Source organism: Paenibacillus sp. FSL H8-0282 (assembly GCF_037963825.1).
GTDB classification, from domain to species: Bacteria; Bacillota; Bacilli; order Paenibacillales; family Paenibacillaceae; genus Paenibacillus_AQ; species Paenibacillus_AQ odorifer.
This window is the reverse complement of sequence record NZ_CP150146.1, coordinates 3,517,956-3,633,298: the sequence shown is the minus strand read 5'-3', so window position 1 is coordinate 3,633,298 and position 115,343 is coordinate 3,517,956. Positions and strand designations below refer to the sequence as shown.

Sequence of the window (115,343 nt, the reverse complement as noted above, 5' to 3'; positions counted from 1 at the left end):
ATTCGCTTTTTAGTCATTGGCTGCCGCCCATTCATTTTTCTTCTGCGTAATCCTAAGAGAAAGAACAGAACGGCCAATAGGCAAAAAATAATTGTGGTAGACGATAAAATGATGTCCAAAAGCTGTGTGCCGCTTATTTCATATGACTGCGTTAGATTGCCGTCTAATATCTCTTTAACTTTTAGTACCATGCTTCTATTGATATTTGCGCCGTTGGTCAGCAAGCAGACGGCTGTTCGTTCATTTGGCAGTATGATCACTTCGGTTCCAAAATTGGGATTTCCCCCTGGGTGCTCTATAATCGTTTGGTTGGCGTTTACCGTCCAGCCCGCCGCATAATACATTTCGTTGACAGCCGGAACAGACATATCACCCTGATGTGATTTTTCGATAACCGTATGGAATATTTCGGGTATGTCCTTCACAATACCCATCTGTATGCCCATCCAACGCGCCATATCTTTTGTACAAGAAATGATGTAGCCTGCGGGTTTATTCCCGGAAAAATCCGGCGCGTTATATGGAGTTGTCATAAAAAAGGAAGAACGGTAGCCCTGTGCCAACTGTCCGGTGGCTTGAGCATCTTCTTTATAAACATACGTCTGGTGAAGACCTAACGGCTGAAATACCTGTTCCCTCATAAAGTCTTCATAGCTTTGTCCCGACACAATCTCAATAACCAAACCCAATACGTCATAATTAACGGTCCCATAGTTGTACTGTTCACTGGGAGGGAACGCCAACTCAACATCTACCAGCATTTCCACAGTCTTTTGCAGCAAATCTGGTGTATTGCCTTGTGGAATATTTTGAGAATGCTTACCATTTGTTAGGCCGCTAGTATGGTGAAGAAAGTTATTGAGTGTAAGGCTTTGCATATCAACAGGTTTTCCTTGATACTTTAACGTAAACCAAGGTAAATATTTTTGGACAGTGTCAGTCATTGACAGCAGCCCTTGTTCCTCCAACAGCAGAATACCCATGCCGGTAAAGGCTTTACTGACCGAGGCCAGTTCATATAGTGTGTTCTCACTTGCAGACAACCCACTTTCACGGTCTGCATACCCGGAAGAAAAGTAGAAAATTTCATCATCAGCTAGTAGCGAGATTGACATTCCCGGCACACCTGATATACGACTGGCATCATCCAACAACGTCTGTATTGCCACAGATTGCGTATCTGACAACGACGCATAACTTTGTGTTGCCAATCCTGAGAATACTATAAGTATCGTTATTACACAAACAATAGTCTTTTTCATAAGCTCTCCATTTCGGAAAAATTATGCGAGGATAATATAAACAACCTGTAGTACGCCTTATCCGCCTAATGCGTCGCTCCAATATACTTAATGCTAGACGTTCAATGATTAGATTACTATTGTAAACTTCACAGACCCATGTATATTATTTCTTGTTTCGCAAAAAAGACCCCTCTGATTGCTTAGCGGAAAGGTCAATGGTTTAAATCTTATGTCTACAATTTTTCTGCTTCATCATTACTATTTTATTAGGTATCAGCGTTGGTCTAACGGCAAAAAGAAAGGAGACTAACCAATATGGCTAGTCTCCTTTCTTTTATAAAAATTTCACCCTATTTTGATAAAGCTCAGTGTAGGCAAGCTTCATTAATCTTTCCATGTTACCTGCCATCCATATGACTGAAGTTTAAAGTATTTATTAAACTCCGCAACTACGGACTTCGCGTTCTCTTTCGATGTTGCATGAAATATAGTTATATCGACTATATTACAGTCTGAAATTTCCTCCAAACCTTTAAGTCTTGATGCATCTACTCCAATCTGCTTTAGACTCATACAATTTTTGAGTATTGTTAAATCTCCAACCGGATAAGTGAACTGCTTTAATTTCTTCAATTCTCCTATAACCTCTATATGTGATTCATCTATTGCACAGCTATCTGTCTCAAAAACCGTTAGATTCTTTAAAGCTTTTAAGAATGATAAATGTGGTATTGTCACTTGTTTGAGCTCTAGTTTTATTAACTTACTAAGGTTTGAAATATAAAGCAGGTCGCCAACCTCCATTTCTTCTAAGCTTAGTTCCTTCAAATTTTTTATAGTTCCAATTAATCCCCTATCAATTGAGTTCATTCTACATAATCTCAAACTCTTTAATTTCTTTATATCTTTCAGTGTATGTATATCTTTTAATGGAAGTCCTATTAATGTTAGCTTCCTTAACCCATCTAAAGAAACCAAGTACTTCAAATCAGACTCTTTAAAAGCTTCTGATCCTATCACAAGTTCTGCTAAAGAAGTCAACCGTTGAAGTACATCAAAATTAGTAATTTCATCCGCATGTATAATAAGTTCTTTAAGATTAACCATATGGGTTAAAATATCCAAAGATATTGCTCCGTATTTTTGAGCTTGATCAGCTCTAATAAATACCATTCTCTTTTTTTTCAATGTTTTTGAAGATACAAAACCACTTTCAACATCGTCTTTAAAATACTCTTCCCAAAATCCGCTTACAGGGATAAGGCTGTTCTCTTCGATATTCAAATTAGTCAGAGCCAAAATATCATCTAACAAACTTCCACTTTCACGGGATAATATGATTACATCTTCTTCTTCACGAATACCAATACTACTATTTCTGAGACTCGAATCGATAAATTCAAAGAAATGTCCCAAACTTTCTGCAATAACATAGGAAAAATGAGAATTATGATCTATCGTAATAATTTGCCCATAAACGCCCTTTTCTCCGGGGTCTAAATCTATTGCCAAAAATGAGCCACCACCATCTTCAGCAAAAGGAATCCAGCCTTCTCTGTAGTTCCCGTCTTTTATTACATCTGATTTGCTGGATATAATATCGTACGCTGATTCCAAAAGGGACTTCCAGTTGCTTACTATCGATTCAATGTTCATCCAACCAAGACCAGCCATTATGCCAAAAATCTGCTCTCCTTCTCCATTAAAATTCATGTATAGCTTTCTGAAATCTTCTGGAAATTTGCAGTTCATCATGCTCTCGAAAAGATTTATTTCTGATTCCTCAACTGCTGGATTCAGTAATTCCTCTACATTTGGTATATGCGATTTTAATGTCTCTATAAGTAAACACTCTTCTTTTTTATTAGCTAATGACATATATTGGCCCCCATTCTACAGAGTCATAATAGTTTCAGTAAACATTCTTGGTTGATCATCAATCATTTTGTTATGATTCATCTTCAACAGTTCTATCAATAATTAATTCTATCTTAAATATGGAGCATCTATCTCCCGATTTAGCAATATCGTATCATGAATTTGTAAATATTGTTGTATTAAGTCATATGAAAAAAACTAAGAGTCATCTTAGGGGTTAATTTTATCTCTATATAAACTTCATTCACAACTAATTTTCACCCTATTTAATGGTACGGTTCAGCGTAACATCTATAGAACGCAGACACCTACACAAACACCTGCACCATTGTCTCCACAAGCCGCGTTGGATACGATTAATGCTTACTACGTTCAGCAAGCTGGCGATGCGCCTGACCACTCAATATTTGACACTACTGGAGTAACAGATGTTACTCCGTCGAACTTAACCTATGTTGATTATGCATTGAGCGTGGACGAGACATCTCCATGGACAGTACTTGAAATTCAAGAGATTGTTAATGAAGTTCATTCAGGACTCGTATTGACAGCGATCGGCACGGGGCTTTCCCATGCCGTTTTGAATTCCATTTTTATTCCCGTTCTTACCTTTGAGCTTAACTTAATGACCTTGCCTTTTTGGGTGTCCTTATTGTTTTTCTAAGTTTTGCTTGCTAAGCGACTCTATTCAGCATCATTCTGCTCTTCCAGCCATCTCAAAATCGCTTGGTTTGTTTCTTCCGGCTTTTCTTGCTGGATCCAATGACCGCAATCCAGATTGACCACTTCTGCATTAGGCACGAACTTTGTCAGGTTTTCAGACCTCTGGACCGTATCCCGGTCACCATAGATCATGAGGGTCGGCTGTACCATGAAAATGAAGGGGGTTGCGATTTTGGATGAGCTGTTTCATCCCTTCTTCATTTAGCGATTTGATTTATGCCTCGCATTTAAAACGTTCTGACTTTTGATGAGAATGAAACCCTAATTGATTGAGAAATACAGTAGCTCCTCTCTCCTATAGATCAGGGAAACAATAGACCCAGATTTATGCAGTACCAAAAATCCTTTTAACCATTATTTTGTTATTTATATTTCCTTATTCTGTAATATATTTTTTGCAATGTTGAAATTTTAGCCCTTCTTCAGATGAAGCGATCAATATTCCAAGCCTTCTTAATCGTGTTTCCTCTTTCTTGGCGCTCATTACCCACCAGATTGAATCTCTTTTATAGGATGGTGATAAATTAGTGAAGAATAGCCAGGCTGTTTGATTTGCCTTGATTTGTTCTTCATATTCTTTAGCAAGTTCCACGTTTCTTTGTTCAGAGGAATAGCCTTGTGCATCGGTTCTGTTGTTAAAGACGTGCATTCCTTCAGGTCTCATCTTTCCAAACTGTATTAGTGCTTTTACCTTCTTTACGTTCACAGCACTCCATACACTATTTACTTTGCGCGGAGTAAAGCGAATCTTATAGCTTTGTTTATCAATGGTTTTTCGTATACCGTCAATCCACCCAAAACAAAGAGCGGCATCTACTGATGCAGACCAAGTAAGGCTTGCACGACCTGTACTTATCCCAAAATAGCCCACCCAAATTTCACTAGCTTCAGCATGATGTTCTTCTAACCAATCGTTAAACTCTTCTTGGTTGTTGAAAAAAACTACATCTCCCATTGTTCCAGCCATTTTAAAATCGCTTGGTTTGTTTCTTCCGGCTTTTCTTCCTGGATCCAATGACCGCAATCCAGATTGACCACTTCCACATTGGGCACGAACTTTGTCAGGTTTTCAGACTTCGCAACCACATCCCGGTCGCCGTAGATCATGAGGGTCGGCTGCTGGATGATTGGGTTCACTTTCGCCAATAAGCGCCAGTTGCGGTCAAGGTTCCTGTACCAATTTATGCTGCCCGTGAACCCTGATGTTTCAAATGCGGAGACGTAAACGGCCAGCTCGCTTTCGCTCAATACGGGCTCACCGAGCGGTGTTTCTGCTCTGGCGAGATTGATCAACGCCATACCTGGCTCAGGTGCTCTGAGAGGCTCGTTCTTCCGGTACAGGTTGCGAAGGAACCTGTATGTATTGTCTTCGAATACGGCGTCCGCGACGCCTGGCTGTCGATTGAAGTGGACGAAATAGAAATCGCCGCCAAGTATTTCTTCCATGAACTCGATCCAGGGTTTTTCTCCGCGCTCTTGGTAAGGCAAGCTCAGATTTATCACTTTATTGACGCGGTTTGGATGCAACAAGGTCAGTCCCCAAACGACGAATGCACCCCAGTCATGACCGACAAAGGTAGCGTCCTCGTATCCATAGTGATCGAGAAGCGCGATGAGATCACCCGACAAGTGTTCAATGTCATAGTCTGTTACTTCGGTCGGACGGGATGAGTTGCCGTAACCCCGCTGGTTGGGGACGATGGCATGGTAGCCCGCTGCGGCAAGTGCGTCCATCTGATGGCGCCAAGAAAAGGCATGCTCTGGCCAGCCGTGGCAGAGTACAATAGGTTTTCCTGCGTTTTCTCGGCCTGCTTCAAACACTTCGAGTTCCACACCGTTGGCTGAAATAAGGGTGGGCTTGGGAAAATCGGTTGGATTAAACATTGAATTAAAACCTCCTTCTTGTGATACTTGTAGTATAATGAATAAAAGGTGACATCTAGGTGTCACCTTTCTGAAATCATGTAAAAAAAGAGGGCAATTATGGACAAAGTGGAGAGACTCATTTCGATTATCATGATATTGCTGAAAAAAGAGGTTGTTTCTACAACGGAATTCTCACAACTATTCAATGTCTCCAAAAGAACGATCCTTCGCGATATGGAAACATTGAGCTTATCGAACATCCCGATCTACTCTGTCAATGGGGTCAAAGGGGGCTACGGCATAATGGATGAATACAAGGTTGATAAACGCCTTTTAAGCAGCTCCGATTTACAGAATATATTAACTGCGCTCGGCGGATTGGAACAAATCCTCCGTACTGAAGAAGTTGAAAGAACGATAAAAAAAATAGAGGCAATGGTTAGTCCATTGTCTCTAAATCGTTCCATTCAACTGTCGTTTTATGATTGGGAAGGTCGGTCCGAGATTCTTGAAACCTTAAAGACATATCAAGAATCCATTTCAAAAAAGAGGCTGGTTTCGTTTGATTATACAGATAAGGACGGGGCTGTAACGAATAGAATGGTCGAGCCCTATGAGCTGCATTTTAGCGAATCGAGTTGGTACTTGAAAGGATTCTGTTTACATCGACAGGGATATCGAACTTTCAAGTTATCTCGGATCGATCATATTACTATGGATGAACGCGCGTTTCATCCTAGAGACGATTGGTCAGAGCAAGTACACGAAGCAAATTATCTACCTGAATTCGTCACGATTAAGGCCTGGATATCGCCTAGCATAAAAGATCAAATCATCGAAAGGTATGGTCGAAGAAGTATTGAAGACCATAATTCTGGATTTTTATTAGCAACCATTTATGTCCCACAAAATCGTATGGGATTTCAACTTTTAGCAAGCTTCGGCACTCATCTAAAAGTTGTAGAGCCCAAAACCTATGTTGAAGACTTTCGAAATTATTTATATCAAATGATGGAGAACTATTCCTGATATATTTAGCATTAAAGCTTCAACCTTCAACTCAACTTTTCACCCTATTTATGGTACGGTTCAGCCCGATTTGTCTTCACCGTGGGATACATCTGTTCCAAGATTTCAGCCACGTTTAGATTCTATTGTGATTGTGCGCCTGAGTCTGAACCAGCTGATCTTCTCAACTGCTGTGTTGCGGTCCCCATCTGCAGTTTCCGGGCAATCTGCTTGTTGCGCATTCCTCTGATACCTTCAATAGTCCTCCTTGCTTCATTTAGAGTTATATATACTGGTTCTCTCAAATTAATCACGTAATCTAGTGCTCCGAATAATAAAAAAAGCCCGCAAGCTAGTTACCTGCGGCTGTGAATTTAGGATATGTTGTTATTTATTATTATCTCTCCCCTCTGCAACAAGCCTTAGCCCACTTTCATGGAGTTAGTTGCTTGTGGAAGCTACACCAAAGGCTATACGCGTTGAATCGTGGCTATCATGACACCGGCAAATCCAATGCCTAACTGCACCAGTATTTCCGTGCGCCTAGGAGGACACGCTATGCGATTTTCAAGTGGCAATCGCCTCCTTCTGTTCCTTAGCTTTTGGGAATCCTTGATCCACACCTTGTTCTCTACGATTATCACGCAAGAGCTCGTACGTCACATACACCGGTCGCCCTGTTCGTGGTTCCAGCATAATCTCGGCATCAATGGCAAATACCTCACGCAGCGTCCGTACCGTCATTACACGCTCTGGCGAACCATGCTCCACCACCTGACCCTCACGAATCGCCACCATATAGTCGGAGAAGCGTGCTGCCAGATTCAGGTCATGCAGCACCATCACAATCGTCACCTGTTGACTGCGATTTAGTTCATAGAGCAGTTCCAGCACTTCAAGCTGATGCGCCAGGTCCAGATAGGTGGTGGGTTCATCCAGCAGGATCAGATCGGTTTGCTGGGCGAGCGCCATCGCAATCCATACGCGCTGACGCTGACCGCCAGATAGCGTATCGACCTCACGATGCTCAAACGCTGTAAGCTGTGTAACCGATAGGGCCCAGGCTACTACTTGCTTATCCTCTTTGGAGAGCTTGCCGAAGCCCCGTTGATGTGGAAAACGCCCATAGGCGATTAATTGACCGACCGTCAAACCGCTCGGTGCGGTCGGCGTCTGCGGCAGAATCGCCATCTGCTTGGCCACTTCCTTGGTGGACAGCGTACGGATATCGGCGCCATTCAGATAAACCGTACCATTATTCGTCTTGAGCAACCGACCGACTGCCTTTAGTACGGTTGATTTGCCGCATCCATTGGGACCAATAATCGAGGTAATCTGTCCACGCGGAATCTGCAAGTTCAGTTCTTTTACGATAAGCGTGTCATTATAGGCAATATCGATTTGTTGCGCTGTAATACTTTCCATGACGTCCTCCTAATTGGCCTTCGATAGTAAATAAAGAAAGTACGGAACACTGATGACCGTAATGACGATTCCCGTCGGCACATCTCCCCCCAAGCTAACCGTGCGCGTAATCGTGTCAGCCAGCACCACGACTAATCCTCCGGTCAGGCTGGCAGCCGGAACGAGCAATTTGTGATCGGGCCCGACCAGTTTTCTTGCCACATGCGGAGCGATCAAGCCAACGAAAAAGAAGCTTCCGCCCACGGCCACACTGCCAGAGGATAAAGCAACCGCAGCGATCGACAACCCCAAAAACTGCCGCTTCACGGCAAGACCCAGCCCTTCTGCCGTCTGATTGCCCAGATGGAGGGTGTTAAGTATGCGAGACTTGTAGAAAATATAGCCGAGTAAAATCAAGACCCATGGTGCCAGTACGGAAATATAACGCCAATCAGCGCCCCATAAGCTTCCCGCCAGCCAATGCAGCATGAAATCCATCTGCGAATCATTCAGCTTGAGAGTCAGGAAGGTGGTCAGCGCTTCATACCCGCTTCCGAGTGCGACCCCGGTTAAGATCAAACCGATTGGCGAAATATCTCGCCCACGGCGATACGATAATAAGAAGATCAATCCCGCCGCCAATAATCCGCCAACAAAGGCCAGTAGTGGTAGGGCAATAAAGGAGCCCTTTCCTGTCGATGCGATGAATACGACGAAGAACAGGACAAACAAACCCGATCCCGAACTAATCCCCAGCGTCCCTGGACTAGCCATGTCATTACGCAGCAAACTCTGCATCACGACCCCAGCCGCTCCCATTCCCAGACCTACCAAGATCGACAGTGTGATTCGTGGCAGGCGAAAATCGAACACGATCAGATTTTGCTTATCTGTACCGTTTCCGAGGAGAACATTCAGCACTTCTAGCGGTGAAAGATTCATTTTGCCAGAATTCATGCTAATGACAGCAAAAATAAGGATGAGCACCATAAGCACTATATTGACGATAATGCCCCTTTGCACCGTATAACGCTGCTTGATCATTCAGATTCCCTCCTTTGCTTGCGAGCCAGGAAGAGAAAGTACGGCACACCAATGATAGAAAATATAATACCAATCGGTGTTTCGAACGGCTTATTGATCAAGCGGCCAGCCAGATCGGCCGACACGGTCAGCAACGCACCATATAGTGCAACTGCCGGAATAATGTAACGATAGTCGACACCGACCATGTATCGCACAATATGTGGGGTAATCAGACCAACAAACCCGATAGGACCAACTAAGACAACAGCTAATCCAGTCAGCACGAGCACGATAATCGTCGATAAACCTTTGACCAGTCCGCTACGAATACCGAGTCCACTTGCCACATCATCCCCCAAACTGAGCAGTGTAACAGAAGGAGATAGCGCCAGCGCCAGCAGTACACCACCAACAAATAGCGGTGAGATGATCAGCAATTCCCCCCACTTGACCCCCGCTGTACTGCCTGCCGTCCAGAATGCTAATGCTCGACCCAGATTATAATTGATCGCTAAATACTGACTGAGTGCGCCAAATAGCATAGAGATGGACAGTCCTGCCAGTACCAGCCGCTGAGGCGTCATCCCGCGCTTGCCCAGTGACGCGATGAAGTAAGTGATCCCGGTCGCGAGTGCTGCTCCCAGACAAGCAAACAGCATCATATGCCCATACGAATAACCCGGCAGAAAGGCCAGGCAAAGAGCAATCGCGAATGCTGCACCAGAGCTGATGCCCATCAGCCCGGAGTCAGCCAGCGGATTTCGCGTCGTTCCCTGCATAATAGCCCCACATACCGCAAGGCTGCATCCGACGATCAGATCGGCTACGGTACGCGGAAGACGTAGGGTTTGTATAATTTGATGCTCAGTGAGCGTTGGATCAAATCGGAAAATAGCCTCCCATGCAGTCGCTAACCTCATGTCGGCGGCGCCGAAGCTAATCGACGCCGCCGACATGAGAACCGTTAATCCAAGCCCTACCACCATGTACATGGTGAAATTCACCGCCCCACGGCGTTTTTGTTCAGGCTTGTTTTTCATTACGCTTTCCTTTCCTTACCTACTGATAGTCATATTTACAAATTGGAGTACTTCTTTTTACCTCGTCAAAATCCTTATCTAGCCATAGCCAGCAATTGATTTACAATATGATCAATCAATGCACTGGAAGTCATTATATCCGTGGACCAAGATAGCGATGTACCCACCGATATGATCCGATTATGTTGCACAGCAGGTAGCGATTTCCAGACCGCATTATCAGTAGGGACTTCCGTATCTCCTATAGCGATTAGATAATCCCCTATGTAAGCAGCCAAGACCTCCATAGAGATATCTCCCCAATATTTATCTGTGTCAATAATATCAGTTTGAACTTTTGAAGGTGCCTTCATTTTAAGTCCATTATAAACAAGCTCGCCAACCGCATGCTTGGCTCCAGCGATGTAGTTACTTTTATCACTGAATTCCCCCATAGTAATCGTCACGTCTGAAAGACCTGCATTCTGAAGGGCTAGCTTCGCTTCTTCTATTTTTCCGGCATAAGCACTCAGAACAGCCTTAGCCTCTTCCTGCTTGTTCAAAACATCACCAATAAAATGTATCCGCTCTTCTGTAGTCATATCACCATAAGGGACATAAATTGTCGGGGCAATTTTGGATAAATCTTCATAATTTTCATCGCCCCATGCTAAAATGATCAGATCAGGCTCAAGAGTCATGACATCTTCAGGCTCCATAGCTATTTTAATAGAGTCTGTAATCTGGTTAGCAAAAACAGCCTCTTTCCCGTCCCTTGCCGCTCTCGCCACCCCTAAAGGAGTTACACCTAGGGCCACCACATCACCAACCAAATAATCGACTACAACACGCTGAGGGTTGTTCGGTACCTTAACGTCACCCTTTACTGTGGATATCGTTCTCGTCTGCGAGACTGCTTCTGAAGCTTCCGGTTGTGTCGTCTGTTGTGTCTGCGCAGGGTTTGAATTCACCGTTCCCCCGTTATTCGATGGCGTTCCCGACGCACATGCCGACAATAACAGCATCAAGCTCATCGTCGCCGCCAAGATCATTTCTTTACTTCTTACTTTTCCAAACATGGTTGATTCCCCTTCTCTATAAGACTGGACTAGACCCGCTAGTTCCCTCTCATAGTAAAGAAAATGAGAATCATTATCAATACCATCAACCTGCATAGATAGTGCGTTTATTTTCCGATAATCACTTGGTGTCATCTTGTAATACTTCTTAAACATCCGAAACAGATTTTTCTCATCTGCAAAACCAGATCCTGTTGCGATCTCTTTAATGGTTGCTTCTGTATGTTTCAAGTCATGGCAGGCAGCTTCAATCCTTCTCTGAATGAGGTACTCCTGTAAGCTCATGCCTTCCTTTTTTTTGAACAGCCGCGTCAATTGCCCGCCACTGATCCCAAACATATCAGCAATTTCTTGGAACATAATCGGCTGCATGTAATGTTTATCGAGATATATCTTGGCAGAACAGGCTGGATCTGGCTGGAGATACCGAATCTCCCCACTCTCAAAATCTCTGTACACCCCATGTATCAATTGATATAGAAAACTTTTGGCCTGCAACTGATCCATCGCTTTGCCGCGGTTCCAGCCATTCATCATCTGTTGAAACCAATCGAGTAGCAAGATAGGATTACTTGGTGTATAACCATACTGTTGAACAAATGGATTTACTTCCTCGAGTAATTGCTGCAGGTGCCTCTTGAAAAAAAGAGGTAATTCTGCTTTATAAAATACCATAAAGGTCTTCACATTCTCCCCTTTAGGCGAAATACTGAGCAGGCTCCCCTTCCCTCCGTGAACTAAACCAAAGCGTTCCATTCCAAATGTGGTTTCATTCAGTTGAATTTGTGCTTCTCCTCCACATGCATAGATAAACATGCTACTAGGCATTTTATACTGCTCCAACGGGTATTGGGACGCTACATTCTGAAAACGTACATCTATTAATGTAATGATCGAACGTGTCCAAATGTGGGCCATCGTATCGATCATCTCTGGTGTAAATACCTGGCTTGCTGCTGCTTCGTCTTGCATCTATCTGCGCTCCCTCATCTCACCTTTTGCAATTTATATATCACCTATCAATTGATATTGATTATCAATATCATAATTCATGAGGTAAGTATATCATCATTAAGTGACATTGGGGACAAGTTCTTGCCCTGAGCAAAAGACAAGCACTTGTACCGATAAAAAAAACCGCGCACAGCGCGGCTTCCAGTGAGACTTTGTTCTTGTCCTCTGAGCGAAGAATCGTTTCTATACTCTCAGTAGAAGATATTATTTACAGCTAAATATTCCGAAGCAGTGAAGGATCAAGTTCCGCTCTCCCTAAGTAGCCGCTGCAGATAACGGGACGGTTAATGATTTCATACATTTTTTTAAGATCCGAAATGTACTCTTGGCTCCAAGTTTCAAAAGAATCGAATTCCGCCTTAGAAATTTGATGGTACTCCGGGGAGTCGGTTACCCCCGTAAGGACCTCATATGCATAAATATTATCGCCAAACTTTCCTACTGATTGGTATCTTCCTGTTTTCAGGCAGATATAATCGGTATATTTCACGGTCATCCCTCATCCTGTCATTGATTTCCTCAAGTCCATTAATTTAATCTTGTATAAATCTAACTCCGCAGCAACTCGTCCCGCGCTTCCGTCAGTGCGAACCCCAGCAGATTTCTGCCCCGCCATTTCATGGGATTCTCCGCATCCGGATTGGACTGGCCCATGCCGATCCCCCAAATACGGTCCCGCGGGCTAGCCTCGACGAGGATGCGGTTCTTCGTCGAGTTAAGATAATCGTTAAGCTTCGGATTCTGCGAAAATTTGGCCAAGCTGGCTCTTTTGACGATGCTGTAACATTCCTTATCCCAAATATCTTTGTCAAAGTTCTGGACCGCACGTCCAAAAGCCTTCATCTCCTTTGGATGCTTAGCTTTAAGGATGGACTCCAGCATTTCGTCATCGCCGAACAACCTTGCCTTCTCGGCCATCATAAACTGCTCGGCACATGAGTACTGCGTTCCCTCTACCGTGAACGGGCACATCCACCATTGGCTGAAGCAGCTTTTATCAACGCTCCCGTCCTTAGGCGGTGTATGTCCCCAAAAAAACACGAATTTAAACTTTTTTCCCTCGTTATATGCTTTTCTTAACTCATCGATATTGTAAATCATCGTTAACCCTCCAAATTTCTCCGATATAAGCGGGATGGTCTATGCCCCGCATTTTCGGTATAATGATCGGTCTCCACTACAAGATCGGCTACTTTACGCCGGAAGGCCGCCTTCAACAGCTCTTTATCCATAATTACCTCATAAACCTGCTGCAGTTCCGTCAAGGTAAAAAGCTTCGGCATCAAGTGCAGTGCAATATCGGTGTAATTCACTTTTCCCCGTAACCGATCAATAGCGCATGCTATGATCTTCGCATGGTCGAAGGCCAATCCGTCATTCGATACGATCTCATAATCCGTGCCAGTCGATGTAGTCTTCGCTGTCATAGTCCTCGCCACGACCGCCGAAAGTTCTTCTTCTTCACTACTTAGTTTGAGTTCGTACTCCAGTGTCTTGATGTATCCGTCCACAATCAGTTCTTTTTGCTCCCGCAGCGGCCGATAGGATACCTTGAACCAGGCGGCGTCTGCTGCATCATCTCCTGCCTTAAGCTCCAACTTGTCGCTATTGATCAGAGCCATATAGCTACAGCTTATTACCCAGGTTCGTGGGTCGCGCCCGATATCACTGAACGTATACAACTGCTCCAGATAAACGTCTTCTACGCCAGTTTCCTCGCATAGTTCCCTTACTGCTGCCTGCTCAGTCGTCTCATTCGGCCGGACAAAACCGCCAGGCAGCGCCCATTTGCCCAGGAAGGGGTGAGCCCCCCGGCGAATTAGTAGGACGCGTAGCTCTTTTTCCGGTAGTTTGCGATAACTGTCAGCCTCGTCTTCCGTCACAGTGAAGATAACCATATCCGTCGTCACTGAAGGACGCTCGTAATCGCCTGCCTTGTATTGCTTCAAAAATTCAGATTCCGTAAGTCCATCCTTATCCAACAAATCCAAGTGGGTATGCCTCCTTTATATTTGATTTAACCGTTCAGCTCTCCGAAATAGTTCCCGTAGGGCTCGAACTTTGCCAACACTTCATCTACCTTGCGTATACGTTCCTCCAGGCTCCCCCGCAGCGTAATATAGGGGATCCGCCGCTCCTTCAAATCCGCGATAATCTGTTTATGAAAGACATGCCGCTTCTGATCCCCGCTGCGGTCCCACGTATCGTCGTAAGGAATATCGTCAGCGCATAAGAAGAACAGATCATAACGTTGCGCGTTCTCCAGAGCGATCCGGGTTAACAGCTCGGGGGCCCGGCCGTGGTAATCTAGGGCGAACATATACGTCGTGATCGCATTGGTATCGACGAACAGAACCCGGTTCGCCGCAAGCATTGCCTGTTCTTCGCGCTCGATATGACCCACCGCGATTTCATCGAACGCTTCCAAGCCGATTCGGCGGTCCACCTGATGTTCGGTCCAATAATCGCGTCCGTATTCGCTTGCGAACGTTGTGCAATATCGCTGTGCCAGTGCTTCGGTGATCGTCGACTTACCCGTTGACATCGCTCCAACGAATACCAATTTCGTGATCAAATCCCGGTACACGATATCACTTACGAACTCCCTGTACTGATATGGATTGGAACGGACCATCGTCGCTGAGATCGGGACCCGCTCTCGGGCTTCATCCACCCGCCGGTCTATTGCACCCAAAGCGAGACTCATATGTTTGCCGTAGAATTCGCTCGAGTAAAAATGCGTTACTTGCTCTCCGTTCAGCAAACCGAGTATATACTGTTCTTCCCGAACCTCATGTTCCCTGTCATCCGAATATCCATCCGGACCATCCCAAGCTTCGATTACCCGGACTTCCGGATAGAGCCTGCGAATCCAATTTGCCCGGACATGAAGCGGGATCGGAGTGACTGTCGTTTCGTAAATGACTAGGATCAATTCATCGACCTCTTGTAGCGCCGTTTCAATCATGAACTGATGGCCTTTATGCAGCGGGGCAAACTTCCCCAGTGTTAGTCCAAGCGTGTTCATGCCGCCACCTCCTTCGCCCCTTTATTCCAAATATAGTACCCGTAAACTGCGTTGACCAGATACGCGCTCCACATCACGATCATCAGTAGGCCTTCCCCGCTGCCCTCCAGCATGCGAATCGCCCACAGCAGCACCGTAAAGAGATTTAGCACGATATAGACCAGCCATTGTTCCTTGAATCTTCTAACCATTAAGAAGGTCGCCACAACAGACAGCACCGTTGTAGTGGCATCAATGTAAGGCGAATTCTGTCCCGGAATGAACGAAAGCCCAAATCCGAGCAGCAAACAGCCGATTACACAGACCATCCCAACGAGGAGCAGTCTTCTAAGATCCATCTGCCGCATGGTCAGTCTACCGTCTTTTTGGCGATTATTTTTCCACATGTAGAAGCCAATGACATTCATTGGAACAAAGAATAGCAGATTCAGCATAACCTCTCCAAACAAACCGTTAATATAGGCCAAATAAGCATAACCGATGGTATTGTACATGCCGAAAACATAGCTCATCAGGTTGCCCTTCGCTGCAAGCACCACGCATAACACCCCAGTAATAAATACCGTGAATCCGAATAAAGAGTCCTTTGTAATCACTGTAAACCCGACAGCGATTGAGGTAAATAGCATCAACCACGTAATTTCGAACAGAGTCCAGTTAGCCGCCACCTTTTTCATCTTGCATCCCTCCGCTTTTTCCACTCATTCATAGAGCGAAAAAAAATAGTTGTACTTAGTATCATTTTGTTAATAACATATTGTTACTATCAAAAATAACAGAAAATTCTGCGAAGGGCAAGCAAATTCTTCCTATTTCCACAGACAGGTACTTATTTAAGGCTTCTCAACAGAACTAACTTTAAATTTGTAAAAATAAAAAGAAACCCCTATTAAAAGGGATTTCCTCTAATCTTGTTCAACTAACGTACCAATAGGTGGACTGTTTTTTAAGGTTTACTATTCCGTCTTTCTACTCAAATAAATAATCACCCTCTTTTTCTAAGAGAACAGGTAAATACTGAGTTACCATTTCAGTAAACACGAAATCATCCCCACAATTAAATTGTGCACTTCATTACATAAACCCGTCTTCGAGTTCACCAACATCAAATCCTAATACTTTTGTCGCTTCCAATTTAAATCTCTCTATCCAAGAACTCCAATCACTATTACTCATCTGTGCATAAAATGATAAACCACTTGGCTCCACTGAAGCCACAATAAAAACATCATCATCTTCCTGCCCGAACCAATAGGGAATTCCATTTTTATATATCGTCATCAACTTATAAGAGTCAGTAGCTCCGATAGAATAACTCTAAGCTCAAGTTCCGTCTGCTCTGACTTCACGGATTTTTCCAGCTTTGCACGGCTTCCGAATATCCGGTATAGAACCTGCTCCCGTTCATATATTTCTTTAGGCGACAGCTCTTGAAGCAGCGCTTCTGCAAGCTCGACCCGATCGATCACGAAGTTTTTGACAGATCTTGCTTCCTCATTTCCTGCTAGCAGAATGTCGACTAGAACTGGCATAAGCTCAGCCTCCACACCGTGCGTATCAATAAAGGTCTCCGCATAACCATCCTGTATCATTTGGTGCTCCGAATCTACCATCTCCATATAACGAGAGACGAGTGAGAAATATTCCTTGCTATATAATCCTAATCCGAGTACAGCATAGGTACCAGGCATGACCGACTTTTCACCCGGTTCCGTGTCCTTGTACCACGCATAGGGCTCCATAGCGATATCCGCATACGCAGCCAGCTTAGGAAAAAGAGACGGATATGCTAGTGCACCAGCAAAAAACTGATGAAGACCTGATTTAGCCATTTTTTTTAGAGGAAGATAGTTCTTTTGTTTGCTTTTCAGCTTCAGGTTATATTCCTTCGGGAATCCCTGCTGCAGCAATTGGGTAATGTGATCCAATGCTTCTCCATAAGCTGCTTCCTCCTCGTTCAAAATCCGGACTTCAATGCTCTGCGTTACATCATTATTATCAACTTCAACACGGGTCCCTTTATATACTGGAGTGAATTTCCCGCTTCCCCCCAGGATATACTCCGCTGCGTGTTTTGAACCAAGTTGGACAGCTAGTTTCAAATATTGTTCCCGGATGTCCGGTTTCGTTTTTCCAATTTGCAGAGCGGCATATACAAAAAAGGAAAGTTGATCTGTATTCGGATCCATAAGCGCCATATCCTCTTTAGGTATCCAATCCATTCTAAAGCTGCCTGTACGCACAAAATAGCGTGGAAGAAAAATATTTTGAATCCAATTATCCATAGCCAAAGTATACTGGCCAGTCCATTCGTCTAAGCGTCGCCTATTACTTCTGAGCTTGTCGGATAAATGCTCAATTAATGGGCCAACCGCATTTTCTTCTTGCTTCATAAGATCAGGGTTCATCAAGTGATGAGAAAAGAAAAACTGGTCATCAACACTCGGCAATACGGGAAGATCAGACATGATTTTGGATGTTATAAACTTCTGTAATGATTTGCGGAGTTCGTTCAGCTTCTCTTCGTTAACCAGATGCACGCAAAGTGTTAAGTCTTCGTCCTCCATTTCAAAGGAAAGTACGATCTGGAATCGGTAATCAAAAAAACGAGGACCTAACTTCTCTGATAAAAAAAGCTCCTCCACTCTCTTGCATAATGCCGGGTAAAGTTCAGATCTAATTAATTCATCCGTGAGTTCGACGATATAAGGACCTGCTTCGATTTCATAAGAGCTGTCCGTCCAATCGAACGGTTCTTCAACATCAATATGTATTTTTCCGTCACGCCAAGCTACCTGAAGATAATCCTTTATCCCTGCCTGGAGCGGACGATTTCCTATGAATTCATTTATTCTTATAGTCTCTTTGTTGTATATGGTTATCATCTCGCTCCACACATCGTCTAAAAACCTCTGTACTGCTGCGTTCATTCCCATTCCTCCTCATAGTTAGTGCTAATAGAACCTAGTACTCCTCATGCAGATTGAAGACGGAGCAGCAGTTGATCAACCAGATCTGTCTCTCGCAGCTGGTTGATCCAGCGCTGAGGGATATGCTCATACCCATATCGGATTCCGGCAAGACCACCTGTGATACAGGCTGTTGTATCCGTGTCGTTGCCTAAGGCAACTGCTCGTTTGACGGCATCTTCGTAGGAAGTGCAGGTTTGGAGGATCATACACGCACTGAACAAGGAATCCACAACATAACCAGATCCTTCGCCATAGAATACTTTATCTGGCTGAATGTTCTCTTCGAGCTCCCGTTCATGCTCAGGCATCTGCTGGTAGATCGTTCGAAGCTTGCTAAGAGCAGTTCGGTAGCACAGATTGAAGTCTTGCTCTTGCAACAGTTCACGTGCAATTAACACATAGAAGGCACAACATACCTGATTACAGATATGTGCATGAGTTACAAGGCATTGAGTATGTGCATCCTGAACGAGTTGTTTATCTGTTCCTTTGTGCCACAAGGCAAGTGGTAGCACGCGCATTAGCGCCCCATTCCCTTTCCCATCAGGAACTGTATTGCCACTCTCGTAAGGGGACATTCCTTGGTAATAAGTAGACAACGTACGACTGGTTTGTATTCCAACATCAAAAACTTGTTGGGCTACTGCCCATCTACCTTCATGATACCAGTCGACCAATTTGTCAGCAAAATCAGTTAGCTCCAGTGTACCTTTATCGATCAGACTCTCCAGCAGACATAGTGCCTGCGCACCATCATCCGACCAGGTGCCGGCTGGAACATCTCGGTAGGTGGGCTGAAAGCCCACAGGAGGAGTAAACTCAATCTGCTCCAGAGGTGGGAGCTGCTCCGCTGATCTGAATTCATAGGGGACACCAAGAGCATCTCCAATCAATAAGCCGTAAAGCCCACCCTTAATCTTATCCCACATGTTGTATTCTCCTTATCACTAGATATAATTTGGATCAAGCTGTCTACAAATATATAAGCCTACCCTATCAATATTTAAACTGTTTTGCATCATGTAAATAAAAATTGAAGAAATAAGCTTCCAATGAACAATACGATAGTAATCTAAGCCCTTTTTGAAATCAATAATATATAACTAAAGATGAGGCTGTTTTTAAAATCAACAACCTCATCTTTTTTTTGAATACTTCCCGAATAATTACGTGTCTCTACTTAAATAACCAATCAACTTTTTCTGCGTATTCGCAGTTTATTTTAGTCCCTATAATTAGCTAGGATGAAGTGCCCGGGCCATCGCATCCATATAGCCCTGAACAGCGCGCTGACTCACTTCTGTTTCTGGAGCGAAAATTTCGAAAAGGTGAAAACAACCGGGATACAGGTGGAATTCAACATCTACACCTGCTTGTGCAAGTCGTGCCACATACTCCATTGTCTCGTCTCGGAATAGATCGAGCTGACCTATACAAGTATAGGCTGGCGGCAAACCTGCCAAGTTCTCCTCTCTCGAGGGTACTGCATAAGTAGATTCTCCTCTGACATCGCTCTCCTCGCCCAGGTACATGTTCCAAGCTGCTATGTTGTCTGTTCGGTTCCAGATTGCGCCTGCTTCCGTAATCTCATGACTGGACGGTGTGATGTTTCGGTTGTCAAGCATCGGGTATAATGGCATTTGGAAAATAAGAGACGGTCCTCCTTTATCACGCGCCATCAGCGCGAGTGCTGCTGTCAGTCCGCCGCCACTGCTAGCACCGGCAATTGCAACCCGATCCACATCAATGCCTAGCAAGGCTGCCTCCTCCGTCATCCATACCAATCCAGCATAACAATCTTCGATCGCCGCCGGATAAGGGTGCTCGGGAGCAAGCCTATAATCAACCGATACGACTATACATTCAGCTGTCTGAACAAAACGTTCGCATAATTCGTCGTCCATATCCGGATGTCCTAACACGTATCCGCCCCCGTGAATTCATAGCATGGCAGGTAACAAGTCATTGGTTCGCCCGGCAGGCTCATAAATTTTCACCAGCATCTCGCCTCCATCCCTCGGGATTTTGCGCCTGGTTGTGTTTACATGCTCTGATCCTTCCACGGATGCAGCTGACACTAAGCTCCTGCTCCACTCTAAATTCTTCTCCAATTCAAACCCAGGAAATTGTGAATAAACCTCTCTTAATTCTGGTAGTATACGTGGTTCAACACTCATAATAATCCCTCCAAATAAAATAATGAATTCGTTCGTTTACGTCTTATTCATAGATAATCCTTATCCCATTTGAGATTCCCACTTGGCAATTTCCTCTCGTACTCGCGGCGCAACCTCTGTACCGAGCAGTTCTATAGCCCGCATAACCAACTCATGCGGCATCGTACTTAAGGGAACATACATCATGAATCGTGTAATCCCTACATGCTTACGCAGATGGATTATTTTTTGGGCGACTGTTTCCGGATCCCCTACATACAACGCACCATCAAAGCGTCGGGCAGCATCATAGCTGGAACGATCGTAGTACGCCCACCCCCGTTCTTTGCCGAGCTTATTCATACCGTACTGGGTAGACGGAAAAAAGAGTTCTGCCGCCTGTTCCGTATCTTCTGCAACAAATCCGATGGAATGTGAACCTACCTGAAGCCGCGATACATCATGTCCGGCATGAGCTGCCGCCTTTTTATACAGTTGTACAAGCGGTGCAAAATTGGTTGGGTTTCCACCGATAATCGCCAGGACTAATGGCAGGCCCAGAAGTCCTGCACGCACGGCAGACTCCTGGGTACCGCCACTACCAATCCATATGGGTAAAGAGTGCTGAACAGGGCGCGGGTATACACCCAGATTATTTATCGCTGATCGATGTCCTCCACTCCATGTAACTTTCTCAGATTCCCGTATTTTCAGAAGCAGCTCGATGTTTTCATTAAATAAATCCTCATAGTCATGCAAGTCATACCCAAAAAGCGGAAAGGATTCAACAAAGGAACCCCGGCCCGCTATAATCTCGGCACGTCCATTGGATAAGCCGTCAAGCGTGGCAAAATCCTGAAACACACGGACAGGATCAGCTGATGAAAGGACCGTCACAGCACTCGTCAATCGAATCCGCTTTGTTAGGGGGGCTGCAGCAGACAACACCACTGCTGGTGATGAAGCTGCATAATCTTCACGATGATGCTCACCTATGCCAAACACATCAAGTCCTACCTGATCCGCAAGGACGATTTCTTCGACGACTTCTCGTAATCGCTGTGCGTGACTCATCACAACTCCGGTCTCAGTATCAGGCTTTGTTTCTATGAACGAAGTAACACCTATTTCCATAGTTAATCTCTCCTTATATTTTCTCTTGCAATTCGCCCGAGATCATCGGTGCAACCCAATTTTTTAAGAAGAATGCTCAAGACAACGGATTAAAGCCGTCCAATCCAACTCACCATAACCATTGGCAATTCCTTCAGACAAGTGATGGTGGATAAGCTGACCTAAAGGTAGAGGAGTTTGAACGGACTTCGCTGCCTCAATAGCCAATGCAACATCTTTTAACCCAAGCTTCATTTTAAAACCGGCCGGTTCAAAGCGTTGTTCGCTCATGATCGCTCCATAGTTCTGATATATTGGAGATTGAAAAAGAGCATTCACGACATTCATAAATTGGGACGAATCAATACCGTGCTTTTCTACCATTAGCTGCACTTCCGACAAAGCTTCCAGCATTGAAGCAATTAGAAAGTTAACGCCAATTTTCACAACGTTCCCTTCTTCGCCGTGATCCCCAATCTCTACTATCTCTTGACCCAATGCTGTTAAAACAGGAAGTACCCGTTGTCTTGCTTGTTCCGGACCAGCTAAAATAATACGCAATTTAGCTTCTTTAGCGGCATCTGGGCGCCCCATCACCGTGGCAGACACAAAGTGTTGCTTTCGCTCCGCATGCGAGACGGATAATTTTCGAGCCAGATCTACGCTGATTGTACTGGCAGAGATGTGAATTCCATTTTCCGACAATCCATTCAGAACACCATCTGGTCCCTCGACGACCTCCTTCAAAGCAGCATCATCAGAAAGCATGGTAATTACAAGATTGCTTTCTTTCACTGCCTCTAGCGGTGTTTTGGCATATCGTGCTCCCTGTTTCATTAAGGGTTCAACTTTTTCAGGGGTCCGATTAAAGATGACTAATTCATAACCCGCTTTCAATAGATTTTGGGCCATTGGGAGCCCCATATTTCCAAGCCCAATAAACGATACTTTCATTAGACACCTCTCCTTATTTTGATGGGTTTCTCAATAACGGAATGATCGTTCCGAAATAATCAAAAAATATAGTCTAACATATACTCTTCAATTATCACTTTCATAATATGGGGAATATTATTCCGGAACGATCGTTCCGGAATAATTAAAAAAAATTAGATTCCTGCTATTACAAAGCTAATCATCTCTTTTGCACGTTCCGGATTCTGATCTGCTTTGGCCATAATATTAATGCTTTGATGTAAATTCAACAATAAATAAGACAACGCTTTGATATCAGTCGTTTTATCAATTTCTCCCCGTTGCTGGCCCTTTACTAAAAGGTCACAAAAAGCTTGCTCTAATTCCAAAAAACTAGTCTTTATCAACTCATTAATTTTTTCATCTGGCGACTCCAATGTTGTAGCTACATTCGTAACAAAACATCCGCCCGGCAGGCTGGTATCGTATGCTGAAGCAATATGATACTCAAAAAATTGAAGAATTCCATCTCTAACGCTTGATGCCTGTTCAAGAATAGCCTGCTTATTGAAATTCCCCTTTTTATAATGCTCAAGGGCATCTGTATACAAGGTTTGCTTGTCGGAAAACGTATCGTAAAGGCTGGATCGGCTAATGCCCATCACCTCTAGTAAATCCGGTATGCTAGCCGCTTCGTATCCTTTTTTCCAAAACAACAGCATAGCTTGATGCAGCGCTTGATCTTTGTTAAATTCTTTTGTCCTAGCGATAAGTAACACCTCCCGTCATTGAAATATAACATATCTGAACTGATCAGTCCAGATTTATAAAATAAACGGACACTCCTATTGGTGTCCGTTCTTAAGAGCAAATACTTATTTATTGAATTGCTCAAAAATATCTTTTATCCAAACATCAATGTTTGTTGCATATTATTCTAGTTTAATGATCAAATCAGCTAGTTCAGAGTTAGGCATCTCGTTTACGGTAAAATATAATAGCTGCTGTAATAAAGATCAGTGTCCATAGCAGGGAAATACCTGTCCCTTCCATTGGTGTAAGGACATTTATTTCATTAGAGGAAGGTGGCATATACATATAATATCCTGCTGTATCCGGAAAAAAATATTTAGTATTGTGTAGAAAATCTTTCGACAATGGACTGACAATGAAGTAATAGCCAAGCAGTACCACTAAAGCAGGAGTAGTTCGTCTTAATAATGCACCTATAGCTGCACTGAGAAGTGTGGTTAAAGTTAGATAGCCTGTTGCACCTGCTAATGATTTTATCATTTCGTCTATTTCAATCACTACTGCTGTGTCTTTCATCATGATAAAGGTATATAGCACACCTGATGCAGTAGTAAAAGACGCCGCAGGAATGGTTATAATGGCCAAGGCCAAATACTTCGTGGATAATTGGAACCCTCGCCAAGGTATCGTAGTTAAAGTAGTTCGAATCTGTCCCCCTGTATACTCTGAACAAGTAGCTAAGATGCCAAGAATAATGAACCCTGCTTGTAGATATCCCATAGAAGAAAGTCCTGTATTCAGTATATTTTGCGTTCCTGCTGCCTCTTGTAGATCAACAGAAGTAAAAGCTGCGGCTAAACCTAAATTAAGAATGAATGTAACCAAAAGAGTGAGCCCTATCAATGGTAATGTAACTAATTTATCCAGTTCAGCACCCAGGATTTGTGTTATCTTTCTACTAGATGAGACACTCATGCTGCAACGTCCCTCCTATGGAATACAATAGCTGCAACAATGAAAACAACGACTACCCAGGCAAACATGACTAAACCGCCTGTGAAGGGGGTGTGAAACCTCTCGAATAAACTGCCTGTGGACGTGTTGTCCGTAAACATAAACATTTCAGCGCCAGCCCTATCTGGTAAGTAAAACGCCAACTTTGTAACCCTATACAACAGGACACTAAATGATACAACGGATGAATTTATTATGAGCACAGCAAGCGGGAGGATGCCATTCTTAGTTAGAAAAGTAATTCCAAGTGCTAAAAGAGCAGTGAATGTCCAGTAACAAATGGCACCGATAAGTCTGGACCATTCAAATGCAGGGGCATATTCACCAAGAATAAGATGCGTTGCAGACACAGTTGTCATAATAGCAACAATACAAAGCAGTATGCTGATCAAAGTCACAGCACCTGCTTTTGCCAATAAAAAATGATGTCGGGATGAAACAACAGTTAAACTCGTTGTAATCTGTTGTCCTCCACCAGATTCACTACTCTCTGTCATATACTCACTGCTGACAGCAAGCACACCAAGAATAATAACGCCTTGAATACCAAGAGCTAACCCGATATAGCCAACTTCCGATAGCCGCGTGCTAACTCCAGCTATAATCTCTTCTTTTTGTGCTATGCTGTCCAAGGCAGAAATGAGTGCTGGGGCAAACGCTCCAATGAGAAAAGCAAGCCAAATACCCGGTAAGGAGAACAATTTAGATAGTTCCGCGTTAAATACTCTCATACAACATCACCTGTAATTTCAGATGTCAGGGCAAAAAAAGCTTCCTCCAGTGTGGAATGGTTACCTATTACTTCTTCCAATGTTCCATCTGCAACGATGGTTCCATGCTTAATAATCACCACATCATCAACCGTCTCTGCAAGCTCTCCCATTAGGTGACTGGATAACAACACCGTATTTCCAGACTCAGCACGTTCACGTAAAAATGTCCGAATCCACCGAATTCCTTCTGGGTCGAGCCCATTTACGGGTTCATCTAAAATCAATATTTTTGGATCACCGAGTAGCGCAGCTGCTATTCCAAGTCTCCTCCCCATACCAAGAGAATACTTCCCAACTCTTTTTCCGGCTGCATTAGTAAGACCTACTATTTCCAGAACTTCCTCGACACGTGAGTTAGACAATCCTGCGGCACGAGCAATCCAACGCAAGTGTGCCCGTCCTGTTCGCATACGATGAGCACCGAATCCATCAAGTGCGGCACCTACTGTTGATACAGGATTATGTAATTCTGCGTATGGCTTTCCATTGATTAGTGCACTCCCTGAGGTAGCACGATCTAATCCAAGCAGGATGCGAAGTGTAGAGCTTTTACCTGCTCCATTTGGACCTAGAAAACCAGTTACTCTGCTAGGTCTAGCTTTAAAACTGATACCTGATAAGATTTTCCCAGTTCCGCGATGTTTGACTAAGTTATTAATTGTAAGCAACCATAACACTTCCTTTCTGTTATGGTTCTAATTATAAAGAAGCAAAGTTACATCTCGGTTATCCTGCTGTTTACTTCTGGTTTAACTTTAGGTTAAGCTCTACCAATAGCCACTGTTGTGCCGTTTTCATTTGATGTAAAGCCAGCTTTCAGCTTCATTTTATTCAACATATAATTTGAAGTCGATAAACCTATCCCCGCCCCACGCTCATAGGAAGAGTTATCCATCCCCGGACCTCTGTCTGCAACAATGATCTGTTCTTTTTCTACATCAACCACAATGTTTACATATTTCCCCTCTGCTGCATGGCGAAGAATATTCTGAAATAAATTATCCAGAACACGTGTCATCCATTTAGGATCTGCTTCCCAATAAAAAGTCTTCTCTGTCGGTAAATCAACCTCGATCCGGATTTCTTTTTCTTCAAATACAGGATACCACGCAGCAACAGATGCTCTTACTAAACGTCCAATATCTGTTGCAGTGGGCTCAAAAGGATGTTTTCCTGATGTAAGCAATGTATAGGAAAGTAAATCATCCATTAGATCTCCGACTCTAGTAATCGTATGGTTCATCTCTGATAATGAGTTTTGTCCTTCTAGACTCATTGATTCTTTATTTAATCGGGTGACATGTCCTCTCAAAATGGTAAGCGGCGTTCGTAAGTCGTGAGATAAATTCGCGATGAGTCGATGTCGTAACAATTCCTCTTCATGTTCTCGCTTGCGACTGTCTTCAAGCTGTTGAATCATCCAATTAAAAGAACTTCCTAACTGGTCTATTTCATCCATACGATCACTTTGAACAGCTATTGGTTTAGGAAATGAGTTATGATTAGCTGAAAATGACATGACTTCCTGTAAGCAGGTGAGACGTTTACGAAGTCTCAAGAAGAAAATCCAAGAGATTACCACAAATGCGACAATAATAAAACCAAACACAAGAAGTACAATGTAAAAATAATTTAACTTATTCAGCTCTTCTTCATTAAAAGGAGACGCAATGAACGCAGATAAGAAAATAAGTACGATCGGAGGTAAAAAGATAAATAGAAAATGTCCTTTTAGAAAACGACGAAATAATGATTTAGTCTGTCTCATAGTTTCACCCGATAGCCTATTCCCTTCAACGTTTCAATAATCTCTGGGGAGTCTGGATGGCGTTCCAGCTTTTGACGCAGTCGATGAATATGTACCATTAATGTTTTATCACCTGTGATATAAGCTTCTTCCCAGATGGCTTCATAGATTTGTTCTTTTGGTAAAACTTGATTAGGGTGGCGTAAGAAGTACATCAAAATATGATGTTGTTTCCCTGTCAATATAATTTCTTCTCCTGTGTGTTTGTCAAATACCATTTGGATGTCAGGATCTACTTCAATATAATTCCCTAATGAAATGCGTTCGGAATGTGTTCCGCCCTTTCGACGGATTAATACTTCTAATCTAGCAATTAGTTCATCCGTATGGAATGGTTTCGTTAAATAGTCATCAGCAAATTGTAACCCTTCTACCTTATCATCTATCGATGTTCGAGCAGTTAACAGCAAAATAGGAACAGCAGGAGCTGCCTTTTTTAATCGTTTCCCCACAGTAAATCCGTCTAAACCGGGTAACATGATATCCAAAATAACGATTTCATGCTGATTTACTTCTTTTTCAGCTCCTTCACCAGAAAGCAGCCACTGTACTGAAAATCCTCGTTGTTCCAATTCTTCCTTTACCCAACTGCCGATCTTCTCATTATCTTCAATATATAACACGTTTCTTTTCAAGTAACTTCCCTCTTTCTAAACCGAGTTCACTATTAGACAGATTAACACAATCTAAAGAATTGTTTCCAGTTAAGACAATTTTATTGTTCGTTAATAGAGGACTTTCACCGCCAAGTTATCGTCCATGACTGGCGCACACTAGAAAACCCTCTAACATGGCAGTGCATGTTAGAGGGTTTCGAGCGTAGCTGCTAATTTTAGGAATACTATTTCATGATACTAATAGATTTCGAAGTATTATCGAAGAATATATTTGCACCAAAATACTCAGCAATGAAACGTAATGGGAGCATAGTACGACCGTTTACAAGTTCAGCTGCTACATCCATTCCTGGTGCAAGTTCACCGATCTTAATCGATAAAGTCTGACCTTTCAAGGTGATCATTACGGTTTTCGTTACGTTATCCCAGCTTACGTTTGCTCCTAAGCTCTCGGCAACGAAGCGCAGTGGGACTAACGTTCTGCCTTTAACTACCGTTGAAGCAACGTCCATACTCATTTCTATTCCGTTTAATTTATATCCTGTCTTTCCTAAAATGAATTCCAATTTCACAGGTTCAGGCTTGGCTGTAATGAAGATATAACCTAGTCCTTTTGCCGTGAAAGTAAATTTACCTGTCTCATGCTCATAGTTGCCGCCTAAACGCTCCATGTTACCGTTCAATTGAAGCATAACACCGCATAACATGTTAAGATCGTTTGTCGACAGCTTCTCTTTTGACAGATCGAAGGTTACGGGTATAAGCCCTGTATAATCCGTTACTTCCCGGCCATCCACGAAGATCTTTAATTCATATCCCCGCCCTATAGCTCCGCCTCTTTCATCTACAGGTATAATGACAACCTTCATCCGCTTTCCTGTATTCAACTGCTTCAACAATTCAGCGGACAATTTAACAGATATGGTGTCATTCGTAACGATTAGCGGTTTGTCGGCATTAATAATCGCACCGATCGTATCGCTTTGAATCTCAAGCTCATCTTTTCCGGCTGACATCGTCAATGCAATGGAATTACCCTTCTTCAGCTGCTCTTTGATTGTAGCATCAATACGCTCCGCTACTGATGACTCTGGCGAAGGAGTCGGCGTACTGCTGTGGCCATTTGAATTGCCGCCATTGTTATTGCCATTATTGCCACCACTGTCATTTGTAGTAATTACAATAGTTAACTCTATCGTATCCATGCCAGCATGATTGGAAGCCGTAATATTGAATTTGTAAGTTCCCGCTTCAGTAGGCACGCCTGAAATAATACCCGTAGCTCCTTCTAAATTCAGCCCAGCAGGTAAATAATTATCACTCACTTTCCAGGTAATCGGTTTGTCGCCGTAAACCGCTAATGTTACCGTATACGGTTGTCCAACGTTGCCGCTTAGCAGATTCTTAGTGATAATCTCCGGAGCTGTATCCACTGGCTTATCTTCTTTAATCTCGATGCTCAATTCTCGCTCATCTCTACCAAAATCATTCGTTGCTGCAACAGTGAATTCGTAATATCCCGCCTCTAGAGGCGTACCCGAGATAACGCCTGTTGCTTCATCTAGGTTCAAATCTACTGGCAAGTCTCCTCCCTGGACCTTCCAAGAAATTGGTTCACTGCCATATACCGCTAGTGTTACTGTATACGGTTGTCCAACTTTGCCATTTGGTAAATTCTTAGTGATAATCTCCGGAGCTGTATCAACTGAGACATCTTCAGTGATCACTATATTGAACTGTTTTGTGTCACTGCCAACGTCATTGTTTGCTTGAACTTTGAACTTAAATTGACCCCATTGACCCGGTGTACCAGAGATAACACCAACATCTTCATCCAAGCTCAATCCTGATGGTAATTGCCCCTCTACAACGGCCCATTTGATCGGCTTATCGCCATCAGTGGTAAGAACTGCCGAATAAGGTTGTCCTACCTTGCCATCCGCAAGCGAATTCGTCATTATCGTTGGTGCCGTACCTGCGTCTTCAGCCCATTTCGCATATAATTCAATATCCCTTGTAACAGGATCAGCATCGAAATTCCAAGCATCGTTTAATCCTTTATCTTGATACCAACCGCCGAAAACAGTTTTATCTTTTGTCGGCGCTGTTGGCTCGGTAATTGTACCGCCCATGTCAGCGAACTTCACCGCAACTTCACTGCCCCCATTGGAATCAAAAGTTACCGCATAAGGGTTGTGCGCGCCGATGGAAGGCGTTCGAGTGCTAAGTGAATTGCCGAAGAAGTCTGTTCTCTCCGTCATATGAGGCAGAGCATTCGCCCGATCCACATATGGGCTTACAATCTCGGCACCTGCACCATAGGCCAGGTTATTACCATCCGCAAGACGGAACCCGTTCATCGCACTGTAATCAAGCTTGGCCTCCACTGTTCCACTGTTGGTAATCCAATGTTCAGGCGCAGATTTATAGTCTTTTAATATAGAATTCAGTTCCTCTTCCGTTACATAGCGGTTGTCTGTTGCTGTTACGCCTGCACCTAGATATCCGCCTCCACCTGCGTTCATGCTGCCAAAAAGATTAGCCGGATACACAATGTTGTTCGTAAACCGTCCGGCTGCAAATGGAGCTGATGTTCCCCCGCCTTTCAGACCAACCTGGTTGTTTGCCCCAGTGTAGGCAAATATATTATTTTGGAAATAAATGTGCAAGTTGGAGGCTGTCGGGTCAAATACTAACGAACTGCTATTCTTCAATGGTGTGACGATGACATTGTTATAGTATAAGCCACTTAATTCCTCGCTGGTTGAAGAACCTCCTGCAAGCAATATTAGACTGTTAAAGCTCTTGTTAAAATCGGGGCTGCGGCCGTCGTTCACGCTAATATTATAGCGAACGATATTGCCCTTGGCAGCATTCATCTGTAAGTACCAACCACCATAGTTATTTCGGCTGTAATTGTATTCATACACATTGTCCTGACAATAGTTGTCAATGTCCCAAGCCATACCGTCATTACTTGCATGATAAGGGTTATCCACAGCTTCATTATAGCGGAAGATGGTGCCTTTACTTGCCATAATCCACGCAGCCGCATAGTTTTGCGAACCTAGATATGTTGGTGTTGTATTATTTGGCCCCCAGTTCGTAACCAGATTGCCGCTCTTATCGCTTAAATAGCTATAACCGTTGTCTGTGACCACATTTCGTTCCACAAGGGAGTTGTTCCCGCCGGACATGACAATGCCATCTCCAACCGAACTAGAAACCCAGTTGTTTCTAAACACAGCGTTGGATGCCCAAGGATAGCTAGAATTACTCCAAGTAATGCCTGTGTTATTAGTCCCAGGATTGCTTGGCCCGTAGGCATTATTGCGAATACCTTCGTTATCACAACGAAGGGTTTTGTTGCCTTCAACCAATATATCCACATAACCATTAATAATGATACCGCCGGATACCTTACTTGCTCCATTTGCTTGGTGCAGCCCATTAACATCATGAACATAGTTATCTCGAATGACGATTCCTTGCATACGAGCATCAGCATAATCTTGAATATTAAACTGACCTTGTCCCAGCTTGGAAATCCGTGACATTACAGCGATACCGGAGCGGCCGTCACCTGCCGCATTGCCGATGTTCGTTACTTCAATTCCACTGACTACCCAATAGTTTACGTCATATAACTCTATGGTACCGTTTAAGGAAATGCCTGATGGGCTCGACGCTGTTCCTCCACCATTAATTACCGGGCGTTGGTTAGGGTCGGTCGTATTATATTTTGTAAGTGTAATCGGATTTCCTTCCTCACCATTGCCGCGCAGTCTGATTTGTTCGTTCCATACGCTATTCGCATCCAGATAAATAGTTGAACCTGGCATAAATACATATTCATTAATCTTGGAGATTGATTTCCATGCCGTAGCTGGTGTGCGTCCATCTGCATGATCGTCACCGTTATTGGAGAGATAATAATCACGGACTTCAAGGGGTACAATGTTCAACTCGAAGGTGATTTCGGCAGGATACAGATCAAGTCTAACGGTATATTTTCCCGGCACGATATTATTTCTTGTGAATGATTCTTTGTTAATCTTCAATACATTACCGCTAACCGTATAATCCACATCCCGCAGCAGAGTTACAGCGCCGATCTTCACTCCAGCCAGATCCGTTAAATCAGGATTTACGGTGATATTATAGTCATCCAGACCAATAACATATGTGCTGTCTTCCAAGTGACTATACTCTTTAGGCAAGAGCTTTAGCGTAATAGAAGCTGTTCCGGTTTGGGCTGCTATTCCACTATCGATAACATATACGTCATCGATAAAATGCCTGTTCTGTATATCCTTAACCGTTCCAGGCTTGTTGCCCCAGTTCGTAGCAAGCTGCAATGCATCGATCTTGGAAATATTGTTCTTAACTGGAGTATCAAAATTTCCGCCAGCTGTTGTTTGCCTTTGAATGTCTTGTCCATCGATTTTATAGGTTGTTCCTGTTGATGTAACGAACCATTGAAATTTATGCCAACCTTCGCTTCGCTGGACATCTACAGGATAGAATCTCCCGGATGAACCAGGCCTGACTGCGTAATTGGTCAGATTTGCGGCCCAATCGCCATCTCCATTGCCATAATTTATTGCGATATGTTCATTGGATGATGGGGTTAAACCAAAGACAGCGTGGTCATTGGAAGCCGCTCTGCCATCATCATAGTACCAAGCAGTAACGATTGTTGTCTTACCGGTTGCAGGGGCATAATTATAGGTACCTGGAACAGTCGCCACCTGACCGGCGCCGCTTGATGTCGCGGCCTTTCCTCCGGTACGGGACATCACATCGCTGTGAACATATCCGTTCGCACCATTTGAAAATTTCTTCTCCCCTTCAAATCCATCGTAAAACTTAGTGTCAGCCTTATTGAAGTAATCAACGCTCACATGTACAGTAACTTCTTCGTTCCCTGTCGGAATATAACCTTTCTTAACCGTCACGAATCCGGCATCATCAACTTCAATCTTATCCTTGTCTTGATCCGCCGGACTGAAGCTGATGTTATCAGCAACGAACACATCAGCTGTGTCAACCATTAACCGCGTTCTATCTCCTGCCCGTAATGTATCGTTCTGGCGAATTAGCGCAATGTTCGCTGAATATTGTGCACTCTCCCCTGACTCATCGGAGTCTAAGAATCGTGACGTTGCGTTGCCGTTTGCTTTTATTTTAAATGTATCATTTAAAGTCGGGGACAAAGCCGCATCATTGCTTGTTGCTGCAATCGGGCTTCCTTTAGCCACTCCATTACTGAAGAGTTGAACCGAATAGGCAGATGCGTTAGCGACGCGATCCCATGTAGCGTATGTGCCGTTCCATCTGGCATTTGCCGGTACAGGCAATTTCTCAATCTTTAATATTCCGGATGCTGCAACTTCTTCACTGATATCTCCCGCATTATTTATGACAATAGCTGTAACAGTGTAGTTGCCCACTCCCAGTGCCCTTGCATAGGGCAGAACATGATGCCTTTCATGATTGTTAGGCTGGTCGGGTCCCCCATTTTTCGATAAATAATAACCAACAGGTACACCGTCTTTGAACAGTGTTACAAGGGTATCCCCGTAATTGGAAGCGCCATTATAAATACCCGAAACCGAGTCAAGCGTTGGATTAATTGGTGCATTCACCTGCGTATTGGTGGTTATCAACAACGGTACAGCATGGGATTTCACTACAACTCCCTCTGCCGAGGAAACCTCGCAATAATAAAAATTGCCTTGTTGTGAAGCTGCGTCCACATTGGAAAGTGTTAATACTGCCTTATCAGCTCCGCTGACTTTTGTCCCGCTCAAGCCAGTCTCATCATCAGATACATACCATTGATAAGCAGTAGCAGCGGCTGATGCCGTAATGCTAAATGTTGCTGTCTCACCTTGTTTCACTTCTGCCGCTGTTGGCTGAGTGATTATTTCTAAATTTGGCAATCCGCCGGGAGGTACCAAATTCACTGTTAATGTTCTGATACCTGTTGTTGTAGCCACATCTTTTACAACATAAAAATCGTCAATTAGATGTTTATTTTTAATATAAGCTTTATTCCCTGATTGGCTGTTCCATCCTCCAGCTATTTTAGGCTGAATGGTTGTACCGCTCTTCATAGCTTTATAAATATCACTTTGCGCTGAATCGGATATTAATGTTCCGTCTATTTGTAACGTCGCACCATTCGGTGTAATAAGCCACTCGAATTTATGCCAGCCTGTGGAACGTAAAGCCCCGCTATCTTTCCAACGGTTGCCTGCTGTACCCGCTGATGATGGTGCATAAGCCCAAGTATATTTCGTCGGGTTATGAATAACATCAGCCTCTGAACTTTGATAGAATGTCCCGGCAAAGGTGGCATTTTTACCATCTACAATAGCAAATTGCGTTCTATCCGTCGCAGTCTTCTCCTCATTAGGATACGGGTCAAAATACCATGCCGTCATCTTATAATTGCTGCCAGCCGGCAATGCCACATCTTGAGCTACCTTTTCATTATTCGTATCATCCGAAGGTGTAATCGCTTTCAATCCAGAACGGGACTGTGCATCGGACAGCGTGAATGACGAGCTTAATTTGCTCATAGATGTCATCGGACCATTGTTGTTCTCGAAGTCCTCCATGAATAACACTTCTGAGTCAGGGTAATAACCCGCCCTGGCCGTGATTGTCACCGGGACGCCCGGAGCATCTGGCGACGCAAATGTATAACCGTTAGATAAAGTAATGTTCCCCTGATTATTAACAGTTAAAAGTTGCGAATTGCTGGAATCATAACTTACCTCGTCAATAACCGGTCCTTTAACCAGACTGCTTAAAGGTGAACCTTTATACGTAAGATTTACCCTACCTGTTTGACCTGCCGCTTGTGTCAATTCTAGTACAACGGAGTCAAAAGATTCACTCCCTCCCGCAGCTGACACTTCGGATGAAGGTGCTAAGCCGAACAGACCAGGGAATGCCAACGTTGTAGCCGTAACTATCGACAAAGCTTTTTGCATCCATTTCCATCGTATCATTCCAAAATTTCCTCCCTTTGAAATTAATAAATTTATACTTTATAAAAAATCTGTATCTATGGAAGTCTCAATAGACATAGATTTTTATAAACTTAAAAACTAACTATTCTAGTTCACTACTAACTCACTGAATCGATTACCGTTATACACGATCTTCAATTCATTCGTATTTGCAATTAACGCTCGCAAGTCAGACTCCGCCGATCCGTATAGAATGGAATCTTTCACTTCTTCCAGTTTAAGCTTGGTGATTTCCGGTTTTGTGGTTAATGTAGCAACGACATCCTCACCCATATATTTACCGATTACTGTCTCACCTACAGAAGCAGCAGCTAAAGACTCCCAGAACTTAAGAGACTCGGTATCTTCTTTGGATATATCCAAACGATTTAGCACTTTTTCTTCTTTGGCCTGCCCCGCTGTCGCTAACGCAGCCGTTAATTTATCAGCTACACGAACATAATCCGCACTTTTTGATGCATACTCAACTTGTAACTCGGTGTCGCTCATTTTCGTTTTCTTTACCTGGGTTTCTATCAAATCCGGCCAACGGGCGCCACTTAAATATTGCATGTATTGATATAAATCAAACTGAGGCAACCCATAGTAAGTCTCTCCTGAATCATCCATCTTAGCTCGCTTAACATTTTCTTCTTCCATGTCGGATTTAAGCTCATCAAAGCTTTGGTAAGGGGCGATTCCTCGCTTGTCTGCAATAAATTGCTCCTGCTTGGACATTAGCAATGCTGTCATCGCAGAATTTTTGGCGTATTCAGAGGGGGTTTCATGATTTTTGCCGTATTGACGTGTCCAGAAGCCCTCATCTACTTGGGCCCCATAAGTTCTGAAGAAATAGTCTACCGTTATAGCTCTCTGCTCTTTGACAAAAGATTGAAATTCTTCCTCTGTTACGGCGTATCCATCTACTGTAAATATCCAATTTTCAGGCAGTTCCACCTTTTTGTTAGTTAAGCCCAACATGAGTAAAGCAAGAACAATCAGAGCGGTAAACAAGATAATCACTGTTGGTTTTCGTCTTGTAATCCCCATGACAGCCTCCTCTCCAATATTCAACCTAGCTTTGCATGAAAGCCATGACAGTGAAATTCTTCTCCGTTGCAGGAGAAGTTCTCAAATTTAAATGGTTAGACATTATTGTAAGTTTAGCCACCCCCTAATGTAAGCGCTTATTTAGACTGAATTAGAACAAATTTGACATGTTCAAATTACCACGTTTGGTTGAAAACGCCCTGCTAATCTAGCATGAGCAGTATTATGTAGATATCACCCAGTTGAGAGCCTTGAAAGATTAGCTTTTTGTATAGCTCTATACTAAATTCCAGGAAATAAAAAAGCCGAATGGATTGTTCTCATCCACTCAGCTCATAAGTTTATTTTACAATAATCTGTATCGTATCACTTTCCGTTGTTCCACTTCCATTCATAAACTCACCGCGATATTGATAGATGCCAGGAGATTTCCCTGAAATTTGTGAAATGGCCGATTGAGCACTTGGTGTTTTTGAAGATAAAGATTGCGTTTCAATAAGTTCGCCATTTTCATATAATCGATACTGTACTGCGTTCGTGCCCCACCACATATTAGCAGTAATACTATAGTCGCCATCTTGATCCCAGTTGTCACTAGACAACACAGGTTTGCCGGGATTCGCCTCAGCCACGGTGACGGTGTGTGGATCACATGAAGTCGTTCCATACAAATTCGATAACTCACATGTATACACATAGGTTCCATTCGGCTTTCCTTGAATAGGAATAATGGAAGTCTGGGCGGCTGGCGAAACATCGGCCAGTGACTTCGTTTGGATCAATTGACCATTCTCGTACAACTTATACAGTGAGCCATTGTTTCCCCACCACATATTCATTGTAACCTCATAATTGCCATCATTTATACCTGTCGCAACACCGCTATTATTCGAAAGTGTCGGTTTACCTGGCACTCCATTTGCAAGCAATTCCGGGCTAAAGGAATGCCGTTCGAACTTGACTGCATCAGCCCTCGTATAAATCATATCGGCAGGTAGAGTTGGCGGATCTACCGTTGTCGGAGTAACCCTTGTTAGACGAACGTACTCGCTGCCGTCTCCAGTAAAGTCGAACGTTCCTAGATTAACCCAACCTGACGAGCCAATGGTTGCATCAATATACGTGACCTCGGTAACCGACTGATGCTTCACTTCCACTTTGACATAGTTATCGTTTGCCGTCGTATGGACGAGCTTGTAAATGGAGACCGTATATTTCCCCTCTGGGAAATGGCCTTTCCACGTCGCTGATGAACCTTGAACGGTAGAATAACGGGACTTAACCCCAATTTTGTATCCAGCTAAATTGCTTTGGCTCCAAGATCCTTCTGTCGTGTATAACCCAGTCGTATTCGTGCTGTCGACAATAACCGTTAAGTCCCTGATCGCAATTGTCATAGAAGGTGTTGTTAAGGTCACCCCGTCAATCGTTACAGTGGCCCATACCTCAATATGATCCGTTTCTCCGTCGAGACTTAGAAGGGTCAACATACCGCTACTGTCCACTTCAGCCAGATCGGTTCGATCAACGAAATACTGCACATTTGCCTGTGATAGATCACCAATCAGACCGTTATCCAAATAGCCGGTTACGCTTAGTTGTGCGGTTTGAGTCATTTGCAGTTCACCCCGATCCGACAGGATCACCACAGACTCCAATTGCGGCATACTGTTTGGATCCACCCACATCATCGCATCGGCAACTACCCGTGACTTGTTGGCCTTATTGGTTAATTCGACATATCCGCTATCGCCTGCTGCAAAAGGATAATCTCCCAGGTGCACCCAAGTCCCATTGGCCGTTGTCTCATCAACGGTAACCGTCTCGGAGCCTCCACTATAATAAACGGTAAATGAGGCATTCGTTGCCCAATTTTCACTTGTAGCGGTTATTTGCGGAAGCTTGTAATACACACTGTAAGTAACACTTTCCGGCAGCTCAGGCCGCCATTTAATTCTGCTTGTCGCTGTGCCGGCAGTCGATTTGGCGTACACATAGTTATCATAGTAATAGTCGTTAGCCGTTGTATCCCGTATCCAGACGCCTTCTGTCTCTGCCTCCGTATTATCCACAATGATCGATGAACTCTCCTGCCAATCCGGTTGAACTGGAGTTTCTTGTACTTGATCAGGCAAATAGAGTGTCCGCTTGCGGGTCTGTTTCCCATCCGATTCCACATAATAAGTGAAGGTTTGGGATAAATCGTTTACCCGTATCGACCATTCCATCGGATAGATCGTATCTGGAATGGTTGTATACGTTACTCCGCCATCCAAGGAATAATGGATCGTCGCTGGTTTTGTCGTTTTTGCCTGCACATAAGCATCATAGGCCGTTTCGTCGGGCTTGACGATCAGCATACCTTTAACCGCATCTATTGGACTGTGGATATCGAGGAAATAGCTTGCATCCGATGTATCAGCAGTTCTGACCTGGTGCAGCGGCACATCAATGTTGAGTCCTTCTACAATGATAGCGGTTATTCCTTTGCTTGAAACCGTGGCTTGAATGATTCCACCACTCATAACCGCTTGCTCTGGTGTGCCATTGTCGCGGATGATGGTTACGGTATAATCTTGTGCCGGGTTGAACCCAATGATTTGCGCATTCAATTCGATCGGAGTCTGGACTTCAGCTGAAGATTCGTTGCTTAACCCGATGTAGAATTTATTCCCGCTCTCTCCCGTTATCCAGTTCAATTGAGGATGGTTGGTCTTGATAATCCCCTTGGGCATCCAGAGCCAAACGTCGGAATTACCGTAAAAAATCCCTGGTTTATTTCCATAGAGGTGATATTTGAACCATAAAAAATTAGTTTCAAAAACAGAAGGAAATGTAATACTACCATTCGATTTCAACGTTTGTTCGCTGATCAAATAATCCATCGTTTGCCCGAGCTGTCCCGGGATATGGTGATAATAGATGGATGTAGCCCCGCTTGGGCCTTCCAGAGGAAACTCTGGCTCAAGTTGGCTAACGGCGAAGCCCTTATAGTAATAACCTGGATAACTTGAATATCGTCCAATAACTGCATTATGAGCAATATCCTGCAGCAGTTTATCACCTGTATAGAGCGACAATCTCAGCATGAATGGGGCTTCCTGAGCATTCATCCGATAATAGCCAGTTGTACTTCCCGCTTCAAACGTCAATCCATTGGGAGAAACAAGCCAACTATCCGCTTGTACGCCTCCGGCTACATCTTCTGGGAGCTTGATCCGAGGATATTGATATTTACCACTTTCCGGCCAATGGAACGACTCCGCGTAATTATACGTCTCAGGCTGCGGAATCGTAACGCTACCTTCAGGAACCGGACGAGCAACAAACATCGTTGCATACCGTTTGGCTTCCTTATAAGCGGCATTCAAGTATTTGGGATCCTGAGTTTCCTCGTAAAGCTCCAAGATCTCCATCCACAGCTTGCTATAATAATAAATGAACTCATTTTTACTCACATTGACGGATGCAGGCGTATCAATATGCTGCATGATATAGCTGTCGGCTGCATCCTTGGCAGCCTGTAAATACTGCGTTTCTCCCGTCATACGATACATCATCAGGGGTTGAATGACAGGACCACGGTCTTTCTGGTCAGGATCACGCACGAGGTATTCTTCCTGTGCCAGTGCTCCAATTCCTGCCGAAGTACCCATCATCTGATTGAGAGCGGTTACGCTTGAAAAATCAAACGGCAAGGTTGCCATTTTCCATAACGACGGCACACCGTATACTGGCTTTTGCGTAGGCGACCAGCCTATACCATTTCGCGATAAGCCATACTGGACGGACGGCAATGCTCTCGTATCGTAGAGCTGGTCATCCCCAGTCAAATAGTAAGCCCCCAAAAGAACTGCATTCGAGCTTGTTCGAACGCTATCCTCGTTTTCGATGTCAATAAAGCCCTTGGCACGGCTCCACCACCCGCTGGGTGACGGGACATAATCAACAGAGTCATCCCCTTGCGGCTCTATCTTAAGTAAATCGATCATATTGAACATCGCGTCAGTAAGCGACTGATCTGATACATTTTCCCGGTAAGCAGAATAACCGTACTCTTTGCGAAGAATATCCGCGTAGGACTCATACAATTTGCTTTTTTGAGCGATTAGTCCCATATGAAATTGATAAGTGCTTTCTGCGTTCATTTGAGAATAGGTCCCTAATTGAGGAGCGTACAAGATTGGCTGCACGCTGCCTTCGTTGTTGACAAGGCTCATGCCAAGCCTTTGCTTCGTAACGCCTCCCGTCGGTTCAAATTCAACCGGAAGCTCATCCGACGGTACAAATACCCCATATGTCAATGGATTCCCCGAACCGTCATTCTTCTCAATTAGACTCATCGGAGCGCTTAGTTCCCTTAAGCTTGTTGATTCCACTGAACCTACCATTTTGGCGTGTGATCTAAAACCATTTAACACTTCATTGACGTCTGAGATTTGCTCTGTTGTGAAGGACTGATAACCGATTACATAATTGCCATCCTTGCGAGGTGTAAAGGCGAAGGAAACATCAGGTTTGTCCCCTGACATGGACCAGTTCACTTGTAAATCGTAATCGCTTTCATGTGAAGAATCGGTTAATATCGCCGTGTGGCTGTCTGGGAAATTGATCTCGTCGAATGTAATCCAGCGTTTGTTCATCGTATCGTAATAATTGGTTCGACTCCCCGCATTCCCATCCAATAAGACCCATTGTTCTTCAACTCTTTCCGCCACACTATTGACAGGCACCCAGTTCCCCGTATCCGTATCCTTGTAGAACATATCACGAACGATGGTTTTGCCTTCATCCCAAGCAGCTTCATAAAAGGTAGCCTTATAGCTGGCATTCTCGATGCTGCCTTTTTCCGTGTAACTGAGATTCGCCAATGTACGGCTGCGCAGCGGAGGCAACGGTGGAGCTTGCTGCCGTATATTCCCTTCAAATTTGACCGCATCGGCCCGCGTAATGATTTTTCCGGTCGTAGGTTGTGTTCGAGTCAGTCTGACAAATTCGCTATCATCACCACTGAAATAATAGGACCCCAAATCAACCCATCCGGCCGATGGCCCCGACGAGGGTCTCAGATCCATAAACATGACATCCGTAATCCCATTGTGAACAATTTCGATTTTAACATTACTGTCTGCTTTATCCGCCCAATCAAGCTTGTTGAATGAAATTTTCGCCGTCCCTGCTTCTAATCGCGGATTCCATGTGATGCTTCTTCCTACTGCATCGGTAAATTTGGAACTGGAATTATTATATCCCTTCACTCCCGTACTTGTAGTCCAATCAGGAGCGGAGAACCCGTTATTTGCGTTATTTACATCAGTAGTGACGACATCATCAATCGTGAGGCTTCCATCATCAATGATGATCGTCTTATGAGGCTCTTTTTGCTGAATATTCCCTTCGAACTTGACCGCATCTGCACGAGTAAGTATCGTGCTGGTTGTGCTGGTAGATCGAGTTAATCTAACAAATTCGTTACCAACTCCGGAAAAATAGTACTCTCCCAAATCAACCCATCCCACAGAAGCGCCAAATGAAGGTCTCAAATCCATAAAGAGAACATCCGTCGTTCCATTGTGGACGATTTCAATTTTTACATTGCTATCCGCTTTATCTTCCCAGTTAAGCTTGTATAACGAAATTCTCGCCGTTCCTGCTTCCAATCGTGGATTCCATGATATCGTTCTGCCTGCTGTACTCGTATATTTGGAGCTGGAGTTATCATACCCCTTCACCCCTGTACTTGTGGTCCAATTTGGAGCCGAATATCCGTTGTTCTCGTTACCCACATCAGGTGTCACCACATCATTGATCGTGATGCTCCCGTCATCGATGATAATCGTCTTATACGGTAAGGTCTCTGCATAAGCGGTCCTTATTCCGTCTAGGCTGAAAGGAACTAATATCGTCACGATGAAAACGATTAAGAAAAACAGCTTCCTTTTTATCATACAACTCACAGCCTCCCTTAAGTTGATAACGCTTTCAAAATAATAAAACCCTCCTTTGTTCGAAGATCATAAAGAAGCAATCAGCCGTATTCTTCTGGCTAATCCCGCTCCGTCGTTTTTATCATAGCATGTCACATAACTGTGAAATTTCTTTGATTTCAAGAATTTCTTATAAGATTTTAAGCAAGAAGAAACGACATTGTCTTCCTTTAAAAAAGAGACCTACATCATAACTGGCCGCTCAACTGCAGTCAGTATGATATAGGTCTTTCAATTGGTGAAAACCTTATGATTAATTATAATGGCGGCTGCACCAATAACAACTTCCCAAGCTGGATCACCGTTTGATCATACCAATCTGGATGCTGCCGAACATGCTCAATACTTCGTTCATTGCCGCATGCCTCAAATACAGCCGCTTTGTCTGTCTTTTCGGTATCGACTTCGAAGCGCACCGTATGTTTCCCATTAGGGAGCTCCGGCAAGAATACATACTGATTACGATTATGATCGTTGTGTAGTGTGAATCGATCGACAATAAAGGGTTCCCCACCATCCACCGACACCTTCAATCTGCCAGAATCAGGCCCCCCGATATCGAATAACCCGATATGGGTTCCCTTGAACTGCACCGTAATAGCCTCTCCAGGATCGACTGCTCGCCACAGGCCGGGGAACAACCAATTGTACTCGCGTACTAAAGCACAATCATCGGGAGTCATGTAAGACCATCCTGCGGAAAAATCGGTAAGACTATCCAATGACAGCATGCTCGCATATTCCCAAGGATTAGCCGGGACCAACGGATTCTGAGGTAAGTGATGTACTGACCTTCCTGGATGATCCTGAAGTTCTCTAATTTTCTCAAGTGACCGGGTGATCGTATCCGTGTAAATCTGATGTCCTTCGGGAATAGTCGGATGGATCGAATCATGTGTAAAAACAACGGCTCCGGAAATGGACACATCTTCCCTTGAGGTGAAAACGAGTTTTCCCTCCGACACCAAGTGACTGACCGCTACGCCCAGATGAATCGAAGGAATACCGTAATAGTCGGCCACTTCCTCTTGCATTAGAGCCCCCTTCTGGTATTCTCCAGACTGAAATAAGGCCACATCCCGCTCCTTCAGCGTATAAACGAACAGGATATCAGTAAACCGGCTCCGCTTGCGGATCTGACGGACAATCCCTTCGATCCGCGCCTTGGATTCGGGATCTCCGCCATCATTACCGACAAATTCAACAAATACTAGATCAGGTCGATGACGCAGTACATCTGTCTCCAAACGGGCACAGCCCAAATCCGATCCTGTCCCATCAATGCCTGCATTCACAGAGCGGATATCCGCCTTAGGATATTGCTTACGAAGCCAATCCGCCGTCATAACCCTGTAGCCTTCAGAACGTGTATTACTGCCGCCGAAATAGACGATTGTTACGGTATCCCCATTTTCCAATTTTTGAATTATATTGGGGAGCCCTTTACGAGGGAATAATTCCTTCATCGTGACTTCACCTGTCCTCATTTATCGATTTTAGGAGCAAACAATTTTACAGCAAACACTTCAAAATAAGGCGAACCATAAGTTGCGCAGAAATTAATCCGGATTCGGGTTACACCGTTCGCATTTATCTTATGTTTATTCAACGTGAGATAATTTCCACGAGTTATGATTGTCCTCTCGGTTCCGTCTTCTAAGGTCAAGGTCATATCATAATCTTGGATAAGGGACTCAATCGGGTCGTTGAAATGCTCCAAATCCAGCTGCGAATTAAAAACAAGATGGATTTCGTCCAGATTTTTGGGGCTTGCAAAACAGAATTCCAACCATTCCTGTCCTTCCGAATGTTCAGAAATCCAGCCATTCGGTTGGCCATAAGGTCTGGAGTAGCCATTGACAACATTCTCAGGACTATACATATTCTGAGCTGGCACCAGGTCCTTAAAGCAAATGCTTTTATTGAATTTCTTCAGCCTGGACGGCTCTTCCGGCCTATAGTGGAAGCTGACCGCTCCTGTCAATTTCTCTTCATTACCGTATATGGCAAGGCTCGCCGTGCCCTCCAATATGATGTAGATTTTGTCGTCAGCCGGTTTCTTGCAGTCCAAGTCTAGCGTAATCCAGTCGTCATGACCGGCTGTAATAACCAAGTGGTAGTCTCTCAACTCGCTGGTTGGAATGTAGTTTTCCTTTCGTTCCCCGCCAAAAAGCTTCACATGTAGAGTTTCCGAATGCTTGGAGCTATTTTTAATTTTGAACCGTACGCTTTCAGCCACGGATGTCTGAATCGGCAAGACCAAACATAACCCTTTCTCCAAGGAAATCTCTTCGGTTGGATGAAGATTGTCATAGCTGCGCTGAGACGAGGCACGAATAGTTAATCCGTCAGCGAAGTAAGGATCCAATTCCTCTTGAAGGCCTACAATGGTTTGTCCGTCTCGAAGCAATAGCGCCTGCAGCTCCCCCATATGAGCTTCGACTATAGCAGCAGGGTCTACCTCATATTTTGAGCACAACGAAGCAGCTGTTCCAACCGCCTGCCCCATACAACCGCAGGTTGCCATAACCCTTGTAGATCCGAAAGCCACATGGGTAGCACTTATATTGCGACCAGCGAACATGAGATTAGGAATATTTCGTGAATATAAACTGCGGAAAGGGATATTGTACAATCCAGGCACGAAATTCCAAGCTGTAGCCGGTCCCTCATCGTAGATGCCCTTATTAGCATGTAAATCCATATACCATCCACCGACGGATACAGCATCTTCGAAATGCGGCTTTGCTGTGAGATCGTTCTGAGACAACATGTGATGCCCAATAAACCGCCTCGACTCCCGCTTTCCCGGGATCGGGCATACATAATCCAAAATGAGATTGTCTACATCATCAAATTCACCGCTATTTTTGAGATAATCCCAAATCCCGTATACCAATTTCCGCAGCTCCAACGCGATGTCTTCATTATTTTTGATAATATCCATATGTCCGCCGTATTCCAGCCACCACAATCCGCCAAGCCCGTTGATTTTTCTTGGAAAAGCCCGATGGTTTAAGCCTTTTCTGATACTATCGAAAAAGGCCAACTTCGTAATATCATACGCAAAGCCAGGTCTTTTGTATGGAACGGAATATCCTACGTCACGGGCTTGAAACAGGATCGTATCGCCCATGGTGTAATGGTCCGCCACTTCAGGAGCCAATTCTTCCTTGTATTCATGTTTCGCTTCTCTCCCCCATCGGAAGAGAGCACCTGCCTGATATCCGACAACTCCATCTCCAGAGCAATCGATATAGGTTCGGCTTTCAAAACGGAATTTCCTTTCGGAAGCCAATTGAAGGCCCTCCACCCATTTAATTCTGCCGTTCTCCATGCCCGTCTCATGCACGCATGTATTCAGAAATAGAGAAATGTTAGGCTCAGCATAGACCATATCCAACAAGACCGTATCCGAAAGCGAAAGCATCAGCTTCTTGTTGTATAACGGATTATAGTGGAAAATCTTCAACTTGAGTTCTTCCACCAACCCTCCTTCGCGTGCATAATAGGATGGACTGTTTCCGAGATATGCCGACCCGTTGATATGAACCCTGACCTCGCTGCTTGCATTTCCCCCAAGAACCGGTCGATCATTAATAAGTGACACTTGCAGCCCTTGGCGTGCGGCAGCAATAGCAGCGCATATCCCAGCAATACCTCCGCCGACGACGGTTACATCTGCTTTAATAAGCTCCATTTTGATAACCTCCATGATTAGATCCTTCTATCATGGTAATCCTTTTGCTCCCTTTTTTTTTACATGATTTCGCGAAAAAATCACACATTTTTTGCAACCTTAATTAGATTCATACCGTGTCATTTTTATCCGATATTGCTTAGGAGTATCACCCGTATATTCTTTAAATAATTTGCAAAAATAACCTTCATTCACAATTCCAACTTCTTCGCACAATTCCAATATAGAATAATCCTGAATATTTAACAGCTCGAGAGCTAATTGGATTTTTTTACGATTGATGTAGCTGATAACGCCTTCGTTCATTGTTTTTTTGAATAAGCTGCTAAAATACGATGGAGCTAAATTCACTTCCTCGGCAATCGCCTCGAGCGTTAATCGCTGTTTCAGGTTTTTCTCTATAAACCGCATAGCACTCATGATTTCTATACGATGTAAAAGTTGGCCGGCGTGTACATATTCGAAGGTAAAGTCGCCAATATAGGCAAGCTGCTCCCGAAAAGCTAAAAATTCTATGGGAAACTCTGCTACTTCCGTAGCCAACTTGTTTCCCGATTTAAACTTCACAATAATGTCTCTGTACAAGTCTCTTAACATAGGCGCCATGATGGACTTATGAATTTTATGGTCCGTAACAAATTGGTTCAGATCAGCAAATGCTTTCTCCAGCTCTTCCTTGGAAACCTTTCTTTTCACCCCAGCAAGAAAATCAGCCAATTTCTGCTGAAATTCTTCTTTTCTGTCATTATGGTAATGGAACCGATGCATGGGTGTTTTTACTACTTTCTCTGTATGATAATAGAAATCATCACTCACATTTTGTGCTTCCGTGTAAGCTTGTTTGATGGATTCCCAGCCTCGGTGTGGACCTCCAAAAGCGACGGATACCCTTTGATTCAAATATTGATGCAAATGGGAGACGATCTGCCCCCCCAATGTCTGGCAATCATATTCCGTTTCCAGATCACTACGATTATTTTCCCAGGATAGAAAGCCAATAAACCGATTATCGGATAGATCCGCAGCTACACCACTGCCACCATTCATCACCGTTTCTTCGATTATATTTGTAATCGCATACCTCAATATGTTCTGATCAGACGCTGAATAATCATTTCGGAAACTTTCATACATATTCATTTCGACAATAAAGCAGCGATAGTTGGCTTGAAAGAAATGGAACTGCATACGATTGGCAAAATCTGATGCCCGATGAGAAGGGATTTCGCCTCTGATAAGCTCGTTAAAAAATTGCTTGCGGACTCTATATTTATTTTCAAGCACGGATACGTTTAAAGATTGAAATTCCGCTTCTTTTTTCTTAACTTCATTTAAAATCCCGGCTGCCTTATCTAAAGCTCGATCCAAATCCGCATCTCTGAGCGGAACCTTAACAATGTACTCCAATACGTTGGCTTGAATAGCTCTCTGGGCGTATTCAAAGGATGAATAAGCGGTCAAAAGAATGAATTGGGTATGGGGAAGCTTTGGCTTTAGCTGCTCAATCATGGAAATTCCATCCATTCGCGGCATGACGATATCAGATATTACGATATCCGGCTTAAGCTTTACGATCTCCTCTATCCCCTTCAGCCCATTATTCGCTTTTCCCACTAAATGAAATCGCTTATCCCTAAGGGAGCGCTCGTGAAAAAACAATTCCAATCTCTGAATGATTAGATCTTCATCGTCAACAATGAAGCAGGTATAGTCTCTCATCATCATGCATCTCCTTTAAACAAGCCTGCTGGGAATAAGGCGCGAACCCGGGTTATTTCCTTAGGTATGCTTATGATTTGGAGCCCGAACTGTTCTCCGTAGTGAAGTCTAATTCGGTCATGAATATTATTTAACCCGATTCTTTTCCTTTTCAATTCCACATCCCCCGGTTCTGAAATTAAAATATGCTTTATTTTATCAGTTGGAATTCCCTCGCCCTGATCAACTACTTCTATGATGACGTTGCCACCCTCCCTGTACGCATGAATAGTAATAGGGCCTTCGATCCCCCCTCCGTTATAACCATGGAAGATACTATTCTCCACAAGGGGCTGCAACAGCATTCGAAAAACCGGAAAATCTATTAGCCCTGCTTCGATATTTTCGATTAATTGGAAGTTTCGGTTATAGCGGATGTTCTGGATCGCGATATAGTCTGATACATTTTGCAATTCCTGACGCAGTGATACCTTCTCCGAAGCGTCGGCTATCCCATATTCCAATATTGAAATGAGAGACTCGATCACCACATCTACTTTCTCTATTTGTCCGAGTCGTATGACATTGCTGATAGAACCAAGCGTGTTATACAGAAAATGAGGGTTTATTTGAGACTGCAGCACTTGAATTTCCAGCTTTCGTTCAAGTTCGTTATGAAGCTCTGCTCCCCGAATCAGTTCCACAATTTGCTGCAGCATACGATCGAATGCTCGGGAGAGATCTCCAAACTCATCATTTCGGTTAATCGATATTGTAGTTGTGAGGGAGCCTTGCTCCACCCGCTTCATTTTTGTTTTGAGTGCATAGAGCGGGTTCCTTATATATTTGGCAATAAAGAAGGAAACGAACAGACTTAAGAGAAAACCAGCAGCTAGAAGCTCGATATAATAGGTTTCCAATCTGGATAAAGCAGCTTTCAAGCGTGATTCATCGTTGATTGAGATGATGGTCCAGTTGAATTTTTCAGTCGGTTTTTTTAGAAGGGAAACTTGAATCCCCTCCTTGGTGTGCAATTGAAGGTTTGTTTCTGTAGTATCCAGAATTTCTTCTGCTGACGTTTCACCGATTGAAAAAGTATGATCTTGAACATTCAGGGGGCCTTTATTTTCCGAAAATCCGGCAATGATTTTTCCCGATGCGGTGATTAGAGCCAAATTCATTTGTTCTTTTTTATTAATCTTGAACAAGGTATCTTCAATGGCATTTAGATCTAGATCTACTGCAATGGCCATAGGAAACGGAGCACTGTTCAGATATCGGACCATCGTAACTGTCCAGCCGGAATATTTAGATTTGTAAGGATCACTGACAAATGTAATCCTTCTATTCTTGTCAGCTGCATCAAACAATGGTTCTCTTTCAGCTAAAGGTTCATCAAATATTCGGGTAGGTGTACTTCCGCCTAGAATAGATAAATCGTTTTTGATCAAATAAATATTACTGACGTAATTACTGTTGAGTTCATAGAGCTCTCTTAATTGCTTTTTAATCACGTCCGGATTGTCAATGTTGGCTTTCACCGATGACTCGACCGAGAACAGCATCGTCTGGAAGGAGGAAAAATTAACTGTGAAATACTGATCAATCTTATCAAGTATTTGGTTGGTGTAATAAATGTCAGAGGTTCTTATTTCCTTTTGGACATAACGATAAGACAATTGGCTTATCAAGATTATGCAGCTTAATACAAATGCAAACACGATAAAAAATAGTTTTAAAGGCAAGCTGATTCTTCTTCGCATCGATCATCTTCCTTTTAAATCTGTAATAAACAAATAATAGCATATGATAAGAAGAAACGCCTTCGGCGTCCTTTTTAAGGACGATAAGCGTTTCTTCGAAAAATAGAAGGATAAAGTATAAAGTAAAACTTATACTTTCTTATATTTCAATAAAGAGAGGGGCTAATTATAGCCGCTCTCTTCGTTTGATTTACTTGATTAAGCCTGCTTCTTTAAATTGCTTGATTACTGAATCTTTATACTTCTGCATGTCAAACTTAGTTTCCAATGTATTAAGGAAATTGTCCCAGTTCGAAAGAGGTTCTTTGCCAGTCATAAATTTGACCAAGCTTTCATTAATGTAGCGTTGGCGGTCAGCAGCCAATGAATCGTTCGGGTCTTCAGTCAATAAATTCCCGGGCAACGTAGCCGCCACGTATTTCTGATTGTTCTCAAAAGCTTCTGCCGTCTTCGGATTCTGGAAGCTGAAGTACTCAGCATCATCACCACGACGCGGCATTCTATAATGATCGACCCATAAGTACTTTTCTTTCATTTCCTTTGATAATTCGGAGGTTTTATTTTTGATCTTGCCGTCTACCAAATCCCAATGAATCCCTTTAATTCCGTATGCAAAATTCGGATATGCGTCTTTGTCGGTAAAGAGATAATTCAGCATGGACAAGATCCGAATGATTTTGTCCTTATCCGCTTTCTTGGATATGGCCCATGAATTGCCTTGGAACGATTTTCTCTCTACAATTTGATCACCATAAGGACCTGTCATTGGAGGAATGACGATCCATTCCGGCACCTCTCCACTGATTTCTTTCATTTTTTGCTGATAATCTGGTTCCAGCCTGCGGGCATCTCTTATCATAAAGCCAACTTTACCCTTAAATAACTTTTGGTCCAATAAATCGGGAGTATTCATCGTCACCCAGTCTGGATCTACAACTTTAGCTTCCATCATTTTATTGATATAAGCGAGTGCTTCTTTCATTTTTGGGTCGGTAAACAGGAACACTGGTTCATTGTCTTTCACATCAATGGCTGAGGGAGGATTGACTCCAAACATCCACATCAAACTATCGAAGCCATAGGTTTGCAGATTGCCTTCTTTATTCATACCGCCTATGAATCCGTACGTATCATTTTTACCATTGCCGTCCGGGTCTTTCTCTGTAAAGGCTTTCATAACTTCAAATAGCTCGTCAGGTGTTGTTGGCACTTCCATATTCAGCTTTTTCAGCCAATCATTACGGATAAAGAAGCTTCGACTAATACCGTTTACATTATCATAACCTGGAACTCCAATGGTTTTTCCCTGATAGGACATCGCCTCCCAGGAGTCGTTGCTAAAACGTTTCTGCAATTCAGGAAATTGATCCAGATACGGTGTCAAATCCGCAAGAACGCCTTGGTCATAATATTGCGCGAGATCAGCCCGGCTCTTCAAAAAGATCAAATCTGGAATATCTCCGCCAGCAATGAGCGTATTTAATTTAGTCGTTGCTTGCCCTGATTGAGGAATCATCATTTCCAAGTCGATATTTACTGCTTTCTCCAACATTTGGCGTTGGATATCTTCTTCACGGGGAGGAATCGGAGCAGCAGCATTGAAAGTTCCTTGGTTAAACATCGAAATTTTCAATTTGGTTTCAAAGGGACTAGACTGGCCTTGTGAATTACCCGAAGCTGTCGATGTAACCTCTTTTTGTTCCCCACAGCCTGACAATACTGTTCCCACACCGACCATTGCTGTCAGAATAGCAAATGTAATCGCTTTACGTTGCATAATGACCTCTCCTTTGCTTCTATATTATCACGGTTTCCCCGTAACAACTCAGGTTGGAATATCTTTTTAACCTTTAACCGATCCCAAGAGCACACCTTTGGTAAAATGCTTTTGCATAAATGGGTAAACGATCAAAATCGGAACTGTAGTTACGACAACTGCTGCCATTTGTATAGCGAACGTACTAACAGCTCCGGTATTGGCAAGCGAATCAGCACTTTGTGTTGCGACGTTAAGCAGGATGTTGCGCAAGATCACTTGAAGCGGCATTAAGTTGGAATCATTGATATAAACAATAGCATCGAAGTAACTGTTCCAATGCCCGACTGCGTAAAATAATGAAATTGTGGAAAGGACGGGCAAGGACAGAGGTAAAATGATCCGCCATAACGACTGAAGTTCACTTGCACCGTCTACCCTCGCTGATTCCTCGATTTCAGCAGGCAATTGCTCGAAAAAGCCTTTAATGATCACCAGATTAAATGCACTAATGAGATTTGGAATGATCAATACCCACGGACTGTTTAGCAATCCCAGAGAGCGGACTAGTAAATAAGTCGGAATTAATCCTCCTCCAAACATCATGGTAAAGACAATGAATAGTAAAAATGGGCTGCGACCCGGCAAATATTTTTTGGATAACGGATATGCTGCGATTACCGTAAAGAACACATTGAGAGCAGTGCCTACAATCGTTCGAAACAATGTGATTTTATACGCCTGCCCAATACCATGAGAAATGAATACTTCTTTATAGGCTAGAAAGGTAAAGGTTTCTGGTATAATAACAATTCCTCTTCTTAGCACTTCCGATTCTGGCGTTACTGAAACAGCAACCACATATAGAAAGGGTAGTAAGCAAAGTAGAGCTAGCAAAATAAGAATAAAATAAACGAATGCTTGCCAGACCTTTTCTCCGATTGTCAAATTGATCATTTTGATAACCACCTCACCAAATTTGCCCATCGAATTTTTTGGCGAGCTTATTCGCTGCCAACACTAAAACAAATCCGATGACCGCTTTAAATAATCCCACAGCAGTAGCCAAGCCAATCTTAAGTCGCTCGAGCCCTTCACGGTATACCCATGTGTCGATAATGTCGATCTTCTCCTGATTAAAGCTGTTGGCAAACATGAATATTTGGTCAAAACCAGCATCCAGAATATGGCTTAATTTAAGGATCAGCATCAGAATCATCACGCCTCGAATGCCGGGAAGTGTTACATGCCATAGCTGTCTCCACTTGGAAGCGCCATCAATTCTAGCCGCTTCATATAAGCTTGGATCGATTCCTGCTAATGCTGCAAGGTACAATATCGCTCCCCATCCAATATCCTTCCATATTTCAGATAAGATGATCAGCAGTCTGCCCCAGGCAGGTTCCGTTAGGAATGAGATGGGTTCAACTCCAGTTTCCTTCAAGATCATGTTAAAAAGACCATCCCCTGGGGCTAATAATGCCACCATCATTCCATAAACAATGACCCATGATAGAAAGTGGGGTAAATAAGTGATCGTTTGAACGATTTTCTTAAACCATTGGGTATAAACTTCATTGAGCAGCAAAGCAAGTATGATAGGAGCTGAGAAACCGAACAACAGCTTATACAGGGATATGATAATCGTATTTCTCATGATGTCCCAGAAATAAACGCCGTTCATAAAATCTGTAAAATTTCTAAATCCCACCCATGGGCTATCCCATAGTCCCAAAGCCAGATTATAGTTTTTAAAGGCAATAATGATTCCCGCCATAGGAATGTATTTGAATACGGCAAAGTAAACTAATGCCGGGAACAAGAGAGCGTACATCACTTTATACTTTTTTATCGTCCTTATCCATGAGTTCCGCTTTTTGGGGAGGGGAATGGCGTCCGCTGCCAATTTTGCTTGCATATCATCACCTCGTCTTTATTTGTATTTGTATAATAGCATCCCCCTATTGGATAAATTTCTGTAATTTCAAGAATTTCTTATAAGATATTAAGTAAGTACAGCCCTGGATAATTCCAATGCAATAGGCATGATTGTCTTGATTTAAAGCTGTACAATAACTCTGGCTCGAAAGTTTGAGTATAGACCAAATACAATCCTGAGGACCCAAACAAAAAAAGCCCTAGAAAAAATTGGGCTTAATTTAATGAGTCATGTTTTTTATATAATGCATCCACGTATTTTATTTTCCATTACTAAAAACTACATTCATGAGCAAAAAAAGGTATCCTCCATCATGGAAGGGTTACCTTTTACTTCTCCAATGTTCCATCTGCAACGATTGTTCCATGCTTAATAATTACCACATCATCAACCCTCGCTGCATGCTCTTCCATTAGATGAATGGGATAAATCAATAATGCTTATGACTGGGCTAAAATTCCTTTAACAAACAATGAGACACTATGCTTGTAGAACTCTTCCTCGGTGACGAATTGGGATTGATATTGCCGGTGAATCAGCTCGCTCATCTGAAATCCGTAGCACATCGCGAGAAAAGACATTGCGACAAGACGCTCATCCTGTCTGGCGATAACTTTTTTCTTCTGCAAGCGTTCAAAATATTCAACCAGCAAGGAGTGAAGCTTCGCCGGCGGATCGGCGAGCACTCTGTCTAATTCGGGAAGCATTCCTTTGTCGCGGATGCCAATCAAAATGATGTCCGCATTTTTATGGAAAAATAAACGGTACTGCTGACTTACATTCAGCAGATCGACTTCCGGATTATCGGTCGCTTCCTCTTTTAACAGCTTCTCAAATTGCGGAATATCCGAATGTCTTTCAATGATGGCTTCCAATATGCCTTGCTTGCTTCCAAATTGCCGAAAAATCGTAGATTCATTGACTTTAGCTTCCGTTGCAATGGCTTTGGTGCTTACTCCTCTATAGCCATTCTTTTTGATGAGCTGTGTCGCGGCTTCAATGATTCTGTCTGAAGTTTGCATTGTATTTCTCCTTTTGCATATGTTAATCCTATTCTACTACAAGTTTTGCATATGCAGCAGGGTCGGGGTTCATCATTTTGATAAACGTTTTTTAAGGCAAATCGCTTCTTTTTTCCCAGCGGCTTGGTTCCGTAATCTTGACATGATCAGGCACCAATTGCGTGAGCGTGCCTAATTTATCAAATGTAATCTGGATTCGGTCAGAGGGCAACAGCCATTCTTCGGTCTCGATTGCGCAGCAATCCGGTATCGTCCCCATTCCTATAATCGTGCCCGGGAGCGGCGTGAAAACTTTGAGAACCTCCTCCATCACTTTTGCAGGGTGTGCAGAATACTCGGATGTGCTCCCCTTCCAGTGCAGTCTCTCCCCGATGCATACATTCACATCCAGTACCAGCGGATTGTCGATTTCATCCGGCGTAACCAGAAATGGCCCTATGCCTTTGCTGCGATCAAAATCTTTGCAGCGCGTCGGTCCGGTCAGCCCCTGGAAATCCGGCCATTGCACATCGCGGACAGTACTGTCATTAAAAATAACATAACCTGCAATGCAGTTCTCCATCCCTGTAACAAAGGCCAGCTCCGGCTCAATATCCAGGTAGGAAGAATACGAAGGCCAATGAATCGTATCTCCATCGCCAATTAATGCATTATGGTTACATTTGTAATAACTGAAAGTTACTTTATTCGGATCTTGCTGGAATTTTTCAGTGATTTTTTGTTTAAGCTCTTCTCTTTCCGGCCCTGTATATTCTCTTTGCAGCAGATTTACGCCAGCATTTCTCAGATGTCTTGGCGTCAGCCCGAAATCGATAAGCGCAGCCGGATTTGGAACTGGCGGCAGCAGTTTTACCGCTACAATCGGGCAGATTTCATTTTCATTAAATTGATGCGACTGTTCGACAGCATATTGCATCAATTCCTTAGCGGCATCATAACTTGCCGGCAAATAATGAAGATAGCTGTCCATACTTTCAAGACTGTCAACGAATGTTCCCTGCTTTTTCATGATTGCGGCAAAAGACACGACAAATTTCTTGTTAATTACAAGCCCAAACAAAGGTTCCTGGGATATTTTGGTTTGAAAGGTTACTAGCTTCATGTTACAGCGCCTCCATACATGTAGTGTGATGTTGTTCTGTTACTATCATATCGTACAGCATAAATGCATGCAAGTACATGCTTGCATTTATGTTTTCCGTTCTCTATAATAAAGCCATAGTCAGTATCCCTTACCCCAAAAACATATACGAAAAAGGAGAATTTTCATGAAGTATGGACGTATTATCCAAAAACCTCGCGTTAAATTTATTGAAGTCGCAGATGGCGTTTTTGCCGGTATTTCGCCGTATCGCGGGATCAGTTGGGCCAATGCCGGGTTCATCAACAAGGGTGAAGGGCTGGTGTATGACACGTTCTTCGATTTGTTCCATGCGCGGGAAATGAGAGAGACTTTTATGGAAGTAAGCAACGGCGGCTCTCCCGCATATGTGGTGAACTCGCACTATAACAGCGACCATGCCTGGGGAAACAAAGTGTTTGAAGATGCTTGCATTATTATGCACAAGGAAGCCTCCAGAGAGCGTCTCACCGAAAATATCACCTGGATGGACAGCGTCATCAGAAGAGGAAAGGATTCTACGGAATCGACTCCGGGCGAGCGATTTTTTGCAGCGGAATTTGAAGGATTCGACCTGGAAGGCGTAGAATGGGTGCTCCCGAATATTGAGATAAAGGATGATATCAACATCCGTCTTGGCGATACGGAAGTTATGATTTACAACGTAGCTCCAGCCCACTCTGATAGTGACTTGCTGTTGTGGATGCCAAAAGAAAAAGTGCTGTTCGCTGGCGATGTCGTGTTTAACGGATGTACGGCATACAGTGAAGAGGGAACCCTCAATTGGGTTAAAGTGCTTGATCGCATTATTGATGAAATTAAACCCGAAATCGTTGTTCCAGGACATGGCGCCATATGTGGCCTGGAATTCGTGAAGGAGCAGAGAGAATACCTCCTAAACCTGATTAGCGAGTTCAACAAGCATTACAATGACGAAATTGATTCCTTGTCTCTGACCAAGCAAATGGATATTTCCCGCTTCCTTCATTGGATTCAGCCAGAACGCTTGTATGTTACAGTGGATATCCTATTGAAAAGCAAACGAGGGTTACCACCCTTTCCAATTTGGAACGAGGTGCCTGCTAAGCTGGAAGACATGAAAGCTTTTTTGGCTGGAAAATATGGCAATCAGATCAAGCCATGGGACCCTATGAGTGTTTGGCAAGAATAGCAATTTACAGCTAACCTATGAAAACAAAAAACGGCCCTGTCGTAAATGATGCGAACAGCGGCCGTTCTTTTGCATTGTTCCACGGAATTAAAATCGGTGCTTAGAAACGATTATGATAAAAATGAAGAAGGACTATGGTTTACTAGAGGGGAATCCCCCCAATTGGATGGGAGGAGATTCCCGTTGTTGTTGTATTTATTATTCCAAATAGCCTTCGGCAAGTTTCATTAGGGTTTCTTTGCTTACTTTATTTAGGTCACCTCGTAAAGTATAGGCGTATTTCAGCTTTTTGTCTGGGCTCTCGTATACCCATTTCAGCTCGTGCGTCTGCGAAGGAGCAAATTCTGTATGCAGCATTTCTACTCCCTTCACTTGAACCTTCTCCTGCTTAAATTCAACCTTCTCGTCAATATACATTGTAGGATCGCTCTTTCCACTCAGATTAGTGATATTAACCCCGATTTTATCTTCGCCATTTTGATACGTAGCAAAGAGAAGGAAAAACTGATCTGTCATTTCAACCTGCATCATGGCATATCCCTGATTGGATTCTTCCGCCTGCTTTCTCAGCTTTTCTGCCATTTTCTTTTTTTCTTCCGAAGAAGGAGGATTCACTTCCTGAGCATTTTTAAAGATTACGTCCGCCTTTTGGAATGTATAATTTCCATTGACTTTGTCTGCGATCTTAATGGATTTATCCGTAATCTTATCTCTCAATTGAGAAAGATCTTGGAAGATAGTCACCTTCGTTCCAAGAATTGTTTCATGATTCGGATTATTGGCAACCATATAGAACAGCCCAGCTTCCCCGTTCTTTAGCACCTTATCCTTAAGTTCATAAAATGCCTTGTAACGCTCTATCTCATCTTTCGATTCTGTTTTTCCGTAATCTTTCGTCGATTTAGTCTCATATACGACTTCGCCATCCTTATTCGTCAAAGAATGATATTGAACTGCCGCATAACCTGTGGAGGCCATTAACATCATCCCTACACACGCAGTCAAAACAACTTTATATTTCATAAAAAACCTCTCCTTTTCTTTTGGCTTAGCATGTAATATTCTCATTACTTTTCCTGTCAAGTTGGCGTCGGGAATGCGCGGGTCATCAAACAGTTTTTTCAAATCCCGATCCCTGTCCATATTCATACACTCCCACTCCCTTCACTTGAGCGTAATACTTTCGAAATTTTGCAGATGTACGTTCGTACCTTTTACGAAGGCTGGCGCTGTTTTTACCGAGAATCAATCCAATCTCCTGATAGCTTTTATCCTCGACACAACGTAAGATTAACAAATTACGCTCTTCCGCCGATAATTTTGCCATGGCCTGATGTACGGATTCATCAAAATAGTTGGCTTCAATATGCAAATCGACTTCATTATTTTCTTTCTCATCTTGGTAAAAGAAAGGCAAATATTTCACCAACTTTCGCTTACGAAGGATGTCGATACATTGATGGTAGGCAATCTTGTATACCCAGGCGCCAAAATCCATCTGATATTGGGTATATTTTTTCAAGGTGCGGAAGGTCTTCAAAAATACCTCCTGTGCGTTTTCCTCGGCTTCGGCATAATTGCCCAGCATGTGATAACAGTAGAGAAAAATCGGCTTTTGATAAATCTCCATGATTTTCTCGAATTGTTCTGTGTTCCCATCCAACACATCTGCAATGATCTGATTTAACTCCGTATCATTCAAGCTGTCTCCCCCCCTTTCACTCTATACAACGAAGAGCTCAACCTAAAATGTGACAGCAATAAAAATCATTACAATCTAAATCGAGCTTCGCAAGGAGCTTGTACGATCCTTTTCCGTAAATCACCTATCAATTTAGTGCAGTCCGCTTGATTTAATAGTTACGTTTCCCTTGTACAGCCTATCTTTTTTTAACGCTCAATCTGTCTATTTCACTTCTATATATTTTTACATATATTAACATTGTGTTTAAATCTATTGAATGGAGTGATATAAATGAGTCTTTATGTACAAAATAATACCTCTAACTATATTTGGCTTGCTATTGCTCACTATGATCCGACTTGTAGCCCTACCACTTATGTTAAAAAGGGTTGGTACCGATTAGTCCCAGGCAGAAGTTCACTTATAGTAACTGGATCATCCGCAAATCAAAGTTACTATTATTACGCGTATGACAATTCCGGAAATACGTGGAGCGGTAATTTCTACACGTATATTCCTAATGCGGTCTTCAACATGTGTTGGATAGAAAGATGCCAGGGCACAGGCTGTAACAGGGTAGGCTTCCGTGAACTCAAAGTTGGGAATTCTCAGAATTATACTTTAACTTTTACGAATAGAACCAATAATTCATCAAAATTAAGAAATGCTATATTGTCAAAAAAAGGATCTCTGAAATTCAAATTGGATAGATCGAGCATAAGAAAGTTACCCGGTAAGGTGGGTAAAATCGGTAGGGTTATTAGACCTTTGCGAGGCTTATAGAATAGGTTACTTTGAAAACAAGGCGAGGGTATAGTTTTTAGAATTTATCAGAAGCAACCTGTAGAACTGTTTCCTGCGGGTTACTTCTGATTTTTTTAAGTAAGATAGTTTCAGGAGATGAAGTTTAGGGAAGTCGAGGTCACTAAATCATCAGTCCTCAACTTCTCCGATCATTTGCTGTTCGATTTGTTTAATCTCATAAAAATAGCCTTTTTGCCCCATCAACTCCGAATAGGACCCCGTTTCGACTACCCTGCCTTGGTCCATGACCACAATCTGGTCCATCGCTTCCAATCCGGTTAGCCGATGACAAATCAGGAGAAGCGTATCATTAGCCGCCTGTGCGTAGAGATGCTTCAAAACATGATGCTCTGTCACATAATCCAGCGATGAAGTGGGTTCGTCCAGAAGCCATACCCGTCCTTTGCGGAGCATCGCTCGCGCCAGAGCCAACCTCTGCTTCTCGCCGTCTGACAGATTCTCCCCTTTTTCATACACCATATCGGTCAACGATGTATCGGGCAGCTGCATTTTTGCTAGCACATCCAACAATTGTTCGTCTGCATGTTCTTCTCCATTCAGCAGCAGGTTGTCCCGGATCGTTCCCCGGAAGAAATGACTTTGCTGAAACACTACAGTAGCCGCTTGCCAAATGCTCGTTTCATCCAGTTCCTTCACCGAAATGCCGTTTAACCGTATATCACCGGCCGTTGGTGTTCGCAGCTTGAGCAGCAATTCGATAATCGTTGATTTTCCTGATCCACTCGGCCCGACAATCGCCGTTTTGGAACCAGGTAAAATGTGCAGGGATACATCCCTGAGCGCCGGTCTCCACTCCCCTTCATATTGAAACGTAACATCGGATAGCTCCATCGTAACGGCATGATCAACAGACAATGTGCCACTTGGCTGCGAAGACTGCTCATCAAAGGTCTGAACTGTTTCCGTCAGTCGTTTGGCTGCGTGTTCGCTATCCTCTTTATACGCGGGTAATGTGGCCATAGCCGCCGCTTCTTCAAATACGGTTTGTGATGCCATAACCAGCATGGCAAGAAATACGCCTGCAAGCGCTCCTTCCATAATTAAATAGGCGCCAAGCGTAAGCACTCCCCAGGAAACGAAAAACGTAACAAAAGTGTGCATCGATTGCCCGCGCAGCAGTTGCCCGGCTGCTCGTTGCTGCTCAGCTGCCAATACAGTGGAAGCATGCTGGAGATGTTCCTCCCGCTGTGCCAATTGACCATATACTTTTAAATCCCGGAAACCGTACAACACTTCGGTAACTTCCGTGGACAGCTGCGCCCTCTGCTCACGAACGCGTCCATGTATTCTCCGCTGCCCGAGTAACACAATTCCCGGTACAACGAATGCCGTTACCAGCATACCTATTACAAACAAAACGGCAATCCAGATCGAAAAGGTAGAAGTAAACAGCATCGTAGCCAAAAACACCATGACGACCATGATCGGAGGATAAGCGACTCGCAAAAAATAATTTTGCAAACTTTCCACATCCCCAACGATCCGCGCAAGCAGATCCCCGCTTCGATTTTTGTTCAATATACCAGGCGTTAAAGGAATAAGCTTGGCAAAAAAGGATGTACGTAAACGGCTAAGCATGGAGAATGTCGCCCGGTGAGAATACAAGCGTTCTCCATAACGACTCGCCGCCCGAAGCAGACCCAGCAGTTTGACCATGGAGGTGAGTACAATTAAAGTATAAAGCGGTGGCGCAAATACCGTTTGCGAAATCAGATATCCGCTCGCAGAAAAGAGTGCCACACCGGCTATGCCGGCGATAAATCCACCCAAAATCGAAAGAATGATATCCTTGCGCTCCTGAATCATCGCCTTTGACAGAACAGTCAGTTCATTCATGAGGATACCCCCCCTTTCCGCTCTACATCAATCATCTCGGCATACTGAGGCAGGCGCTCCAGAAGCTCGTCATGTCGTCCCGAGTCCACCAACACTCCATTGTCCATAAACAAAATCTTGTCGGCTTGTTGAATCGTATATAATCGGTGAGCTACCGTAATCATTGTAGCCGTTTTTGCCAGTTTGGCTATGGAGCGTTGCAGTACCCGCTCGGTGTGCAAATCAAGTCCAACTGTGGGTTCATCAAACAAAATGATAGCAGGACGCTTCAAAAAAGCGCGTGCTAAGGCAAGCCGTTGCTTTTCCCCACCAGACAGTCCCCGGCCTCCTTCACCAACAAAGGTATCAAATCCATGCTCTAATTGGGCTGTAAGCGCAGCGAGTCCTGCTTCTTCCCCCGCCCGCTCAATTTCTGCTCTGGAGATGCTCCCACGAGCACCAATCGCAATATTTTCAGAAAATGTGCCTGCAAAAATATACGGATGCTGTGTAATGTAGCTAACATGTTCGAACCATTCGGTTTCATCGTATTGCGAGAGTGGACTTCCATTCACCAGAAGCGTTCCCGATTCTGGTTTCAGCAGACCGGCAATGAGATGTAGCAAAGTCGTTTTGCCGGAACCGCTTTTGCCAACAATGGCAATGTGTTCTCCTGGACTAAGCTGGATCCGCCCCGTCTTAAGCTCGAAAGAATCTGGAGCATACTGAAACCGGAGTTGGTCAATTACGATGGACGGCGGTATTAAAAGGTCTCCAGAATGGGCGAGTTCCAATTTGCTTATTCTGTCGGTCCTATCACCGACCTTATCCATGCTGTCGATCTCGTCGATTCCATCGGTTGTTAATGCTCCTTCAATGCCAATAGCGTCCCTGCTCCCCCCTGCCGTTTCCTCAAGCATCTGTTCTACCTTACGAACCGCACCCATACTTGTCCGGCCGCTGTGAAAGGCCGTTCCCGTATTCTTTAACAGGTTGTAAAACTCGGGAACGAGCAGCAAAACGAGAAAGGCGGTGTGGAACGTCATAGATTTGAAAACGAGCAACTGGATGGCCAGTTCAAGAGCGACAATGCCAATGCTTAGCATCACGATCGATTCCAGCATGAAGGTATTCGTAAACGCAATCTTCAAAATGCCCATTGTGGCATCACGATAACCCAAGCTACTACGCTCAATCTCCTGTTGCTGACGGTGAGCCCGTCCAAATATTTTCAATGTCACCAGTCCTTGAAGAGAGTCTAGAAACGTCCCTGAAAACTCAGCCAGTTGCGCGTATTTTTCTTCGGACTTGTTCTTCGTTTTCAGCCCTACCAAAATCATGAACAGCGGGATGAACGGAGCAGTAAACAATAGAATGAAACCTGTGTTGGCATGTTGGATAAATGTAACGACCAAAATCAGAACCGGGATGATAGCAGCTTCCATCATACGCGGCATGTATTGACTGAAATAACTATCGGCCTCATCCACAGCATCCAGAGCAATACTGACCTTTCCTCCCGTCTGTCCACGAAGGGTTGAAGGCATGGAGGCATGAGTCAAGTTTTGCAGCACGGCAGCGCGCATATTTGTCTTAGCAGTGGCAGCCATATGTAAGCCAACTATACCGTTTCCATAAGACAACAGTGTGCGTACAGCCATAACAGTTAGAAGTATGCCGAGCAACAGGATAACCGATGAAAATGAAGCTTTCTCGACAAAAATCCGTTGGACTGCTTCAGCAAGCAGTCCAGCCTGACTCACAATAGCTATACCGAGCGCGAGCGAAATGATTGCGAGGAGAGCCCTGTTTTTCCTTTGTGAAGACATTTGTTGAGAAATCAGACTGGATTTCCTCTTCACAGATCACACCTCCCTTATCTATAGGCTTGTAGGGAAACCTCAAACATGCCGTAATGGATTAAACAGCTTTATTTTTTCCCTTTTACATAATCCGCATCAAACAGGAAGAGTTTGAAGACCAGAATAAGGGATGGGATCAACAGGCATAGACCGCCGATAAACACAATTACTAACGCTAAACCCATTGCCGGTGAAGTTGCACTGCTCTGAATCGTGATATACGGATCAAGAATATAAGGGTATTGCCCAATCCCATAAGCGAAAAAGGCACAGAAAAACTGCAACATGACGCATATAAAAGCTAATCCGTAACGGCGTCCGTTATATAACAGCCACATCGCGATCATAAAGAAAGCAACGGAAAGTGCCAGCAACCACCATAAATCCATCATATTTTGAAAATGGCGCTCATTGTGTTGACCCAAATAGATAAATGCTGTCAGTGCGAGGATTATCGTCGGTGTGCTCCAAAACAGGGCGTAGTTGCGCATCAGCTTCAACGCGGAATGATCCTCCGCCCGAGAAGCGTAAAATGTCAGAAATGAGCCGCTAATGAACAAAACGGACACGATTGCCAGTCCAACGATACTCCACGATAACGGATTGGTAAACAGCGCCCAGTAATCCAGAGAAACCGTCTCCCCCTGCTTCACGATAAAGCCGCCTTCAGACAAAGTTAGCGCCACTGACAACGATGCTGGAATAAGCAAACCTGTAGCTCCGTACAAAAAAAGATATACTATGTTTTTCTTGGAACCGTAATTTTCAAAAGCATAGAATGAACCGCGAATCGCAAGAAGAATCACTGCAATGCTTCCCGGAACAAGTAACGCGGAGCCATAATAATAGGCTGTGTCCGGAAAAAATCCGACGATGCCAATATAGAAAAAGATAAAAAATACATTTGTAATCTCCCATACGGGTGATAAATATCGGGAAATCAGACGATTAATGAGATGATCCTGCTTCGTTAAACGTGCATAAAAGGCGAAGAAGCCCGCTCCGAAATCAATGGAAGCTATAATTAAATAGCCGTACAAAAACAGCCAGAGCACCGAGATGCCAATCAATTCGTAACTCATCATTCAGTGCCCCCCTTTTCCGCAGATTGATTGGGATGATCCTTCATCCATTTCTCCATCTCAGCTTCTGCCGGATTATTGTTGAACAAGCGTCTTAGCACGATTACACACATACTGCCGAGTACGATGTACAAGAGCAATAAGGCGAAGAATATAATTCTTACATTCGGTGAAGACGTGGCCGCCTCCTCAACACGCATATATCCACGGATAATCCACGGCTGTCGGCCAACCTCTGCATAAAACCATCCCAGCTCAACAGCCAGAAAAGCGAGAGGGGCGCTCAGTGCGATGATGCGAAGCATCCATTTGTTAAGCTCATTACGCTTTTTCCAGAACACAAACAGAAAATATAGAAACGAAATCGCGAGCAGAGTAAATCCAATTCCGACCATTAAATCAAACAGATAATGAACGAGAAGCGGTGGCCATTCTTCCTTGGGGAATTCCTCGAGCCCCGTCACCTCTGCATTAAAGTCTCCAAAGGCCAGGAAGCTGAGCAGCTTCGGCAGATGAAGAGCCCCTAGAACTTCATGCTCTGCATTCAGCCATCCCAATAGCACCAAATCCACACTGCTGCTCGTCTCAAAATGCCACTCTGCCGCTGCAAGCTTCTCTGGCTGATGCTCGGCCAAAAACTTGGCGGACACATCACCGGCTAACGTGTTCAGCAAACCGAATAGTAAAACGACTGCCATCATTAGATTTAAAGATTTTTTGTGGTATGCGGACACACCTTTTCTCAGCATCGCGAAGGCTGCAATCCCGGCTAACAAGGCAGCTCCAGTCAAATAGGCCGAGCTTAATACATGGAACACTTTGGAGAACGTCGCCGTATTCAGCATCGCTTGCACCGGGTTAATCGCTGTGAATTGGCCTGCTTCCATGACAAAGCCCTCAGGCTGGTTCATGAATCCGTTCACCGTCGTAATAAAAACGGCAGACATGCCTGCCCCGGCGACAATCGGTATCGTCAGCAGCCAATGGATATACGGATTTTTGAAGCGATCCCACGTATACAAATAAATGCCCAAGAAGATAGCTTCAAAAAAGAACGCGAACACCTCCATGAATAACGGAAGTGCAATGACATTCCCAGCCAGTTTCATAAAATTCGGCCATACCAGGGCCAGCTGTAGTGAAATCGCTGTACCGGTCACGACACCAACCGCCACAGAAATGACAAATCCTCGAGACCACCGCTTTGCCATAAGTGTATAATGGGGGTCCTTCTTCCGAATCCCGATAAACTCTGCTATAGCGATCATTAGCGGTATACCGACGCCAATCGTCGCAAAAATAACGTGGAACCCGAGAGTCAAGCCTGTCACCAGCCTGCTCCATAGCACCGTATCAATTGCCATTCTTTAATGCTCCCTTCAAAACACTGTTCATTTTTCTATGATTAGGCCTGCTAACTGTTGGCTGCATTCAATATCAGGTTTAGCAAGGTTCAGCGACATCGTTGCCTGTTCGTTTTAGTATGACGTTCATCGTTCTTTGCTATGTAAAAAGAGAAAAAATTCACAAAGCAAGAGTTGGCGAGCCTGATTTACCTGATACTGAGCAGTCAAAATTATAATGTGACCTAATGATTAAAATCATCTTATCTTAAATTGCAAGTAATTCAATCACAGATATCTCTTAATCCCTAAACGTTCAAGAAAGGGTCAAATCTTTCTGACAACTCAGTGAATAACACAAAAAGTACCCGAAGGAGCTATTGATTGATTAGTGCATATGTGATGTCACAAGTTCCCTCCTACTTCGATGCTGGCAAAAAAACGATATTTTCTCATTTTGAGCCGTAATATATCCCCTTTTTTGCAACAAAAAAACACTGACTCAAATCATCAGTGTTTTTTGAATTAAAGCTAATTTCATCTTTGTCATGACAAATCTTGAACTGCTACTATCATTTAGTACGACCGTAGAAAAAAGAATACACATCTGATTTCCCAAGCTTAGTCGTCTCCGTTCCGTCCACTAGCTTTACCGCTTTCAACAACGATACAATTTGCGTATGCATTAGCTTTGCATCAAATTTGTCCATCTCTCTGTTGTCACTTTCCACGAGCAGATAGTCGGGCATTGGAATGAAACCAATCACCGGTATCCCTGCTTCAAATAAGGGCTGACTCTCTCCAAACTCAAACTTGTTATGTCCACGCAATAATACAGTACGTGTGCTATCTGTCTTTTCAATAGCCTTCAGCCAAATGGCTGCCATCATTTCATTGCCCGCATAGGTATATTCTGTACTTATTTGTCCAGTTGGACCATAATGACCCGTATCATCGTCCTTCCACTCCATGCTGCCTAAATGCTCAACCGTAATTCCAGCTACAGCTTTTAAATGGCCATTCTTGCCATCCCACAGCTCTCGATGCCCCTCCATCCAGGTGGAAGTTGCCTGAGAGGACCCTTTGAACTCCGGTAATCTAAAATGCCCTGTCACAAAAGCAAATATCATCGTACGTTCCGGCTGCTCCTGCTGTAAGTAACGAATCATAGACAGCATGCCCACAGCGCCATTCTCCTCCACCACATTTATCCCATCCGTATGAGTATTTACGATAATTGCTTCGTCTTTATTCTTACCGTCAATTTTCACATAAAAGGATTCTGTTGGGGCATCTTTTTGTATTTCCGCTTCTAAAATAACCGTACCTTCTTTATGCTCCTGAGCTGCGCTGATCACCTTTTTCCCTTCCGTTTCATTAACCCAAATCGCAGGGATTCCAGCATAATCGGTGGTAAAAGGCACATATTGCTCTTCAACCTTATCGTCAGATACCCCTTTCCAGACTAAAACAACAGCTTTTACGCCCATTTCCTTCGCTTGCTCCAATTTAGCTTCTTTTAATGCTGTAGTGAGGACCAGATCGCCTTCATTTGGGGCAATTTGGTTGTCCATTGGTGATGAATCCCGCATATTCATAACGATCCCACTTGGAAAATTTCTGAAATTCTCAATTTCAATGACAGCAATTTTTCCGCTAGCCTGGCCATATTCACCACGCTTCGTATACACCAGCTCCCCAGTTACACCTTTTTCGTCAGTTTCCCCGGAATAGGGAAAAGCTGAAGAGACATGAATTTCCTGCTGATCAATCATTAAAGTACTGTTCTTTTCTTCCCATCGGTCAAAAGTATAGCGATCACGATAAACTTGCAGCCCCATATCCGATACCTGCTGCTCCAGCCAAGCAATAAACTGATTGTGACCCTCAGAGCCGGTTGTACGGCTTCCAAAAGAATTCATTACTTCAATATCTTTGAGCATCACTGCTGCAGAATCCAAATTGCGTTCATCGATCGTCACTGTCGTATCAGCAGCTAATGCTACAGGTGTTGTAATAGGTTTTGCATAGACTCCAATACCCCAAAGTGCAGTAACGATAAGTGCAGCAATGCTGAATAACACTTTACGAACCACTAGAAACGGAGTAACTCTTCTGCTTACCTTTTGCCCCAAGAGTCCTCTCCATATGCCCGCTATGATCAGCAAGAGGATAGAAAGCGCAAGCAGCCAAAAATTTCTTGTTAGTAAGAATAACCCTTCTGCCACCATCGCACTAATAAATACTACATGTAACTTCTCACGCTTCTTTAATAGTAAAAAAGAGATGTCTAATTCTGCTAATAAAAAGATGATGGTCACGATTGAGATTACCGTTTCTTCGCCAATGAATACCGTAGCACTTAGTGCTAGGATCAAAAGCAGCACTGCTGACAATCGTCTATATAAGATTTCTAACATGACGCCCTCCCATTTTAACTAACGATTATTTTGACATTACATTTGTAATGCCTTATGGTTTTAGCATATTGAAAAGACTCATGAAAAACAATGAAACGAACATCAGAATGTACAAACGGAGGGGAAATGTCATCTCAAATCATGAATTATACAGTCCAAATACCTCTCAGCATCGTTCCAATAAAGAAACCAACCGTTTGACAAGAGAAGCCATCTGTACGGCATTAGTCTTCTTGATCCAGGAACAGCCTTTTGACAAAATCACCATCACCGATATTGTGAAGCGCGCAGGGGTTTCTCGAACAGCCTATTACAACAACTATTCCTCCAAGCAAGAGATCCTGGTGGATTTGGTCGATTCGCTTATTTTTGAAATTAATCAAAAACTCTTACCTTACACCAATGAATTAACAGGCAAAGCTAAAGAACCTCAAAAATTTATCAAAGTGCTTTTTGAAGTTATTTTTCAGCAGCGGAACATCTACAAAGCACTTCAGAGTGCAAAGTTTGATCATGTAATTCTGGATTGCTTGAATGAAATGATGCTTTCTACTGCTCATGACAAAAGCGACGAGAATGTGTACCGAATATACTTTAAAGCGGGGGCCCTCTATAATGTTCTCCTTAAATGGATACAATCAGACTTTGCAAAATCCATAGACGAAATGACCAAAATTTGTCTTGAGGTATACCATACTCCAATGTCCCAGGAATAAGGTTTAAAAATCGTGTTTATAAATGAAAAAACAAAGAAACCACGGAACCAAGTTCGGCTCCGCAGTTTAATTATCAACCCTACTATTGAATTTGAATTTGTTTCATGTACTCTTTGAATGCCTCGGCGATTTCTTTGTATTTTGTATGATGCAGATAATGTGAACCTTCCATTGGGATCATTTTGCCCTGTGCGGATTGTTTGACTTGCTCCTCATGCAGCGGAATCCACTGTTTATTGTGCTCGTTATTTGATTGAACGAAGAGAAGCAGCGGCAAGTCATTTGGCATTGTGATTTTTTCTCCATTTTTGAAATTGGAACCGAGGTGGCCCAGTTCATTCATCAACGTTGGATTGGTCGCGACTTGATTCGAAATCAAACGCATCTGTTCTTTGGTATGCTCATCGAACGCAAGCGATTCATAGGGATCTCCGCTCACTTTTTGGACCAATCTCATTAGACCTGATTTTTGAAGAAATTTCATGGCGTTCAAAGGTAATTTGACATCCATTCCGGGTTGATTGGGAACGCTGCTATCGATGCCGACAAAAGCAAGAACTTCATCCGGATATGTGTTCACATAGGTCGCTCCGTAAAGTCCCGCGATGGAATGTCCCATTAGAATGTAACGGTCTAAACCCAGTTGCTGCAATGCTTCGTGAACCTCACTTACTATATTCTCAGTCGTTCTCTCCTTCTCGGTTTCATCGCTCAAACCATAACCGAAAGGCTCGACCACCACGACTTTATAATTAGGGGTAATTTCATCGATCAGCAATTTGAAATCAAGTGCAGGCGTCGGGGTTCCTTGTCCCGGTAGGAGTACAACAGTTTGTTCTCCACTGCCTTGAATAAGCACATTCATCTTTTTCCCATCCACATTGACATACTGGCCATACGATTCGATTTTCTTTTTCTCTACCCCGTCGCTGATTGCATCAACGATAAAAACGATGCCCATGAACAGCACGAGCGCCCCTACAATACCTCCGATTATTTTTAACCATAGGTTCCGTTTCTTGTGGCTCTTAGTCCCTGTTGTTTTTATTTCTACCTTATTTGCCACGTTCATCTCTTCCCTTCCTTGTCCCTGTATCTGAAGTGCCGCCTTGACGACATATTCAAAGTGTAATCAATCAAGATGTACTCTTCGTGACGACAATATGAACGGAATATGAACAAGACAAAAAAAAGAAGTTTTAGATTAACATCAAATCGGAAATGAAATAATGTTCTTGTCCTTTACTCAAAAAGCAGCGTTTCTCATTAGAGATCGCTACTTTTTATTGTATACTTCATTTAATATGTGTAGGTTCTCACTATTCTATTATTTCTCAGCACAAATCATGAATATCGGTGTTGACGGTTTAAGACTTGCTGTTTCTCATCCAGAATTTTTGCGTTCAAATTCTCTTCAGCAAAAATATTAGCGAAGCCTTCTTTTTTGAGAGTCCGTATATCCCACTCGGGACGCCATTCTCTGGTCAGCGGCAATACAAGACTCAGACGGTCTGTCTCCTCTATGTCCTTATGATGCGGGAGTTCACCAAAGCCCTTATCTACATAGTTTTGCTGATCCTCTACTCGCTTTTGCTGCATCTCTTCATCCCAGAGATGGCGATTCCAGTTGGCATCAAAAACCAGCAGCCGTCCCCCAGGCTTAAGTACTCTTCTCCACTCTTTGTAGGCTGACTGCGGATCGGTAAGGCTCCAGGTGACATTGCGGCACACGATCAGATCGAAGCTCTCCGCAGCAAAGTCAAGCTTGTGCGAATCCATCTTGCGGAAAGTAACGGTTACACCTTCCCGAATGGAGTGGGCAAGTGCTTCTTCCAGCATATTGTCGGTGCAATCGATCGCAGTAACCAGATGCCCGGCACTCGAAAGAATCACAGAGAAGAAGCCAGGAAACCCATTTATCATTCACTCCTTCTTGGCAAGTATCATGAACCGGTTTACATTCTGGTAACCGTATTTCAAATAATCTAGCGGCATCGCACGGGCAGGGATAAAGTTCCGGTGAACATCTATGGTTCGGAACCCGGCCTGTTTCAGCGCTGTCTCGTCAGCTTCAGGCCGTAATACATTAACATATGGCAACTCGCTTAGCAGGCTTTTATCTTGACTGCTTCGCTGGCGGATTCTTTGTTCTGTGAGTAGAATCAGTGTCCAGGACAAGGCATACCAAAGTCTATGGAATACAGTCTTGCTCTCTTTATACAAATAGTTACCGTCAAAAATAATCAGGGTCCCGCCCGGTTTTAGAATCCGATACCATTCAGCATAAGCCCTCTGTGGATCAGGAAGCGTCCATACTACATCCCTGCAGACCACTGCCTCAAAGCTATTCTCTAGCTCCATATGCAAATCGGCAGCATCAGCGACATAAGCTGGAACTTTATATCCATAACTCTCAAAATTTCGTGAAGCTCTATCGATCATTCCCTGAGAGGTATCCACCGCTGTAGGCAGATGACCCATCTGTGATAAGAGTATGGAGAAAAAGCCAGGCCCTGTTCCCACATCCAGCACCTTTTGCTGGGGAGTTGTTCCCAACCCTTTAATAAGCAGTTGTTTCCAGAGGTTTATGGTTTTTTTGCTGCGGAATTGAGTCTGTATGACTTTGTCATAACTCTCCGAGCTTGATGTCCAGTATTTCGAAATCTCTTTTAACATCATTTTTCTCCTATGTCGAGTAGATTCCAGAAGACCGGCATAAAGGTGGAGTACCCCGGTTTAAATCCAGTCACTCTATTATTTACTGCTAAGATATCGTCAGGGAAATAAATAGCTGCAAACATAGCCTCCTGATACAATTTGGAGAAAATGGAGTCATATGCGGTCTGACGTTCCTGAATATCGGTTGTTCCTACTGCTGTGTCAATCAGTGATTCTAGTCCAGGATCAGACCATACGACAGCAGATGCGTCAGCTGTTTTATGAAATAGGGACAGCAAGAATGCATACGGATTATAAGCATCATCATAAGTCCGGTACATGATTAGATCATAAGCTTTGCTTGTCCATAAGGCATCATAATAAGCATTCGGCTCAAGAACCTGAAGATTCACTCTAATGCCAATCTCCTTTAACTCAGACTGAACCAGTTCACTAATCGACTTCCATTCGGGATATTCAGCCTGCTGCAGCACGAAATTAAGCTCAAGCGGCGCTCCGTCCTTCTGTACAATTCCATCTCCGTCCGAATCCGTGTAACCGGCAGCTGCTAGCAGTTGCTTCGCTTCCAGCAAATCAAAGCCGTACCAAGTATTATTGGACTCCGTCACATAAGGAACTGTCAGCGGGAACAGGCCTTGAGCTTCACTGCCGATACCGTCCATAAGATCTTCGACAATGCTTTTTTTATTAATTGCCAAATTGATAGCTTTGCGCACATTCAGATCTTGAAGTGCGGGCGTTTTGTAGTTAAAGATCATGAAATGAGAGTTTGTTCCTTGTGCTTTTTGCAAAGTTAGTGAAGAATCCGCTTCAATCACTGGCACGCTTTCGACTGGAATCTTTCCCATTTGTCCCCCGGCAATGTCAATGTCTCCAGCTTGCAGCGCTAGTACTCTGGACTGTGGATCTGGGATTACCTTCAAAATAATTTTCGACAGCTTCGGCATTTCTCCCCAATAATTCGGATTTCTGACGAGTATGGCTTCCTGATCTGTTTTGTAGCTCTCTGCCATCCATACGCCAGTTCCAATCGCTTTGATGAATTTACCCGTAATATCTCCTGCGGGTTCCACAGCGGAAGGGCTGATAATTCGGACCGGTCTTGCAAAGGATAACTCGGTTAAGAAGGGATAATACGCTTTGTTGAATGTCATTGTGATCGTATGTTCGTCCACAACAACAAGGGATTGCATCGCAGTTGCTACATTTAACGAATTGGCTGGATCCTTAATCCAGCGTTCGAAGGAGAATTTAACTGCGTCGGCATTAAACTCCGTACCGTCAGAGAATTTGACGTCATGGCGAAGATGGAACGTATATACTTTCCCATCTTCTGAAATATCCCAAGACTCCGCAAGCGACGGCAGTATTTCGCCTTTTTCACCATACTCCACTAACCCCTCATATATCATCGCGTGCACATTCATCGAACCATCATAGGCACCGGCATCCAATCGGTCTATACCGGCATCAGACGATATAGCAACAGTGACTGTCTTGTCCTGAGCTTCAGATCCTTGTGCAGCTTCATTATTGGCGGTATTATTGGCTCTAGCCGTAGAATTGCTGTTATTACTGTTGCTGCAACCTGATATCAACACAACTATTACAAGAAGCATAAAGAATAACGATTTTGATAATAGGTTTTTTGTCTTAGGGTTCGTTCTCATTCTTGGTACATCCTTTCTCTACTTAACATCATAGGAATGGCTGGGTTGCCACTCCTCTCCCAGTCTCTTCTTTCTTAAGCGGGGGTCCTGCACAGGTACCGAGGAGAGCAATGTTCTTGTATAAGGGTGGTCTGCTTGCTGCAATATGGTTGCACCCGATTGCTTCTCTACAATTTCCCCTTGACACATCACAGCCACACTGTCGCAAAAACGATTTACAACTGACAAGTCATGTGTAATGAATACATAGGATAATCCCAGCTCATGCTTCAACTCCTGCAGCAGATCCATCATTTGCTTTCGCAGGGTGACATCGAGACTTGAGAAAGGTTCATCGCAGATAATCAGCTCCGGCCGCAAGGCGATTGCGCGCGCAATTCCGACCCTTTGCTGCTGTCCGCCGCTGAGTTCATGCGGATAGCGGTGAATATGCTGCCGTTCAAGTCCCACAAGCTCAAGTGTGTCTGCTACCGTGGCCCTGCGGGCTCCAGCCTTCCTCTCTCCATAGTTTCGAAGAGGCTCCCCGATAATCTGCTCTACCGTAAACAACGGATTAAATGAAGCCAGACTGTTCTGAAACACCATCTGCATCTTCCTGCGGATCATGCGCATTTCGCTAAAGGTCCAATCCGTATAATCCTCGTTCCGGTACATAACTCTTCCGGAGGAGGGTTTCTCCAGTCCCAGCAGAAGTCTGGCCAAAGTGCTCTTACCACAGCCACTTTCCCCCACTAAACCAAGGGTCTCACCGCTCTCCAGACTGAGAGACAGGTTGTTGACGGCATGAACACTTCTGGCATTACGTGTGAACCACCCCCTTTCCAACTCATATTTCTTGTTCAGGCTTACCGCTTCCAATAACTTCAAGATCACCACGTCCCTGAAAAATGTAATATTACCGTTGTTATCTGCACTCCATTAAGTATTTAGTATAGGGATGCACGGGATTAGAAAAGAGTTCAAACACATTGCCTGATTCCACAATCTTCCCGGACTTCATCACATATACATAATCTGCAAGCTCCGCAACAACGCCAAGATCATGGGTAATTAATAGAATGCCGACATTGTTCGTCCATCTGATTCGGTCCAGCTCTTTAAGAATCTGGGCTTGAATGGTTACATCCAATGCCGTTGTAGGCTCATCTGCAATTAGCAATTGTGCTCCGGATACCAGGGCGATGGCGATCATTACTCTTTGACACATACCACCGCTAATTTGAAAAGGATATTTATTGAAAAGCAATTTAGGCTCGCTGAGCCCTGCTTGCTCCATCTGCCTCATGGCAAGCAGCTTTGCTTCTTTTCCCGATATACGCTTGTGCAGTTTAATCGTCTCCATGATCTGCCTGCCAATAGTAAGTACCGGATTCAGCGCGTTCATAGGATCTTGAAAGATAACAGCCATTTCTGTTCCCCGAAGTTTCTGTAACTGACGGCTGGAGCACTCACGTAGATTGTTACCCTTAAGCCAGATTTCTCCACTCTCAACTATGCCTGGAGAATCTACTAATCCTAATATGGACATTGCCGTAACACTTTTACCGCTGCCGCTCTCACCTACAAGTGCGACAATCTGCCGGGATTTCACCTCGATACTGACATCATCAACCGCTGTAACTTTATAACTGCCTGTGTGAAAGCAGGTGCGTAAATGACTGACCTTCAGCAGTGGAGACTCTGCCATCATATTCTGGCCCCCCACTTTACTACAGAATTGAAAGCACGCTCTGGTTGTCGCAAGCCTTCTCCCAACAGATTAAAGCCCAGAACCGCCAGCATGATCATCATTCCCGGAAATAGCATCAACCGCGGCTCCGTTTGAATATAGGCACGGCTATCGTTCAGCATTACTCCCCATTCCGGTGTAGGCGGCTGAGCTCCCAAACCCAGAAAGGACAAACCCGCAATGGAGAGCATAATCGTACCCACTTCCATAGAAGCAAGAACCAGAATAGGCCGGGCTGCGTTCAGCAGAATATGCCTGAAAATAATTTGTAAATGAGAAGTGCCTGACGCTTTGGCCGCTGTAATATATTCACTTTCCTTGATTTGAAGGACCATACTGCGTATCACTCTGGCATACCCCGTCCACCAGACAGCAGCAAATGCGATTAGCAGATTCTTCATACTGGGACCTAGCATGGCTGTAATAGCAAGGGATAGGATTAAGCTAGGAAAGGCAAGCAATATATCTATGATCCGCATAATCAAATGATCGATCTTGCCGCCAGCGTAACCAGCCAGTAAACCAACAGGGATGCTAATCGCAAAAACAACGATCAACACCATAAACGAATAATACAGGGAGGTTCGGGTCCCATAGATTAATCGGGATAAGACACAGCGTCCCAGATGATCCGTACCGAGCGGGTATTGCCAGGAAGGTATAGCCAGTTTGTGATCCATGTGAATCTGCAGCGGATCTGAAGGTGAAAGCCATGGGGCAAAGAGTCCAACTGATATGAACAAAAGTACTATGCCCGCTCCTAACCTAGCTCCCTTATTCTTAAATAAGCTAATACGAAATATGACAATCCGCTCCTTCTTAATCGTCACCGCAGCCTGATTAGCGGATCCAGCAGCAGATGTAATAAATCCACTGTCAAGTTAATCAGGACAACGACAACAGCCATCCATAATACGTAACCCTGAATGACAATATAATCTTTCGCAAAAATCGCCTCAATGGCATACTTACCAATTCCCGGCCAAGAAAATATAGTTTCAACAATAACGGAACCGCCTAATAGCCCAGCTATGTTAACCCCAAGGAGGGTAAGACTCGGAAGAAGCGCATTACGAAGTGCATGCCGAATGATTATTCTCCATTCCTGCAGCCCCTTAGCTCTAGCTGCTGTGATGTAACGCTTGCCCAATACGTCTAGGAGACTGGAACGAATCAAGCGGATGTAGACTCCTGCCATACCAAATCCTAGTGTGAGGGCAGGTAGAATGACACTGGATACCCCATCCATTCCCATCACAGGAAATAGCTTAAACTTCACCGCACCATAATAAATCAGAAGCAGACTTAGCCAGTATCCTGGCATTGAAACACTGAGCATTGCACATACTCTTCCCAGTCGATCAAGCATTCTACCCGGATATAATGCAGACCCCACTCCTATCGGCAGGGCAATAAGAATAGCGGACAATACGGAACAGGCACTGAGCAGTATAGTTGCCGGAAAACGACTCATCAGCTCTGTGAACACTGGACGACCGCTGCTGTAAGATAAGCCAAAATCGAGATGGGATACCTGGTTCAACCAGTGAAAATATTGCTTATGTACAGGACCATCCAGACCAAGTGTATGTCTGGTCGCCTCAATAGCTTCCTGCGTAGGTTTGATGCCGTCAGCACGCAGCATGATCTCCGCTGGATCACCTGGTGTTAAATGCATCAGCGCAAAGGTAATGCAAGAGATGCCGAGCAGCACGGGGATGAGCTGCAATAAGCGTTGCAACAAGTATCGATTGATGGCATTCAACTCCAAAATCTTAATCGTAATAATTACGATTATAGCATAATCTTTTTAAATTAATAGTCTTAAATTGATTTATTTTATGTAGGACATAAAAAAATCAACCCCTATTAAATGAGTTGATCTTTAAACATTTGCTCTCTGCACAGTCGCAACTATTTTTCACAATAATATTGTCAAATCCTTAGGAATCATGTCATTATAAGTAGGTTCATATTAAAAATAACAATAAAGGAAGTGTGTATTTGAGTCGGTTCAATCTAGTCCTCATCTATGTTTTATCCATCATGATAGCTTTTCTTTTAGGAATTTACGTGGCCCCTAGCGTTGAAACACGCTTGAATGGGCAGACTGTGGCAAGTAATCCCGTTATCGAAGAAATACCGCCTAGTACCGCAGATAAAGCTGCTATTGCTGCTGAATCCAACACTACTGGATCCAATCCTATTGAATCAGATCCTACTGAATCTTCCCCTTCCCCTTCCCCTTCCCCTTCCCCGGAAGCCGTTGTCTTGGAAGATATGCCTTCGGACGATGATACTGGACCCGTTGGTGATGACTCTGAAGATCTGTCAGTAGCAGATACCCCATCCGGGCAAGGGATTGGTGCGCCATTAGAATTCAAGTATAGTACGAACTCTGCCGATGCTGTTAAGCTTACTTGGGAAGCTGACAACTTAACTGGAAAAAGGATCAATTATTACACAGCCCACATCAGCACGTTTAATCCAGTAGGCGATCCTTCCAATGATCAGCTGAACGGCAAGAGCAGCTTTTCACTTAAATATGTGGGGCCGGTTGAGCCCAATGATACTTTATTTATTTTCAGTGATTTTACATATCAGAATACAATACATACGATTATTATTGACCAGCTCACACTTCAATATGATGATGGTACTATCGAGACCTTCGACTATGGTTACGAAACTACCGATGATAGCGGCCTATAATCCACATGATTTGCAGCCCTGGTGCGAACCAGGGCTTTTTGCGAGGCACAATTGAACTAATGGTAAAGTAAAAAACGAAGAGCGGCCTGGAATCCGGCGCTCTTCGTTTTTTACTTTTATTGTTACTGTCAGTCTGTTTAGCGGATGACCGTTACCTTGATCGTATCACTGGCAGTCACTCCCGCCGCGTTGACCAGCTCCGCCCGATATTCGTACACACCGGCAGTGCGTCCGCTGATAGTGGTTGCTGCACTTTGTGCCGAAGGCGTATGGGCATTCAGCGGCTGCGAGTCGATGAGCTCCCCGTTCTCATACAGGCGGTATTCTGTAGCGTTAGTCCCCCACCACAGATTCATCGACACCTTATAGGTGCCATCTCCGTCCCAGTTATCTTCGGATAGTATCGGCTTGCCCGGCGCGGAGTCACTTATGGTGACCGTAAGCGGATCGCTCTTGGTCGTGCCATATTTGTTGATTAACTCCGCAGTGTAAACATAAGTGCCGTTCACCTTACCATGAAGCTCTGTACTTGCCGTCTGGGCAGCCGGCGATACATCTTTCAGTGTCTTGGAATCAATCAGTGTGCCGTTCTCATAGAGTTTGTAACTCGTGCCGTTATTACCCCACCATAGGTTCATGGTGACTGTATAGTTACCATCACTAAGTCCATTAGCATAGCTGCTGTTGGAGGATAGCACAGCTTGTCCTGGCTTACCAGTCGCAATCACCTGGCCGCCAATAACCTGGAACGTATTGCTCTTTTCAGTCGTATTGCCGGCTGCGTCATGCACGATGTATTTCACGGTGTGGGGGCCGGCGCCTAAATCGGCGGCGCTCAGGGTCTGGCCTTCGGCAATCGGTCTTCCATCTAATAGAAGCTGTTTCGAGGTGACACCTGACAATACATCGTCAGCAGTCAATTCAAAGTAAAGCTGTGCTCCTTCTTCTACATCTCTCACCTCATGACCGGATTCTTTCAGTTCGGCAACCGGTGGAGCCGTATCAATATTAAGGTTCAGCGTCTTTAGATCTTCCACTTTGCCTTTTGCCGGCACAGCATGGTATGTCAATGTATGCCGCCCATCTTCCTTCAGGTCCACAGGTGTACTGTACTCAGCTTCCTTGTTGCCGTTCAGCGAGTAATAAACATTAGCTGTATCTGTATTCGCCTTCAGGGTAACGGTGACCGGCTGGTTAAACCAGCCGGAATCATTAGGCTCGGCAGAAAGCGTCGCCGTTGTTACCGGAGTCCCCTCTTCTGCTGCTGCGGCGAAGTCATCGAGGCTTCTCGGCTTGAGCTGGTAGATGCCTTTAAAAATTGCGGCAACACCTGTAATATTAAGTTTCTGTCCCTCTGTATAAGGGAAGATATCCTTAGTAATGCCTGTCCGGGCATCCACGCGCACATGATTGCTTGTCCCGTCGGTATTGACGGCGTCGAATTCAAAGGAGCCGCTTGGCGTAGCGTTGATAATGTTCGCCACGGTCACACCGTTCAGTTGAACCAATTGGCCTTGGTTGGCATCATTCACCATGCTCGCCGCAATCGGCTGCGGCAGTGTCGCCGTGCCCGTCTTCGCAATTTGCACTGCTTCTGTCAGCTCCAGCTCTGTGTTGTACAATGCGGTGGACGCTGTTACCTTGACCTTATCGCCCACGTGGAAGCCGCTCTGACTCTGAAAGACATAAACCCCACCGGTTCCATCTTGGAGATAGAAGGACTGTCCGCCGAAGATACCCGGCTCAGTCGTCACGGTCCCCTCCACCGTTACCAGTGATCCGGCTGCTTTAGCCCGGGAGTCGCTGATAGAGATTGTAGCCGGAATGGGATCTTCCTCAGCCGGAAGCGGTTCAGCAGGAACATTGCCCAGCGTCACCGATTCAGTCTTGAGGTTTGTACTGTTCTGGCGAAGGCGCAGATTGGATGCAGCTGTGGTGCCCGGCTTGATCTGGATCGTCAGATCCTTATAGGCATGACCGTTCAGATCACCTGTCAGATTGAATGAGGAGCTATAGCCGTAGCTGCTTGGCCAGGTACCGTCGCTGTTCTGAATCTTGGCGATTTGGGCGCCGCTGCTTACTTGGTAGACACCTACCTGGAAGCCGGATACGCTTGTGCCTGCAGGAAGATTATCTGCACTCACCCGAATCTGAAAATTCTGTGCATTTGGCAGCACAGCCTGGTGCGTGAAGTTATAAACCGCACTTGCAGTGGCTGCCGGTCCGCCGTAGGAGCCTGCTTTGAAGGTGCTGCGATCATACCATTTGTAGCCAGCATTAGGTTGAGCCCAAGGCTCCGGCTGCGGCTCAGTGGACAGCGCCGGCTCCTCGAATGGCAGCAGTGTTGTCGGCTGATCTAGCGTCAGGCCATTCACCTGGGTGAAATCCGTATAGCTCTCCTGCTCGGCGAGCCAGTTCACGGTGTTAACCAGCAGTGTGGCATCGTCCACTTCCTTGAAGCCATCGTAAGTTGTTTTCTTGGCGCCGGTATCTTCGCGCAGGTATTTAGGTGTTGCATCCTCTACAGGAGATGAGTCACCGATGAAGGCTGCCTTGCCGGCGCCTTTTTTAGCAACTGCCACATAGGGACCTTCTGCCACACCGCCGCCGTTATAGACCCCCTGGTCTACGGCATTGGCCCAGGCAGCATTGGTTTGCGGCAGGTAGACGATACCTTTCGCACGGGCTGGGTCTAGAATGGCCAGCGTTGAACCGGCATGCATAGCTACCGCTGATACGCCCGTTGTAATGCCGAAGGCTTGATCGGGAGCCACGACGTTGGTTGCGTTAATGTCGCCAAGCGCATTGTAGCGGAAACGGACACCGAACTCGTCCGCCAGCCAGTCAGAGCTAACCACACCCTGCATGGCTGAAGAAGCGACCTCATCGGCATTCATGCCTTTGGCTGGATTGTCCCACGCTCCACGGCGGTAGCCGTTGAAAGCTTCTGAACCATCCCAGCGGTTTTTGTTGCGGTCGGCGTTATAATGGTCGCCGATGAAGAAAATACTGCCGCCATCCTCCACATATTCCGCCATCGCAAGCTGCTCGCTTGCTTTGTAGGGCACGTTGGATTCGGCGACGATGTAGACATCATAATCGGAAAGATCACTCAAAGTAATTGGAGTCGTCTTGCGGAGTTCTTTGACATAATAGCCTTCCTGGGCAAGGGCATTCCCAAAGTCTGAAAAAGCGCCGTCAATCACCCAATCGGCTGCTCCCGCAGTCTGCTCATGGGTGTTGTCGAACAGGATCTTCTGGCCTGCATGCTCATTGACGACTTTGGCCTCAATGTACGGCGCAGGATCGTTTGGTCCTTCTGCGAATACCGCCGAACCGGCTCCGAACGTGAACAGCTGAAGTGGTACGGCCACCGCCACAGCTAGAGTGCTGTTCATCAGCCTCTTTTTCCAAACTGAATTCTTCTCCTTCATACCCTTCCTCCTCAAGATATAGTCCGGTGAGTAATTACCATAAATACCCACCTGCTAGACATCTACTATCCTATCTCAAAACAATTAAAAAAAAGATAGATTTATGTAAACTGCTGTAAAAATTATACTTTTGGCCTATAAAACGGGTCGAATATAGAAAGGGTATTATGAAAAAAGTCACAGTTGCTGAGGCTTATGATGAAGGATTGGACTATCGGGATATTAGCAAAAAAAAACGAAACGGATAAATGCTTCGTTTCGCTCTCTTCCTATGTCGCCGCTGGCAGTTTCTGCTTGTTGTCCTGGTATCAATATTCCAGAAACATCAGTGGCTTAAGTATATCTATTAAACTATTTACTAGTGCCAAGTAACAAATTCACAATCGTATCAAGCTGAAGCTCTAATGAAAAAGGATCTTCCATTACGAATTCATCATGATAATTATCACCATACAAATAAACTTTGCCATTTTTCACTGCAGGGATGCCTTTCCATATGTTACTTTCCATTGCTTTATTGGTAGCATCCGCATCGCCATTATAAACAAAAACATAATCACCTAAATATTCTGGAAGCACTTCTAATGAAATCGATTCAAATCCCTCCGCCATATTTTTTGCACTTTCTGTTGGAGGCAGCTGAAGCATATTGTATATAGTGGAAGAACCATAGTTTCCTCCCTTTGCCGCTAAGACGTATACCGCCTTTTGTGAAAACTGAACAATCGAAACGGTTTCCCCTTCCTTGATAACCCCGGCAAGTTTAGACTTTGCTTCAGCTACTTTCTGTTCATATTCCGTAATCCATTCTTCTGCTTCTTTTTCTTTTCCGAATATTTTGCTTACACTCCTAAATTTATCAAGCGGCCCTGCTGTTTTTAACCCCTCCCAATAAGGCAGAAAAACAGTGGTCCCAATTTTCTCATATTGTTCTATGTTCTCATCGATCGAACCGATAATTAAGTCCGGATCTAGCATCGTTAATTTTTCCAGATTTAAAGGGAAATCCCCTAAATCCTCAATTTTCTCGATCGTTTCTTTGGGTATGTCCGCTTTTTCCATCCAGCCTTCATCCAGCATAAACGTTCTTGCTCCGATGGGTACAATTCCTAATTTCAATAAATGCCCCATATATTGGTCAGCCGCCACTCTTTTCGGCTCTGCTGGTACTTCCACATCTCCCTTAGGCGTTGATACTATTCGAGTGTTCGTACTTTCTTCTGATGTTGCTTGATTTACGGTTCCATTCCCATTACTTTGTTCCTTCGTAGCAGTACCCGTCCCACTTGAGCAAGCACCTAATAATAGAGAACCGCAAAGCAGTAAAGCGGCCGTCGTCTGAGATTTTGTCATTTTAAACATATGTAATTCCCCTTTTTCCGTATTATGATAATGATTATCATTATTAATATACTGTTGAACGATGGGTTCAAAAATAGAGGATGTGGGGAAGTTTAATGGACTTTCAGCAACTTTTGGCCGCTGTGACTCTTTTGTTCTAAAATGTGCAGGGGATACACCTTTTCTTTTCTTGAAAATTCGGCTGAAATAATATACGTCTTTATAACCAACGCTTGCTGATATTTCCCCGACCGAAGCATCTGTTGTCATTAAAAGCTCTGTTGCAAGTTCAAGCCGAAACCGAATTAAGTAATCAATCGGACTCATACCTGTGTACTCTTTAAACAAAGATGACAAATGATAAGCACTGAAATTAAATACTTCCGCAAGAGAATCTAATGTAATTGGCTCCGCATAGTACTCCTGAATGTAGGTGATTACTTGGACTGCAACACTGGTCTGTTTCACCTCAGTCTCTTTTCTATGTAATTCTTTTAAAACCTGATGAATGAATTGATAAAAAAGTGATTTTACGTTGAGTCTCTCTTCTTGCTCGTTCCATTTTTGATACATCAATTGCATTTTGTTATAAAGTAAAATGGGTGCATCAGGGGAAAAACAATATTGTGATTGGAACAGATCCTCCTCTTGAATCCATGCACGATAATAAATGATATAGTAAACAAAATTCTTACTTGTCGGAACAATATTAAGTGTCGCCCCTTTCCCGCTATGCAGGACTTGAAATCCTGTAAAAGAAAATTCAGAGTGATCTAACTGAACTTGAGCGCTCCCTTGTACCGAAAGTAAAAATATACTGGCAGGAATCTTGTACTTATGAAGAATTTCGCCTTGAACCCTTTCAATATGGCGCACATCCAATAACTTGACCGTCGCTTGGTCCCAAAGCAATATTTCATTGCTTTTGTACATAATGACTACCCCTCCGTTATCTGTCTAATACTCATCATAAATGATAACCATTATCAATAACAGTCAAGATATTTATCTTAATAACAAAAATCCGATTGCCCTAAAAGGTGCAATCGGATTTTTTAATATAAATTTATTGTTCAGACGCCAATTGCAGAAAATGATCTGCAGCCAAACGGACAGCCAGGATACTTGCGCTATTGAGTGAGTTATCAAAGATAAGAACATGATTGTTTTTCACTGCTTCCAGTGAGTTCCACACGTTCGAAGTTTCCTTGTCCTTGATGGCTGCCTTTGCGATATCCATATCATGCTGGATAATAATATAATCAGGATTCATGCTGTATATCCCTTCCAGAGAAAGGGCCCCTCCCTCTTCAGGATATCCCTTCGGTGGCAACAACCCGAAGCCTACAGTTTGATTGTAGTACATCGTGTTTTTAGAGCCTTGAGCATTAAAATTAGCTTTTCCGTCGACCCGTAGTAAAGCAAAGGTTTTATTCTCAAGACTACTTAGCTGTTCTTTTGTTTTTGCAATCATTTCTTGGGTTTCCTTAATGGCTTGTTCCGCTAATGTCTCTTTACCAACAATCTGAGCACACAGCATCGTCGTTTTTTCCCAGGTATCGGTGTAGTCAATTAAGATGACTGGTGCAATCTTATTCAACTCTTCATAATTGCTATCAACAGAACCCTTGAAGGTTACAATCACATCAGGCTTTGCTTCCATGATCATTTCCAGATTCGCATTGCTGCTGCCCAAATCAATGATTTCAGCAGTTCCAGCGTAAGGCTGTAAAGTAGCAAAATCCTTCATCGCTTCCGCTGCGTTAGTTGATGCGATTGGAGGCGTATCAAGAGCAAAAAAGTAATCTAAATACAAGGGATGCAGAACCGCTATACGCTCAGGTCGTGTCTTGAGCACCACTCCATTGTCGCTGGCATCCGCAATTGTTCTTGGCCATCCTGCTTCTTCGATCTTGCCAACTTCTGGTGTAGGCGTGACTGAAGTTTCGGAACACCCAGCCAGTAATCCTACTAGTATAATTAAGGATGTAATCCATCCATATAGTCTTTTCATTTGGCTCCCCCTTGAGTTGTTATCATTACTGTCTGTATAAATGCTTCATTAAATCACGGTTTTTCTGCGTGAACAGGTCATTATGTGAAGACACCATCCCGGACGAATTTGCCTCCGGTGTGATGTATTGTTTGGATTGGTTTACCGCATTGGCAGCATCCTGGAATGCCCCCGCGATCAGGTGCAGTTTCCCCTCATGATGTAGAACATCCCCTGCCGCATAAATACCCGGCACGGATGTCCCGCTCATTACTGATCCTGAAATCCGGTGTTCCCACAGATCCATTTTAATTTCACTGTTCACCAGCAGTTCTTTGTCGCGCTCATAACCGTGATTAATGATGACCTCATCGACAGACAGCTCAAATCCCTCTCCGTTGTCATTACTTTTTAGCAGTACAGTCCCTATTCTTTCGTGATCCGGTGTGGCAATCAACTTTTCGATTGAAGTATTTAACAAGCACTCTACGCCATTGTTTGCCAAGCGTGAAATATCGGCTTCATGCCCCTTTAAGTTCTCTTTCCGGTACGTCAGAAACACCTTTTTGGCAATCGGAGCCAGTTCATTCGCCCAGTCTACAGCAGAATGGCCGCCTCCCGATATTAGGACAGTCTTCTCTTTAAAGCGGGCAAGTGACTTCACCGTATAATGCAAATTTGTGATTTCGAATCTTTCGGCACCCTTGATTTCGAGCTTGACCGGCTTCAAAATGCCTCCTCCAATGGCCAATATGACAGTTTTAGTGAAATGCTTCCGGTTTGCGGCTGTGTGTAAAATAAAGTAACCTGCTTCATCTTGCGAGATGGATGTGACCTTTTCATTAAAGGCAACCTCCGGTTGGAAAGTCATCCCTTGACCAACCATTTGTTCAATAAGCTGCGAGCCAAGAATAGGCTGTAAGCCTCCCACGTCCCAGATCATCTTTTCCGGATAGACATGCACCTTGCCGCCAAGCACAGGTTGGAATTCTATAATTTTGGTTTCCATTTCACGGAGTCCGCTATAAAATGCAGCAAATAATCCAGCCGGACCGCCGCCAATAATCGTAACATCAAACAATTCCTCTTCATGCATCGTTCAATCGCCTCATTTCTCTTTTTTAAATCCCTAAATGCTCACGGAAAGTGCTACCCGTATATTCGCTCCGGAATAAGTCTCTTTCAACCAGCTGCGGTACCAACTTCTCAAAAAACAGCTCCATAGATTGTTCCGAACCGCCTGGCAGGGCGATGAAGCCATCTATAGCCCCCGCTTCAAACCGTTCAATAATATCGTTCAGCACATCCTCGACTGTCCCGACAGATACCCAATGTGCAGATCCGACAACCTCCGGCCTGTCCAAGATTTCTTTCACTGTAGGCTGATTTTTAATAATATAACGCCGTAACAACTCAGCATGAGTCCGGCTGCGGACGGCCTGACTGGAATCGGGTAACATATCGGCAGTTACTCGCTTATCTAAGGGATAACCGCTTAAATCAAGACCCAGCACCGATTTAAGCGAAGCATGTCTGCGTTCAAGGCTTAAATTCGCATGTGCAGCCTTATGTAATTCAAGTGCTTCTTCGCGCGTATCGGCCAGGAAAAAATATAAGCCCGGCAAAACTTTGATAGCATCCGGATCACGGCCCTGCTCAGCCGCTCTTCTTCTCAGATCATTCCTTAGTTCCACTCCCGATTCGATATCCGGCATTGCGGCAAAAATAGCATCAGCTACAGATGAGGCGAAATTCCGTCCAATATCCGAAGCCCCAGCTTGGAATAGCGGCGGCGTTCCTGACTTGTGAGCAGGCAAAGTAAGCGGCCCTTTTACACTGAAAAATTCCCCGGAATGATTAATGGCAGTCACTTTATCCTTATCCGAAAACATACCTGACTGACGGTCGATAACAATCGCTTCATTCGGAAAACTCTCCCAAAGCTTGCATACAACATCCGTGAACTCCATAGCCATGGCATATCTCTCTTCCGGTGACGGCATGGGTGAGGCGCTGAAATTATCGGCGCCTTCAATAGAAGTGACAATATTCCAGCCGGCGCGTCCATTGCTCAGCCAGTGTAAGGACTGCAGCTGCCTTGCAACAACATACGGCGGATTAAAAGTAGTGGAAATCGTCGTTACCAGTCCGATCCGCTCGGTTTCACGAGCTATCGCTGCAAAAAACAATGCAGGGTCTGGGCTGCCGAAATTTGAGGAATCTCCTAACATCTGCGGGCTAACATACAGATAATCAGCTCTGAAAAGAAAATCGAGCTTTGAATTCTCAGCCATTTTTGCCAAATCAATATAGTAATCAATAGAATCCATCTTTTCTACTCCGCTATCCGGGTGCCGCCAGCCGCCTCCTTTCATCCAGGTTGCATTTAAGGACAGGCCAATACATAATTGTTTGGGTCTTTTTTCTGTCATATCTACCAGCCTTTCATTTATAAATCAATTTACTGATAATGATTCTCAGTTACAAAGGTGAGTTTATCAAAAATTTAAATAAATTCAAATGTACAAATCTCAAATCCAGCATGCATCATTATTTAATCTAAATAAAAAAAGTCTGCACTTCTGGCTTATCACCAATAGCTGCAGACGTAGTTCAAGTACAAGAAGCTCATTATGTACATTATTTATAGGCAGAGGGAGAAACACCGAATTTCTTTTTGAATAATCGGCTGAAATATAGTGGATTGTCATAACCGACACGGTCAGCAATCTCGCGGATAGGAAAATTACCTGCTTTGAGTAATTCACAGGCCCGTTCCAAACGATAATTAACGACATAGTCGATTGGACGCAGTCCCGTATATTTATGAAAGAGGTAAGAGAAGCGGTTGGCACTCATTGCATGCTGTTCCGCTAACTCACCGAGTGTAAGTGAATTCATATGATGAAGTTTAATATATGCAAGGGCTTCGTCTACCATTCTTTGATTCGGAGAACGATCGTTCTCTCTGTAACTGCACGCAATCAGAACCTGGTGCATCAGGCTTAAGAACAACTCCTTGATACGCAGCTTCCCAATTTCTCCGGATAGATGGGCATTCTGATGGAGCATAATTAGTAATTCAATAATTTTTAGATTCGCTCCCGGCTCCAGCTTGAAATGAGAGTCAAATTCGTGAGTACTATTCATTTCTTCCGGCATATCCAATTTATAAAAAAGGGAGTAATACTCGAGCTCAGATTGTCCTATAACCTGCGAATCCAACTGCATGCCCGGAGCAGCATGAAAAACTGATCCTGGCCGTAATTCATATACCGTTCCATTCACACGAATTCTGGCTCCCCCGCGAATGATAAATAGAAATCCATGCTTAACGGTGGTGAATTCACTTAATAAGCTTTTGGGCTGGATGACTAAGCGGCTTCTATCTTCTATTTCATAGACACCTTTAGTAAATGCCTTTGCTAATTTGTCCAAATTTATCAATGCTCTGCACCTGCTTCCTAGCACCATGCTTCTTATAAAAATCAGATCCAATTCTGATATTTATTTAAAACAGTATAGACAATAGTATGCGAAATTGCTAGAAGTGTAGTAGATATTCTACTGTAAATTGCAACCCAAGAAGATGCTCAGGAGATTTTGGTTGAAAATATGCCGTTTTCATTACAATCAATTTGAAGAAGTTCATCCTGTAAAATCCAAACATCAGTTTTTTCAACAAAGAAATGAAATCCGCCAATGGATTGAACCCATGCGGGATCGATCGGTGTAGCACTTGCATTAATTCCAACAGTGAAAGCATCAGAGCCTCCACCGGCATATTTTGCATAAATTCTTACATATTGCCCCTCTTCCAAACCCCATTCATTCTTAAATGAATCCAATGCTTTTTCGGATACTGCAAATGATATCATTCCTCTTCTCTCCTTCCTGCTGTTTAATCACATTTTTTTATTTCGCCACGATAATTAGCCATTCTGAAACTGGCTCCGCATCCACATGAAGCTTTTGCATTAGGGTTATTCATAGTGAATCCGCCTACCATTCCACTCTCTTCATAGTCAATTTCAAGACCGTCGATATATGGAATACTATTCGGGTGAACCAATATACTAAAATCTTTTTTATTTAATATAATATCCTCTTCTGCTTGCTGCTCATCCACGACTAGGGTATAGGATAGTCCACTGCATCCCCCTTCATCAACACCCACTCTTAGAAATGGATTTCGGATATTCGCACTTAATAAGATTTCGGCGATTTTTTCTGATGCTTTGTCACTGACCTCGATGATCATTGTGAACTCCTCCTTCTTTTATTTGTTTTTCAAACCTAAAGATTGGATACCCGTTCCTATCTGTTCAGCTACTGGTGAGATCCGAGTGCTCGCAAATAAACTCATTACAATCAACAAGAGATGGAAACCCATTGCTACAATTAATCCGGATTGGAGTGACATTCCGCCAGCCTGACAAACCACAAGGATGGAACCGCCGATCCCGATAACTACACCGGGTGTAAAAGAATCCGCAAATTGTAGATTAGCCGAGGTGTTGCCGACACCTCCTTCTCCTGTCTGAGAAAACGCCACAACACCGCTAATCGGATGCGCCAATCCAATACCGATTCCAGCGATGATCTGTCCAATAACTGCTACGGTAACGGTCACAACGGGTATCCAAAATACGATAGTAATCCCTATGGCAAGCAGCAATACACCCAGAATAATTCGCGTATGCCGTCCACGGCCCTGATCTGCCGAATCCCACCGTCCTTGCAGATACGCTATGACGCACCAACTCAACGCAGCACTCGCTACAATCAATCCGGCCTGAGAAGGCGTTATTCCTTTCACATCGATTAGAGCCAATACCAAGAAATTCTGTGTGCTGGTATAGGCAGCGAAGAACAGCCCACGTGTTGCCAGAATAGCTGGCATGCCTCTTCTAAGCGTAAGAGTTCCCTTCGGTAGCAGTTTGCGGAGCGGAAATATCATAAGTACTAAGCCGATAATGACTAAAACAAATCCCATAATGCTCGGAAGCATGCTTAGACCAACTAAGAAAATCCCTGTACCCATCGTTAACAGTAACGCATTCCAGGTTGATGAAGCTCCGATATCCCCTTGCGTCTTCGGTGTTTTTAATTTCGTGAACGCAGGTAAACTAAGCAGTGCTGAAATCATCAGGATCGGTAATATTCCCCAGAAAACAAACCGCCAGGACCACTGATCTGCAATAAGACCTGCAACGTAAGGACCGAGCATGGACGGAAGAACATAGGCCGTACCAAATGCTCCGAGTATTTTGGCGCGTAATTCATCCGGGTAGCTTAAGGATATTGCTGTGTACACACAAGTCATCATAGCTCCGGCACCCAAACCCTGCATGGCCCGTGATCCTATCATGGTATACATATCGCCTGATGTTGCGGCAGCAATCAACCCAACGATAAACAAAAGAAGTGCGATAGTGAACGGTACTGCAGGTCCTCTTCTATCTATGATTCGACCGACGACCAGAGTCCCGATAATCTGCGCAAGCAGATACGTACTGAATATCCAGCCAAACAGGCTAAGGCCGTTCAAATCTCTAGCAATTGAAGGGGCAATGGTGGTTACGGACAGGCCTTCGAATCCAACGGCCATCACTGACAGAATAATACCTATGGATAGTGCAAAATAACGTGGGCTGAAAATACTTTGATGATTAGACGACATGAAATGTGACCTCCAAGAAAATTGGTATGTATACATCGTATCCGGAAACTTAGTAAACATTTTTGTTTATAATGTCTAAGCTACAGTCCAGCTTTGACTTTGTCAACATTTTTGTTTAAAATGTAGTCTGTGATGTAGATTTAGTTGTTTCAGTAGGAGGTGCAACGTGAGCCGAAATCAAACCAAAAAGGATGTCTCAACCAAGACCCGAAGAGCGATCATTGATTTGTTAAAGCAACAAGGGGGAATGGATGTTATGGCACTCTCCTCCCAGTTTTCGCTATCTGGAATGGCTATTCGTCAACATTTGAATGCGCTGAAAGAAGAAGGGCTGGTTACTAATATAGAAGAGTCCCGTCCCATGGGGCGGCCCACCAAGCTATGGATCTTAACCCCCGCGGCCGATCGGTTTTTTCCAAGCGGATATTCGGATTTATCCGTCAGTCTGATCCATTCCATGAAAGAAGCTTTCGGAAATGAGGGGCTGGACAAGCTGCTGGCTGTTCGAAATAAGAATATGCAAGAACAATATCTTCAGCATCTTGGTGATACAGCAGACGTTAGAGAGAAGCTGGAGAAACTGGCCGAGATTCGAACAAATGAAGGGTATATGGCCGAGGTTAAGGAGCAGGATGATGGCAGTCTTTTATTCATTGAGAAACATTGCCCGATCTGTGAAGCTGCTGCTGTATGTACCGGGTTATGCAAAAATGAGTTACATCTATTTAAAACTGTTCTAGGTAATAATGTTCATATTGAACGGGGGGAGTACATATTAGCGGGAGGAAGAAACTGTGTTTATACGGTTAGACTCTGACAATTTCTGTGGCACTTTCCAAACCCTTCCATTTCACACATGAGCATCCAATGACTAGCGATATGAACCATTATCATAATATTCATTACAAATAAATAACAACCCACAGCCAAGATTTATAATAAATATGATCTTGGCTGTGGGTTGTTATATTTTAGCTTTTACCCTCTAATGGTTTATAACGCAGGAATACTTCATTCAATCCAAGGCTTACGAACCCAACCATCTGTCCATTCAGACGCTTGAGTTATAGCACCGCTTAATTTTTTGAAGTACCACTTTCCATTTACCTTAACGAAATGATCAACATAGTTCCCGGTCATTACTACTGCGTCTTCTTGGGATCTGTCATTTTTATTAATAATGGTAGCAAGACAGTTCAAATAAAACTTTCCAGTAGCACTATTCCCATCAGAAGCTATTACGATTTCTGGTGACGTTATATAATGTACGACCCATACAATATCCTTAGAAGCTGCAACGAAATGCTTCTTTATCTCATCATGGCCTGTTGCCTCGCCACCAATACCAGTAACTAACCAATGTCCATCTGGTATGAATAATGAGGCGATTCCATCCGGGTCATAATGGTTATCACAATAACGTGCGTACTGATACTTTAACTGTTTGATTGCTTCAATATCTTCTAACCGAGCTATTCTTTGTTCTAAGCTTAGATTATCGTTTAATGATTCATTTAAATTCAACATTTTCGACTTCCCCTTCAATGATAAATTTGATAGTTGTGCTCCGTTTTTCTAATCCTTAATAAAAATTATAATTCTTTCAAATTAAAAGCTCGCGCCAGCAGTTCAATAGATTTAACTCTATTATTAGCTCCTGAGATATTTGGCAGAATAGTTACTTCGTTCACTCCATATTTTTTTGCAAGATTCTCAATTTGTTCCTTAACATGATTTACATCACCAACTACAACGCGATTGCGATTACGATGAATAGTTTCTTTCTCAAATGAACTGTATGAATAGATCTTTGCAGTTTCAATTGAAGGGTAAGAATTTGGAGTTTGTGCAGACTCAGCTTTCAAAAGCCATAAATCAAATGCTTTTGCGAGCTCTTCTGCCTCTTCATTTGTTTCTGCGATTACAGCAAATACAGCAATCATTACATGAGGTTCTTTAAACAATTTGGATGGTTTAAAGTTTTCTCGATAGTGATTTATTGCTCTTATCCCTTCTCCATAAGGATTAATAAAATGAGCAAACGTATATGCAGCGCCATTATCAGCAGCTATTTTGGCACTTCCTCCTCCCCCACCCAAGACCCACATTTCTGGAGTTGTAGAAATATCAGGCGTAGTGAACAAATCTTTGAAACGATGTTCTTCTGGAAAATCATTCGTTAAGAAACTTTTTAGATCCATAACTTGTTGCTCATAGGAAAGTGGTCTAGTTTTCTCTTCATTAAGTGCGTGAGTGACTAATCTATTTGCTCCGGGAGCTCTTCCTATACCTAAGTCAATACGATTAGGGTACAGAGCCTCTAGCATCCGGAAGTTTTCAGCCACTTTATACGAGCTATAATGAGGAAGCATCACTCCTCCAGAACCGATTCTTATGTGATTTGTTGAAGCCGCAAGATGCATCATGAGCAGTTCAGGAGTACTTCCTGCTAAGGACTGCATTTGGTGATGCTCTGATACCCAAAATCTCTTATATCCAAGTTGATCCGCTCTTTTTGCCAACTCCGTTGTCTGAATCAATGCTTCTTGTGCATCGTAATTTTCGTCCACTGGCGAATAGTCCAATATGTTTATTGAAATCATGTTTCTCAAAGGGCTCCTTTTATAAGGGAATATTTATTATCCTCGTATTGAACAATTAGTTGGCGTATTTATTTTGAAAACACCCATATATTTGCATGCGCATGCATATAAAAGGTTAATATGATTATCCTGTTATTTATGTTTACTAGTTTTCTAAATTAGAATGTTTTGCTTTACTTTGAGATTTTAATCCATAGTTCCGACCTTACACCACCCTATTCATTTTTTTCGCCACAGGTACCCAACCTTCGATAAAAAATAGTTTCTCCCAAGCAATATCTCCTTCATTCCCATCCATCACCTTCTTCACCCAATGCGGTTCCACAATAAATTCCCGACCCATGGCAACAAGAGTAATCCCACTGTTTAGGATGTCTAGCATTCTTCTGGACTATGAATAAAACCTACTGCCACTAGGGGAAGACGATCACCGTGTAAAGTACTCAAACGCTCAGTAAATAGTTTTTCATCCTAAGGTCTCCATAAAGACCCCCGGTTGGCGTTGCTTAGAGAACAAATAACCATTTCTAGAACGTGTTCTAAATTTAAAGCAAAAATCCATAGTTGTCAAATAACTATTTCCAAAAATTTATTCGTACAAAGCTCTATACGCCTCTGTAACTATACTATTCAAATAAATCCTTAAGATTTTTTGAACATTCTTTTGTAGGTCATAGCTCCCATCTGTCAGGCACCACTCGAAGATGAGTCCTTTAACTAAAGTGCAAATATCATTAGCAGCTTCATGTATATCTACATCTGGCGATATAAATTCCTGTTCTTGCCCATGTTTTATGGCAATGATCGACTTTTCAAAAAATGGAACCTTGTGGATTTCATCTGGGGAATGTTTATCACGTGTATTTAAGCTTTTATTTTTAGTGGAATAGTAATTTGATAAAAATTCAATACCCATCTCCATACAATAAGAAATGTAAATATGATAAATTTGAGCGATGTTCTTTTTCACATCATCATCAAACAGAATCTCGTTTTCATCCATGTACTTTTCGTACCCGTATGCTAAATAATAGGTCAAAAGATCATCTTTGTTTTTAAAATGATGATAAAACGTACCTGTAGATACGTTGGCTTCTTTGCATACATTACGAACCGTTAAATAGTCGTATTCATATTCTTTCAGCATCCTGATGGCTGCATTATGTATATTTTCTTTGACTTGTTGCGATTTTAACTGACGTTCAGTTAGTACCTTTTTCTTCATTGTAAAACTCCCCCCCTGATCAAACCAATACATTCAGAATTCTTATATCAGCCATTTTACTTGATACTCTTAATGTTGTACATGTCATTGGAAATAAGTCAGCCTTGGAACAGGTCTGCGGAGTTCGACCAGAAATCTAAGTAAAGTTTTGCCTAGTGTGTATACCAGTTCACGCATTTCTTCACTATGATATTTCATCGACACATAGGGGAGCGTCTGTATGACAAATGCTGGGATTAATTTAACTATTAGTCAGAGCAAATACTCATTACAACCCTGCAGGTGTTATGTTTCTAATATATACATCCACATATGCTTTTTGACTCGGACCAAACAGAACAGATCTACGTCCTCTGACGAATTAATAAGTTCGATCGATAAAATAGGATGACATAGATAAAGGACGGCACGCGAGAGGTCTCTTCTTAATTTATCTACCCTGGCTCTTCACATGAGCAACCCAATCGATTCGAAATTGTTTTCTTAATGTCCATTCCTTTCTTCTATTAAACTGCATACTTTATTCTATCAAAAAGAAAGGAGCTGAATGCAATGGGACTTAGTTTTCGTAATAGTACCAGTGTAACCATATATGTTGCCTTCGCATATTACTCCTCTGCAAGCTGTAATAAGGGCTCTATCCCCTTAATACCTTGGCCCAGCTGGTATGAAGCGGTAGGTTGGTACACAATTAATCCAGGTCAAACGGTAGAGGTATTGAATGGGGCAGTCAACAATCGTGAGATATATTACTATGCCGAATCTGCAGATAGGCGTCTTGTATGGTCAGGTGTTAACTATCTTACTCTACCGCAAAATGCTTTCAAACTTTGTGGTGGCGCAGGTTACTGTGCTGCTCCGCTTTGTAGAAGGCTTGGATTGAGAAAAATCAGTATTGGTAACTACAGAAATTACACGGTTAATATTGTATCCACTAGTATTCAAAGTCAATCTAAGTTTTTAAATGTCAACACGGCAGTTCCTGGTAAAAGGAAAAATGTTGGCCGGAGTACCTCTCCTATTAAAGGTCATCGAGTTGTACAACCTGCTGCAGGCAGGAAATCTATCTCGAAACATTAGGCGGAAAAAAGTAGAAACAGTCTTGGACTTTCGTATTCAGTCCAAGACTGTTTCAACTTCTCTCATATACAAAACTTCAAGATACAAACCCCCAGCCTCTTCCTTACCGGAAGAAGGTTGAGTTACTGATTATCACTAAAGATAAGGGTTCCTTGTTAACCCTGCTGCCGGTATTATGCGTTCTTCTGCTGCTGTCCTGCTGCTACCCTCTTTCTTTTGTAGTACAATCGTGAATTCACCTATGCCCGGAACGTAGATACGTGCTGCAGAATGCTCTTTGTCCATACTCGACAATAGGATCATAATTTCTTCTGCCGATGTTATTTTCATCGTATGATTCACCCCCTGCGGTAAGATGAAGAACAGAATTTAGAGTGTACTAAATTCTTTGTCCTTGCTTCCTACGGATTGACACCGACTGAGAACGGACGTGCACCTACAGGAATAACACTAATCACAGTCTGGGTAACCCCATCAATGACCGATACCGTGTTATCATCCTGATTGGTGATATAGATGCGATTGGTCAATGGATTAACTCCTGCACCATTAGGGTTATTCCCGACCGGAATGGTAGTAATCACCGTATTCGTTAAACCGCCAATCACCGACACATTGTCGTCATCCCGGTCTGGCACATAGATGGCATTGGTTGATATGTTCACTCCCAATTCAGCCGGAGTCGTTCCTACAGGCAAGTTAGTTATCACAGTATTGCTGGCTCCATCAATGACTGAAACGGTGTTACTGGTAAAGTTCGAGACATAAATCCGGTTCGTTAAGGGATCAACGCCCACCCGAAATGGATTAACCTGAACGGGAATCTGCGTAATAACCATATTCGTAGACCCGTCAATGACGGTAACAATATCCGAGTTGAATTCAGCTACATAAATAGTATTGGTTAAGGAATTCACGCCGATCCCCGTTGGAAAAGGAGAACCGCCGGCGGGAATAATGGTAGTCACCACTGTGTTGGTTAATCCGTCAATGACAGTAACACTATTATCATTAAAGTTAGCAACATAGATAGCATTGGTAGCAGTATTGACCGCGACAGCACCTGCTCCATCCCCGGCAGGAATGGTAGCCAGCACCGTATTGGTCGCTCCGTCGATAACGGATACGTTGTCGCTGTTCAAATTAGCAACATAAATACGATTAGTTAACGGGTTTATGGCTACTCCCGCAGGATTCACACCTACAGGGATGACTACTATCACCGCACCTGTTGCCCCGTTGATCACAGAAACATCATTGCTATTGAAATTGGAAACATAGATGCGGTTAACGGAGCCTGTGGCTCCCCCATTTTCAGTTCCCAGCAGCTCAGATGATACAAGCCGGTGGGCGGTAACCAACTCCCCGTCTGTATTTTTGCCCCACATGGAAATTTCCGTCTGTAATTCTGCAAGACCTTCCGTTGTAAAGACAAACTCATAGGCATCCAGATTGGCAAAGTAATTTCTTGTAATCACCTCGTCTGGAGAAATAGTAACAAGCTCGCTTACATACAAGGTCCTTGTGAGGGTTAAATTGTACCCTTGGATCAGAATTGCGGACTGATTTAACGCATCCCGGTTATCAATCTTGACCGTCACCTGTTCAGTAGGTCTGAAACCGCTCACAGCGCTATTATCAATAGGTCCTGATGATAGAATGGCCATTCTAGTGAATCCTCCCTTAATTAAAGATTTAATATAAACTACCAGTCTCTCTTTAATGTATGTAAGAACTGTAGTCGGGATTGGACTATACAATAGCTAGAATTAAATTATAGCTTGACTGCCTATTTATCTAGGAAAGGTGTGTGCGAGTCCAGTTGCATGCCTAGAGCAGCATGAAAAACTGATCCTTCTCGTAAATTAAAATATCGTAACATTCATACTTATTCTGGCTCCCCCTGCGAGTGATAAACAGAAATTCATGCTTTATTTCACAATTGGAAATTTTGGATGGATATGTTCATGGAAAAATGGTAGATTATTCTATGGTTAATCCCTCAGCTTGTTCGTGTTCGATATATATTATTGGGATTACGCGCAAGTCGGGAGATATGTTTAGGCTTATAAAATCTATATTTGGGGCGGGTGTCTGCATGGACAAAAATTCTGGTTATAGAACAAATGTTATAGGCGCTGGTGAGGTTGGCGTTGCCATCTCGGTCGATATGGATACGAACTCTATTCATGAAACAAACAGCTTATTTTGGGATACAAAAGGAAATGAAGTTTTAGGAGCTACTGCACTTCCTCTTTATGGAGCATTTGTATCGGAAGAACAATGCCAACTTTTTGGTGATGTCTCAGGGAAAAAGTTGCTGGAGATAGGCTGTGGAAGCGGTCAATCTTTGCAATATCTGGGGGAACGCAATGCATCTGAACTATGGGGTACGGATATAGCAGAGAACCAAATCGAAAAGACTAGGCAACTTTTGACGGAGCACGGTCTTTCAGCAAAATTGATCTGCTCACCTATGGAAGAAGAATGTGGCCTGCCAGAGGATTATTTTGACTTTGTATATTCGGTTTATGCCATAGGCTGGACAACTGACCTTGAGGGTACTTTTAGCCGGATTGCTTCTTACCTTAAAAAAGATGGATCATTTATTTTCAGCTGGTCTCACCCTATACACAAATGTGTTGTTGCAGAAAATGATATGCTTGTTTTTAAAAAATGTTATTTCGATGAATCTTGGTATTCAGTATCTCTTGATGAAAGTACGCTAACTTTATCGGATCGTAAATTATCAACTTATGTGAATGCGCTATCTAAAGCTGGATTTGTTATTGAGCAAATGATTGAGCAATCTGATGATGAACTTATGCAGTCGCGGGACGATAAAAGCGATTTTGCAAAAAAAGCAAAGATGCTTCCTGTAACTTTTGTAATTAAAGCAAGAAAACTCTAGCATCCGATACCTATTGAACAACCTTACAACGTAAAAATTATTTTTCTAAGCCGATCCAGAAAAGGATCGGCTTATTTGATAGCTTTTTAAGATCAATCTTGTCTGTTCTCAACAGATTTCATGCGGTTTTGATCATCTGGCACTCGGTCATTACTGAATTCCTGGCCTGCTTCTGCTTCACCATGACCGGAAGCACTTCGGGCAAAATTTGTGAACTGCCTCTTCTGCTCATCCAGCTTGTGTTTACTTTTAAGAAGCTCCTGCGGATCTTGATTTGTCATCATTATCACCTCCCAAAATAGATTCATGCTGTTTATTCGCACTACATAAGTTTTCCATAATAGGGCGGTGCTTATGCAAGATAAAAAAACTCCTGCTCACCATAAGCAGAAGTTTCTAAATGAAGTTCTAGTTAACGAAAAATATCAATTATTTTATACAAAACAAGGTATTCCAAAACAACAATCCCACCGCAAATGAGTATAAAAAACTGAAGCCTTGCCGTATTCATTCTATCCTTCCAATACTCTCCCCGGAATAATGAAATGATGTTAGGTGTAAAAGTATGCCTAATCGATTCGCTATAATCATCTTTATTCACGAAGAACACGCGAAATAAAAATTTATATACTGGAATATTTAAGAACAGTAATAAAATGATCATCACAAGACTCAATCTCCTCGCCTCCCAAGATCCAATTATCCTAATTTTACCACATGGATAACTATAGAAATCGGAAACTGATGACAACTTTATAACCACTCCATTAAAAAAAGACCTTCCTTTTAGGAAGGCCCTTTTGAGTAATATTCACTTTCAGCTGCGTAAACGACTATTTATGCTCCAACCACTTGCACTCTGTAATTTCCATTTCGGTGAAAACACCTTTAAATGAAGAATTCTCTGGGCTACAAGCATATAAGCCAAAATTTATTTCCTCATTCCCTTCAAACAAATGAAAAATACGCATCTGTTCAAATATAGTCCCGTCCAAAGAGCTTTCAATACAGAAATCACTTTCGCGTCGACTTAGTCTATAATACATAGTTTTAATGTTTGCATCGATATCAGTTGTTGCCCAATCTGAATATCCGTGATTTGTAACCACACTTCCAAGTCTTTGGAATTCCTCATTTTCATATTCTACCGATGCCTTGAACCAATTATCACTGTCCTGATAGATGACTATCCCACACTGCTCGTATCTATGTGTACTATCATAATCTGTTCTTACTATAAATGAAAAATACTTCTCAGCAGTTTTCATTAACAGTGCAGGTGAATTATCATTTCTAAAACCATAATAGGTTCGTTGCCAAAAATCTGTATTCGGCATCGTTACAAATTCAATCCTGTTTTCTGTAATAGAATAATCATTGATTGGATTTATCCAAAAAAGCTGTTCTTTATCAAAGTTCATTGCTCTACTCCTCACTTCAATATGGTTACAAATTTATGGCGCTGAAATTCGTATAAACCTATGCTTACCCAATAAGTCCGCGTGGATCCTCCCATAATTCTGTTCATGTCTTGGAAACATTTCTGTAACAATCCCTTCCCGATTGGTTACGGCTTCGGACAGAGGAGATTCTTTTTCTTCAACACTAATAACCATTCAAATTCTTTCAAACTCGGATGCTCGATATGATCCTAAAGCTTGTGTCACGAGTTTAAGCCTATATTTTTGAACAATAGTTTGCGTAGAACTCTAACTCTGCTTCGTAAATATTGTTCATTCGATCCGGCAGATCGGAAAAGCGTTCAACTTCAAAATGATTGGAATAAACATACTTGGCTACTATACCTCTTATTATGCTCCATTCATTGATAATATTTAGTAGAATGGCACAATAGGGCTCCTGCTCCATCTGTAAAAGCTTAAGCTTGTAATGCTCTGCTTGTTTTGCTAATATGAGCGAATTCAGCTTATCCAGTTGCTTTACAGCAAATTCTATAGATATGGGCGCTTGCTGCATCAACCTCCCGTACAACTGCTCTGTAACTTCCAGCAGATTGTCTAATCCTTCAGTAATTGCATCCATGTTTATCCTGATTAGTTCTTGGTAGGTTTCAACTTCGCCCTTGTATATCGTCGAAACATCTTGCTTCATCTTGTAAAATTCATAGTAAGAATCTATCTTCTTTTGACCTTTATTGAATTCATTATCAAATCCAATAAACGCTCGCTCTAAATCCTCCATCATGATTGTTTTTTTACCATAGGACAGGTTTTCCGTCTGCAAATGTTCAACAATATGAAATTGGCTGCTAACATCATCATATCCATGAACTAAGATGGTGTGAGGCAAGTGCTTCTTTTGAAAAGTGTCTTTGCGAATCGGCATTTCGTAGCAATCAACCCAAAGCACAACAGGCCTCTCCATGTCTATAGCACTCTTGATTCTATCAATTACCGTTTCAACAAGTTCTCTCTTCTCTACTGCGACGCCAAGCCCTGTAAGACCTTCAGAAAGGCCCGTTTTCGTCCTGTAGGAGATTCCACATAGCAGTCCTTCACCTGTGCGGGTCGCCTCATACACAATCCAATCATTAATAAGTAACGGCAAGATGCTAAGCTGAAAATGCCGTATAATCGGAAACAACGAATTATACAAGCAGCTTTGATAATATATTTCGTTAAAAGGTTCTATCGGTTCAATAATTTTGTGCATCACTTTTCCCCCGCATTCATCTAGTTACGCACTCAGTCTTCAAGCGTTGAATTAGAGTGCTCCAGTGCGCTCGCTATTTGCTCAAGCGTCCGGTCCCGTTCAATATTTAAACGATCTACCGCAACGCCATGCTTTTCCAGCTCAACTTCAACCCGGATGAGAAGCAAGGAGTGTCCTCCCAATTCGTAAAAATTGTCATTAACCATGATCACATTACGTTCGAAAAGTTCTCCCCAAATGCGTGCCAATAGATTCTCAAGTTTTGTATATTCGCCGGATTCCCTTCCAACCAGCTGAACAGCCACTAAGGACTGTTTATCCCGTAACTGACTATTGATGGTTATTTGATTCGTGTGTACAGCGTTAATTTCTCCTAGGATTACTCTAGGTCGATTCGAATTTAGGATTTGATCAAGCGCAGTCAGCGCCGAACGAGGTGTAATATGGCTGATGACGTTGTTGATTTCTTTGACGCCATAATCAACAGCCATACCAACCTCCTTCCAAGCTGGCCAATTAATAGAGCTAGCTGTCATCCCTAATCCAAATCTATAAGCGGCGAATGAATCTAGGAACCGATTGGCTGCCGTATAGTCCCCTTGACCTACTCCCCCGGTAAGCGAAGCGATCGAGGAGCATAGCACGAAAAAGTCAAGGTCATTGTCTTTCGTCAACATGTGCAGATTCCACGACCCCATTACTTTAGGAGATAGGACCGCGTCAAATTGCTCCTTGCTTCTCCTGAACAGCATGCCGTCTCCTGCGATACCTGCTGCATGAATAATACCATTAATATTTCCAAAGCTGCCTCTGATCTGCTGGATCAGAACGTTCATTTGATCGTAGTCGGAAACGTCTGCGCTGTAAGAATGTATGGAAGATCCCAGGCTTTCCATTTCCTCAATGCTCTGAATAATGCGCTTTAGTTTATGATCATCTCCCTCCTTAATTGAGCTCCATTGTTCGCGGCTTGGCAATTGCGTCCGACTTATTAGTGCAATGGAGACTTTATGTTGTCTTACCCAATGTTTGGCTACTTCCAAGCCAATCCCCCCGTGTCCTCCAGTAATGATGTAGACGCCATTGTTGCGTAAGGAGACGGCTTCAGTTTTTTCAAGCTCCGATGACTGAAGGCTTTCTATATACCTATCGCCGTTTCGGTATGCACATTCTGCCGTTTCTCTAATTGGGGCTAAGATTTGTTTAAGTGCAGAAGGATCACTAGTTACGTCCAAATCAAAGCTTCGAGTGAATAAGTACGGATATTCTTGGTGAATAACCTTTGCCATTCCGAGCATAGCGGCACCGATCGGGTTGATCTGTTTCTCATCTCCCGTCACAGAATTTGCAGATTTGGTAAGCACGGTAATCACAACTTCTTGCCTTCGCTGCTTCTTGAATAATGCTTTCGTTAAAGAAACCAAGCTGTACACGCTGCTAACGAGGCGTTCCTGCAATTCCGATGTAGAAAGCGGTAGCCGTTCTTCGAGATCAAAGGCATGAATGACATGCCCAACCTTTCCTAATTGTTCGAGCAGTAAATGGTGGTCAGAATCATTGCTCGAAATCACGTATTCACAATCAGTTACCTTTTTGTACTGGGATCCATAATAAACTTCAATAAAATCTTGGTTTTGTCTTTCCAGTAATATACTGATTTGGTTGCAAACTGGATCTGTTGTTCGAAAGAAAACCGTCTTCCCGTCAATTGGTTCCGAAGGTTTGTCATCAATGCCCTGGGCCACCCATTTCAGCTGATAATAGCAATGTTCCTCTTCTTGCTCGGATGTTGAAGTCTCTCGTCTCCCAACAGGATGTACATTCCTCTTCGGAATACTAATCCAGCATCTGTTTTTCAAATAGCTATATGTTGGCAAACTGACTTTATAATAAGAATGTTTCGGATAAAACAATTCCCAATCAATCTCTGCTCCTTGCGTATAGGCCTGAGCGAAAGCACGAAACGCCCCTCCCATATCGGATGGGTCTTTACTAAAAGTTAGCAGCAGATCTTTGGCGTGATTGGTATCAGAATCGGTCACATTTTCAGGTTTTGGCCAGATGGCTTTGTCAGTGTCGGTGTTGTGACTACCGTAATAAATATGATGCTCCTCCATCGTAAAGAATGGGGCATTAAGAAATCTTTCAAGTTGCTGAAGCAGTTCTTTTATGCTGGATGTCTTCAGCACCAAGCGGTGTGTGTAGTGGTCTCTCCCCGTATTAACGGTGTAACAGACATCCCCGACTCTATAATGGTTAGCAGAACTTGATAGGAAATTAATATATTGTTTAACATTCTCTATTAGATTAGTTTGTTCCATGCCGGATAGGGTAAAAATATGATTCAAGTTGTCAGGGGAAGCCTCAGGTCGTTCAGGAGCTTCTTCTAATATGACATGACAATTAGTTCCGCTTAGACCGAACGAACTTACTCCGCATCTTCTTTTCGAACTTGGTGAACGCTTCCACTGGATTAGCTTGTCCGCAATATAAACAGGCGAATCAATTAACGATATATTAGGATTAAGCTGTTTAAAATGTAGCATCGGAGGAATTTTTTCATGCTTTAAGGCGAGCACTACTTTAATAAAGCCTGCAATTCCTGCTGCATGATCCAAATGACCTATATTTGTTTTAACAGAACCTACGGCACAAAATTGCATTTTTGAGGTATGTCTGCGGAATGCATTTTGTATTCCCTGGATTTCGATCGGATCGCCTAGCTTTGTTCCTGTTCCATGAGCTTCCAGGTATGAAATGGATTCTGGATTGATTCCTGCATCTTGCCATGCGCTTAGAATAACCCGCTCTTGTGCGCTCGGATTCGGTGCGGTTAGCCCCACTGAACTGCCATCTTGATTCCATGCGCCGCCCTTAACGACCGCATAAATATGATCATGATCCAATATCGCTTGATGCAGTGGTTTCAGCAGAACAGCCGCGACTCCCTCCCCAGAATTTGTTCCATCAGAATTTGCGTCGAATGTTCGCGTATACCCGTCTGATGATTCGATTCCCATTTTGTAATTATTCGACTGACTGGCCGGTAACATATTAATTTTGACGCTTCCCGCTATAGCAGTATTGCATTCGCCTGCGCGAATGGAACGACATGCCAGATGAAGAGCGGATAAAGATGAAGAGCATGCGGTATCCACCACACTGCTGGGTCCTTTAAAATCAAATATATAGGAAATCCTACCTGCAATAATCGATTTTAAATTACCTGAAGTTGTTAGACCTACAAGCTCCGGAGCGGACATTTGCGCAAATGTTTTGTATTCAATTGGCCCTTCGCTAGAAAGTCCGACGAACACTCCGGTTTCGCTGCCATGCAATCCCCTTCCCCCGTAACCTGCATCCTCCATAGCAGCATAGACAGTCTCTAGAAAGAGACGTTGGTTCGGATCCATTAATTGAGCCTCAATGGCCGGTATAGAAAAAAACTTATAATCAAACGTGTCGATGTTGCCAAGATAAGTAGACTTCATGAATTTCTGAGGAGCGGGAGCGATGCCTAATTGTTTTAGCGCGTCTGTTATATCTTTTTTACGTGTTCGTGGCAGATCTTCAATCAAACATTTCCCGTCAACTAAAAAACCCCAAAATTCATTCATGTTTCTTGCTCTACCAATCTGACAAGATACACCAATCACTGCAATATCTTTACTTGAGATTTGTTCAAACTTGATATTTTCGTTAGTTAAGAGCACGTCAGAAGTATCGAAATCGACCAGTCTTTTTTTCATATATCCTCCTCTAATATGAAACCGCTCCTAATGGGTGATTGGTAAGATAAAGGAGAAGGACATCTGCTTGCCTTCTCCTCTCTCCTACACTTAACTTTACATCTCTAGCAGACCTATCTTTTTTTCACATTGTTCAAGCATTTTTGTCAGTAAGCTTACGAATTGGCGAAGCAGCGTCTCTACAGACGCTTGTAAAATGCGGCCCTGGTTGTGCTCACATGTAAAGGCAAGGGCATGACCATCCTCTACACATTGGAGCACTAGATCGAACTGTTTTGCAAAGCCTGCCGGTAACGAGACAGCGCCTGCAAAAGCACAAAGTATTTGGTCTTCACGCGGCTCATAAGCGGTGTACTTCACCTTGTCCCAATGAAAATGTCCTCCATCTCTCGTTTTCAGGTATCTGTCTACTGTTGTAAAGACTTCTCTCAACTCTGCAGCTTCGCGGAACGAAACCTCAACTTGACATAAAACGTCGTCATTTAGTAAGCAAGGTAAAGTTACCTCATCTGTCTGTGCGTATTCCGACATCAAAAATGCAAAAGCAGTCATCAGAATAGATACCTTTAGAACACTGTAGTGATCCGAAATCCGTTCCAAGCTTTGACTCGTTCGCTTCGAAAGCTCAAAAAGCAATACATCGCCTGGAATGTAGTCACCCTGGTCGAGCATATCCGACGTTGGGAATGTGAAGGGCTTCCATTTAAATACTTGCTTTTGCTCATAGATCGTTTCAATATGCTGAGCCAGTTGACGCACGTTCGGATTTCCGAACAAATCCGCTACAGAAAGAACGCCCGGATACTTTTGCTTTAACTTGGCATATACCTCTACAATGTGCAATGAGTTTCCGCCAACATGGAAGAAATGATCCGTAACCCCAATATCGTCTTGGTTAAGGACCGCTTGCCACACTTTCAAAATTTCAGACTCAATCTCAGTAGCAGGCGGCAGTATTTCTCCTTTATTTTGCATGGCCAGATTTGGAACAGGTAGAAAATTTCGATTCACTTTTCCGTTATTGTTGAGTGGAATGTTCTCCATTTCAACAAAATACGAAGGGATCATATAATCCGGCAAATACTGAGACAGGTAAGCACGTATTTGAGCCGCTGTTAGCGGCATACTGCATACTAGATAAGCGCATAGATACGCTTGACCTTGTTCCTTTTCGCGGGCAATAACCACCGCTTCGCAGATGTTTGCGTGCGCCATGAGCCGCGCCTCGATCTCCCCGCATTCGATCCGGTAGCCGCGAATCTTTACCTGATGGTCGATCCGGCCCAAGTACTCAATGTTACCGTCCGGTAACCATCTCGCCAAATCCCCGGTCCGATACATCTTAGTACCCGTCTCAAATGGGTTATCCACGAACTTCTCCGCCGTCAGCTCCGGCCGGTTCCAGTAACCACGTGCCAAGCCATCGCCCGCGATACACAGTTCACCTGCGACGCCGATCGGCTGAAATTGCCAGTTGTCGCTCACAATGTACAGTTGTGTATTATCGATCGGTTTACCGATAGGTACAACCGGTTCCATAAAGGAGGTCATGCAGTCAAAATATGCAACCTCTACCGTTGCTTCTGTTGGCCCGTAAAGGTTGTGTAGCGTCGCTTCGTGACCCTCGGTTAACTTGTAGAAGCCCGCGACGTGCTGCGGCTTTAACGCTTCGCCGCTTGCAAATACCCGGCGTAAGCTGCTAAGCTTCTCTGTTTTAAACGCTTGCCCAGCATACTCCAGGAAGACGCTCAGCATCGACGGCACAAAGTGCATTGCCGTCACGCGATACCGCTCAATTGTTTCAGCTAGCACAGCGGGATCTTTCTCTCCCTGTGGTGGAAGCATGCAGACTCGGGCCCCTGTCATTCCCCATAGAAATAGCTCCCATACGGAAACATCGAACGTGATCGGCGTCTTCTGCAGAATGACGTCCTGTTCCCCAATCGGGTAGCGCTTTTGCATCCATTGCAGGCGGTTGATGACCGAGCGATGCTCAATCATGACCCCTTTCGGGTTGCCTGTTGTACCCGAGGTATAAATTACATACGCCAAACACCGGGAGTCTATCGTTAGCGGCGGATTGGCCTCGAGTTGCGCTTGTCCCCTCTCCGTCAACTCGAGCACCGAACCCTCGAATCCACATGGATCCAGGCCCGGCTGAATCAGAAGCACCTCCGCACCGCTGTCCGTCAGCATATAACGGATACGCTCGGCAGGCAGCGACGGATCGATCGGCAAGTAGGCTCCGCCAGCCTTCAGGATGGCGTAAAGCCCTACCATCAGCTCCAGCGAGCGTTCCGCCAGGATGGCCACGATGCGATCCGGTCCCACACCCTGTTCGCGCAGCGTCCAAGCCAGCTGATTGGCCCGCGCATTCAGCTCCGCATAAGTCAGTTGCTTATCCTCGTACACGACCGCCACCGCGTTCGGTGTCTTCTCAACTTGGGCCTCGAACAGCCCATGGATCGTCGCTTCCCGTGGATACGCTGCCGCCGTGTCGTTAAACGCGTAGAGCAGCAACTGCTTCTCCTCTGGCGTTATAAATTGCAAAGAAGCTATGCTTGCGTCCGTTCGTTCGGTAATTTGAGTCAACAGTTGTACAAAGTGAGACAATAGACGCTCAACCGTAGACGCATTGAACAAGGCGCGACTATATTCCAGTGTCATGTGAAGACCTTGATTGACTTCCACGACATTCAGCGTCAAATCAAACTTCGTCACCGGATGGCTCAGCTCGACCGGACGAACGTCAACGTCCGCTAGGCTAAAGCGTGTCTGCTCCATATTTTGCAGCACTAGCATCGTGTCAAACAGCGGGTTGCGGCTCCTATCGCGGCGCACGTTCAGCTTCTCCACCAGTTCTTCGAACGGATAGTCCTGATGTTCAAACGCTGCCAGCGTCCGCGCCTTCACCTCGCGCACGAAGTCAATAAACCGCTTGTCCCCGGACGGAGCGTTGCGCAGCGCCAGCGTGTTCACGAACATCCCGATCATTGGCTCCGTGTCCGCATGCGTTCTCCCCGACACCGGCGTACCCACCACAATGTCGGTCTGCCCCGTGTACTTGTGTAGCCACACGTTATAGGCTGCAAGCAGCACCATGTACAGCGTCGATCCCGTCTCTGCCGCGATTCGTTTAAGGGCCTCTGCAGTCTTGGCGCTCACCGAGGTGTATACCTTTCCGCCCTCGCTACTTGGTACCGCCGGACGCGTATGGTCGGTCGGCAGCTCCAGCACTGGTGCTTCCTCCGCATAGGTGGACAGCCAGTACGCCTCATTCGTTTGCATCCGCTCAACCTCGAGCGCGCCTTGCTGCCAGACCGCGTAGTCCTTGTACTGAATTCGCAGCGGTGGCAGCTCCTCGCCGGCATACGCCGTCATGAAGTCCGACAGCAGGATGTTCATCGATACGCCGTCCGACACAATATGATGCATGTCCCACAGCAGCCAATAACGGTCCTCCGCTAGACGCAGCAGCTCGGCGCGCAGTAGCGGTGCTTGGTCAAGTGCGAACGGACGCACGAAGTTCCTTGTCAACGCCCGCGCATGCGCTTCATCTGTATCTTGGTAAACCCATTCCAACGACACGTCTTCGTGTATCTGTTGTCTCGGTTCGCCGTCTACCCACGTGAACGAGGTGCGCAGCGATTCGTGACGGGTGATGACTGAGCGAATCGCTTGCTCCAGCCGATCCGCGTCCACCTTCCCTGCCAGTTCCACGACGCCCGGCATGTTGTAACGCGTGCTCTCCGGCTCCAGCTCATGCAGCACATACAACCGCCGCTGCGCCGACGACAGCGCATACGATGCCTGTGGCTCTGCCGGCTCAATCCGGCCGTAGTCGCTAGGATCCATGCTGCGCACATATTCCGCCAACGCCTTCACCGTCGGTCGCGCGAACAGCTCCCGCAGCGGCAAATCCACCGACAGCTGCTGATGGATGCGCGACACCAGCGTCACGGCCTTCAGCGAATGACCGCCGCGCTCGAAGAACGAATCGCTGATGCCGATCGTACCCCCGCCCAGTGCCTCCGCGAACAACGTCGTCAATTGCGCCTCCATCTCATCTCGAGGCGCTTCATAGGCTTCGGTGTAAGCCTCCCGATCCGGCGCAGGCAGCGCCTTGTGGTCTACCTTGCCGTTGTTGTTCAGCGGAATGTTCTCCAATTCAACAAAATAGGACGGAATCATGTACTCCGGCAGCTGTGCCGCCAAATGCGCACGTAGTTCCGGAACGGGAACAGCTTCACCGCTCACGATATACGCACACAAGTGCGCCTGCCCCTTTTCCTCTTCCCGGGCAATGACTACCGCTTCGCGGATGTCAACGTGCGCCATGAGCCGCGCCTCGATCTCCCCGCATTCGATCCGGTAGCCGCGGATCTTCACCTGATGGTCAATCCGGCCCAAGTATTCGAGGTTGCCGTCCGGCAGCCATCTCGCCAAATCACCGGTCCGGTACATCCGTGTACCTGGTTCAAAAGGATTGTCCACGAACTTCTCCGCCGTCAGTTCCGGCCGGTTCCAGTAACCACGGGCTAAGCCATCGCCAGCGATACACAGCTCACCTGCAACACCGATCGGCTGCAACTGCCAGTTGTCGCTCAAAATATACAGCTGTGTATTGGCGATCGGACCCCCGATGCTCACCGTCTGATCATTGGTTACTTCCCGCATCGCGGACCAAATCGTTGACTCGGTCGGACCGTACATATTAAACAGCGCGGCCTTCGATTTGCTTTGCAGCACCGCCAGCAGATCGTCCGTCCAAGCCTCTCCTCCAATCAACATTTCCGTGACGCTTTCCAGCCACCCATCGTTGCCTGCAGACAGCAGCATCTTCAACCGGGAAGGCGTCATCTGCACCACGTCGATATGCTGGCGCTCGATCAGCGCCGCCAGCTGCTGAGGCTCCTTCTGCTGCTCTTCATTCGCTGTCACGACCCGCATGCCTTGCGTCAACGCAAGCAGTGTTTCCACCACCGAGATGTCGAACGACAGCGTGGTCGCAAATAACATCGACTTCGCTGGGGCGAACGGAATCGCTTGCCTCATCCCTGCGATAAAGTTCACCACCGAGCGGTGCTCGATCATGACTCCTTTCGGGTTCCCTGTTGTGCCCGAGGTGTAGATCATATAGGCCAAATCGTTCGACGTTGCATTAAGCGTGAGGTTTGCTTCTGACGGTGCTTGTTCAGATTCTGCCAGGTCCAGCACCGTGCCTTCGAATCCGCACGGATCTAGACTAGGCTGAATCAGCAGCACCTTCGCCCCACTGTCCGCTAGCATATACCGGATACGTTCGGCAGGCAGCGACGGATCGATCGGCAAGTACGCCCCACCGGCCTTCAGGATGCCGAGTACCCCGATAACCATCTCCAGCGAGCGTTCCGCCAGGATGGCCACGATGCGATCCGGACCCACACCCTGCTCGCGCAGCGTCCAAGCCAGCTGATTCGTCCGCGCATTCAGCTCCGCATAAGTCAGTTGCTGGTCCTCGTACACGACCGCTACCGCATTCGGCGTCTTCTCAACTTGCGCCTCGAACAGCTCATGGATCGTCGCTTCCCGTGGATAGTCCGCCGCCGTGTCATTGAAAGCGTGCAGCAGTTGCTTCTCCTCCGGCGTTACCAGTTGCAGAGAAGCTATGCTTGCGTCTGTTCGTTCGGTAATTTGAGTCAACAGTTGTACAAAGTGAGACAATAGACGCTCAACCGTAGACGCATTGAACAAGGCGCGACTATATTCCAGCGTCATGTGAAGACTTTGATTGACTTCGACGACGTTTAGCGTCAAGTCAAACTTCGTCACCGGATGGCTCAGCTCGACCGGACGAATGTCAACGTCTGCCAGATCAAAGCTTACCTGCTCCATATTTTGCAATATTAGCATCGTGTCAAACAGCGGGTTTCGGCTCCTATCGCGGCGCACGTTCAGCTTCTCCACCAGTTCTTCGAACGGATAGTCCTGATGTTCAAACGCTGCCAGCGTCCGCGCCTTCACCTCGTGCACGAAGTCGATAAATCGCTTGTCCCCGGATGGAGCGTTGCGCAGCGCCAGCGTGTTCACGAACATCCCGATCATCGGCTCCGTGTCTGCATGTGTGCGCCCCGACACCGGCGTACCCAGCACGATGTCGGTCTGCCCCGTGTACTTGTGTAGCCACACGTTATAGGCTGCAAGCAGTACCATGTAAAGCGTTGATCCGGTCTTCGTTGCGACTTTCTTCAGCCCTTCGGCCACGTCCGCGCTAATCTCTGCATGAACGCGTCCGCCCTCGCTGCTTGGTACCGCAGGACGCACTCGGTCGGTCGGCAGCTCCAGCACCGGTGCTTCCTCCGTAAAGGCGGACAGCCAGTACGCCTCGTGCGCTTCCATCCGCTCGGCCTCGAGCGTGCCTTGCTGCCAGACTGCATAATCCTTGTACTGAATCCGCAGTGGCGGCAGCTCCGCGCCGGCATACGCCGTCATGAAGTCCGACAGCAGGATGTTCATCGATACGCCGTCCGACACAATATGATGCATGTCCCACAGCAGCCAATGGCGGTCCTCCGCTAGACGCAGCAGCCCAGCGCGCAGTAGCGGCGCTTGGTCAAGTGCGAACGGACGCACGAAGTCCCGTGTCAACGCCCGCGCATGCTCTTCATGCGTATCTTGGTAAACCCATTCCAACGACACGTCTTCGTGTATCTGTTGTCTCGGTTCGCCGTCTACCCATGTGAATGACGTGCGTAGCGATTCGTGACGGGTAATGACTGAACGAATCGCTTGCTCCAGCCGATCCGCGTCCACCTTCCCTACCAGTTCCACGACGCCCGGCATGTTGTAGCGCGTGCTCTCTGGCTCCAGCTCATGCAGCACATACAACCGCCGCTGCGCCGACGACAGCGCATACGATGCCTGTGGCTCTGCCGGCTCAATCCGGCCGTAGTCGCTAGGATCCATGCTGCGCACATATTCCGCCAGCGCCTTCACCGTCGGTCGCGCGAACAGCTCCCGCAGCGGCAAATCCACCGACAGCTGCTGATGAATGCGCGACACCAGCGTTACGGCCTTCAGCGAATGACCACCGCGCTCGAAAAACGAGTCGCCGATGCTGAACGAGCCCGTGCCCAGCACCTCCGCGAACAGCTCCGCCAATTGCGCCTCCAGCGCATCCCGCGGCGCTTCATAGGCTTCTATGCCTGCATTTAAATCCGGCGCAGGCAGCGCCTTACGGTCTACCTTGCCGTTGTTGTTCAGCGGAATGTTCTCCAATTCAACAAAATAGGACGGGATCATATACTCCGGCAAATACCGAGCTAGGTGAGCATGTATTTGAGATGCTGTCAGCGGCATGCTGCATACCAGATAAGCGCATAGATACGCATGCCCTTGCTCATCATTCCGAGACAATACGACCGCTTGGCGGATGTATTCATGCTCTTTCAGACAAACTTCAATCTCCCCACATTCGATGCGATACCCACGGATCTTGACTTGATGATCCATTCGACCCATATAGATAAGGTTGCCATCCGGCTGCCACCTTGCCAAATCCCCAGTCCGATACATCAGCGTACCCGGATCGAACGGGTTATCTACATATTTTTCCGTAGTCAGTTCAGGCTGATTAATATAACCGCGTCCCACGCCATCGCCTGCTATACAAAGCTCTCCCGCTACGCCAATGGGTTGCAATTGGCCGTTTGGATCTACGACGTAGAACCGCATATTGGCGTTGGGACTTCCGATCGTCACTGTTTTATCTGCGGTGACGTCTCGCAGCATCGACCAGACCGTCGTTTCTGTCGGCCCATACATGTTATATATCGCGGCAGAAGACCGTGATTGCAATTGATTCAGTAGATCCTCTGTCAGCGCTTCTCCGCCAACCATAATGTCGCTCACGCTCTCCAACCAAGAATCGGAACCAACAGCCAATAGCGTATGAAGTCTAGATGGTGTGGCCTGCAGCATGGCGATCCGATGTCGCTTAATCAGTTCCGTTAATTGCTGCGGATCCCTCTGCTGATCCTTGGTCGCGACAATGATGCGCATGCCCCGGGTTAACGCCAGTAACGTTTCAACAACCGAGATGTCGAAAGACAACGTGGCCGCGAATAGAATCGATTTGGTCGGCACGAACGCAATTCTCGTTGTCATGCCAAACAGAAAATTGACGGCGGAGCGATGCTCGATCATTACGCCTTTGGGCTGGCCGGTCGTCCCCGATGTGTAAAGCACATAAGCCAAATGGTGTGGCATCACTGTAATGGCAGGGTTCGTTTCAAGCCGATCTCCGATTTCGGTATCCTCAAAATCCAGAATGCATCCTTGAAACGCATACGTTTCTGAACCGTGATGACGCAGCAGTACACTTGCGCCGCTGTCCTTAAGCATGGACCGAATGCGTTCAAACGGCAAAATCGGATCGATTGGCAAATATGCACCGCCGGCCTTCGATATCGCCAATAGGCCAATGATCATTTCCAATGAACGCTCAGCAGCAATTCCGACTACCGTATCCGCTTGAATACCTTTGTCATGCAGCGTCCAAGCCAGCTGATTCGCCCGCGCATTCAACTCTGCATATGTCAATTGTTTGTAGCCGCATATAACCGCCACCGCGTTCGGCGTCTTCTCGACTTGCGCCTCGAACAGCTCATGGATCGTCGCTTCCCGTGGATAGTCCGCCGCCGTGTCATTGAACGCGTGCAGCAGTTGCTTCTCCTCCGGCGTTACCAGTTGCAGAGAAGCTATGCTTGCGTCTGTTCGTTCGGTAATTTGAGTCAACAGTTGTACAAAGTGAGACAATTGCCGCTCAACCGTAGACGCATTGAACAAGGCTCGACTATATTCCAGCGTCATGTGAAGGCCTTGATTGACTTCCACGACATTCAGCGTCAAGTCAAACTTCGTCACCGGATGGCTTAGCTCGACCGAACGAACCTCAACCTCAGCCAAACCAAAGCGCGTCTGCTCCATATTTTGCAATATCAGCATCGTGTCGAACAGCGGGTTTCGGCTCCTATCGCGGCGCACGTTCAGCTTCTCCACCAGTTCTTCGAACGGATAGTCCTGATGTTCAAACGCTGCCAGCGTCCGCGCCTTCACCTCGTGCACGAAGTCGATAAATCGCTTGTCCCCGGATGGAGCGTTGCGCAGCGCCAGCGTGTTCACGAACATCCCGATCATCGGCTCCGTGTCCGCATGTGTGCGCCCCGACACCGGCGTACCGACCACGATGTCGCTCTGCCCCGTGTACTTGTGTAGCCACACGTTGTAGGCTGCGAGCAGCACCATGTACAGCGTCGATCCCGTCTCTGCCGCGATTCGTTTAAGGGCCTCTGCAGTCTTGGCGCTCACTGAGGTGTATACCTTTCCGCCCTCGCTGCTTGGTACCGCCGGACGCGTATGGTCAGTCGGCAGCTCTAGCACTGGCGCTTCCTCCGCATAGGCGGACAGCCAGTACGCCTCGTGCGCTTGCATCCGCTCGACCTCGAGCGTGCCTTGCTGCCAGACCGCGTAATCTTTGTACTGAATCCCCAGCGGCGGCAGCTCCGCGCCGGCATACGCCGTCATGAAGTCCGACAGCAGGATGTTCATCGATACGCCGTCCGACACAATATGATGCATGTCCCACAGCAGCCAATAACGGTCCTCCGCTAGACGCAGCAGCTCGGCGCGCAGTAGCGGTGCTTGGTCAAGTGCGAACGGACGCACGAAGTCCCGTGTCAACGCCCGCGCATGCGCTTCATCTGTATCTTGGTAAACCCATTCCAACGACACGACTTCGTGTATCTGTTGTCTCGGTTCACCGTCTATCCATGTAAACGAAGTGCGCAGCGATTCGTGACGGGTGATGACCGAGCGAATCGCTTGCTCCAGCCGATCCGCGTCCACCTTCCCTACCAGTTCCACGACGCCCGGCATGTTGTAACGCGTGCTCTCCGGCTCCAGCTCATGCAGCACATACAACCGCCGCTGCGCCGACGACAGCGCATACGATGCCTGTGGCTCTGCCGGCTCAATCCGGCCGTAGTCGCTAGGATCCATGCTGCGCACATATTCCGCCAACGCCTTCACCGTCGGTCGCGCGAACAGCTCCCGCAGCGGCAACTCCACCGCCAGCTGCTGATGGATGCGCGACACCAGCGTCACGGCCTTCAGCGAATGACCGCCGCGCTCGAAGAACGAGTCGCCGATGCCAATCGCGCCCGTGACCAACACCTCCGCGAACAGCGTCGCCAATTGCGCCTCCAGCGCATCCCGTGGCGCTTCATAGGCTTCGGTGTAAGCCTCCCGTTCTGGTGCCGGCAGCGCTTTACGGTCTACCTTGCCATTGTTGTTCAGTGGCAGCTTCTCCAGCTCCACGAAGTGCGACGGAATCATGTACTCCGGCAGCTGTACGGCCAGATGCGCACGTAGCTCCGGAACGGGAACAGCTTCGTCGCTCACGATATACGCGCATAAATACGTCTGCCCTTGCTCCTCTTCACGGGCAATAACCACTGCTTCGCGGATGTGCTCTTGCGTCATGAGCCGCGTTTCGATCTCCCCGCATTCGATCCGGTAGCCGCGGATCTTCACCTGATGATCAATCCGGCCCAAGTACTCGAGGTTGCCGTCCGGCAGCCATCTCGCCAAATCACCGGTCCGGTACATCCGTGTACCTGGTTCAAAAGGATTGTCCACGAACTTCTCCGCCGTCAGTTCCGGCCGGTTCCAGTAACCACGGGCTAAGCCATCGCCAGCGATACACAGCTCACCTGCAACACCGATCGGCTGCAACTGCCAGTTGTCGCTCAAAATATACAGCTGTGTATTGGCGATCGGACCCCCGATGCTCACCGTCTGATCATTGGTTACTTCCCGCATCGCGGACCAAATCGTCGTCTCGGTCGGACCGTACATATTAAACAGCGCGGCCTTCGATTTGCTTTGCAGCACCGCCAGCAGATCGTCCGTCCAAGCCTCTCCTCCAATCAACATTTCCGTGACGCTTTCCAGCCACCCATCGTTGCCTGCAGACAGCAGCATCTTCAACCGGGAAGGCGTCATCTGAACCACGTCGATATGCTGGCGCTCGATCAGCGCAGCCAGCTGCTGAGGCTCCTTCTGCTGCTCTTCATTCGCTGCCACGACCCGCATACCTTGCGTCAACGCAAGCAGTGTTTCCACCACCGAGATGTCGAACGACAGCGTGGTCGCAAATAACATCGACTTCGCTGGGGCGAACGGAATCGCTTGCCTCATCCCTGCGATAAAGTTCACCACCGAGCGGTGCTCGATCATGACTCCTTTCGGGTTCCCTGTTGTGCCCGAGGTATAGATCATATAGGCCAAATCGCTCGACGTTGCATTAAGCGCGAGGTTTGCTTCTGACGGTGCTTGCCCGGCTTCCACCAGATCCAGCACCGTGCCTTCGAATCCGCACGGATCCAGGCCCGGCTGAATTAGTAGCATCGCTGCGCCGCTGTCCGTTAGCATATACCGGATACGTTCGGCAGGCAGCGACGGATCGATCGGCAAGTAGGCTCCGCCTGCTTTCAGGATGCCGAGTACCCCTACCATCAGCTCCAGCGAGCGTTCCGTCAGGATGGCCACGATGCGATCCGGACCCACACCCTGTTCGCGTAGCGTCCAAGCCAGCTGATTGGCCCGCGCATTCAGCTCCGCATAAGTCAGCTGCCGGTCTTCGTACACGACCGCCACCGCGTTCGGTGTTTTCTCGACTTGGGCCTCGAATAGCTCATGGATCGTCGCTTCCCGTGGATAGTCCGCCGCCGTGTCATTGAACGTGTGCAACTGCTGCTTCTCCTCCGGCGTTACGAGTTGCAAAGAAGCTATGCTTGCGTCCGTTCGTTCGGTAATTTGAGTCAACAGTTGTACAAAGTGAGACAATAGACGCTCAACCGTAGACGCATTGAACAAGGCGCGACTGTATTCCAGTGTCATATGGAGACTTTGATTGACTTCTACGATGTTTAGCGTCAAGTCGAATTTCGTCACCGGATGGCTCAGCTCGACCGGACGAACGTCAACGTCTGCCAGATCAAAGCTTACCTGCTCCATATTTTGCAATATCAGCATCGTGTCGAACAACGGGTTGCGGCTCCTATCCCGGCGCACGTTCAGCTTCTCTACCAGTTCCTCGAACGGGTAGTCCTGGTGTTCAAACGCTGCCAGTGTCCGCGCCTTCACCTCGTGCACGAAGTCGATAAATCGCTTGTCCCCGGATGGAGCGTTGCGCAGCGCCAGCGTGTTCACGAACATCCCGATCATCGGCTCCGTGTCCGCATGTGTGCGCCCCGACACCGGCGTACCGACCACGATGTCGCTCTGCCCCGTGTACTTGTGTAGCCACACGTTATAGGCTGCAAGCAGTACCATGTACAGCGTTGATCCGGTCTTCGTTGCGACTTTCTTCAGCCCTTCGGCCACGTCCGCGCTAATCTCCGCATGAACGCGTCCGCCCTCGCTGCTTGGCACCGC

Annotated in this window: 81 protein-coding genes and 1 pseudogene (2 of these 82 cut by a window edge); 9 read left to right on the top strand and 73 right to left on the bottom strand. The window is 44.7% G+C overall.

The genetic code is table 11. From position 1 onward, the window contains the following. Both NST94_RS15535 and NST94_RS15530 read right to left on the bottom strand, forming a co-directional pair. Positions 1–1,262, bottom strand: the 5' portion of a protein-coding gene (locus tag NST94_RS15535; protein WP_076302982.1) for a serine hydrolase domain-containing protein. Its footprint begins 217 nt before the window's first position; 1,262 of the gene's 1,479 nt are visible here — the first part of the coding sequence; the start codon lies at positions 1,260–1,262; its stop codon lies beyond the left edge, outside the window. 366 nt (positions 1,263–1,628) lie between these two features. Next, complete coding sequence (locus tag NST94_RS15530) at positions 1,629–3,122, bottom strand: SMI1/KNR4 family protein (protein ID WP_076281776.1); 1,494 nt, start codon at positions 3,120–3,122, stop codon at positions 1,629–1,631. 328 nt (positions 3,123–3,450) lie between these two features. On the opposite strand from NST94_RS15530, the gene NST94_RS15525 reads away from it, so the two are divergent. Further along, positions 3,451–3,786, top strand: coding sequence for a hypothetical protein (locus tag NST94_RS15525; RefSeq protein WP_339281061.1), 336 nt, complete (start codon positions 3,451–3,453; stop codon positions 3,784–3,786). 20 nt (positions 3,787–3,806) lie between these two features. Here NST94_RS15525 and NST94_RS15520 read toward each other — a convergent pair whose 3' ends face one another. The 3 genes from NST94_RS15520 to NST94_RS15510 all read right to left on the bottom strand — a co-directional run bounded on the left by NST94_RS15520 (position 3,807) and on the right by NST94_RS15510 (position 5,729). Further along, on the bottom strand, positions 3,807–3,995 hold the full coding sequence (locus NST94_RS15520; protein ID WP_053781983.1) for an alpha/beta hydrolase: 189 nt from the start codon (positions 3,993–3,995) through the stop codon (positions 3,807–3,809). 226 nt (positions 3,996–4,221) lie between these two features. Then, positions 4,222–4,812, bottom strand: coding sequence for a YdeI/OmpD-associated family protein (locus NST94_RS15515; RefSeq protein WP_232061375.1), 591 nt, complete (start codon positions 4,810–4,812; stop codon positions 4,222–4,224). Then, positions 4,788–5,729: an alpha/beta hydrolase gene (locus tag NST94_RS15510; RefSeq protein ID WP_076281777.1), complete on the bottom strand. Its 942-nt coding sequence runs from the start codon at positions 5,727–5,729 to the stop codon at positions 4,788–4,790. The genes NST94_RS15515 and NST94_RS15510 overlap by 25 nt, the downstream gene beginning before the upstream one ends. Before the next feature lie 99 nt (positions 5,730–5,828). Between NST94_RS15510 and NST94_RS15505 the strand changes: the two genes are divergently transcribed. After that, positions 5,829–6,740 (top strand): YafY family protein, encoded by a 912-nt coding sequence (locus NST94_RS15505; protein ID WP_076126589.1) that lies wholly within the window; start codon positions 5,829–5,831, stop codon positions 6,738–6,740. 546 nt (positions 6,741–7,286) lie between these two features. Here the strand turns inward: NST94_RS15505 and NST94_RS15500 are convergent. The 33 genes and pseudogenes from NST94_RS15500 to NST94_RS15340 form a co-directional block, all read right to left on the bottom strand. Beyond that, positions 7,287–8,144 carry an ABC transporter ATP-binding protein gene (locus NST94_RS15500; protein WP_076190254.1) on the bottom strand — a complete coding sequence of 286 codons (858 nt, stop codon included), beginning with the start codon at positions 8,142–8,144 and terminating at the stop codon, positions 7,287–7,289. A gap of 9 nt (positions 8,145–8,153) precedes the next feature. Further along, positions 8,154–9,167 carry an iron ABC transporter permease gene (locus NST94_RS15495; protein ID WP_076279725.1) on the bottom strand — a complete coding sequence of 338 codons (1,014 nt, stop codon included), beginning with the start codon at positions 9,165–9,167 and terminating at the stop codon, positions 8,154–8,156. Continuing rightward, complete coding sequence (locus tag NST94_RS15490; RefSeq protein WP_254848968.1) at positions 9,164–10,141, bottom strand: iron ABC transporter permease; 978 nt, start codon at positions 10,139–10,141, stop codon at positions 9,164–9,166. The genes NST94_RS15495 and NST94_RS15490 overlap by 4 nt, the downstream gene beginning before the upstream one ends. Before the next feature lie 122 nt (positions 10,142–10,263). Continuing rightward, the gene (locus tag NST94_RS15485; protein WP_076126581.1) at positions 10,264–12,219 is read right to left on the bottom strand and encodes an AraC family transcriptional regulator; all 1,956 of its coding nucleotides are present in this window, start codon (positions 12,217–12,219) and stop codon (positions 10,264–10,266) included. 256 nt (positions 12,220–12,475) lie between these two features. Continuing rightward, positions 12,476–12,751 carry a hypothetical protein gene (locus tag NST94_RS15480; protein WP_143763838.1) on the bottom strand — a complete coding sequence of 92 codons (276 nt, stop codon included), beginning with the start codon at positions 12,749–12,751 and terminating at the stop codon, positions 12,476–12,478. Positions 12,752–12,810: 59 nt separating this feature from the next. Continuing rightward, positions 12,811–13,362 (bottom strand): NADAR family protein, encoded by a 552-nt coding sequence (locus tag NST94_RS15475; protein WP_076126578.1) that lies wholly within the window; start codon positions 13,360–13,362, stop codon positions 12,811–12,813. 2 nt (positions 13,363–13,364) lie between these two features. Continuing rightward, positions 13,365–14,252 (bottom strand): NUDIX domain-containing protein, encoded by an 888-nt coding sequence (locus tag NST94_RS15470; protein ID WP_076277376.1) that lies wholly within the window; start codon positions 14,250–14,252, stop codon positions 13,365–13,367. Positions 14,253–14,278: 26 nt separating this feature from the next. Beyond that, the gene (locus NST94_RS15465; protein ID WP_076184878.1) at positions 14,279–15,289 is read right to left on the bottom strand and encodes an AAA family ATPase; all 1,011 of its coding nucleotides are present in this window, start codon (positions 15,287–15,289) and stop codon (positions 14,279–14,281) included. Beyond that, positions 15,286–15,966 (bottom strand): nicotinamide riboside transporter PnuC, encoded by a 681-nt coding sequence (gene pnuC, locus NST94_RS15460; protein WP_076184879.1) that lies wholly within the window; start codon positions 15,964–15,966, stop codon positions 15,286–15,288. The genes NST94_RS15465 and pnuC overlap by 4 nt, the downstream gene beginning before the upstream one ends. Positions 15,967–16,363: 397 nt before the next feature. Next, a complete protein-coding gene (locus tag NST94_RS15455; protein ID WP_339281060.1) occupies positions 16,364–16,570 on the bottom strand; it encodes a hypothetical protein in 207 nt (68 codons plus the stop codon). Continuing rightward, on the bottom strand, positions 16,570–18,219 hold the full coding sequence (locus NST94_RS15450; RefSeq protein WP_339281059.1) for a DUF6138 family protein: 1,650 nt from the start codon (positions 18,217–18,219) through the stop codon (positions 16,570–16,572). Before NST94_RS15450 ends, NST94_RS15455 begins: the two co-directional genes overlap by 1 nt. Positions 18,220–18,263: 44 nt before the next feature. Then, on the bottom strand, positions 18,264–19,190 hold the full coding sequence (locus tag NST94_RS15445; protein ID WP_339281058.1) for an ADP-ribosylglycohydrolase family protein: 927 nt from the start codon (positions 19,188–19,190) through the stop codon (positions 18,264–18,266). A gap of 306 nt (positions 19,191–19,496) precedes the next feature. After that, positions 19,497–20,438: pseudogene (locus NST94_RS15440) on the bottom strand (alpha/beta hydrolase). A gap of 60 nt (positions 20,439–20,498) precedes the next feature. Continuing rightward, positions 20,499–21,551, bottom strand: a complete 1,053-nt coding sequence (locus tag NST94_RS15435) for an LLM class flavin-dependent oxidoreductase (protein WP_248548658.1) — start codon at positions 21,549–21,551, stop codon at positions 20,499–20,501. Between the two features lie 63 nt (positions 21,552–21,614). After that, positions 21,615–22,484: an NAD(P)-dependent oxidoreductase gene (locus NST94_RS15430; RefSeq protein WP_339187119.1), complete on the bottom strand. Its 870-nt coding sequence runs from the start codon at positions 22,482–22,484 to the stop codon at positions 21,615–21,617. A gap of 155 nt (positions 22,485–22,639) precedes the next feature. Next, complete coding sequence (locus NST94_RS15425; RefSeq protein WP_339281057.1) at positions 22,640–23,167, bottom strand: TetR/AcrR family transcriptional regulator; 528 nt, start codon at positions 23,165–23,167, stop codon at positions 22,640–22,642. Between the two features lie 247 nt (positions 23,168–23,414). After that, positions 23,415–24,173, bottom strand: coding sequence for an ABC transporter permease (locus tag NST94_RS15420; RefSeq protein WP_076184881.1), 759 nt, complete (start codon positions 24,171–24,173; stop codon positions 23,415–23,417). Beyond that, entirely contained in the window at positions 24,170–24,943 is a 774-nt protein-coding gene (locus NST94_RS15415) for an ABC transporter permease (protein WP_248548655.1), read from the bottom strand. The genes NST94_RS15420 and NST94_RS15415 overlap by 4 nt, the downstream gene beginning before the upstream one ends. Then, entirely contained in the window at positions 24,940–25,662 is a 723-nt protein-coding gene (locus NST94_RS15410; RefSeq protein WP_339281056.1) for an ATP-binding cassette domain-containing protein, read from the bottom strand. Before NST94_RS15410 ends, NST94_RS15415 begins: the two co-directional genes overlap by 4 nt. 83 nt (positions 25,663–25,745) lie before the next feature. Further along, positions 25,746–26,753 (bottom strand): HAMP domain-containing sensor histidine kinase, encoded by a 1,008-nt coding sequence (locus tag NST94_RS15405; protein WP_248548653.1) that lies wholly within the window; start codon positions 26,751–26,753, stop codon positions 25,746–25,748. Continuing rightward, positions 26,750–27,427, bottom strand: a complete 678-nt coding sequence (locus NST94_RS15400; protein ID WP_076126558.1) for a response regulator transcription factor — start codon at positions 27,425–27,427, stop codon at positions 26,750–26,752. The genes NST94_RS15405 and NST94_RS15400 overlap by 4 nt, the downstream gene beginning before the upstream one ends. Positions 27,428–27,633: 206 nt before the next feature. Beyond that, positions 27,634–34,431, bottom strand: a complete 6,798-nt coding sequence (locus NST94_RS15395; protein WP_339281055.1) for a stalk domain-containing protein — start codon at positions 34,429–34,431, stop codon at positions 27,634–27,636. A gap of 108 nt (positions 34,432–34,539) precedes the next feature. Next, a complete protein-coding gene (locus tag NST94_RS15390; protein WP_339281054.1) occupies positions 34,540–35,481 on the bottom strand; it encodes a hypothetical protein in 942 nt (313 codons plus the stop codon). Between the two features lie 341 nt (positions 35,482–35,822). Beyond that, on the bottom strand, positions 35,823–41,429 hold the full coding sequence (locus NST94_RS15385; protein WP_339281053.1) for a hypothetical protein: 5,607 nt from the start codon (positions 41,427–41,429) through the stop codon (positions 35,823–35,825). 296 nt (positions 41,430–41,725) lie between these two features. Next, a complete protein-coding gene (locus tag NST94_RS15380; RefSeq protein ID WP_248548649.1) occupies positions 41,726–42,934 on the bottom strand; it encodes an SGNH/GDSL hydrolase family protein in 1,209 nt (402 codons plus the stop codon). Positions 42,935–42,951: 17 nt separating this feature from the next. Further along, positions 42,952–45,183: an FAD-dependent oxidoreductase gene (locus NST94_RS15375; protein ID WP_339243596.1), complete on the bottom strand. Its 2,232-nt coding sequence runs from the start codon at positions 45,181–45,183 to the stop codon at positions 42,952–42,954. An 84-nt stretch (positions 45,184–45,267) separates the two neighbouring features. Continuing rightward, entirely contained in the window at positions 45,268–46,893 is a 1,626-nt protein-coding gene (locus tag NST94_RS15370) for a response regulator (RefSeq protein ID WP_256716467.1), read from the bottom strand. Then, positions 46,890–48,629 (bottom strand): histidine kinase, encoded by a 1,740-nt coding sequence (locus tag NST94_RS15365; RefSeq protein WP_076217656.1) that lies wholly within the window; start codon positions 48,627–48,629, stop codon positions 46,890–46,892. Before NST94_RS15365 ends, NST94_RS15370 begins: the two co-directional genes overlap by 4 nt. 190 nt (positions 48,630–48,819) lie before the next feature. Further along, the gene (locus tag NST94_RS15360; RefSeq protein ID WP_076190275.1) at positions 48,820–50,406 is read right to left on the bottom strand and encodes an extracellular solute-binding protein; all 1,587 of its coding nucleotides are present in this window, start codon (positions 50,404–50,406) and stop codon (positions 48,820–48,822) included. 66 nt (positions 50,407–50,472) lie between these two features. After that, entirely contained in the window at positions 50,473–51,342 is an 870-nt protein-coding gene (locus NST94_RS15355) for a carbohydrate ABC transporter permease (protein WP_036677077.1), read from the bottom strand. A gap of 13 nt (positions 51,343–51,355) precedes the next feature. Next, the gene (locus tag NST94_RS15350) at positions 51,356–52,303 is read right to left on the bottom strand and encodes an ABC transporter permease subunit (protein WP_036677080.1); all 948 of its coding nucleotides are present in this window, start codon (positions 52,301–52,303) and stop codon (positions 51,356–51,358) included. Positions 52,304–52,764: 461 nt separating this feature from the next. Further along, positions 52,765–53,346 carry a TetR/AcrR family transcriptional regulator gene (locus tag NST94_RS15345; protein ID WP_339281052.1) on the bottom strand — a complete coding sequence of 194 codons (582 nt, stop codon included), beginning with the start codon at positions 53,344–53,346 and terminating at the stop codon, positions 52,765–52,767. A 91-nt stretch (positions 53,347–53,437) separates the two neighbouring features. Further along, entirely contained in the window at positions 53,438–54,448 is a 1,011-nt protein-coding gene (locus tag NST94_RS15340) for a fumarylacetoacetate hydrolase family protein (RefSeq protein ID WP_339281051.1), read from the bottom strand. A 166-nt stretch (positions 54,449–54,614) separates the two neighbouring features. On the opposite strand from NST94_RS15340, the gene NST94_RS15335 reads away from it, so the two are divergent. Continuing rightward, entirely contained in the window at positions 54,615–55,637 is a 1,023-nt protein-coding gene (locus NST94_RS15335) for an MBL fold metallo-hydrolase (protein WP_076303683.1), read from the top strand. A gap of 198 nt (positions 55,638–55,835) precedes the next feature. Here the strand turns inward: NST94_RS15335 and NST94_RS15330 are convergent, their stop codons facing one another. Then, positions 55,836–56,660 (bottom strand): hypothetical protein, encoded by an 825-nt coding sequence (locus NST94_RS15330; RefSeq protein ID WP_076303684.1) that lies wholly within the window; start codon positions 56,658–56,660, stop codon positions 55,836–55,838. Between the two features lie 85 nt (positions 56,661–56,745). Next, positions 56,746–57,339 (bottom strand): RNA polymerase sigma factor, encoded by a 594-nt coding sequence (locus NST94_RS15325; RefSeq protein WP_076277362.1) that lies wholly within the window; start codon positions 57,337–57,339, stop codon positions 56,746–56,748. A 273-nt stretch (positions 57,340–57,612) separates the two neighbouring features. Between NST94_RS15325 and NST94_RS15320 the strand changes: the two genes are divergently transcribed. Next, complete coding sequence (locus tag NST94_RS15320; protein ID WP_076277361.1) at positions 57,613–58,104, top strand: DUF1036 domain-containing protein; 492 nt, start codon at positions 57,613–57,615, stop codon at positions 58,102–58,104. Positions 58,105–58,254: 150 nt separating this feature from the next. On the opposite strand, the gene cydC is transcribed toward NST94_RS15320, so the two are convergent. The 5 genes from cydC to NST94_RS15295 all read right to left on the bottom strand — a co-directional run bounded on the left by cydC (position 58,255) and on the right by NST94_RS15295 (position 66,668). Continuing rightward, positions 58,255–59,982, bottom strand: a complete 1,728-nt coding sequence (gene cydC / locus NST94_RS15315; protein WP_339281050.1) for a thiol reductant ABC exporter subunit CydC — start codon at positions 59,980–59,982, stop codon at positions 58,255–58,257. After that, positions 59,979–61,823: a thiol reductant ABC exporter subunit CydD gene (cydD, locus tag NST94_RS15310; protein ID WP_339281049.1), complete on the bottom strand. Its 1,845-nt coding sequence runs from the start codon at positions 61,821–61,823 to the stop codon at positions 59,979–59,981. The genes cydC and cydD overlap by 4 nt, the downstream gene beginning before the upstream one ends. Positions 61,824–61,891: 68 nt before the next feature. Continuing rightward, positions 61,892–62,908 carry a cytochrome d ubiquinol oxidase subunit II gene (locus tag NST94_RS15305; RefSeq protein WP_076126522.1) on the bottom strand — a complete coding sequence of 339 codons (1,017 nt, stop codon included), beginning with the start codon at positions 62,906–62,908 and terminating at the stop codon, positions 61,892–61,894. Further along, complete coding sequence (locus NST94_RS15300) at positions 62,905–64,269, bottom strand: cytochrome ubiquinol oxidase subunit I (RefSeq protein ID WP_248548643.1); 1,365 nt, start codon at positions 64,267–64,269, stop codon at positions 62,905–62,907. Before NST94_RS15300 ends, NST94_RS15305 begins: the two co-directional genes overlap by 4 nt. A 551-nt stretch (positions 64,270–64,820) precedes the next feature. After that, on the bottom strand, positions 64,821–66,668 hold the full coding sequence (locus NST94_RS15295) for a hypothetical protein (protein ID WP_339281048.1): 1,848 nt from the start codon (positions 66,666–66,668) through the stop codon (positions 64,821–64,823). A gap of 107 nt (positions 66,669–66,775) precedes the next feature. Between NST94_RS15295 and NST94_RS15290 the strand changes: the two genes are divergently transcribed. After that, positions 66,776–67,384 (top strand): TetR/AcrR family transcriptional regulator, encoded by a 609-nt coding sequence (locus NST94_RS15290; protein ID WP_081392538.1) that lies wholly within the window; start codon positions 66,776–66,778, stop codon positions 67,382–67,384. A gap of 82 nt (positions 67,385–67,466) precedes the next feature. On the opposite strand, the gene NST94_RS15285 is transcribed toward NST94_RS15290, so the two are convergent. From NST94_RS15285 to nikB, 8 genes are all read right to left on the bottom strand, one after another. Continuing rightward, positions 67,467–68,456 (bottom strand): alpha/beta hydrolase, encoded by a 990-nt coding sequence (locus tag NST94_RS15285; RefSeq protein WP_076184906.1) that lies wholly within the window; start codon positions 68,454–68,456, stop codon positions 67,467–67,469. Positions 68,457–68,728: 272 nt separating this feature from the next. Further along, positions 68,729–69,307 (bottom strand): methyltransferase domain-containing protein, encoded by a 579-nt coding sequence (locus NST94_RS15280; protein ID WP_339281047.1) that lies wholly within the window; start codon positions 69,305–69,307, stop codon positions 68,729–68,731. Then, on the bottom strand, positions 69,308–70,063 hold the full coding sequence (locus tag NST94_RS15275; protein WP_254857071.1) for a class I SAM-dependent methyltransferase: 756 nt from the start codon (positions 70,061–70,063) through the stop codon (positions 69,308–69,310). Further along, complete coding sequence (locus NST94_RS15270) at positions 70,060–71,733, bottom strand: nickel ABC transporter substrate-binding protein (RefSeq protein WP_339281046.1); 1,674 nt, start codon at positions 71,731–71,733, stop codon at positions 70,060–70,062. The genes NST94_RS15275 and NST94_RS15270 overlap by 4 nt, the downstream gene beginning before the upstream one ends. An 18-nt stretch (positions 71,734–71,751) precedes the next feature. Continuing rightward, the gene (locus NST94_RS15265) at positions 71,752–72,600 is read right to left on the bottom strand and encodes an ATP-binding cassette domain-containing protein (RefSeq protein ID WP_076303694.1); all 849 of its coding nucleotides are present in this window, start codon (positions 72,598–72,600) and stop codon (positions 71,752–71,754) included. A 37-nt stretch (positions 72,601–72,637) separates the two neighbouring features. Beyond that, complete coding sequence (locus NST94_RS15260; protein ID WP_076126508.1) at positions 72,638–73,423, bottom strand: ABC transporter ATP-binding protein; 786 nt, start codon at positions 73,421–73,423, stop codon at positions 72,638–72,640. Further along, positions 73,420–74,292 (bottom strand): nickel transporter permease, encoded by an 873-nt coding sequence (gene nikC / locus NST94_RS15255; protein ID WP_305954108.1) that lies wholly within the window; start codon positions 74,290–74,292, stop codon positions 73,420–73,422. Before nikC ends, NST94_RS15260 begins: the two co-directional genes overlap by 4 nt. Further along, positions 74,289–75,206 carry a nickel ABC transporter permease gene (nikB, locus tag NST94_RS15250; RefSeq protein WP_339281045.1) on the bottom strand — a complete coding sequence of 306 codons (918 nt, stop codon included), beginning with the start codon at positions 75,204–75,206 and terminating at the stop codon, positions 74,289–74,291. The genes nikC and nikB overlap by 4 nt, the downstream gene beginning before the upstream one ends. 302 nt (positions 75,207–75,508) lie before the next feature. Between nikB and NST94_RS15245 the strand changes: the two genes are divergently transcribed. After that, positions 75,509–76,174, top strand: coding sequence for a hypothetical protein (locus NST94_RS15245; RefSeq protein ID WP_339281044.1), 666 nt, complete (start codon positions 75,509–75,511; stop codon positions 76,172–76,174). A 137-nt stretch (positions 76,175–76,311) separates the two neighbouring features. Here the strand turns inward: NST94_RS15245 and NST94_RS15240 are convergent, their stop codons facing one another. The 9 genes from NST94_RS15240 to NST94_RS15200 all read right to left on the bottom strand — a co-directional run bounded on the left by NST94_RS15240 (position 76,312) and on the right by NST94_RS15200 (position 88,625). After that, positions 76,312–79,608 (bottom strand): chitinase N-terminal domain-containing protein, encoded by a 3,297-nt coding sequence (locus NST94_RS15240; RefSeq protein ID WP_076302951.1) that lies wholly within the window; start codon positions 79,606–79,608, stop codon positions 76,312–76,314. A 351-nt stretch (positions 79,609–79,959) separates the two neighbouring features. Next, positions 79,960–81,882, bottom strand: a complete 1,923-nt coding sequence (locus NST94_RS15235; protein ID WP_076302950.1) for an AraC family transcriptional regulator — start codon at positions 81,880–81,882, stop codon at positions 79,960–79,962. A 133-nt stretch (positions 81,883–82,015) separates the two neighbouring features. After that, positions 82,016–82,963: an ABC transporter substrate-binding protein gene (locus tag NST94_RS15230; RefSeq protein ID WP_076184914.1), complete on the bottom strand. Its 948-nt coding sequence runs from the start codon at positions 82,961–82,963 to the stop codon at positions 82,016–82,018. Between the two features lie 25 nt (positions 82,964–82,988). Next, a complete protein-coding gene (locus NST94_RS15225; RefSeq protein ID WP_076302949.1) occupies positions 82,989–84,038 on the bottom strand; it encodes an NAD(P)/FAD-dependent oxidoreductase in 1,050 nt (349 codons plus the stop codon). A gap of 25 nt (positions 84,039–84,063) precedes the next feature. Further along, positions 84,064–85,374, bottom strand: coding sequence for an NtaA/DmoA family FMN-dependent monooxygenase (locus tag NST94_RS15220; protein WP_280753600.1), 1,311 nt, complete (start codon positions 85,372–85,374; stop codon positions 84,064–84,066). Between the two features lie 208 nt (positions 85,375–85,582). After that, entirely contained in the window at positions 85,583–86,380 is a 798-nt protein-coding gene (locus NST94_RS15215) for an AraC family transcriptional regulator (RefSeq protein ID WP_256721083.1), read from the bottom strand. 155 nt (positions 86,381–86,535) lie between these two features. Next, positions 86,536–86,820: a hypothetical protein gene (locus NST94_RS15210; protein ID WP_076099150.1), complete on the bottom strand. Its 285-nt coding sequence runs from the start codon at positions 86,818–86,820 to the stop codon at positions 86,536–86,538. Positions 86,821–86,843: 23 nt separating this feature from the next. Further along, a complete protein-coding gene (locus tag NST94_RS15205) occupies positions 86,844–87,200 on the bottom strand; it encodes an iron-sulfur cluster assembly accessory protein (protein ID WP_339282150.1) in 357 nt (118 codons plus the stop codon). 21 nt (positions 87,201–87,221) lie between these two features. Then, a complete protein-coding gene (locus NST94_RS15200; protein WP_339281043.1) occupies positions 87,222–88,625 on the bottom strand; it encodes an MFS transporter in 1,404 nt (467 codons plus the stop codon). 166 nt (positions 88,626–88,791) lie between these two features. Here NST94_RS15200 and NST94_RS15195 point away from each other — a divergent pair, with 166 nt between their 5' ends. Further along, positions 88,792–89,442, top strand: a complete 651-nt coding sequence (locus tag NST94_RS15195; RefSeq protein ID WP_076302946.1) for a metalloregulator ArsR/SmtB family transcription factor — start codon at positions 88,792–88,794, stop codon at positions 89,440–89,442. A 194-nt stretch (positions 89,443–89,636) separates the two neighbouring features. Here the strand turns inward: NST94_RS15195 and NST94_RS15190 are convergent, their stop codons facing one another. The 4 genes from NST94_RS15190 to NST94_RS15175 form a co-directional block, all read right to left on the bottom strand. Beyond that, positions 89,637–90,152: a nuclear transport factor 2 family protein gene (locus NST94_RS15190; protein WP_076184923.1), complete on the bottom strand. Its 516-nt coding sequence runs from the start codon at positions 90,150–90,152 to the stop codon at positions 89,637–89,639. A gap of 65 nt (positions 90,153–90,217) precedes the next feature. Next, a complete protein-coding gene (locus NST94_RS15185; RefSeq protein WP_076190296.1) occupies positions 90,218–91,228 on the bottom strand; it encodes an LLM class flavin-dependent oxidoreductase in 1,011 nt (336 codons plus the stop codon). A 205-nt stretch (positions 91,229–91,433) separates the two neighbouring features. Then, positions 91,434–91,571, bottom strand: a complete 138-nt coding sequence (locus tag NST94_RS15180) for a hypothetical protein (RefSeq protein WP_280775745.1) — start codon at positions 91,569–91,571, stop codon at positions 91,434–91,436. Between the two features lie 246 nt (positions 91,572–91,817). After that, the gene (locus NST94_RS15175; protein WP_339281042.1) at positions 91,818–92,453 is read right to left on the bottom strand and encodes a TetR/AcrR family transcriptional regulator; all 636 of its coding nucleotides are present in this window, start codon (positions 92,451–92,453) and stop codon (positions 91,818–91,820) included. A gap of 721 nt (positions 92,454–93,174) precedes the next feature. On the opposite strand from NST94_RS15175, the gene NST94_RS15170 reads away from it, so the two are divergent. Then, positions 93,175–93,336, top strand: a complete 162-nt coding sequence (locus tag NST94_RS15170) for a hypothetical protein (RefSeq protein ID WP_239498742.1) — start codon at positions 93,175–93,177, stop codon at positions 93,334–93,336. A 332-nt stretch (positions 93,337–93,668) separates the two neighbouring features. On the opposite strand, the gene NST94_RS15165 is transcribed toward NST94_RS15170, so the two are convergent. Together NST94_RS15165 and NST94_RS15160 are read right to left on the bottom strand one after the other, a co-directional pair. Further along, positions 93,669–93,863 carry a hypothetical protein gene (locus NST94_RS15165; RefSeq protein ID WP_076184928.1) on the bottom strand — a complete coding sequence of 65 codons (195 nt, stop codon included), beginning with the start codon at positions 93,861–93,863 and terminating at the stop codon, positions 93,669–93,671. A 71-nt stretch (positions 93,864–93,934) separates the two neighbouring features. Then, the gene (locus NST94_RS15160; protein ID WP_076302944.1) at positions 93,935–95,200 is read right to left on the bottom strand and encodes a YncE family protein; all 1,266 of its coding nucleotides are present in this window, start codon (positions 95,198–95,200) and stop codon (positions 93,935–93,937) included. 431 nt (positions 95,201–95,631) lie between these two features. Here NST94_RS15160 and NST94_RS15155 point away from each other — a divergent pair, with 431 nt between their 5' ends. Next, the gene (locus tag NST94_RS15155; RefSeq protein ID WP_339281041.1) at positions 95,632–96,444 is read left to right on the top strand and encodes a class I SAM-dependent methyltransferase; all 813 of its coding nucleotides are present in this window, start codon (positions 95,632–95,634) and stop codon (positions 96,442–96,444) included. Positions 96,445–96,536: 92 nt separating this feature from the next. On the opposite strand, the gene NST94_RS15150 is transcribed toward NST94_RS15155, so the two are convergent. The 5 genes from NST94_RS15150 to NST94_RS15130 all read right to left on the bottom strand — a co-directional run. Further along, positions 96,537–96,728, bottom strand: coding sequence for a hypothetical protein (locus tag NST94_RS15150; RefSeq protein WP_076130505.1), 192 nt, complete (start codon positions 96,726–96,728; stop codon positions 96,537–96,539). A gap of 549 nt (positions 96,729–97,277) precedes the next feature. Continuing rightward, a complete protein-coding gene (locus NST94_RS15145) occupies positions 97,278–97,865 on the bottom strand; it encodes a DUF1349 domain-containing protein (protein ID WP_076184931.1) in 588 nt (195 codons plus the stop codon). Between the two features lie 256 nt (positions 97,866–98,121). Further along, positions 98,122–99,117, bottom strand: coding sequence for a BtrH N-terminal domain-containing protein (locus tag NST94_RS15140; protein WP_339281040.1), 996 nt, complete (start codon positions 99,115–99,117; stop codon positions 98,122–98,124). 32 nt (positions 99,118–99,149) lie between these two features. Further along, positions 99,150–102,866 carry an SDR family NAD(P)-dependent oxidoreductase gene (locus tag NST94_RS15135; RefSeq protein WP_248548623.1) on the bottom strand — a complete coding sequence of 1,239 codons (3,717 nt, stop codon included), beginning with the start codon at positions 102,864–102,866 and terminating at the stop codon, positions 99,150–99,152. A gap of 96 nt (positions 102,867–102,962) precedes the next feature. Beyond that, positions 102,963–115,343, bottom strand: the 3' portion of a protein-coding gene (locus tag NST94_RS15130; protein ID WP_339281039.1) for a non-ribosomal peptide synthase/polyketide synthase. It continues 18,795 nt past the right edge of the window; the window shows 12,381 of its 31,176 coding nt (coding positions 18,796–31,176); its start codon lies off the right edge, out of view — the gene reads right to left on this strand; its stop codon occupies positions 102,963–102,965.

Excerpts from the sequence above, each read along its gene's own strand:
- NST94_RS15530 (WP_076281776.1), bottom strand. The coding sequence starts at position 3,122 with ATGTCATTAGCTAATAAAAAAGAAGAGTGTTTACTTATAGAGACATTA.
- NST94_RS15520 (WP_053781983.1), bottom strand. The coding sequence starts at position 3,995 with ATGGTACAGCCGACCCTCATGATCTATGGTGACCGGGATACGGTCCAG.
- NST94_RS15515 (WP_232061375.1), bottom strand. The coding sequence starts at position 4,812 with ATGGCTGGAACAATGGGAGATGTAGTTTTTTTCAACAACCAAGAAGAG.
- NST94_RS15510 (WP_076281777.1), bottom strand. The coding sequence starts at position 5,729 with ATGTTTAATCCAACCGATTTTCCCAAGCCCACCCTTATTTCAGCCAAC.
- NST94_RS15505 (WP_076126589.1), top strand. The coding sequence starts at position 5,829 with ATGGACAAAGTGGAGAGACTCATTTCGATTATCATGATATTGCTGAAA.
- NST94_RS15500 (WP_076190254.1), bottom strand. The coding sequence starts at position 8,144 with ATGGAAAGTATTACAGCGCAACAAATCGATATTGCCTATAATGACACG.
- NST94_RS15495 (WP_076279725.1), bottom strand. The coding sequence starts at position 9,167 with ATGATCAAGCAGCGTTATACGGTGCAAAGGGGCATTATCGTCAATATA.
- NST94_RS15490 (WP_254848968.1), bottom strand. The coding sequence starts at position 10,141 with ATGTACATGGTGGTAGGGCTTGGATTAACGGTTCTCATGTCGGCGGCG.
- NST94_RS15485 (WP_076126581.1), bottom strand. The coding sequence starts at position 12,219 with ATGCAAGACGAAGCAGCAGCAAGCCAGGTATTTACACCAGAGATGATC.
- NST94_RS15475 (WP_076126578.1), bottom strand. The coding sequence starts at position 13,362 with ATGATTTACAATATCGATGAGTTAAGAAAAGCATATAACGAGGGAAAA.
- NST94_RS15465 (WP_076184878.1), bottom strand. The coding sequence starts at position 15,289 with ATGAACACGCTTGGACTAACACTGGGGAAGTTTGCCCCGCTGCATAAA.
- pnuC (WP_076184879.1), bottom strand. The coding sequence starts at position 15,966 with ATGAAAAAGGTGGCGGCTAACTGGACTCTGTTCGAAATTACGTGGTTG.
- NST94_RS15455 (WP_339281060.1), bottom strand. The coding sequence starts at position 16,570 with ATGACGATATATAAAAATGGAATTCCCTATTGGTTCGGGCAGGAAGAT.
- NST94_RS15450 (WP_339281059.1), bottom strand. The coding sequence starts at position 18,219 with ATGAACGCAGCAGTACAGAGGTTTTTAGACGATGTGTGGAGCGAGATG.
- NST94_RS15445 (WP_339281058.1), bottom strand. The coding sequence starts at position 19,190 with ATGTGGGATAAGATTAAGGGTGGGCTTTACGGCTTATTGATTGGAGAT.
- NST94_RS15435 (WP_248548658.1), bottom strand. The coding sequence starts at position 21,551 with ATGGAAATAGGTGTTACTTCGTTCATAGAAACAAAGCCTGATACTGAG.
- NST94_RS15430 (WP_339187119.1), bottom strand. The coding sequence starts at position 22,484 with ATGAAAGTATCGTTTATTGGGCTTGGAAATATGGGGCTCCCAATGGCC.
- NST94_RS15425 (WP_339281057.1), bottom strand. The coding sequence starts at position 23,167 with ATGCTGTTGTTTTGGAAAAAAGGATACGAAGCGGCTAGCATACCGGAT.
- NST94_RS15420 (WP_076184881.1), bottom strand. The coding sequence starts at position 24,173 with ATGAGTGTCTCATCTAGTAGAAAGATAACACAAATCCTGGGTGCTGAA.
- NST94_RS15415 (WP_248548655.1), bottom strand. The coding sequence starts at position 24,943 with ATGAGAGTATTTAACGCGGAACTATCTAAATTGTTCTCCTTACCGGGT.
- NST94_RS15405 (WP_248548653.1), bottom strand. The coding sequence starts at position 26,753 with ATGAGACAGACTAAATCATTATTTCGTCGTTTTCTAAAAGGACATTTT.
- NST94_RS15395 (WP_339281055.1), bottom strand. The coding sequence starts at position 34,431 with ATGATACGATGGAAATGGATGCAAAAAGCTTTGTCGATAGTTACGGCT.
- NST94_RS15390 (WP_339281054.1), bottom strand. The coding sequence starts at position 35,481 with ATGGGGATTACAAGACGAAAACCAACAGTGATTATCTTGTTTACCGCT.
- NST94_RS15385 (WP_339281053.1), bottom strand. The coding sequence starts at position 41,429 with ATGATAAAAAGGAAGCTGTTTTTCTTAATCGTTTTCATCGTGACGATA.
- NST94_RS15380 (WP_248548649.1), bottom strand. The coding sequence starts at position 42,934 with ATGAAGGAATTATTCCCTCGTAAAGGGCTCCCCAATATAATTCAAAAA.
- NST94_RS15375 (WP_339243596.1), bottom strand. The coding sequence starts at position 45,183 with ATGGAGGTTATCAAAATGGAGCTTATTAAAGCAGATGTAACCGTCGTC.
- NST94_RS15370 (WP_256716467.1), bottom strand. The coding sequence starts at position 46,893 with ATGATGATGAGAGACTATACCTGCTTCATTGTTGACGATGAAGATCTA.
- NST94_RS15365 (WP_076217656.1), bottom strand. The coding sequence starts at position 48,629 with ATGCGAAGAAGAATCAGCTTGCCTTTAAAACTATTTTTTATCGTGTTT.
- NST94_RS15360 (WP_076190275.1), bottom strand. The coding sequence starts at position 50,406 with ATGCAACGTAAAGCGATTACATTTGCTATTCTGACAGCAATGGTCGGT.
- NST94_RS15355 (WP_036677077.1), bottom strand. The coding sequence starts at position 51,342 with ATGATCAATTTGACAATCGGAGAAAAGGTCTGGCAAGCATTCGTTTAT.
- NST94_RS15350 (WP_036677080.1), bottom strand. The coding sequence starts at position 52,303 with ATGCAAGCAAAATTGGCAGCGGACGCCATTCCCCTCCCCAAAAAGCGG.
- NST94_RS15345 (WP_339281052.1), bottom strand. The coding sequence starts at position 53,346 with ATGCAAACTTCAGACAGAATCATTGAAGCCGCGACACAGCTCATCAAA.
- NST94_RS15340 (WP_339281051.1), bottom strand. The coding sequence starts at position 54,448 with ATGAAGCTAGTAACCTTTCAAACCAAAATATCCCAGGAACCTTTGTTT.
- NST94_RS15335 (WP_076303683.1), top strand. The coding sequence starts at position 54,615 with ATGAAGTATGGACGTATTATCCAAAAACCTCGCGTTAAATTTATTGAA.
- NST94_RS15330 (WP_076303684.1), bottom strand. The coding sequence starts at position 56,660 with ATGAAATATAAAGTTGTTTTGACTGCGTGTGTAGGGATGATGTTAATG.
- NST94_RS15320 (WP_076277361.1), top strand. The coding sequence starts at position 57,613 with ATGAGTCTTTATGTACAAAATAATACCTCTAACTATATTTGGCTTGCT.
- cydC (WP_339281050.1), bottom strand. The coding sequence starts at position 59,982 with ATGAATGAACTGACTGTTCTGTCAAAGGCGATGATTCAGGAGCGCAAG.
- NST94_RS15305 (WP_076126522.1), bottom strand. The coding sequence starts at position 62,908 with ATGATGAGTTACGAATTGATTGGCATCTCGGTGCTCTGGCTGTTTTTG.
- NST94_RS15300 (WP_248548643.1), bottom strand. The coding sequence starts at position 64,269 with ATGGCAATTGATACGGTGCTATGGAGCAGGCTGGTGACAGGCTTGACT.
- NST94_RS15295 (WP_339281048.1), bottom strand. The coding sequence starts at position 66,668 with ATGTTAGAAATCTTATATAGACGATTGTCAGCAGTGCTGCTTTTGATC.
- NST94_RS15290 (WP_081392538.1), top strand. The coding sequence starts at position 66,776 with ATGTACAAACGGAGGGGAAATGTCATCTCAAATCATGAATTATACAGT.
- NST94_RS15285 (WP_076184906.1), bottom strand. The coding sequence starts at position 68,456 with ATGAACGTGGCAAATAAGGTAGAAATAAAAACAACAGGGACTAAGAGC.
- NST94_RS15280 (WP_339281047.1), bottom strand. The coding sequence starts at position 69,307 with ATGATAAATGGGTTTCCTGGCTTCTTCTCTGTGATTCTTTCGAGTGCC.
- NST94_RS15275 (WP_254857071.1), bottom strand. The coding sequence starts at position 70,063 with ATGATGTTAAAAGAGATTTCGAAATACTGGACATCAAGCTCGGAGAGT.
- NST94_RS15270 (WP_339281046.1), bottom strand. The coding sequence starts at position 71,733 with ATGAGAACGAACCCTAAGACAAAAAACCTATTATCAAAATCGTTATTC.
- NST94_RS15260 (WP_076126508.1), bottom strand. The coding sequence starts at position 73,423 with ATGATGGCAGAGTCTCCACTGCTGAAGGTCAGTCATTTACGCACCTGC.
- NST94_RS15245 (WP_339281044.1), top strand. The coding sequence starts at position 75,509 with ATGATAGCTTTTCTTTTAGGAATTTACGTGGCCCCTAGCGTTGAAACA.
- NST94_RS15240 (WP_076302951.1), bottom strand. The coding sequence starts at position 79,608 with ATGAAGGAGAAGAATTCAGTTTGGAAAAAGAGGCTGATGAACAGCACT.
- NST94_RS15235 (WP_076302950.1), bottom strand. The coding sequence starts at position 81,882 with ATGTACAAAAGCAATGAAATATTGCTTTGGGACCAAGCGACGGTCAAG.
- NST94_RS15230 (WP_076184914.1), bottom strand. The coding sequence starts at position 82,963 with ATGAAAAGACTATATGGATGGATTACATCCTTAATTATACTAGTAGGA.
- NST94_RS15225 (WP_076302949.1), bottom strand. The coding sequence starts at position 84,038 with ATGCATGAAGAGGAATTGTTTGATGTTACGATTATTGGCGGCGGTCCG.
- NST94_RS15220 (WP_280753600.1), bottom strand. The coding sequence starts at position 85,374 with ATGACAGAAAAAAGACCCAAACAATTATGTATTGGCCTGTCCTTAAAT.
- NST94_RS15210 (WP_076099150.1), bottom strand. The coding sequence starts at position 86,820 with ATGATATCATTTGCAGTATCCGAAAAAGCATTGGATTCATTTAAGAAT.
- NST94_RS15200 (WP_339281043.1), bottom strand. The coding sequence starts at position 88,625 with ATGTCGTCTAATCATCAAAGTATTTTCAGCCCACGTTATTTTGCACTA.
- NST94_RS15190 (WP_076184923.1), bottom strand. The coding sequence starts at position 90,152 with ATGTTGAATTTAAATGAATCATTAAACGATAATCTAAGCTTAGAACAA.
- NST94_RS15185 (WP_076190296.1), bottom strand. The coding sequence starts at position 91,228 with ATGATTTCAATAAACATATTGGACTATTCGCCAGTGGACGAAAATTAC.
- NST94_RS15180 (WP_280775745.1), bottom strand. The coding sequence starts at position 91,571 with ATGGGTCGGGAATTTATTGTGGAACCGCATTGGGTGAAGAAGGTGATG.
- NST94_RS15175 (WP_339281042.1), bottom strand. The coding sequence starts at position 92,453 with ATGAAGAAAAAGGTACTAACTGAACGTCAGTTAAAATCGCAACAAGTC.
- NST94_RS15170 (WP_239498742.1), top strand. The coding sequence starts at position 93,175 with ATGGGGCAGTCAACAATCGTGAGATATATTACTATGCCGAATCTGCAG.
- NST94_RS15165 (WP_076184928.1), bottom strand. The coding sequence starts at position 93,863 with ATGAAAATAACATCGGCAGAAGAAATTATGATCCTATTGTCGAGTATG.
- NST94_RS15160 (WP_076302944.1), bottom strand. The coding sequence starts at position 95,200 with ATGGCCATTCTATCATCAGGACCTATTGATAATAGCGCTGTGAGCGGT.
- NST94_RS15155 (WP_339281041.1), top strand. The coding sequence starts at position 95,632 with ATGGACAAAAATTCTGGTTATAGAACAAATGTTATAGGCGCTGGTGAG.
- NST94_RS15150 (WP_076130505.1), bottom strand. The coding sequence starts at position 96,728 with ATGATGACAAATCAAGATCCGCAGGAGCTTCTTAAAAGTAAACACAAG.
- NST94_RS15145 (WP_076184931.1), bottom strand. The coding sequence starts at position 97,865 with ATGAACTTTGATAAAGAACAGCTTTTTTGGATAAATCCAATCAATGAT.
- NST94_RS15140 (WP_339281040.1), bottom strand. The coding sequence starts at position 99,117 with ATGCACAAAATTATTGAACCGATAGAACCTTTTAACGAAATATATTAT.
- NST94_RS15135 (WP_248548623.1), bottom strand. The coding sequence starts at position 102,866 with ATGAAAAAAAGACTGGTCGATTTCGATACTTCTGACGTGCTCTTAACT.